Here is a 115,343-nt window from a genome sequence, read left to right as displayed (position 1 = left end):
GGCTCCTCGCGGTGGACTTCGGAGAACACCGCTTTGCCATCCCGCTGGACCAGGCTTCGCGCGTGGGTCCCGAGGCGGCCCATCTAGTCGGCGTTGACGAGAAAGGTCAGACCGACGCGCGAGCGATGTGGATCTGGTGACAGCCGTCGCGACTGAGTGAGGAAAGTGACAACCATCCCGACCAGCCGGCGACAGTCATCACGGCCAGGGTGAAGTGAAAGTGCAGGTCGCGGGCTGCTCCGGGTGACACCTATCTCGGCCAGTCACAGTTGTTGAGACTTAGTGCTCTCGTTGGCCCCTGAGCGTTACAGCTAGCGCCTTCCCAACTCGGGACCACACTGCCCCGGCTCTTGAGGTTCCTGAGCTGGGCGTTAGCCTCAGCGGATGATTCCTGAGCCGTCGCCGAAGGTCATCACGCGTCTCCGCGACGGGCGGATCCACGCCTACGTCGTGGGCGCCGGCCTCTACGGGACGCTGGAGCCCGCAGCGGCCTTCCAGCCGCGGGATGGCGAGGAGGTCGCAGCGTCGGTGGTTCGGCAGGATTTGGGAGTGGGTCGTGTACATGACGCTGAACAGAGTCGTCTGCCTCACGCGCGCCGGCGAACTCATGTGGGCCTCGGACTTCGAACCGCACTCTGACGTACGCCATGGCTACCAGCCGGCTATGTGCAGTCTCTGGACGGCCGGACGGTGTGGGTCTACCGGCCGGACGCGATGGCGGGACGCGGGGGCGGGACGCGGGGGCGGGGACCTGTGGGTCGTGCACGACGCCGACAGCGGTGTGGTCGTCGCCCGCCGGGGACTAGAGACGGTCGGGCACGGCACCTTCCACCGCCTGCATCCCGTGGACGGCAGCATCTACATCGACATCGGTGAGGGCCAGGACGGCTCCGTCATTCTCCGGGGCACGGGCGGGGCGGACAGCGAGCCGGAGTTCGTGACGTACCCGTGGCAGGACCGCTGCCTGATCGACCTGGACTGGACGCTCGGCCAGGCCGACTGGGATGAGATCCGCAGCTAGCTCCCAAAGATCAGGAACGGGAGAGACCGTCCGGAACTCGACCCGCACAAACGGCAGTGCGCGTCCACCTTCATCTGGACCACCGCCACTCAAAACGAGCGCTGCCTCGCGCCTTCCCACCCTGATACCCCCGCAGAACCAGCCTTCCTGGAGACCTGGCGCAAACGAGCCAGCTCCTTGTACCACCACCTCTTCCACTCGGAAGGCCCCTACTACAAGACCCTGCGCGGCCTCCTCAGTCGGTTCTGCGAGAGGTCGGGGGTGAGATTCCCCCTGGACTCGGCTTTTAGGCACTGAGGCGGATCTTCGAGATAGGCTCCATGCCACCCCACGATCAGGCAGTATGAGCCGTTACAGGGTGGCACGCAGCAAGGTGCGGTGAGGTCATGGGGATAAGTGTGGCAACCGAAGCAGAGATCGTAGACAAGTTCAAGAGTTCACAGAACGCTCTGGTGATCCAGGCTTCTGACCTGTCATTGGAAACCGTTTCTCAGATGGCCCAAACAGGCGCTATCGATGTCTCTCCGCTTTTCCAACGGCGAGAGCGGTGGGACCTGCGCCGACAGTCCGCACTCATTGAATCATTCCTTATGAATGTTCCGGTCCCTCCCGTATATCTCTCCGAAGACGATTACGGAAGCTATTCGGTAATTGACGGCAAGCAGCGCATTACCGCGATCCGTGATTTCATGATGGATAAGTTCAGCCTGAGCCTATTGGACCGATTCCACGAGATTAGCGGCCTCAAGTTTTCAGAGCTACCCGGGCAGTTGCAAAATTCTCTGCGGGTCCGCCCGTACATTCGAGCAATTACCATCCTTCGACAATCCGACCGAGCGACCAAGTATGAGGTATTCCACAGGCTGAATTCTGGCGGCGAGCCTCTCAATGCCCAGGAAATCAGGAATGTTATCTATCGAGGGCCACTGAACGACCTTGTGATGGAGCTTTCCGAGGCCCCATTCCTTCGGCGTCAGCTAAAAATCAGGGACGATAAGTCGACATCTTACAATCTCATGAATGATGCCGAATTTGTCCTTCGCTACCTGATGCTCACAGAGGAGTGGAGGGATTTTTCGGGAGACTACAGGAAGTCCATGGATCGCTACATGGAGCGTCATACCAGCCTGAAGACCTCCGAGATCGCAACACTTCGCTCCAGCTTCCAAAAGGCACTGAGCGCCTGCGAGAGCATCTGGGGTAACTATGCGTTTAAGCGTCCGGATGGCGGCGGATGGAGAGATCAGATGCTCGCCGGCATGTTCGATGCTCAGATGGTGGCAATCAGCCTCGCCGACGATAAGCGAATCTCCTCGCTAACTTCTCGCTCAGATGAAGTTCTAAAGAAAACCCGGAAGCTGTTTGATGACCCCGCCTTCGATAACGCAGTGAGAGTTTCCACCAATACTGCTTCCAGGGTTCTCTATCGAGTTGAAAAAGTGTGGGACATGGTCTCTTCGGTCTGATCTGCGGAGGTTGTGGATATGCTTTCCCATGATTCCCTGCTCCGGAGAATCGAGACCATCGAGCAGGCGGCTTCAGACTCCTTCCTCATCGACCGAGTTCTCACAGATGTCGAGCATAACGATAGGGCTAGGCTCCTCAGGAACGGCCTAATGGTGGTGGCCTTCACTTCACTGGAGGATTTCATCCGGGCACGTACTGGCGAACTGCTAGATTCAATCAGTCGAACCGTCCTGCCGTTCTCGGAGCTTCCAGATATTCTGCAAACTGCAGCAACCATGGGTGCTATGAAAGCAGCGCGCTCTCGCGCTGAAATGGCAAAAAGTGCCGGGGACGACGCGCAGGCTCTCCTTCAGGAGGCTGCGGCACACGTTGCAAGTACCGCCGGGGGTGCGCTCCAACTGAGTCGGTTTAGCCTTGGATACTCAGGTTCCAATGTCAGCAGTTCTGAGATCGCTGGAATCCTTTCCACGTTTCATGTGGCGGATGCATGGAATGAGATCACATCGATTGCGAGTCGGTGTGGGGCTGGCAGTATGCCGTTGAAGGCTGCGTATGATCAAGCAATTCAACTGCGTCACTCTGCCGCTCACCGACCTGACGCCAACGTCCAACCGCGGGACCTTCAGAATTTTTGCTCGCAGGCGGTGGCGATAGCGCTCGGCTTCGATGTCATTGCAAGTCGCGCTGCGCGGCTTATTCGGGAGGGTGACTCAGCAATCCTGGCAGGGAAGGTGAAGCCGTCTGGAGGAATTAAGATCCGTTTCCTCGATGCCGAGCCCAGGGGGGCAGTAGAGCGCAAGGAAGGGGTGGCGCGCGCCGTGAGCGTAAACAAGGATGCAACAGAAGCGCTTAAGAACGCTGTTCGAAATGCTGCACTGAAGAAGGAGCCTCTGGTTTCACGGGGACCCAGTGTACTTCCTGTTCATTGGGTGATCACCGACGCGACGTAATTCGACACGTGAGGGCCACCTGACTGATTTGTTGAGGAAAAGGCGATGGGTGCAGATCAAACCAGGGGTTCCGAGGCCCACAAGCAGGCCGTTTCTTAAGCACAGCAGCCAGCGACGTGGGACGGCCCCTCAAAGGATCTGCACCCAACCTGGTTCACTCTATTCATGCGACAGTAGCAACGGAGGTGCGGTGTCGACTGCTGGCAGAACGCACTCAGGAGCGGCCAGGTAAGGTTTCTCTGCACTGAGGAGGAACTCCATGGCATTGGGCCGTAAGGGGGCACGTCGCATCGTCGTCAATGATGTGGCCTATCGTTGGCGGCTCCGTCGAAGGCCGACCTACAGCCAGGCCCTGTGCTGGTCGCCCTGCGCCTATGCCGTCGAGCACACAGACCACCCTGGATCGGTCCTGGTGGTCACGACGGACCAGCCCCATTCCAGCAACTGGTTCGGTCACCAGGCGCGGCCGGTGTTGCCGTCCGACGTCGCGAACGCAATTCAACTCGCGCTCAGCCAGGGATGGACACCCACGTCCTCCGGCCCACCGTTCCAACTCGACCAATCCGACGGCTTCACCCTGCGCGCTGAACCAGTCACTTGGCGGACACCTCTGTCAGCAACACGACGCGATCACTCTCGGCGTAAAACCCCAACACTGGTTGGTCCGCGTCTCCTTCGGGCGTCATCACCACCGACCTGCCCAACCTGTGTCCGATGACTCGCAGAAGTCCGCACAGCACGTCCAGCCGATCTTGTCCCTGCAGCTCACAGAGATCGACATCGAAATCGATCTCCTCGGGCGCATAGAAGCGGAAGATAGCTAGCACGCCGGGTGTCGGCCAGACCCTCAACTCCGGGCACTCGGCGTCCACCGGTCGGGAGAACACCGCCTCCGCCAGAGGCATGGACCGCACGACCGCACCCTCGGAGTACTGCCACTGCCACCTACTCGCAGCCACCAAATCGAGGACGGCTTGCCAGTCCTCAACCGAGGCATCGGCGACGTGGACGTCCGGCAACGTCCCCATCGCTTCAGGGTCGAAGAAGCGCTTCACGTCATCCCACAGCAGATCGGGCACACCGCCATGCTGCCGGGCCTGCCACTATCACGCAGCCCAGTTTTCTCCAGCGCGGCGGACCGTCCGCCTCCACAGCCCGACTCGCCAACTATCCGTCGGCAAAATCGCCAACCAAAAATCGACATGCCCCGGAGACCTCGCCTGATCCGCGGTGCACCCGCCAGCTACCAGTCGTGGTCACAGTTGAGGTGATCGAGTGTTTCAGTCGGCGGCGGGGCGATCAGCGCTGGGGCACCAGATTTTTCATCACGGCGAGCGGCAGCGAGGGGTTGGCGGCCGCGGCTTCCGCCACCTGCCCGTCGGTGTCGCTGAGCAGCTCCACGATGACCGGCGGCGGGAGCGCCGGATGGCCGGCGGCCATGGGTCTCGCCTGTCGGTCCGCCAGGCAGGCGAGCAGCGCCGGGGCCGCCGCGTTGCGGTGCCGGGCGATCTCGCGGAACGCCTTCCGTACCGGGGGTTCATGCCGGGCCAGGTCCTCCAGCAGCGCCGGGGGCGCGTCCGGGTTGGCCGCCACCTTGGCGACAACCCGGACTCCGTGCCGGTCCACCATGGCGCGCAGCTGTGCTTCGGAGAGGCCCGGGTGCGAAGCGATGGACTTGACCACCTTCGCATCGGGATCGGCGGCCAGTGCGTCGCGGATCCCGGCCGGCAGATCGCGTCGCCGGGCCAGGAGCATCCGCACGGCCGGATTCGGTGACTGGGCGAGCTCCTCGACCTCTGTGGGAGAGGCGGTGGCGATGCACGGCAGCAGGGTGGCGCCGATCCTGGTGGTGACGGCCAGGCGGCTGAGTACGTCGGGCGGCACATGGGGGTGGTGCGCGAGCGCGCGCCGCACATTGTGGTCAGGGTCGTCGGCCAGCGCGCGGATCAGCGGTTCGCCGATCGCGGGGTTCCCGGCGAGTTCGGCGCGGACACCGGGGACCGTATCCGCGGCAAGCCGTCCGTACACCTGCGGAGGCAGGTCGGGACGGGCGGCGAGCGCCCACCGCAGCAGGGTGGAGGAATGACCGGCGAAGCCGACGACGGCTTCGGTGGGTGTGGCCGGGTTCTCCAGTGCCGCCTGCCGTATGTCGTGCACGGTGGACTCGTGGGAGCCGTCGCAGGAGGCGCCCGGCGGCAGATCGCAGTGGAGCCGCGAGCATCGCGGATCGTGCGCGAACGGTGTGTCCTCGCGGTCGCAGACCTGGCACCGCCGCGCGGGAGGCAGCCCCTCCCCGGTGATCAGCGCCGCCAGTACGGCCGGGGGCGTCGCCTCGTTGGCCGCCACCGCGCGGCGGACCTCCGCATGCGGATGCCCCGCGAGCCCGGCGGCGACCTCCGGCGTGGTCCACAACGCCAGCTCCGCGACGACCTGTACATCCGGGTCCGCGGCGAGCGTCTCCACCACAGCGGGCGGGAGGCCGGGGCAGGCGGCCAGCTTCTCCCGGCGCTCGGAGAGCGGGTCCGCCGCGAACAGGAACGCCCACTCCGGGTTGCCGGAACGCTCGTCGAGCAGGGCGAGTGTGGCATCGGGCCGTGCCACGGGATCAATGTCGGCGGCGGTCAGCCGGCCCTCGTGAACGAGCCGTACGGCGCTCTCCTCGACGCGCGAGGCCAACGCGACCGCCTGCGCGTGGCTGAGGTCCGCGCGACCGGCGAGTTCCGTGGCGATGTCGGCGTCCGCGACCTCGATCAGCCGGCCGACCAGCTCGGACGGCAGAGCGGCATTGGCGGCAAGGCCGCACAGGACACGGTTCACAGAGGGCATCCTGCCGGGAGCCGTGACCGAATGGCTCATGGATTTCGACGATGAGAGATGAGAGATGAGAGATCGATTGGCAGGTCCCGCATCCGCCGACCGCCGTGCTCGCCCCGCCTCGGCGCCTTGATCGGAGCCACCTGGCTTCCGGCCGACGCGGCGAGCGCGCAGGCCGGATGCCGGATGCCGCGACGGGGCGAGCGCTGCCGGGAGGTCAGTGCTTGAAGGAGCGGATCTGGTAGTTGCCCTGAAGGCTGCCGCCCTGTCCGGCAGGGGTGGAGCCGACCCGCGCGTTGTAGTTGGTCTGCGTGTAGTACGTGACCTTGCCGCCGGTCCCGTTCCATACCGAGCGGACATTCTGCCCATCCCGGATGAAGGGGCAGCCGTCTGCGGTGTTCGAGATCTTCTCGGCCGTCCAGGAACAGCTCCTTCCGCTGCCGTTCCAGCCGCTGTAGATACAGAATCTCCCGGTGCAGTTGTAGGCGGCGCTCGGGCTGGTGGCGGCTGGGACGTGGACGGTCGCGGTCGCGGTCGCGGTGGAGCCGACGCCGAGGGCACCCGTCAGGAGAATCGAGGCGGCGGCGAACGCGGTGAAGCGGTTCATTGGAAAGCTCCCTTTGCCGGTGATGTGTGGGGGGCGGGCCACGATCCGAACCTGAGGCCCGACGCACTGGTCATCAGCAGCCTGGCAGGACCGCGACACGCGTGGGCAGAGGCGAGAGAGGGGCGTCCGAAGCTCGCTCCAGCTCCCTCGACGCGCCTCTGCCCCTGGTACAGCCCGCGCGCCGCCGCCATGTGGGTGACCGCGAGTGGGACCGGTTCGTCCCACGCTCACGTATGTCACTGGAGCACCTCGCCGCTCCGGCCGGCCGTGATGACACCGCGCCAGGAGAACGCGACGAGCAGCGCGATCGCGACGAGGAGTCCGCTTGCCCAGAGCGGCCCGAGGTCCCCGGCCGCGGTGCCGAGGGTGGTCGCGGCGACGAGCGGTCCGGCGGCGGCGCCGACATTGAGCGCGGCGGTCGCGTAGGAGCCGGCCATGGTGGGGGCCCCCGCCGCCTCGTACAGGACCCGTGTGATCAGCGTGCCGCCGAGCGCGAACGACAACGCTCCCTGCACGAACACGAGAGTGAGCAGAGGAACCGGCCGGTCGGCCAGTGCTGCCAGGGTCGGCCAGCCGACGAGCAGCAGCGGACCGCCGGCTGCGATGACCAGGCCGGGACGCTGGTCGGCAAACCGTCCCGCGACGGTGACACCGGCGAAGGAACCCGCGCCGAAGAGCACCAGAGCGACAGGGATCCACAGGTCGCCCAGCCCGGCGGTACCGGTCACGACGGGGGCGAGGAAGGTGAAGCTCGCGAAGGTCGCCGCGTTCACCAGCGCGCCGAGCAGCATGACCAGGAGCAGCCGCGGATTTCTCAGCCGTGCGAGCTCTGATCGAAGGGCCGGTGCGTCAGTCGCCACCATCGCGGGCCGCGCCGGGATTCTCTTGAGGATGCCGATGGCCGCGGGCAGACAGAGCGCGGCGACGGCCCAGAAGGTGGCCCGCCAGCCGAACAGCGTGCCGAGTAGCGATCCCCCTGGGACACCGGCGACCGTGGCCATCGTGGTGCCCGACAGCAGCACGGCGAGCGCGCGGCCCTTCTTGTCGGGAGGGACCAGCGCGGCGGCGGTCGTCAGAGCTACGGCGAGGAACCCCGCGTTCGCGAGCGCCGCGACCACCCGGGTCGCGAACAGGACCGGGAAGGCCGAGGTGGCGGCGCCCACGGCGTGGGCGGCCGAGAACACGAGGACGAACCCGAGCAGGCTGGACCGTCCGGGCCAGTTGCGGGCGAGTCCGGCCATGAGCGGCGCGCCGACGATCATTCCGATCGCGAAGGCCGAGGTGAGCGTGCCTGCTGTCCCGACTGTCACGTCGAGGTCGGAGGCGATGTCCGGCAGGAGGCCGGCGAGCATGAATTCCGAGGTGCCCATGGCGAAGACCGCCATGGCGAGCAGGTACAGCGGAAGAGGCATCGAGTGGCTCCGAGGTGAGGAGAAGCACGAGAAGGTCATCTCGTCACCGCGGTCAGCGCCCAGGGGCACACTCGTCCGGCCGCGGAACGCGGCGGGACGGCAGGGCTACGAACTCAGTGGTTCAGGGGGCTGACGGCGTGACCGAAAGCCCCCACCGTGTCCGACTCGGGGCTCGACATGGCCCGCACGCTACCCGACCGATACCCCCGGAGGCACCCCGGTTCCCCCGAGGCACCTCGCTTCCTCAGGCACCGGTCCATGGATGGTGGAAAAAAATCTTGGAGGAATTTCCGGGGAGCTGTCGATCCGGCCGGTGCCCGTTCGACGCAGAGTTGAGAGGTGGGGAGAGTCCCCGCCCTCGCGACCGAGGAGAGTCACCATGCCGCGTTTTCTGACGTTGGTCCGCATCGACGAGCGGAACGCCCCCACCGATGCGCCGGGCCCCGAGTTCGACGAACGGATGGGCGCGCTGTTCGAGGAGATCAGCAAGGCCGGAGTCATGCTGGACACGGCCGGGCTCGCGCCGACCGCCGAGGGTACCCGGATCACCTGGTCCGGGGGCAAGTTCAGCTACACCGACGGGCCCTTCACCGAGAGCAAGGAAGTCATCGGGGGTTACTCCATCTCCCGGTGCAAGGACAAGGCCGAGGCGCTGGAGTGGGCCAAGCGGTTCCTGGAGATCCACCCGGAGCACTGGGAGGTCACCGTCGAGGTCCGCGAGATCGCCGAAGGCTGATGGGGCCCGGACCCGACCGGAGACCCGACCTGACCGGGGACGGGACCTGATCGGGGACGGGACCTGATCGGGGACCGCGTCTGATCGGGGTCCGGACCTGATCGACGTCTCGCCCCGACAGCGGCCTGGCCCTGATGGCGGCCTGGTCGGGGCCGCGTTTGCTCCGCCACCGCACGGCTGTTCTGATGGGTGGTTGTGACGGCAGCAAGCGCGACCGAGACGGTCGAAGCGGTATTCAGGATCGAGTCCGCGCGGATCATCGCTGGTGTCGCCCGCATCGTGCGGGACGTGGGCATCGCCGAGGAACTCGCGCAGGACGCTCTGGTCGCCGCGCTGGAGCAGTGGCCGGAGTCGGGCGTCCCGGACAGACCGGGCGCCTGGCTCATGGCCACCGCCAAGCACCGCGCCATCGATCTCGTACGCCGCAAGGAGACCTACGCGCGCAAGCTCGCCGAGGTCGGACGGACCCTGGAGGACGTGCCCCCGCCCGAACCGGAGGACTCCGAGGACATCGACGACGATCTGCTGCGGCTGATCTTCACCGCGTGCCACCCCGTGCTGTCGACGGAGGCCCGGATCGCGCTCACGCTGCGGTTGCTGGGCGGGCTGACCACCGAGGAGATCGCCCGCGCGTTCCTGGCCTCGGAGCCGACCGTCGCGCAGCGCATCGTCCGCGCGAAACGGACGCTCGCCAAGGCCGGGGTGCCCTTCGAGGTCCCGTACGGCTCCGACCGCGCCGCCCGGCTCTCGTCGGTCCTCGAAGTCATCTACCTCGTCTTCAACGAGGGCTACTCCGCGACGGCCGGTGACGATCTCGTACGCCCCGCCCTGTGCGAGGACGCGCTGCGCCTGGCCCGTGTCCTGGCGGGGCTGATGCCCATGGAACCCGAGGTCCACGGCCTGGCGGCGCTGCTGGAGTTCCAGGCATCCCGTATCGCGGCCCGCACGGGCCCCGACGGCCGGCCGGTGCTGCTCGCCGACCAGAACCGCTCCAAGTGGAACCGGCTGTTCATCCGCCGTGGCATCGAGGCCCTGCACCGGGCGGGCGACGGTCCGTACTCCGTCCAGGCCGCGATCGCCGCGTGCCACGCGCGGACGGTCCGTTACGAGGACACCGACTGGACGGCGATCGCCGCGCTGTACGGGCGGCTGATGGCCCTGGTCCCCTCCCCCGTGGTGGCGCTGAACCGCGCGGTCGCCGTCTCGATGGCGGAGGGCCCGGCCGCCGGACTGAATCTGGTGGACGCCCTCGCCGAGGAACCGGCTCTGAAGGGCTACCACCTGCTGCCGAGCGTCCGGGGAGATCTGCTGGAGCGCCTCGGACGCACGAAGGAGGCGCGCGCCGAATTCGAACGGGCCGCGTCGCTGACGCGCAACGCGCGCGAGCGTGAACTCCTCCTGGAACGGGCCTCGCGCCGCCCCACGACCCGCACGACCCCCACGACTCCCATCACCCCCACGACCGGTCACTAGGCCCTGTCCGGTCCCGCCGGGATCGCGCCGCCACCCGCTCAGTAACCGGCCGGCCGCACCAGCCCCGACTCGTACGCGAAGACCGCGACCTGCGTACGGTCACGCAGGCCCAGCTTGACCAGGATCCGGCCCACATGGGTCTTCACGGTCTGCTCCGCCACCACCAGGGACACGGCGATCTCCGCGTTCGACAGGCCCTGTGCGATCAGGGACAGCACCTCGGTCTCACGTTCCGTCAGATCACCTACGCGATCCTTGAGCGGGGCGCGGGGCGTCGCGGTCATACGTGAGAACTCGGCGATCAGCCGCTTGGTGATGTTCGGGGCGAGCAGGGCGTCGCCGGCCGCCACCACCCGTACCGCCTGGGCCAGTTCGGCGGCCGACGCGTCCTTCAACAGAAAGCCGGACGCGCCCGCGCGCAGCGCCTCGTACACATACTCGTCGAGATCGAAGGTGGTCAGTACGAGCACCTTGACGGTGGCGCCGTCCGGGCCGGTGATACGGCGCGTCGCCTCGATACCGCCGACTCCCGGCATCCGTATGTCCATCAGCACCACGTCGGGGGTGAGATCGGCGACCTTGGCGATCGCGTCGAGGCCGTCCACGGCCTGGCCGACGACCTCGATACCGGGCTCGGCGTTGAGCAGCACGGTGAGGCCCTGACGGACCATCATCTGATCGTCGGCGATCAGCACGCGGATGGGCGTGCTCGTCATGGTCATACGGTGTCCTCGATATCGTCGACGTCCTTAAGACGCTGGGCGGAAGCGGCAGTTCCGGCGGATCCGCCGGCTCCAGTGCGTCCGGCTGATCCGGCGGGTCCGGCGAGGTGGTTCGTGGGCAGCATCGCGGTCACTTCCCAGCCGCCGTCGGGTGTGGCCCCGGTCGCCAGTTCGCCGCCCAGCATCGCGGTGCGTTCGCGCATACCGAGCAGGCCATGACCGGCCTCCGGCAAGGCGGAGGCGGACGGGGATGGGGATGGGGACGGGGAGGCGGAGGAGAAAGCAGAGGGTACAGAGGGTGACGGCGGAGCGGTTGGGTCCGGGGCGGTGTTCGTGACCCGGACCGTGACCCCTGTCGGGTGATACCCGGTCTCCACCCGTACCTCCGCCCCCGGCGCGTGCCGCATCACATTGCTGAGCGCCTCCTGCACGATACGGAACGCCGACAGCCCGACGCCCGGCGGCAGCGGACGCGGTTCCCCGACCGTACGCGTGGTGATACCGACCCCGGCGGCGCGCACATTGCCGACGAGTTCGTCCAGCCGGTCGAGACTGGGCTGCGGAGCGTGCCGCGCGCCCTCGGCGAGGGCGTCCTCGGAGCGCAGTACGCCGAGCACCCGGCGCAGTTCGGTGAGCGCCTCGACCGCGTTCTCACGGATGCCCGCGAGATTCTCCCTCAGCTCCTCGGACGGGTTCTCGGCCAGATGCGGGGCGGCCTGGGCCTGGATGGAGATCACCGACATATGGTGGGCGACCACATCGTGCAGCTCGCGCGCGATCCGGTTGCGCTCCTCCAGGAGGGTGCGCCTGGCCCGTTCCTCGGCGGTGATCTCCTCCTGTACGACCAGTTCCGTACGGGCCACCTGACGGCCGCGCAACGCGGCCCCGACCACGACCGCGATCGCCAGGATCGCGCTCACGGAGCCGACACCGCTCTGGAGCCTCGACGCGAGCGCGCCGCAGAGCATGACCGCCAGAACGCTGATCACCAGCACCTCGGCGGCGATCCGGGGGCGGACCCGCAGCGCGACCAGGAACACCGCCAGGGCCTGGACGGCGAATCCGTTGTCGATCCAGGACATCGAGTCGCCGAGAACGGGACGCGCGAGCGACGTGACCACGACCATGGCGATCGTCGAGGCCCACCACGCCAGTACCGGCAGGAACGGCGCCGTGACCAGCGACGCCGACTGGATCGTGGCGAGCAGGACGGCGACGGGCACACCGATCCGGTGGTCGAAGGCGTACTGATTCGTGTTGAGCACGAGCAGGAGCGGCGCGAGCACCGCGAGCGGCGACACCAGCGCCGGCCGCCACTCCAGCCAGCGGGACCGGCCCACGCGCGGTGGCGGAACGGCGGCTGTCGTCCAGAGGTCCGCGCGCAGCGCGCCCGCCGCCGCGTGTGCGGTCCGCGCCAGCCGCTCCCGGCCGTACCACTTCCTCCCGCTCCTCCCGCTCTTCGCGTTCTTCGCGTTCTTCGCGTTCTTCGCGGAATTCCCCGCAGGATTCACCACGGGATTCACCCTAGGCACGCCGCACCTCCGCCTCCGTTTCCGGGGCGGGACGCCCCTCGCTCACGACCCGGCAGGACTGCCTCGGCCGTCCTTGTTCGTACGGCCGCGGCCGTCCCTGCTCGTACGTACGGAACGCCGCCCAGCACACGAGCAGCGCCATCGCGAACAGCGGCAGCCAGCCGAGCCGGGCGAGCACCCAGCCGGTTCCGTCCGGCACGGTGTGCAGTCCGGGCAGGGCGCCGCCCGCCCACAGCCCGAGGGCGGTGACCGCGATCATCGCGGTCTGGTGCCAGAGGAAGACAGTCATCGCGGACAGATTCAGCAGCGCCACCGCCGCCCAGGCTCCCGGCCGTACCAGCCGGCGGCGCAGCGGGCCGAGCAGCAGAAGCGCCGCGCCGCACTGGGCCAGACCGAAGGTGACGGCCGCCAGGGTCGGTGGGTCGAGGTTGGAGATCCCGGCGCCGGGCACACCGACCATGGACGCCGGGTAGCCGGCGAACAGGATCAGTACGGCCGTCGCGGCGCCGCCGCCGACCACCAGCGCCCATCCCGTGGTCCGCCCCGGCATACCGCGTCGTGCCCAGAGCGCGCCGAGGCAGTACGGCACGAGCCAGCCGGCGCCGACATTCAGCCAGCCCAGCCAGTCCGGGCGGTCGATGCCGCCGGAGCCGCCGGAGCCCTCGGAGCCGCCGATGCCGCCGGAGCCGGTCGGACCGAACCGGAACAGGTCGACGTACAGCACGACGGCAAGCGGCCACAGCGGGTGCAATCGCGTGACCAGCGGGGTCGCCGCGGTCAGGGCCGCGAAGACCAGCAGAAACCAGAGGGGCGAGAGAATCAGCCGGTAAAGGGTCTGTACGGTCTCGAAGCCGACCCCCGAGGCCAGCATCGCGCCCGCCGCCACCGCCCACACCACCATCACGGCGGCGACCGGTCGGAACAGCCGTGCCATCCGGGTGCCGAGCCACTCCCCGTATGTCGTACCCCGGGCGCGGGCCGAGGCATAACTCCTGGCACCCACCTGCCCGCCGACCAGGAAGAAGACGGCAAGGGTCTGGAACACCCAGGATATAGGCGCCAGTTGGGGCATGTAACGGAGCGGGCTGCTGCCGCGTACGGTGCCGCTGTCGGCGACCAGGGCGGTCACCAGCCAGTGTCCGAGCACAACTCCGAGGATGGCGAAGGCACGCAGCGCGTCGACGGCACGGTCACGGTCGGGCGGGGTGGCGGACTCGATCCGCCGGACGGCTTCACGCATGACGGCCCGAGACGATCAGGGCGAGGTTCCGCAGCGATACGGACCCGGGCCTCAGATAGTCGCTGTGCCCTCCCGCCCCCGCGTCGAAGATACGGGCGCCGAACGCCTTCGACACCGGATCGGGCCCGAACCCAAGGGTGGCGAAGGGCAGTTGGAGCCGTGCGTGCGGTATGCCGGCGATCCAGTCATGGGCGCCACGGCCCGCCCAGACGGTGGCCGTGGTGTGCAGGTCTCCGACGCTGTCGACACCGGTGCCGGGGCTGCCGTAGAGAACGATGCCGGCCGTCCGCGCCGCCGGGGCGGCCAGCGCGCAGACCACCGAGCCATAGGAGTGACAGAGCAGCGTGGTCCGGGCCACGGGCTTGGCCACGCTCAACTCACCGAGAAAATCGCGGAGTCGAGGAGCAGCGTCATGGGCACGTCCTGGGGTCAGGGCCTCGGGGCTCACCGTGCCGGGCGTCTTGTAGCCGAGCCAGGCGATGACCGCGGCCCCGCCGCCCAGCTTCCGGCGCAGCGCGACGGCTCCGGCGCGGAAGCGCTCGTACCGGTCGAGACCGGTGTCCGAGCCCGGCACCAGTACGGCGATCCGCTCGGCGTCCGCCAGATCGCCGAAGACCTCGGCGGTACGTCCGCCGTCGCGGCCGTCGAAGGAGAGGAAGTGGCGTCCCGCGTCGGCCATGGTGTGCAACGCGGCGGCCCTTCTTCGGTCGCCATGGCCGGCGGCCATCCGTTCGGCCGCGCGGATGCCGACGCGGTTGGCGGCGTACCGCGCGTCGAGAGCGGCGGCGAGTACGGCGGGTGCCGGGGCCCCCGTCGGCAGCGGGGCGAGCTGGGCCGCGGCCGGAACCGGCGCCGGTACGGCCGCGGGACGGGCGGCGCCGGACACCGGCACCGCCAGTGACGCGATGACGAGCGCGGCGAGCAGGGCGCGGCGTGAGCGGCCGACGCGAGGGCGGCTGCCGAGGGAGCCGCTGCCACGCGGACGACTGCTACGCGCACGACTGCTATACGCACGCCTGCTGCGCGGACGGCTGCTGCGCGGACGGGGCGCCATAAGGGGTCCTTCCGTACCGGATGTTCTTCGTGCTTCTGGTACGGAAGGTATGGATCGCGCCCTGTGGTCGGCGTCCCGCCGGGGAGCTCATCTCGCGCGTGGCTCTGAGGTACTACGGGTAGGGGGTGGCACCCGGCGGCCCCGGCAGCGCCCGTGGACCAGGCCCGTCCCGAAGAGGGGGTCTGGAAGGGGGGTCTGGCAGACCCCCGGCAGAGTCGGACCCCTTTGGCACCCCGCCGGGGCACTCGGCCGGTGTTGGCTGGAGGGGTACCGCCCGAGGCATCGGATCCGGCCGCCAGGGCTCCGCCGTCGGCCGTCCGGATACGACGGAAGCCACCGGTACGCCGGAAGCGACCCGGTACGACGGAAACCACCGGAAACCACTGGAAGCCACCGGAAGCCACCGGAAGCCACCGGAAGCCACCGCGAGTACTACCCCGGAACACCGCGCAGAGAGGCAGTCCCATGACGGAACCAACGCTTGTCACCACCCCCTTCAACGCCCGGTCCACCGCCGCCGAAGTGGTGGCCGGTATCGATCTCACCGGCCGCCGCGCCGTCGTGACCGGCGCGGCCTCCGGCATCGGTGTCGAGACCGCACGGGCGCTCGCCGGCGCGGGCGCGGAAGTGACCCTGGCCGTACGGAACACCGAAGCCGGTGATGAGGTCGCCGAGGACATCAGGGCGAAAACCGGCAGCAAGGAGGTCCATGTCGCGCCGCTCGATCTCGCCGACCAGGGCTCCGTCGAGGCCTTCACCGCCGCATGGGACGGCCCGCTCCACATCCTCGTCAACAACGCGGGGGTGATGATGTCGCCCGAGACGCGGACGCCGGACGGCTGGGAGCTCCAGTTCGCCACCAACCATCTCGGCCACTTCGCGCTCGCCACGGGGCTGCTCCCCGCGCTGGCGGCGGCCGGCCGCGCCCGTGTCGTGGCGCTCAGCTCGGTGGGGCATCTCGGGAGCGCGGTGGACTTCGACGACATCGACTTCGTCACGCGCCCGTACGACCCGGAGATCGCCTATGACCAGTCCAAGACGGCCAACGCCCTCTTCGCGGTCGAGGCCCACCGCCGCTGGGCCGGCGACGGCATCACCGTCAACGCGGTCCACCCCGGGGCGATCCTGTCGAACCTGACGCGGCACATGGACCAGGAACAGCTCGCCGGTGCGATCGCCAACGGCTCGTATGTCTTCAAGACGCCCGAGCAGGGAGCGGCAACGTCCGTTCTGGTAGCGACCTCACCGCGGCTCGAAGGCGTGGGGGGCCGGTATTTCGAGGACTGCAACGAGGCCCGCCGCCATGTTCCGGGCGGCCCGCGCGAAGGCGTCGCGGACCACGCGCTCGACCCCGACGCGGCCGCCCGTCTGTGGCAGGTGTCCCTCGACAGGATCGCCGAGTCGAAACGCCGCCGGACCGTGTGACGGCGACGCGACCCCGTCGTGGTGTGACAGCCGCTCCTGGCCGCTACTGACCCTTGGGACGGGCGCGTACGTGCATCCGCTCGCCCTGCTGTCCGAACAGGCTGAGGAGTTCGACCGGTTCCGGGCCCGCGGAGGTGAAGGCGTGCGGAGTGCGGGTGTCGAACTCCGCCGCTTCTCCCGCGGCGAGTACGAGATCGTGCTCCCCCAGCAGCAGCCGCAGCCGGCCGGCCAGGACGTAGAGCCACTCGTACCCCTCGTGCACCCGCTGCTCCACGTCCTCGCAGTCGTCCTTGCGACGGGGCAGGACCATCTTGTACGCCTGGAGCCCGCCGAGATGGCGGGTCAGCGGTACGAAGGTCCTGCCGTCCCGGGTGAAGGGACGGTGGTGGATACGCGGGTCACCCGTCGGCGGTGCGTCCACCAGTTCGTCCAGGGGTACGCCGTATGCCTTCGCCAGCGGCAGCAGCAGTTCCAAGGTGGGCTTGCGCTGCCCGGACTCCAGGCGCGACAGGGTGCTGAGGGAGATCCCGGTGGACTCGCTGAGCTGGGCCAGTGTGGTGCCCCGGTCCCGCCGCAGGGCCCGCAGACGCGGGCCCACGGCGGTCAGGACGGCGGAGAGGTCGTCGGTTGCCATTCCTCCATTTGCCGTCTCGGCAACAAGGTTTGTCAAACGCCTCCCCCTGGGCGGAGTATCTCCAGCGGACGGAGGCACGTCACTCACGTGCATCGGCAAACACGGCAAGTGAGGCATGACAGCGATGACCGACCACGACCATGACCACGCGTCCCACCAGAAGGTCGCGTCCCCCGAGGACTTCGCCTCGGACGAGGAGTACTGGGACGACCGTTACGAGCAGAGCCACCGGATCTGGAGCGGGCGGCCCAACACCGTCCTGGTCCGCGAGATCACGGGACTGAACCCGGGCCGGGCCCTGGACCTGGGGTCCGGCGAGGGGGCCGACGCGGTCTGGCTCGCGCGGCAGGGGTGGCGGGTCACCGGCACCGACATCTCCGGCGTCGCCCTCGGCCGCGCGGCCGAACACGCGGAGGCGGAGGGGGTCGCGGACCGGATCGACTGGCAGCGGCACGATCTCGGGGTGTCCTTCCCCGAGGGCCGTTTCGATCTTGTCTCGGCCCAGTTCCTGCACTCCTACGGCGACCTGCCCCGCGAGAGGATCCTGCGGACCGCCGCGTCGGCCGTCGCACCCGGCGGGGTGCTTCTGATCGTCGGACACGGAGGGTTCGCCCCCTGGGAGGAGAACCCGCACCCCGAGGTGCACTTCCCCACCCCCGAGGAGGTCCTCGAATCCCTCGATCTGGCGGACGGGGAATGGGAGGTGCAGATCTGTGAAGAACACGAGCGACAGCAGAACGGGCCCGACGGGCGGCCGGGCATGCGCACGGACAACACCCTCAAGGTCCGACGCCTGACCGCGGCCCGCGTCTGATCGAGGCCGACGCCTGACCGGCTCTCCAGCTCATCCGTGTACGGCCACCCGTACACAGCCCGGGGCCGCAGACCGGCGGACTCCGCTCGGTGCGCGGGGCGGCCCCGGTACGGTGCCCCCGGTCGGCCGCCCCCCGGTACGGTGCCCCCGGTCGGCCCCCGGTCCGCCCCCGGTCGGCCGGGCGCGCGCTAGCGCGGCCTCGCGCCCACCTCGAAGCTGTTGCCGAACGGATCGGTGATCTCCGCCATCCGCGCGTAGATCGTGTCCGAGGGAGCGCCCGCGGTGCCACCCGCCGCGACGGCCCGCGCCACCGCGGCATCGGTGTCGGCGACCTCGAAGAGCGTCTTCCAGACCGACGGCTCTCCCAGCTCGACGCCCATGATCCCGCCGATCTCATGTCCGTCCGGCCGGCGCAGGAAGCTGAAGTCGGCGTCCGGGAGATCGTCGTTGCCGTCCAGGGTGTAGTCGAAGACCGCCGGATAGAACGCGCGCGCCGGGCCGGGGTCCGGGGTGGTCAGATCGTTCCGTACGAGGCTGCCCGGCTCGTTCACGATCTCGCAGCCTAGGCGCCCCCGTCCCTGCCACAGCCCGAACTCGGCACCGACCGGGTCCACCACCAGGGCCGCGCGGCCCTGGCCCCCGACATCCTGCGGGCCCTCCACGAGTGTGCCGCCGGCCGCGACGACACGTTTGGCGGTGTCGTCGCAGTCGTCGGTGGCGATATACACGCGCCAGCGGCCGGAGCCGCCCTTCTCCACCGTCGGCTCCGCCGCCGACCTCAGTCCCGCCACCGGGCGTCCGCGCAGCAGACACAGCGTGTACCGCCCCGCTTCCGCCGCCCCCGCCTCGAACTCCCAGCCGAACAGAGCCCCGTAGAACTCGGCCGCACGCCGCGTGTCGTGAACATCGAGTTCGATCCAGGTCGGGGTGCCTGTCGGCTGGTTGCTGGTCACATAGCTCATGAGGTTCTCCTGCCTCGCCGGGGTCGTCGGGCCCGTCGGCCGTCGGGCCTGTCGGCCCTGTCCGCCCGGCCCGTTCGCCCGGCCCGTTCGTCCGGCCTGTTCGTTCGACCCGTCCGACGCTAGGTCGCATACAGGTCAGTGGATGTCCTATATGAGGCCCCTGAATCATGGATCGTCCGAGCTGTGTCGTAAGGGGCTCGTAGAATCGGCGGATGAGCGCTCCCGATTCCGACCCCCGTCCCGAGGCGAGTCCGAAGGAGAGTCCTGAGACGAGTTCCGCGACGGGCTCCGCGACGGCTCCCGCGACGGACCCAGCAGCGAGCCCCGAGGTGAACCCCGCACCCCGTCCGGGGACGGCCGCTCGTCCCGGGACGGCTGCCGAAGCGGGCAGCGAGGCGCTGCGCGTGCTCCACCGCGTCTTCGGATACGACTCCTTCCGCGGGAGCCAGCAGGAGATCATCGACCATGTGGTGGCCGGCGGTGACGCCCTCGTCCTCATGCCGACCGGCGGCGGCAAGTCGCTCTGCTACCAGATCCCCGCCCTGGTGCGGAAGGGCGTCGGGGTCGTCGTATCACCGCTCATCGCGCTCATGCAGGACCAGGTCGACGCGCTGAGAGCGCTCGGTGTCAGGGCCGGGTTCCTCAACTCCACCCAGGATCTGGACGAACGGCGCCTGGTGGAGGCGGAGTTCCTCTCCGGTGAGCTGGATCTGCTCTATCTCGCGCCGGAGCGGCTGCGGGTGGAGTCGACCGTACGGCTGCTGGAGCGCGGCACGATCTCGCTGTTCGCCATCGACGAGGCGCACTGTGTCGCCCAGTGGGGCCATGACTTCCGCCCCGATTATCTGGCTCTGTCGGCGCTGCACGAACGCTGGCCCGACGTACCCCGTATCGCGCTCACCGCGACGGCCACCGAGGCCACCCACGGGGAGATCGCCTCCCGCCTCAAGCTCCAGGACGCGCGTCACTTCGTCGCGAGCTTCGACCGGCCCAACATCCAGTACCGCATCGCGCCCAAGAACGACCCGAAGCGGCAGCTCCTCCAGCTCCTGCGCGCCGAGCACGCCGGTGACGCGGGGATCATCTACTGCCTCTCGCGGGCGTCGGTGGAGAAGACCGCCGAGTTCCTGGTGAAGAACGGGATCGAGGCGCTGCCGTACCACGCGGGGCTCGACGCCCGTACGAGGGCCGCGAACCAGGCGCGCTTCCTGCGGGAGGACGGGATGGTCATGGTCGCGACCATCGCGTTCGGGATGGGTATCGACAAGCCGGACGTACGCTTCGTCGCCCATCTCGATCTGCCGAAGTCCGTCGAGGGGTACTACCAGGAGACCGGACGTGCCGGCCGTGACGGGCTGCCGTCGACGGCCTGGCTGGCGTACGGACTCCAGGACGTCGTACAGCAGCGGAAGATGATCGACACCTCCGAGGGCGACGACGCGCACCGGCGGCGGCTGGGCGCCCATGTCGACGCGATGCTCGCGCTCTGCGAGACGGTGGAGTGCCGTCGCGTCCAACTGCTCGCGTACTTCGGTGAGAAGAGCGGCGCGTGCGGCAACTGCGACACATGTCTGACACCCGCCGAGTCCTGGGACGGCACGGTCCCCGCGCAGAAGCTGCTCTCGACGGTGGTCAGGCTGAAGCGCGAGCGCAACCAGAAGTTCGGCGCGGGACAGATCACCGACATTCTGCTGGGCAGGAAAACGGCCAAGGTCATCCAGTTCGATCATGACGCGCTGAGCGTGTTCGGTATCGGTACGGAGCTGCGCGAGGCGGAATGGCGCAGCGTGGCACGGCAGTTGCTGGCGCAGGGGCTCATCGCGGTCGAGGGCGACTACGGGACGCTGGTCCTCACGGAGGAGAGCGGCGATGTGCTGGGCGGGCGGCGTCCCGTCGTACTGCGGCGCGAACCCGAGAAGGCGGCGGCCCGGCCCGCGCGCGCGGAGAAGACGGCCAAGAACCGTGCCGTGCCGGTGGATCTGCCGGAGGAGGCGGTGCCGGTGTTCGAGTCGCTGCGCGCCTGGCGGGCCGCGACGGCGAAGGAGCAGGGCGTACCCGCGTATGTCGTCTTCCATGACGCGACGCTGCGCGAGATCGCGATGCTGGCTCCGTCGACCCTGGCGGAACTGGGCACGGTGAACGGGGTGGGCGAGAACAAGCTGGCGAAGTACGGGGAGCAGATCCTGGAGACGCTCGGTACGGAGTGACGGGAACGCGGCGACAGGGTTGGCGCGTGACGGGGTGACGCGCAAGGACGGAGATGCGCGCGCGCCGGACTTCGGAGGCGCGCGCACGGCCTTCGGAGGCGTCCGCGCACGACGAGAATGGACGGCGGACGGCGAGAATGGACGGCATGCCCCATCGCGACATTCTGTGGATCGGCGGTCCGCCCGGCGCGGGCAAGACGACCGTCGCCCGGCTGATCGCACGGCGGCACGGGCTGCGCTGGTACAACGCCGACGCCCACACCTGGGAGCACCGCGACCGCGCCATCGCCGCGGGCCATCCGGAGGCGATCCGGTGGGAGGCGCTGTCGCGCGAGGAACGCTGGTCCGCGCCCGAGGCGGAACTGCTCGCCATGTCCCTGCACCATGAGCGCGGGCGGATGATCCTGGACGATCTCCGCGCGCTGCCCGCCGCACCGCTGATCATCGCCGAGGGCACCCCCATCACTCCGCCGGTCGTGGGCACGGGCGGCCACGCCGTATGGCTGCTGCCGTCGGCCGAGGTCCAGCGGACCCGGCTGGCCGAACGCGATCTGCCACCGGGCCCGCTCACGCTCTACCGATCGCTGGTGGGGGAGATCGGGGCGCGGGTGACGGAGTACGGAGCACGGAAACTCGTCGTCGACGGACATGACAGCGCGGCGGAGACGGCCGCAGCGGTGGAGAAACTCTTCGCCGAGGCCCTCGCCAGGGGCCCGGTGGCGACGACGGCGGCCGAGCGCGGACGGCTGTCGCGGTACGCCAACCGCGCCACGGTCCGGCAGTACGAGGCGTTCTTCGCGCGTCCGTGGTCGCACGGGGACGCCAGGACGACCGTCCTCGCCTTCGCGTGTGAATGCGGACGGCCGAAGTGCGAGGCGGACATCGAACTCACCGTCGCCGACTTCCCCCCGCCGCCCGACGACATGCGCTCCCCACCACTCCTCGCCCCGGGCCACCGTCCTTCCGACTAGATCCTGTCCGGCGCCGCCCGTACCCCTTCGCTCACACGGCAGGTTCCGGAAGCGACCGGCCGAGGTGTTCGCCGACCCGTGTGCGCAGCAGCAGATACTCCTCCCAGCGCCGGGGCAACGGGCCGGGCGGACGCTCGACCACGCGGGCCGCGGTGACCGTCTGGCCCCACTGGAACTGTTCCCGCGTCAGATCGAGCTCGACACCGCTCGCGAGCCGGTTCCACCAGTGGAAGCCCTGCTGCTCCCCGTCGGCATACACCTCACCGACCATCAGGGCGCCGCCGAAGACATCGTTGACTATAAGCGCCGTGATGTCGCAGTGGCCCCACGCGGGATTGCCGGACTGCCATTCCGCGCGGATCAGGTCGTCCGGTGAACAGGTGTCGGCGGCCCAACCGGCGCGTAGGGCCTGGTCCAGATCGAGCAGGGTCCAAGAGGTCATGCGAGCAGCATCGCAGCCACCACTGACAACGCGGCCTCCTACTTCCTCGACCGGTCCGGTCCACCGACACCGTCGGACTCCCGAGGATCCGACCCCGACGCCAACCCCGACCCCGCGTCCGACCCCAACCCCGCGCCCGCATCCGTGCTCGCATCCGTGCCCGACCCCGTGCTCGCCGCGATCGTGGAGAGCAGCGCCAGCCCCTCGGCGGCCGGGCTGCCCGGTTCCGCGTGATAGACGACCAGGAGCTGGCCCTCCGTACCGTTGACGCTCAGCTTCTCGAAGCTCAGCTCCAGCGGACCCACCTGCGGATGGTCGAACGAGGACACCCCGCTCGTACGGGGCCTGACGTCGTGGCGGGCCCAGAGCCGCCGGAACTCCTCGCTCCGCAGCGACAGCTCCCCCACCAGCTCCGTCAGCCGGGGATCGTCCGCGTCCGGGGTGGCCAGCGTGCGCAGGGACGCGACGACGGCGGGAGCGGCGCTGTCCCAGTCCCGGTGAAGGGCCCGTACGGACGGGTCGAGAAACGTGGCACGCAGCAGATTGACGCCCGGCGCGTAGTACGGCGCCAAGGCCGTGGCCAGCGGGTTCGCCGCCAGGACATCCGTGTACCGGCCCTGGACGAAGGCGGGGTGATCCGTCCAGGACATCACCAGCCGCCGGATACCGGGCAGCGCCCGCTCGGCACGCGGTCCGCGGGCGCGACGGCGCGATACGGGGCGGGCGAGCCGGTGCAGATGCGCCGTGGCGTCGTCGTCGAGCATGAGCGCGCCCGCGAGGGCGTCGAGAACCTGTGCCGAGGGGTGGTGGTCACGGCCCTGTTCGAGGCGGAGGTAGTAGTCGGCGCTGATCCCGGCGAGCAGCGCCAGCTCCTCGCGCCGCAGACCGGGCACCCGTCTGCGCCCGCCCGGCGGCAGCCCGACGTCCTCGGGCCGCACCAGCTCGCGGCGGGCCCGCAGATACTCGCCGAGGTGATTGACGGTCGCCATACCTCCACGCTAGGCGAGTCGCGCGCCCTCATCCTGGTCCCCCTACTCCCAGGATCACGGGGGCGACGTCTACTGCGCGCCGACGCAGGCACAGTGGCAGGTGAGAACAGGAACAGAGCCGACAGAACCGTACGAGCGCGATGCGCACAGCACAGCACAGCACAGGCGATACGTACGGCACGGATGAGGAAGCCCCCATGTCACGACCCACCACACACCCGACCGCCACGACGCCCACCGCGCGTATCACCACACCGTTCGGCTTCGCGTCCACCGCCGACGAGGTGGCCGCCGGTACCGATCTCTCCGGCAGGCGTGCCGTCGTCACCGGCGGCGCGTCGGGCATCGGCGTCGAGACGGCCAGGACCCTGGCCGCCGCAGGCGCCGAGGTCACTCTCGCGGTACGGAACACCGAGGCCGGCGAGAGGACCGCCGCCGACATCGCGGCGACGACCGGCCGTACCGTACAGGTCGCCCCGCTGGATCTGGCCGACCGCGCGTCGGTCGACGCGTTCACCGCCGCCTGGAGCGGACCGCTGCACATCCTGGTCAACAACGCCGGGATCATGGCATCGCCCGAGGAGCACACCCCGGAGGGATGGGAGCTCCAGTTCGCCACCAACCATCTCGGCCATTTCGCCCTGGCCACCGGACTGCGCCCGGCGCTGGCGGCGGCGGGCGGGGCACGCGTGGTGGCGGTCAGCTCATCGGCGAATCTGCTGTCGCCGGTGGTCTTCGACGATCCGCACTTCGCGTTCCGGTCGTACGACCCCTGGCTCGCGTACGGGCAGTCGAAGACGGCCAATGTGCTCTTCGCCGTGGCGGCCACCCGCCACTGGGCGGCGGACGGCATCACCGTCAACGCCCTCAACCCCGGCGCCATCGCCACCAACCTCCAGCGGCATGTGGGCAACCGGCTGACCACCCCGCCGGAGTCGCGCAAGACCACCCAGCAGGGCGCGGCCACCTCGGTGCTGCTCGCCACGTCCCCCGCGCTGGAGGGAATCGGCGGTCGCTACTTCGAGGACTGCGCCGAGGCGGAGACCGTCACCCGCCGTCCGGACGACTACCACGGGGTGGCCGCGTACGCCCTCGATCCGGCGAACGCGGAACGCCTCTGGGAGACATCACTCCAGCTCACGGACCGGGACCGGCGCGCTTAGGCCCTGTCCGCTGTTTCCCCCACCTCCCTGGCCCCGGACCCCACGGTCCGGGCAGCCGCCCTCAGCGCCACCGCCGCGCTCCTTCGGTCTCCCGGGCTGCCGGTCGGATCCCCGGAACCAGCCGCGCTCTCCTGATCGCGCGATCGTCTTCCCCGGCTCCGCCTTCGGCACCCGGGCGACGGGCGACGAGCGACGAGCGACGAGCGACGACGTCACGGTCGGCTAGCCGCCCGAGCCGATCTGGAGGTGCCAGCGCCCCGGCGTACCGGTCAGGGTGACCGTCGACAGCGGACGGACATCCACGTACCAGTACGTACGGGGCGGGGCCTTCAGCGCGTACACCAGCGCCGCCCGCACCACCGCCGGTTCCGCCACCGCGACGATGGCGGCGATGTCCTCGGCGGGGCGGGTGTCCAGCCAGCCCCCTATGCGCGAGATGAAGGCCAGCAGGGGTTCGCCCCCGTGCGGGGCGGCCCGCGGGTCGGCGAGCCACGCGTCGACGGCGGCCGGCTCGCGGGCCGCCACCTCGGACAGGGTGAAGCCGCGCCAGCGGCCCATGTCGCAGTCGCGCAGCGCGGGCTGGGCGAGCGGCGCGAAGCCCAGCGCGTCACCGGTGGCGCGGCTGCGCGGCGTCGGTGAGCAGTAGCGGAGATCGGCGGCGGCCAGCGGGATCAGGGTGTGGGCGGCGAGCTGCATCTCGTACCATCCGACCTGGTCGAGCGGCCGGTCGTCGTCGAAGCGCTCGTCGAACACGTCCGAGCTGCGCGCGGCGGCGACCAACGTGACCCGAACACTCATGGCCGTGATCGTGGAGCCGAATCCTCCGCAGGTCAAGAGTCACCCTCGCGGCGGGCCGGACACCGACCGTCACCAGGCAGGCCCCGGGCAGCCGCGAGGACGGGCCTGAGCGGTCGCCGGGACAGGTCCTGGGCAGTCACGGGGACAGGTCCCTACCCGGCAGGCGGCCGGGGGCCCGGCCCGCCGAGTGCCTCGTCGCAGGCCGTACGGAGTCTCCGTACCCCCTCGGTGATCTCGGCGGGGCCCGCCACCGCGGCGAAGCTCAACCGGAGCTGGGCGGCGGGAGGTTCGGCGCTGAAGTACGGACGGCCCGGCGCGACCGCGACCCCCGCGCGCAGTGCGGCGGAGACGACGGCCTGCTCATCGGTGCCGTCGGGAAGCCGGAGCCAGAGGTGATAGCCGCCGGACGGGATGTGCGGCAGGGCCAGCTCGGGCAGCTCGCCCCGGAGCGCGGCCGTGAGGGTGTCCCTGCGGATCCGCAGTGCCGAGGAGACGGAACGCAGATGGCGGTTCCAGGCGGCCGAGCCCACCAGTTCCAGCGCGGCTTCCTGGAGCGGGCGCGGTACGAAGAAGGTGTCGACCACATGGATGGCGCGCAGCCGCTCCAGGACCGGACCGCGGGCCACGAGCGCGCCGACCCGCAGGCTCGGCGAGGTCGCCTTGGTGAGCGAGCAGACATGGACGACCACACCGTCGGGGTCGTCGGTGGCGAGCGGCCTGGGCAGCGGGCCCGCGTCCTCGTGGACCAGCCGGCGTACGAAGTCGTCCTCGACGACAAAAGCCCCGGCCTCCCGGGCGATCCGCAGCACCTCGGGACGGCGGGCCGGGGAGAGCACGGCGCCGGTGGGGTTCTGGAAGAGCGGCTGGCAGACGAAGAGCCGGGAGCCGGTGGCCCGGAAGGCGGCGGCGAGCAGTTCGGGCCGTACGCCGTCGGGGTCCACCGGTACCGGCACCGGCCGCAGCCCGGCGGCGCGCGCGACCGCCAGCATCCCGGGGTAGGTGGGCGACTCCACGAGCACCGGCGCGCCGGGCGGGGCGAGCGCCCGCAGCGCGGTGGTCAGCGCGCTCTGGCCGCCCGCCGTGACCAGGACCTCCGCCGCCGTGACCGGGTCCCCGATCCCCCGGGCGAACCACTCGCGCAGTTCGGGCAGCCCGTCGATGGGCGGTCGGCCCCAGGCACCGGGACGCCGGCCCGCCCGTGCCAGCGCGGCGGCCATCGCCTGCTCCGGCTGGAGGGAGGGGTGCAGATAGCCGCCGTTGAACTCGATGACCCCGGGCGGCGGCGCGGCGAGCGTGACCAGGACTCCGGAGGCGTCGACCGCGCGCGGTACGAGTTCGGTGGCGGCGTCGGCGCTGAGGGCGACCTCCTGCCAGGAGGTGTCACCACGGGGCGGGGTAACGGTCCGCGCGGGCGCGCGGTAGACCCCGGCGCCGGGACGGGTGACGACAAGCCCTTCGGCGGCGAGCCGGGCGAGGGCGCGGGAGACGGTCACCGGGGAGACACGGTAACGGTCGACCAGTGCTCTGCTGGACGGCAGCTTTCCACCAGGTGAGTAGCGGTTCAGCTCCTGCCGCAGAGAATCCGCCAGACCGATGACACTGCTACGCTCATGCATGACAGCACAGGATAGCGCTACTCCACACACTTCGATAGCGGTCGGCGGTGGCACCCTGCTCGCCGCCCTGGGCGTCGTCGCCTTCTCGCTCACCTTTCCGTCCACCGTGTGGGGGCTGGAGAGTTTCGGCCCCTGGTCGCTCGTCGCCCTCCGCGGCACACTCGCCGCGCTGATCGCGGGCGGCTTTCTGCTGACACTGCGCGTCCCGGTTCCCGAGCGCCGGCACTGGGGCGGGCTCGCGGTGGTGGGCGGCGGGGTCGTGGTGGGCTTTCCCCTGCTGACGACGCTGGCGCTGGAGACCTCCACCACCTCGCACGCGGCCGTGGTGGTCGGGCTGCTGCCGCTGACCACGGCCGCGCTCGCGGCGGTACGTACGGGCCGGCGCCCGTCCCGTACGTTCTGGCTGGCCGCGCTGGCCGGCGCGGCCGTGGTGATCGCCTTCGCGGTCCAGCAGAGCGGCGGAGCCCTCTCGGCCGGCGATCTGTATCTCTTCGGCGCGCTGCTGGTCTGCGCGGCGGGCTATACGGAGGGCGGCAGGCTGGCCCGGGTGATGCCCGGCTGGCAGGTGATCGGCTGGGCGCTGATCGGATGTCTCCCGCTGTCGGTGGCGGGCGCGGCGGCGGCCCTCGCCGTCGAACCGGCGCGCTGGACGGCCCATGGGGCGATCGGGCTCGTCTGGGTGGCGGCGGGCTCGACCTTCTTCGGTCTGTACGTCTGGTACCGGGGCATGGCGTCGATCGGTATCGCGAAGGCCAGTCAGCTCCAGCTCGCCCAGCCCCTACTGACCCTGGTCTGGTCGGTGCTACTGCTCGGTGAACACCTCACCCCCGCCGCGCCGGTGGCGGCCGTCGCGGTGCTGGTCTGTATCGCGCTCACCCAGCGATCGAACACCTGACCGCAGACATCCGCCGCCCCCGCCCGACGCGCACCCCCGTCATCCGGTACACGCGGGCCCGGCGCCCCGTCACTTCCCGGCACGCCTGCCGTAGTGGTCCGCCACCGCGGGCATCGTCGAGGGCCACGTCAACAGAGTGAAAACGATCAGGAGAGCTATGCACGGACGGGCATCGTTCCGACTCCTCCGAAGCTGGATCCTCATCCGCCCATGAGCTTCACGGAACTGCGGTCAGACATGGCTCGCAGAACACCGGCGCCGGAGATTGGCGTCGTGCGTCGCGCCTCGGTGGCAGGACGGGGCGTCAGATCCGCCCGGATCACGCCGTCGCGGATCTCGGAGCATCGCCAATGGCACCAAACCACGCTCCGCTCAAGCCGGAGCTACTCAGCCGCGTCGGCGAGTTTCTCCCAAAACGCCAGCGGAAGTGACCGATCGTCCCCGAGTTCCTCCGGCAGGCCCGGGGCGATTTCCCACTCGTCGTGGACGAGGTAGTCCCGGATGTCTCGCACCGTGATGCCGTTCTCGGTGGCGGTCTCTTCCGGAACCAGCAAGGAAGCTGATTCGAGCAGCTCAGGGACGTCCTTCGAACATGTCTTCGCCCACCTCGAGAACTGGCGCTCACTCACCAAACTCCGAGCCGACCCCGCCCGCGCCACCCAGCTCCTGCGCGCGCTGCTCGCCCCGACGAACCTCGAAGTCCACCGATGACAGCCGACAGATGACCTTCAGCGCAGACTGCCGTCCACGACCGGCAAGAGCACCCCGACCGAACCTCACGGAAGAGACGCTGACCAGCGAACTCCAAGATGACGCATCCTCACTGGATCAGCTCGATGTGCGGATGATCCGGGGATGCCGGGCAGACGTGGAGTTGCTGATCGTAGCCTCGGGCGAGGTCGATCATGGTGAAGTTCGCCGGAGGAGTACCGGGGAGGAGCGGCGTGGGGTTGGCCTGGTCCTCTTCGGGGGCCCAGCTCTCGGTGGCGCCGTCCCATTCAGTGGTGGCGATCGTCAGCAGCGGGACCGCCTCGGCGCTGCATGCGGAGCAGATCCGGGGCATGGGATCGGTGAGGCCCCAACGAGTCCAGCCACCGGCCTTCCAGCCGGGGGAAATGGACAACATGTCCATGTAGAGCTCCTCCGGGGCGACCTCATAGGAGCTGTCCAGCGCTGATCCGGCCGCCTGCCACCTGCTCCAGTCGCCCAGTTGCTCCTGCAGCTCCTTGCTCAGTTCCAGATAGTTGGGGTACTCGGTGACCTGCTCCGGTGTGACCAGACACGGCTCCGGCAGATAGGTGGGGAACTGGATCGCGGGCGGCTCGGGTGGTGCGTCGAGTACGTCCGTTACGGTCGCTGCGGACCGCCAGAACAGTGCGGTCCTGGGGTGCGCCGGGTGGTCGAAGGGGCACCAGAGCACCTGAAGCAGATCGGCTTCGGACTGGCCGGGCGGGCGCAGCAGGGGGATGTCGCGTGCGTACAGCTGGGCGACGGGCAGCATGGCGATCGGGCCCTCAGGCCAAGGGCGGCCGGCCATGATCCGCTTCTCGGTCGCCAGCTCCTCGGGCGTGGCCCAGGGCCCCTGAGGATCGCGGCGCCGCCGACTTGCCGATTCCGCTCGGTTACGACGCCACAGCCGTACGTCCTCCGGCGAGAGGGGCGCGTTCACCCGGTCCCACTCGTGCGGTCCTTCGCAGTGCGGCCACGGCTCGTCGGCGGGCCAGAGCAGCGGCCCGCCGACGGAGCTGTCGTGCGGTGACGGCGCCCCGGGGCGGGGATGCAGCCGGGTCGCCGTGCGTGCCAGGGGGGCCAGTTGAGAGAAGAGCGCGGTGACGTCGAACGGCCGCGGCGGGGTGGTGCGACTCATACTGGCTCCCGTAGGCACGAACTGGCTGAGATCAGTTTCCGAGGTTGAGCAGCCCAGTGTTTGCCTGGGTGTTGGGGACGTAGACGTTGGGGAACAGCTGCTCGGTCGTTCCGTTCGCCCGTTCGATGCTAGCGCTCATCGTGACTCCCACCGGAATCGTGCTGGTGGCATCCCGGAAGACGGGCGTCACCTGGTAGAAGATCGCGTCGTTCGACCCGAAGGAGTCCAATGCCACCGTCCTCTGGGCCTCGAACTCGTAGGTCCGCATGCTGGGCGTACCGGTGTTCATCCCCACCTGCCAGCAGGGGACGAGGTTGTTCTGCCCGCCGTCCCGTATCCTGCCCGGCCCGCCGAGGATGTTCGCGATCAGGTGACATCGGGCCTGCCCGACTACGGGCGGGTTCGCTTGGGCGAACAGCTGCGCGTCCTGCCAGCCGGTGATGTCTCCCGTGGCTTCTTTGCCCTTGCCGAGCGTCTTCCCCAGGCAGGCCTGCGCCATGGTCGGCCGGGTGCCTGCCGGGCCGGCCGGGTTGGTGGTCTTGTTGACGTGGGCGACCGGTTCGGTGGTGTTCTTGATCCACCCGTCGCCGGCGGGAAGCGCACCGGTCGGCGGGCTCGCCAGGCAGGATGCCTGCGGGACAGCGGCCGGCGTCGTGAACTCCACCTTGAACTGCTCGGCGTCGATCACCCGCTGGTTCTCGAAGCCCTCGGTGAGCTTCCCGTCGGCGAACTGCTTGTCGGCGGCCGGGACATGGGCACGCACACAGGGCGCGGCGGGATCCAGATCCCGACTGTCGCCAAAGATGTAGGTGTCCCATCCACCACTGCTGGCATTGGGGATCACCTCGACACACTGAGCGCCGTCGGTTCCCCCTTCCCGGGCCTCCGCGAAGGGGAACTCACCACAGGTGTCGGTCTCGACGAGTTCCGTCAGTGCCTGGAAAGGCTCCGAACCCCCGCTTCCGCAGGTGCGTCCCGTACGGTCGGCCGTTCCGCTCTTCTCCCTGGTCAACGGCTTGTTCTGCCCCCAGCCGTCGGTGAGGTTCCGCTGCGCCCACTGATAGGCGGCCACCGCGCCACCCGGGTCCGAACCCTGCGCGTTCATCGGCACGACGGCCATGACCGTGGGGATGACGCAGCCCGGCGACGGGGTGCCCGTGACATCCCGGACGGCGTCGTCACAGCGGATCTTGCGGGGGTTGTCCCACGAGGCGTTCGGATCGACGGCCGTGGCACCCGGGGAGGTCACGTACATCTTGTACGAGGTGGTGAACTCCACGCCGGTGTTGGCGGCGGGGGTCGAGGAGTAGGCGACGGAGCCGCTGACGGACTGGCCCATGGTCAGGTCACCGCCGTACCAGGGCGCGGTCTTCGTCGTCGTGCAGCCGGTCGTACAGGAGGCGCGGAACTTGGCGTTGAGGGCGGTGACACCGCCGCTCGCACTCGTCATCTTCACGGTGATCTGCTCGCTCCAGGCTGTGCCCTTCGCCGGAAGGGTCGCACTGGCCGAGACCTCCAGGGTGCCCCGTCCGATCTCCTTGCCGTTGCTGTCACGCAGGATGTAGACGACGTTCACCCCCGTCACGCAATACTCGAAGCGCTTGTAGGTGTAGGCGCCGGGGTTGGTGATGTCGCAGCTACCTGCGTCGGCGGCCGCGACTGCGGCCCGGCTCTGCTGTGGTGTCGCGGCGGCAGGGCTCGTGCTCACACACGCCTCGGCGGCGCCTGCCTGACGTTCCTTCGAGCCCGCCTGCGTGGGCTCGCAGTGCTCCCCGGACTCCGCCCGGAACGCGGCGGTCTCGGTGAGGGGCGCGGTGGCCGGCAGGTCCGCCGAGTCGGGCCTGCCCACCCGCTGCGGTTTCTCTTCGGCCCCCTGCTGCGCCGGGCTCATGCCGGTCGTGGTGAGCCCCAGCGTCACCACGGTCAGCAGGGCCAGTACAGTTGACCGGGCACGTCTTCGTCCGGGCCGTCCAGGTCGTATCGCATGCATGATTGTCATACCTCTCCTTTTGGCGTGGGCGCCCCGATGGCTTCGGGTAAGGGGCGATGGGGGCACCGGCCCAGCGGCGCCCTCGGACAGCGGACAACTGCCTGACATCCTGGGGAGCACCCGGCGTTCGCCTCCGTGTCCGGCAGATCGAACGTCTTCCCGTCCAAAGCCACCAGCCGCAGCCCCCGAACACAGGCACCCGCAGACTCGGGGACGGCCACAGGCAGGCACACCCGGGCGAACAACGACTTCAGTACTTCCGGCCCCAGCCGCAGCCGCGCACGCCCGATCGCTCCGCTTGTCGGACCCCCCCCGCTCCTTGGCCTAGGGTCTTTCGTTTGGATCAGGCTGGGTGAGGGAACGCCCGTCGCGGCAGCGGCTGGTGTCCACGTGGTGCCGTGGATCGCGAGGCGGAGGGGGGAGTCCACGCGGAGCGTAGGCGACCGACGACAACGCGGCGAGGCGCGGTGCCAGGGCACGCGAGCCCAGCAAGACCCAAACCGAAAGGCCCTACCGGCGCTCGTGCTCCAGACCCGTGAGAAGACGCCCGACCTCCTCGGCCACCAAAGGAGGCGGAAACGCAAGCGTTAACACTCCAAGAGCGATGCGATCAGAAAAACGTTCACTCAACGGCCGGGGCGTACGGGGTTAGTTGGTGCGCAAGCGGCAGTTGTCGGGTGCACCGCTGATGCTGGTGTAGAGGGGCCAGTTGCTGCCGGAGCCGATCAGCTTGTTCCAGCTGTCGAACGCGCCCGTCGCCTCGTTGTAGCGGTAGTGCCGGATCTCGCCGCCGGTCTTGACGCGGATGATCGTGTCACCGCCGAAGGAAGTGATCTCCTTGGTGTCCCGCCAGTCGGCGGTGTTCACGGTCGCCTGATGCTGGATCCAGCTTTGACCGGCGAAGTCGTACCGTGAGCGCACCAAATGGCCGGTGGCCGAGTCGATGCCGTAGACGACACCGTTGTCGGCGCCGAAGATGTGCGTGTAGGCGCCCCAGCCGGTGTCAACGGTCTGCGTGCCCAGCCAGGTGTTGGTGGTTTGGTCGTACTGAGACCAGCGCAGGCCGCCGGTGCTGTCGATGTACCAGATGTGCCCGCCGCGGTCCATCGTGATCTTGTTGTGGTTCGCGGGCGTGTTGTACGTCGTGTACGAGCTGCTGATCTTTTTGTGGTGGATGTCCCATGTTGCGGTGGCGGCGATCCGGTGGCTGAGGTACATCCCGTCGGACTTGATACCGACGAACGTCGCCGAGGTCCCCGCGAGCACCCGACCGTAGTCCTGCCAGCCGGTGTCGATGGTGGAGGCCGCAGGCACCGTCCCCGTGCCGTTCATGGGATCGTCGACGTTGCGGCGCAGCAGCGAACCGTCGCTCACGACGGAGTACAGGGCACCCTGGGTGTTGCAGATCGGCCCGAGGTTGGCGTTGATCCAGGTGCGCAGAGTGTCGATGCGGGTGTCGATGGCACTCGTTCGGGTTTCGGCCGTGTCGGCGCCGAAGCAGCCGCCTTGCCAGGAGCGGCTGTTGATGCCGACGAGCTGCATCGATCCGCCTGTCTCACGGAGAAGGGGGCCTCCGGTGTCGCCCTTGCAGACGGCTGCGCCGTCCTTGCCGGTGATGGCGACCTCGCCGGCGCTCACCGTGTCCACTGCGAAGGTCCCGGTGTGCAGCTTCAGCGGGGCCCACTCGTCCTTGGTGCGGCCGTATCCCGCAACCCGCAGCTCCTCCCCGGCAGCGGGTGCGCTTGCACTGAGGGCGGCGGGGGCGATGCCGGTGACTGGGCTGGCGAGCTTGGCGAGCACCAAGTCCTGGTCAGGGTGGGGTACGAGGTTGACAACGTTGCGCACTTGCCCGGCCGCGGTCGTCAGGTCGGTCCGCCCGATAATGGCGGTCGTCTTGAGCGCGGGCGCGCCGGCGGGCACGTCGAGACTCGCGGCCGGGTTGTCGGCGAAGCAACTGGCGGCGGTAAGCAGCCACTCGGTGTCTATCAGGGCGCCGGAGCAGGCCCGGCCGGTCTCACCCTCACCGATCTCCAGCCGCGCTGTGAACGCGTACGTGGTGTCGGTAACGGCGGTACCAGTGACGGCGTTGGCGGGTGCGCCGGTCAGTGCCAGTGGCGCTGCCACCAGGGTGGCGAGCACCGAGAGACGAAGGTGTCTGGTGTGTTGCATGACCTGGGAATCCTTGAGGCGAGAGCCGCGGGTCCGGTGTTCACTGGACCGCGGCACGACGGACGTGTGGGCACTGACCGGGCGTTACTTGTTGGTCCTGATCTCTACGAGCACGTACTCGCGGCCTTGCTCGTCCGCGCTCTCGCCCACGCCGGTCCAGGTGTTCTTGAGGATGTCGAAGGTCTTCTCCTCAGTGCCGACGGTCATGTCGACCTGTGTGGTGTAGTCGTTGCCCCTTATGGCGTGGACCGCGGGGATCTCCAGGGTCAGCCAGCCCGAGTTGCCGACCACCTTGAAGCAGATCTTCTCCTCGTGCTGGCGGGCCATGACCTCGAGAAAGCCGGTACCGCTCGCGCAGTCGACCAGCGTGATGTGACCGTCACCGCGCTTGAGCACGATGTTCCGCTCCGCCAGGATCTTGTCGGCCTGCGGGTAGTTGAAGTCCTCGACAGCGTAGCCGGGGGCCTCATCGGCGACGGAGATGACAGCCTCGGCCTTGGTACCGGCTCCCGTGGGGACGCCGCCCACCAGTGTGATCCATGCCAGGGCACCAGTGGCGGCCGTGGCACCGAGAGTGCGTCCTATGAATCTTTTCCGCTGCGGCATTTCCGCATTCGCGGTACGCGCCTTCATCGCAGTCCTTAGAGTCGTCGGTTCCGGTCGATCGGCCGGGACGTGGCACAAGAGGGCGTGAAGCCGACCGGAATGAAATTAGAGCCCCTCTCCCTTCGGGTGCGGGCATGATTTTTCGACGGTTTCCCCTTTCAGTGTGGCGCACTGAGAGAAAACCTCACCCGCGCTCCGGGAGCACCTCGGCTTCGCCATGGAATCTTGCATCTTGATCTATGTCTACTTCGCGAATCCCCTCAGAACGGGCGCAACTTGAGGCTCGATTGTGATCTCGGGCACTCCTCGGAAAGGTTGCACGCCCTACGTGAAGAAAGCGTGAAGACCTTCCGGCCGCCTTTTCTGAAGTAACGGACAACTCGCCACGGACCATGTCGCGCTGTGATGTTTCTTCTTGCCGTACTGATTGGTGCTTGCTTGAAAGGGTGTTGGTATCGTCTCGATTCAATGCGTAGGAAGTACATTTGCTTTATTCGTACACAGGCGGCAGTCCAGGCTTACGGGAGCCCGCCGCATGAGTGCTCACTGAGCTGTCTCACGAGCACGTACCAGGAGGAGAACATCCCTTATGCAGACAACGTTTTGGAGTCGGCGCCGTCTCCTTGGAGCCCTCGCCACCGTCACGGCTGCCGCTGCCGCCCCTGTGGCACTGGCGCCGATGGCCCGCGCTGCCACCGCGAACGGCGAAGCGACCGATCCGCTCGCCCTGCCGGACACCGAACGGGCGAAGGTGGTCAAGGCGTATTTGACGGGCGGAAAGGCCACCAAGGCAGCGGCGGCCGACGCCCTTTACGGCACCGATGCCGAGGTCCAAACCTTCCTCGCCGAGACGATGCCGAAGGTGGCGCTGGAGGACAACCGCGTCGCCATCTCCAGCGCCCTCGCCCATGCCGGCAAAGGCTTGCGCCGCGGAGCGTCCGCTGCCCTCGACAACGGTGACAGCGCCATCGCCGCCTTCCTCAAGGACGGATTCAGGACCGCTCTCCTGGAAGACCTGCGCGTGGCGACCTCCACCGTGTCGTCCACCGGCGGCAAGGCGGTCCAGCGGGAGGCCTCCGCCGCCCTGGACGCGGACACACGGCAGGCGCTGGAGGACTTCCTGACCGAAGGTCAGTACACCGCCCGCCTCGAGGATGCCAAGGTCCAGGTCTCCACCATGCTGTTCAACGGCGGGTCCGAGGTGCGCAAGTACGCGGACCGTGCCCTGAGTGGCACGGCGTCGGACGTCCAGTGGTTCCTCGACACCGGCCAGCACATCGCGCGCGCCCGCGACCAGGAGGCGGCGACCATCGAGGAACTCGTCGCGGTCGTCGAGCGGGAGGGCAAGCGCGCGCAGGCCGAGACCGACCTGGCCGTCGAGAGCTCCGAGCGGGCCCAGGCCGCCGCCCAGGAGGCCAAGGAAGCGGCGGAGAAGGCCGCCGCCGAGGCCGCGGCCGCCAAGGAGGACGTACAGAAGTCCGCGGCCGCCGCCCGCAAGGCGGCAAGCGCGGCCAAGGGCGCGGCCAATGCGGCCCGCAACGCCATCAACGCCTCCAACGCCGCGGTGGCCGCCTCCCGCCGCGCTTCCTGGGCTGCCACCGCTGCCTCTCAGGCCGCGTCGACCGCTGGCGCCGCCGCATCCCGCGCCTACTACGCCGCCATCGCAGCCTCCAAGGACGCCTCGCAGACCGAGGCGGCCAAGAACGCCGCCGTGGTCGCCCGCAACGCCGCCGCGAAAGCCCGTTCCGCAGCCAAGGCCGCCGACTATGCGGCGACCGCCTCCGCGCAGGCCGCCGGCGCCGGTTCCTCGGCCGCTGCCGCCGCCCGCAACGCCGCTGCCGCCGCCAGCGCTTCCGCGCAGGCCGCGGCCTCCGCCGGTATCGCCCAGTCGCAGGCCGCGGAGGCCAAGCGCCAGGCCGACATCGCGACTGCCGCCGCCAACCGCGCCACCAACGCCGCCTCCACCGCCCAGGCCCTCGCCACCACGGCGGCCTCCGCGGCGCGCACCGCGCGAGACGCCGCCAACTCCGCCGCCGACCACGCGGAGAAAGCGGCCGACGCCGCCGACGAGGCCGTGAAGTACGCGGGCCAGGCCATCGACTACGCGAACAAGTCCACCGCCCACGCCGCCGAGTCGGTGAAGGCGGCCAACACCGCGACCAAGGCCGTGGAGAACGCCCTCGCGGTGGAGCAGGCAGCGCGGGAGGCCGAGCTGGCCCGGCTGCGGGAGGACAAGCTGCAGGCACTGGACGAGGCCCGGCTGCTGTCCCAGTTCGAGGCGGAGGAGCGGGCCGCGTACGAGAACAAGCGCACCCAGGAGGCACAGACCGAACAGGCCGTCAAGGACCTGGTCAGCCAAGCCGAGCAGGCGCTGTGGGAAGATGGCGACCTCGCAGGCGCGGCCACGCTGGGCCGCAAGGCCGCCACCGGTCTACTCGGGGCCAAGGGCGCGTGGACGCGGGAGGCGGCCCAGTTCGCGCTGGCCGGCAGCGACGACGACGTACTCTCCTGGGTCGACCTGGACCGGGCCATCGCCCAGCACCAGGACGACCGGGAGACCGTCCTTTACATCGCTGAGATATCCAGCCCCGCCATCGCGGAGGCGGCACAGGCCGCTCTGGAGAGCTCCGATTCCGTGGCGGTGGGCGACTTCATCACCTCCGGGGTGATCCGGGCCTCGCAGGACGACAACCGCGTGCAGATCGCCCGCATCCTCACTCAGAAGCCTGGCAAAGCCGTTACCAAGGCGGCCAACGACGCGCTCGACGCGAACACCCCGGAGGCGGTGCAGGACTTCTTCGACCGCACCTACCCCGCCGCGGTACGGGAGGACGACGCCGTCACCACCTCGACTTCGGTCGCCACCGGAGGCGAGTACACCAAGGCGTACGCGGAGGTCGCCCTGGAGGGACCGACGTGGATGCGCAGGAACTTCGTCCAGGTCGTGCAGTACACGGCGGCACAGCTCGACCACGACTCCGCCACCCATATCGCCGCGATCCGCGGGGCGATCGCGGCCGCGGCCAAGATCGCCCACACCGCGCAGAAGAACGCGGCGCTGGCGTCGAAGGCAGCGGCGGACGCCCGCCAGGCCGCCGCGGAGGCGCAGGAGTGGGCGGACAGAGCACTGGCCTCGGCACAGCAGGCCGACGACTACGCCGCACAGGCGCGGCAGAATGCCGACGCCGCGGACAAGTCCGCCGCGGACGCCCAGGCCTCGGCGAACCAGGCGAAGACGGCGGCGGCGACCGCCCGCGGAGCTGCCCGGTCAGCGAACTACTCGGCGAACAGGGCCATCGACGCCGCCCGCTCGGCTTTGAACTCCTCCTACAGCGCCCAGGCGTCCGCGGCCAGTGCCCGCCAGTCCGCGCTCGCCGCCGGCCAGGACGCGAACGCGGCGGCGGCCGCGGCCAGTGAGGCCCGTTCCATCGCCACCCAGATGCGCCAGGACGAGATCGCGCAGGCCGCACGCGAGGCCGCCGAGAAGGCGAAGCAGGACCGGGAGAACGGACGCGACCCGGCCGACAGCGAGACCCACGACCAGGTCAACCCCAACGGCAGCAACGGCGACAACGACGAGTGGTGGAACGACGCCCAGTTCTACGCCGATGCCTTCAGCTACATCAGCATCGGAACGGGACTCGTCGCTGTTGGCCTCGGCCTGGCCGCTCTCGCGTTCCCGCCTTTGGCCGCGGCCGCAGCGGTTTTCGGCGCCATCTCGTTCGGCGCCGCCGCGCTGAGCAGCGTGTTCACCGGCATCGAACACGGCTTCTCCAGCGGCGAGTTCTACGACTCCGCCATCGGCACCGCCCTGAACGTGTTCACCCGTGGCCAGTCGAAGTGGCTGGTCCCGGCCAAGAAGGCGATCTCCCCGGTGGTCAACAAGGTCGCGGAGGAGGGCAAGGAACTCGTGTCCTCGATCACCAGCGGATTGTCATCGATCTTCTGAACCGTCGACCCGGCCGACCTTGCGACCACGGCCCGGACCTCGCCTGCCAAAGGCGTTGAACCGCCCACCGGCAGTCCCGCGGCGTCCGGCCTGGCGACTCGGCGACCCGGGCGGGTGACACGGATCATCCGTTCGGAAGTCCGAGTTGCTGTATCAGGGCGCTGACGTACGCCAGGGCGTCCTCTCAAGCCACCGACGCGGGACCGCGCCGGTGTTCGCCCCCCATCCCGCGACAGATGATCTCTCCCTACCCGAACTCACCAACCCGGCAGGATAATGTGCTCGCGCTGGGAAGTTGACGCAGCAGCCGCTGTGTCAGCTTACGGAACCCGACCCTGGGGAGAGGGTCAAAGCGACTCACGAGGCAAGGAGTTCGGTGTGAACGCGGGTGGGGAGCGGAGCGGTTCGTCAGTGCCTGACGAGGAGTGGGAGCGGTTTCTCCGAGATCCGATGACCGGTGTGGCGGACGCTCCCAGGGAGCCGTCGGCGCGGGCCCGGGTCGTGGCGAAGCGGCTGCGAGGGGAGTCCGCGGGCGCGGAGGGCTGGCGGACGTACTCGCCGGCCCGGCCCAGCCGAAGGAAGGGCTGGTACGTGGTCGGTCTGCTGGTTTCGGTGGCACTGCTGATCGTGGCGCTGGATCCGGGGCGGGTGGTCGGGTGGTTCGGCGACGATGACCGGGCCGAGACGCCGCTCGCCGCGGAGTCGGAGCGCCCGGACCAGGCACCTCCTGTGGGAATTGTCCGACAGCCCACACTCAGTGAGCCGTTCAGGGGCTCGCCTGCGGCTCGCTGGTCGAGCGGCACGGCCGGGATCACAGTGCCGGAGGCCAGGGCTACCGGCTGGATGAGTCGGGCGCAGGTGGGGCGGGCGTTGGAGCAGACCCGGGACTTCCTCGCTGCGGCAAGTCTGGATCCGGGGGTGCTGCGGGGCGGGCACCCCGGAAAGGCGATCGCTCTGGTCAACCCTCACCAACAGGACGTCCAGACCTTCCTGAAGGCGGCGTTCCGCGCGCCGAGCGAGCAGAACGACCCGCTGCTGCTTTTCAGCCGGTTCGACACCTCGCACGCGCGTCTCGTCGGGGACGTGGTCAAGACCCGGGGCCGGATCACGTACCGGGAGGGAGAGCGCGGCGCGCTCCAGGTGACCAGCGACGTCACGTACGTGTACCCGGTCGCGCCGGCAGCGGGCGGCGACGAGGTCGTCCGCACGATCGTGCGGCGCGAGGTGGTGCTGAGCTGGGACGACCCCTCGAAGGTGGTCGCCGAGCCGGGAACCTTCTCCCTCGTCTCGTACAAGGTCGACATGACCAACGGGGGCTGCGACATCTCCACCGGTTACCTCACCCCTCCGTTCGGCACGGAAGAGTCGGAAACGGGCGCGGGTCCCGAGGTCGACCCGTACGACCGCAGCACCTCGATGAGCGAGCGGACTACGGCCTCGGACGAAGGATGCGGCACTGCGGTGCGGTCGTAAGGCATCTTCTGGGCAGTCCGGATCGCCGCACTCGATTGGCCCGCGGAGCGAGTACCGGGGTGTACGGCTCCGGCTCGATGGCAGGCGGCAGTGCTGGCCGCCGCCTACGCCACCGACCGCAGCTTGCGCCTGCCGAAAACCTCATCCGCGCTGGTCAGGCCATGTGCCGGTATTCGTGGAGAGTGCGGGTCTGTCCAGTGAACGGCCCTGTTGCACTTTCGGTGGTGACTGTGCGTCGCAGTGGGCCGTTGGCATGACATGCGAAATTTCAACGAGCTTGTGGCGGGTGCCCGGGGTACTGGAGCGATACCAGCGACGCACGACCCGTCTGACCAGGGAAGTCGAGGCCGCCGTCGAGGAGTTAGCGGACCGGGCGGGTGCCCCGCGTGATTCGGTATCGACGACTTCGCCCTCCACCGGCTTATCCGGAGCCGCCCGGAGGTCGTCCTCTACGTCGTCCAGGAACTCCCGGTGATCTGCGTGGGTGGAGGTGGTTATCTACCGCCGTCCACAACGCAGGCTCCCGGAGGTGCCATGCTTGTTCAAGACTTCGCTTCCGCTCGTCTCGCCGGGAGCTGGTGAAGAGGTGCTAATACTGCCTCGCACTCCTCCTGTTGAAGCTCGGCCAGAACCACAGTCATCACCTCGTAGGTGTGCACCGTTATCCCTTTGGCCGGTAGCGCTCAGCGATCATGCTCACTGCCCCCAACGGATCACTAGCGATCTCCCTCGCCGCGAAGTAGATATTTCCCCTCACCTCTGGGTACTTCGCGCAGAGGTCGAGGTGGCGGGACAGTTCGGCAGGGTTCTGCCAGCCCTTTGGCTGGGCCGGATCGCCCACCTTGTAGAGCGCCTCGCCCACGTAGAGGTCGACACCCGTACCCCTCACAACGTCCGCCCACCAGTCGACCAGGACCGCGTAGTTTGCAGGAACCCGCAGGTCAAGGGGTTGCGCCAACCAGTAGAGCTGCGGAACGACGTAGTCGATCCAGCCCCGCTTGACCCATGCCCGGCTGTCGGCGTGCAGATCGTCATAGGTCTGTACGCCGGCCCTGGTGTCGGAGCCGAGCGGATCGGTGGCGGCGTTGCGCCACACACCGAACGGGCTGATCCCGAAGCGCGCGTTCTTTCTGATCCGCTTGATCCGCTCGGCGGTCTCCTTCACCAGCCGGTCGGTGTTGTCCCGCCGCCAGGCCGCCCGGTCCCGGAATCCGGCTCCGTAGCGCGCGTAGGCGCTGTCGTCCTTGAAGGTCTGTCCGGCGACCGGATAGGGATAGAAGTAGTCGTCCCAGTGGACGGCGTCCACGGCGTACCGCGCGACGGCGTCCAGCATGGCGTCCTGCACAAAGCGTCTGACCTCGGGCAGCCCCGGGTTGTAGTAGAGCTTGCCGCCGTACGGCAGGACCCACTCCGGGTGGACACGGGCCGGATGGCGCGCGGTCAGCCGCGCGGGATCGGTGTGGTTCGCGACACGGTACGGATTGAACCAGGCGTGCAGTTCCAGACCGCGCGCGTGCGCCTCGCGCACCGCCGTGCCCAGCGGATCCCAGCCGGGATCCTTGCCCTGGGTACCGGTGAGGCACTGCGCCCAGGGTTCGTACGGCGACGGCCACAGGGCGTCCGCCGTCGGCCGGACCTGGAGGACGACGGCGTTCAGCCCGCGCGCCACGGCCGTGTCGAGATGCGCGAGCAGCTCGGTCCGCTGGCGGGCGGCCGTCAGCCCCGGCTTCGAGGGCCAGTCGCGGTTGACGACCGTCGCGAGCCACATGCCACGGAACTCCCGGCGCGGGGCCTGGCGCCGAGGAACCCCACCCGCCGGGTTCCCGTCCACCGGGTGCCTATCCGCCGCGTTCCCGGCCATGGTGTCCCCCGTCGCGGAGTCCGTCGCACGGTCCGCCGCCGAGGTCCCCGCGGTCGAGGTCCCCGCCGCCGCGTCCCCCGCCGTGAGCAGTGCGGTCACCGCCCCCGTCGCGGCTGCCACCAGCCCTCTTCTGCCGATGTGTGCCATGCGCCGTCCTTCCGTCCATCGCCGTACGGTCTGTCCACCGCACACGCGCCCCGTCCACCGCCGTGCGGCCCGCCGCCGGTCATCGGCGGGCCCAGCTGTCCGCCGCATATGCCCGCCCCGGCCGGTCGTCCGCATCCCCCTGCCGGGTAACGTCCTGTCCTGAGGCGGGCGCCGGAATCGCATGAGGGACCCTGCCGGGACACGGACCAGTGAAAGGCACGATGTGACCGACATCCTGACCGATATCGCCCGCGTCGGAGTGGTGGGCTGCGGCCAGATGGGCGCGGGAATCGCCGAGGTCGTCGCCCGTAGCGGCCTGGAGGTGAAGGTCGCCGAGACCACCGGTGAGGCACTGGAGATCGGCCGTACCCGTCTGCACAACTCGCTGTCGAAGGCCGCGGAGCGCGGCAAGATCAGCGAGCAGGAGCGTGACGCGGCGCTCGGCAGGCTCAGCTTCACCACCGATCTCGGTGAGTTCGCCGACCGCGATCTCGTCATCGAGGCCGTGGTGGAGAACGAGAAGGTCAAGACCGAGATCTTCCAGGTACTCGATCAGGTGGTGACCCGCCCCGACGCGATCCTCGCCTCCAACACGTCGTCGATCCCGCTGGTCAGGCTGGCGGTCGCGACCTCACGTCCCGACCAGGTCATCGGTATCCACTTCTTCAACCCGGCGCCGGTGCAGCGGCTCGTCGAGCTGATTCCCGCGCTGACGACCTCCGAGGAGACGATCAAGCGGGCCGAGGCCATGGTCGAGAGCGTGCTGGACAAGCACGCGATCCGCGCCCAGGACCGCTCGGGCTTTGTCGTGAACGCGCTGCTGATCCCCTATCTGCTCTCCGCGATCCGGATGTTCGAGTCGGGTATCGCGAGCCGCGAGGACATCGACAACGGGATGGAGCTGGGCTGCGCCCACCCGATGGGCCCGCTCAAGCTCTCCGATCTCATCGGTCTGGACACCGTGGCCTCGGTCGCCGATTCGATGTACGCCGAGTTCAAGGAACCGCTGTACGCGGCCCCGCCGCTGCTCCAGCGGATGGTGGACGCGGGCCGGCTCGGCCGTAAGACCGGCGCGGGCTTCTATCCGTACTCCTGACCGCCGGAAGCGAACCGACCGGACGGATCAGGAGTAACGGACCAGGAGTAACGGATCAGGAGTAACGGATCAGGAGTACGCGAGGCAGGGCGACCGCGCTCGGCCCAGCCGGCTCAGCCCAGCCGTATGTGATGGAGCATCAACAGCCCGGCCGTCATATTGGCGGCCGGGATCTCACCGCGCGCGATCATGTCCGGCACCAGCTTGAGCGGGATCCACTCGCGGCGCGAGGACTCGAAGTCGTCCTCGGGATGACCGATGTAGGTCGCCTCCTCCGCCCAGTAGAGATGGTGCCTGGCATCGGTCAGCCCGTTGGACGGCTCGACCGTGAGGAGATGCCGTAAGGGTCCGGGACGCCACCCCGTCTCCTCCTCCATCTCCCTCGCCGCGGCGGCCTCGACGGACTCGCCGTCCTCCACGACACCCGCGGCCAGCTCCCAGCCCCAGCTGTCCGTGATGAAACGGTGCCGCCAGAGCATCAGCACCTCATTGGCGGAGTTCACCGCGGTCGCCACGGCGACCGGGCGCAGCCGGATCAGGAAGTGGTCGAGATGCCGGCCGTCAGGGAGCTTGACGTCGGCCAGATTGACCTGGAACCAACGGTTCTCATAGACAGTTTGTTCACTAAGTTTCGTCCACTGCATTTTTCTGCCACCTTCCGACAAGTTGATGGCAATATCGCAGCAGCGGCTCTCGCACACGGTGGCTCAGAGGGGGCTCACAGAGGGGCTCACAGGGGAACGCGCAGCGCTCCCTCGATCAGTTCGGCCGTCGCTTCCGCGTCGGTGGATCCACTGGCCACCAACTGCGCACGTACGGCGCGCAGCCGGTCCCGCAGCCGCTGGGACTCCATCCCCCGCGCCCGCTCGGCCATTTCCCGGGCCGTTCCGGCGGCCCGGTCCGCCTCGCCCTGCCGCAGCTCGATATGGCTGAGCATGGCGAGCCGGTGCACCCGGCCGCGATCGTGCGCCGGGGTGTCCACGGCCGCCGTGGCATGCGCCCGTGCGGCGACCAGATCTCCGAGGCTCAGCAGCGCCTCCGCCACTTGCACATTCACCAGACCCGGCTGAACGTATCCGGTCTCCTCCGGCTCGTGACCGGGTCTGATGCGCTCCGCCTCCCTCTCCGCGCGTCCGATGCACCCCAGCGCACCGCTGCCGTCGCCGAGATGGGCATACGACTTGGCCTGCATCGCGTAGAGATCGGCGGCGAGTGCCGGGGTGATCTGACGGCCCGCCGTCCGCAGCGCGGCCTCGGCGAAGGCGACGGCCTGGCGGTACTCCCCCATGTGCAGCGACTGGTTGACGAGCAGCGCGATCACATAGGCGCCGAGCCCCCGGTCGCCGCTGGCCTTGGCCAGCCGCAGCGCCTGGTGGAAGTAGCGCTGGGCGAGTCCATGGGCGTCGGAGTCGTACGCGCAGATACCGGCCACCGCGACCAGTCCGCCGGTCGCGCGGTGGAGCTGCCGGCCCAGGGAGTCGCTGTATCCGCCGCGCAGCAGCGGGGCGGCCTCGGAGTTGAGGAAGCCGACGATCCGGGCGCGGGTGGCGATCCCGCCCGCCCTCCGGTACATCAGCTCGTAGTGCTCCCTGGCGGAGCGCAGCAGCTCGATATCGGCGGGGCCGACCTTCGTACGGCCGCTGCGCGAGACATCGGTGTCCTCCGGCGGGTTCTCCCACTCCCAGACGGGGATCACCGCGGGGGTGCCGGTGACGGCGGGGGCGTCCACTATGTGCGGCCTGCGCTGTTCGTCGCAGCGCCAGAGCGCGGTGGCCCGCTCCACGAAACCGGAGAGCGGGGTGGCACCCGGCACGGGTGACTCGCCCACCACACCGAGCCCGATGTCGTCCAGGGTGAGCGAACGGCGCAGCCGGTCGCCGAGCACCCCGCAGATCAGATCGGGCACCTGGCCGCGTGGCCGCTGGCCCTTCAGCCATCGCGCCACCGCCGTGTGTTCGTACCGCAGGGCCAGACCTCTCAGCCTGCCCGCCTCATTGACCCGGGCGGCGAGTCCGGCGTGGGAGATACCCGCTTCGTCGAGCAGGGAATCGAGCAGGGTATTGGGCTGCATGTACCCCTCCGGTGGCTCTGCCGCGGTGGATCTTCCGAACCTCTGGGTCCTCTCGGGACCTCCGGGCTCTCCCGGCGAGGGGCCCAGCGTAGTGGGAATCGCACGGGGTGTGAACGTAATGCCCATATCCGTACCTTGTGCGCTCTGCCGCCGGACGCCCGGGGCCGATTGACTGAATCGCCTCGCAAAGAGGCGGCCGGGCCGCCGACTCCCCCTCGTCCCGTGCGGTGGCCCGCAACCGCGCCGTCTGTCCTGCCGACCTGCCCGACACTCCGCGGCGGGGCAGGCGGCGCCGGCCGCGTCAGTCATACCGCCCACTACCCGCGGAAGGATGTCGTGCGTACCCCGGTCGCGGTCATTCCTGGCCGGGGGCATGGGCGTTGCTCGGGGGCGTGCGGATCCGGGAGGCGCTGCTCCGGCGCGTGCGCGTCCGGTGGGTACGTGCCCGGCGGATACATGTCCTTCGGATACATGTCCGGGGGATACGTATCGAGCGGACGCTGTTCCGGCGCGTACGTTTCGGGCGGACGCTGTTCCGGTGGATGCGCCTTCGGTACGTATGTGTCCGGCGGGCGCTGCCCAAGCGGATAGGTGTCCAGTCCGCACACGTCCGGTGCCTGTCGGTCCGGTGCCCGCGAATCCGGCGGCCGCTCAGCCGCTGCCCATGGACTGTCCGGCCGGTGCATGCCCGGGAGTTGCCCCTCCGAGGGCTCGTCCGTCGACGGAGCCGATACGGGAGGGATCCCCGGCGGCCGGTGATCGGACGTACGGTCCTCCGGTGGCGATGGTTCCTCGCGGGCACCGGGTTCCGGATCCAGGTCCGGTTCCGGGTCCAGGTCCGGGTCCAGAGCCAGGTCCGAGGCCAGGTCCAGGTCCAGGGCAGGTGCCGGTTCCTGATCCTGTGTCGGCACCGGCACCGGCACCGGCACCGGCACCGGCACGGGCACCGGCACGGGCACGGGCACCGGCACCGGACCAGCCGTCGGCACCGGCACCGGCGCGCGGTCGTTCCGTACGACGAGCAGCGCCATGTCGTCGGTGATCCGTCCGCCGGTGTGCCGCAGCAGCGCTCCATGCACCCGCCGCACCACTTCGGTGGGCGAGAGCGGTACACCGGAGACTCCCTCAGCGGCCTCGGCCAGCTCCTCCGCCAGACCGAAGAACCGCCCGGCGGAGTCCCGCGCGTCCTCGGCGCCGTCCGTGTGCAGGAAGAGCGACTCCCCGGGCAGCAGCGGCCCGCACCGTTGGAGCGGAAGATCGACGGGCAGCGGAAACGCCCCGAGCGGTGGCAGGGGCTCGGCGTTCGCGAGAGGCACGGCACCCCGGCCGAGCCGATAGGGCCAGGGATGGCCGCAGTTGAGGGCCCGTACCTCCGCGTCGTGCCCGATCTCCAGCAGCAGTACGGTGACGAACTCCTCCGCCGACAGCCCCTCCGGGTCCCCGTCGTCGTACCCCCAGCCACCGGATTCCCGGCCACCCGATCCCCAGCCGCCTGATCCCCCGCCGCCCGGCCCGGAAGCGCCGGATCCGAAGCCGCCGGCCGCCGGGCCGCCACTCCCGGGACCACTCCCCGGAGCACTCCCCGGACCACCGTCCGAACCAGCGGCCCCGGAGCCGTCGCGCCCCCGTCCCCGGTCCTCCGCCCCCGCGGCCTCCTGCCCCGACCTCGCGCGCAGATGGCGCTGATGCGCCCGGTCGAGTCTTCGCAGTACGCCGTCGAGCCCCGGCTCGTCATGGGCGGCCTCCCGGAAGCTGCCCAGCACGGCGGCCACCGCCCCGATGGACGGCAGTCCATGACCGCGCACATCCCCGATGATCACGCGGACGCCGTACGCGGTGGCCACCGCCTCGTACAGATCACCGCCGACTTCGGCGGCCCGGGAGACGGAGAGCTGTCGCGCGTAGAACGCCAGCCCGTCGAGGCGCGCGGGCAGCGGCCGGAGCAGCACCGCCTGCGTGGCGCGCGCCACGGCACGGACCTCGCTCAGCTCCTTGAGCCCGCGCCGCCGTACCCGGTTGAGCAGATAGGCCACGACGAGCAGAAAGGCCACACAGGTCACGATGCGCGGGATCAGGTTGTCGTGAGTGTTGGGCGGGCAGGTCAGCTCCCAGGTGATCACCAGGGCGAGCACACCGCCCGGAATCGCGCACTCGACGACTCCCCAGGGGGCCGGTGCGTCCTCGGACGCGTCCTCTTCTGCCCTGGTCCGATTCATCCGTCGGCCCCCTTCGGCCGCCCGGCCGCTAAGCCGATGGGCGTACGTCGACCGTAGTGGCCGGATCGATTGTGTCGATCACGCATGTGCGTTGGCGAACCCGCCCCGGACTTCTCACCCGAATGAGTGAGGGGCGCTTCCGGAGATCCGGAGGCGCCCCTCAGGGGACGGCCGTCTGTCCAACGACGGCGTATGACCAGGTGTTACGCGTTGGCGATTACGCGCCGCGCAGAACCGCTCCGGTCCGCTCGGCGGCGAGCGCGACGGCGGCCTCACGGGCCGCGGTGGCCTCCTCGACGGTCAGCGTGCGGTCCGGCGCGCGGAAGCGCAGGGCGTACGCGAGCGATTTCCGGCCGGTCCCGATCTGCTCGCCGGTGAAGACGTCGAACAGCCGCAGGGACTCCAGGAGTTCACCCGCGCCCTCGCGCAGCGCGCGCTCCACGTCGGAGGCGGGTACGTCCCGCGCCACGACGAGCGCCACATCCTGGGTGGCGACCGGGTAGGCGGAGATCCGGGGCGCGCGGAGCGCACCGGTGCCCGCCCGCTCCAGCAGATCGAGATCGATCTCCATGGCGCAGGTGCGCTCCGGGACTCCGAGCGCCTTGACCGCCCTCGGGTGCAGCTCTCCCGCGTGGCCGACGAGTGTCTCCTCGCCGTCCACGGTGGCGAGCAGCGCCGCGCAGCGGCCGGGATGCCACGGCTCGTGCCGGCCGGCACGGACGGTCAGCTCGACCCCGGCCTCCCGGGCGACGGTACGGGCCGCCTCGACGGCGTCCGCCCAGTCGGCCGGACGCCCCGCGCCCCACCAGCCGGCCTGTTCGCGCGCCCCCGCCAGGACGACCGCGGCGCGGCGCGGCTGGCCGGGCAGTGCGGCGTCGAGCGTGGCCAGTTCCTCCTCGGTCGGGCGCCGGTCGACGGGCAGCCGCACCGGTACGGTCTCCTCGCCGGTGGGCCGGAAGACCAGACCCGTCTCGAAGAGCGCCAGATCGTGCGAGCCCCGGCCGTCGTTGCGGCGCAGCGCCGTGAGCAGCCCCGGCAGCAGCGTGGTGCGCAGCGCCGGCTCCTCGTCGGAGAGCGGGTTGACAAGCGTGACCGTACGGCGCCGGGCGTCGTCGGCGGGCAGTCCGAAGGCGTCGAGGACCGCGTCACCGATGAACGGGTAGTTCAGCGCCTCGACGTATCCGGCGCCCGCCAGGGCGCGCCCGACCCGGCGGTGCAGCCGCTGGCGCTCGGTGAGCCCGCGCCCCGACGGCGGGGTGGGCAGCGTCGAGGGGAGGTTCTCGTACCCCTCCAGCCGGATGACCTCCTCGGCGAGGTCGTTGGGCGCGCCCAGGTCGGGGCGCCAGGACGGGACGGTGACGACGAGTTCGTCCTGCCCGTAGACGTCGCAGCCGATCTCCTGGAGCCGTCGTACGACGGTCTCGCGGCCGTAGGCGACCCCGGCGACGCGGTCGGGGTGGTCGGCGGGCATGGCGATGGTGTGCGGCGCGGAGGGCGCGATGATCTCGGTGACACCGGCCTCCGCGGAGCCGCCGGCGAGCAGCACCAGCAGATCGACGGTGCGCTGCGCGGCGGCGGACGCGGCCTCCGGGTCGACACCGCGCTCGAAGCGCTTGGAGGCCTCGGAGGCCAGCTTGTGGCGGCGCGCGGTACGGGCGATGGAGATCGCGTCAAAGTGCGCGGCCTCGACGACCACCTCGGTGGTGCCCTGGACCTCACCCGTCCCGGGGTCGGCCGTGAGATCGGCGATCTCGGTGTTCGCGCCGCCCATCACCCCCGCGAGACCGATGGGTCCGCGGTCGTCGGTGATGACCAGGTCCCCGGAGTCGAGGACCCGCTGGACGCCGTCGAGCGTGGTGATCTTCTCGCCGGGCCGGGCCCGGCGGACCCCGATCGGCCCCTCCAGCCGGGCACGGTCGTAGGCGTGCAGCGGCTGGCCCAGCTCCAGCATCACGTAGTTGGTGATGTCGACCGCGAGCGAGATCGGCCGCATACCGGCCTTCTGGAGCCGGCGGCTCAGCCAGAGCGGGCTGCGGGCCTCGGGGTCCAGACCGGTGACCGTACGGGCGGTGAAACGGTCGCATCCGCGCGGGTCGGAGACCGTCACCGTGTGGCCGAAGGAGTTCGGCGCCGGTACGTCGAGCAGCGCGGGGTCGCGCAGTGTCAGGCCGTACGCGATGGCGGTCTCGCGGGCGACTCCGCGCATCGAGAGGCAGTAGCCGCGGTCGGGCGTGACGGCGATGTCGAGGACCTCGTCCACCAGCTCCAGCAGCGCGATGGCGTCGGTGCCCGGCTCGTGCTCGTCGGGCAGCACGATGATGCCGCCCGAGCCGTCGTCGCCCATGCCCAGCTCGTCGCCGGAGCAGATCATGCCGTGCGAGGTCTTGCCGTACGTCTTGCGCGCGGCGATCGCGAAGTCGCCCGGCAGGACGGCGCCGGGCAGGACGACGACGACCTTGTCGCCGACGGAGAAGTTCCGCGCGCCGCAGACGATCTCCTGCGGCTCGCCGGTTCCGTTGGCGGTGCCGACGTCGACGGTGCAGAAGCGGATGGGCTTCTTGAAGCCCTCCAGTTCCTCGATGGTGAGGACCTTGCCGACGACCAGGGGGCCCTTGAGACCGGCGCCGAGCTGCTCGACGGTCTCGACCTCCAGCCCCGCGGAGACCAACTTGGCCTGGACGTCGCGGCCGGTCTCCGTCGCCGGCAGGTCGACGTACTCCCGCAGCCAGGAAAGCGGGACGCGCATCAGATCTCCATCCCGAACGGCCGGGTGAACCGGACGTCACCCTCGACCATGTCTCGCATGTCTTCGACGTTGTGGCGGAACATCAGCATCCGTTCGATACCGAACCCGAAGGCGAATCCGCTGTACTTCCGGGGGTCGACGCCACAGGCGACAAGCACCTTGGGGTTGACCATGCCGCAGCCGCCCAGCTCGATCCAGCCCTCGCTGCCGCAGGTGCGGCAGGGCCGGTCCGGGTTGCCGACCGAGGCGCCGCGGCACACGTAGCAGACCATGTCCATCTCGGCGGACGGCTCGGTGAAGGGGAAGTAGTTCGGGCGGAGCCGGGTCTTCATGTCCGGGCCGAAGAGCGCCTGGACCATATGGTCCAGAGTGCCCTTGAGATCGGCCATGGTCAGGCCCTCGTCGACGGCGAGCAGCTCGATCTGGTGGAAGACCGGGGTGTGGGTGGCGTCCAGTTCGTCGGTGCGGTAGACCCGCCCCGGACAGACGACATACACGGGGGGCTCCCGGTCGAGCAGGGTGCGGGCCTGGACCGGTGAGGTGTGGGTACGGAGCACCACGCCGGACTCGTCGCCCGAGCCCGTGGCGGAGGAATCCCCGCCGGACCCGTCGCCTGACCCGCCGGCGGCGCCGGCCTTCGGGCTCTGGACGAAGAAGGTGTCCTGCATCTGGCGCGCGGGGTGGTCGGGGACGAAGTTGAGCGCGTCGAAGTTGAACCACTCCGCCTCGGCCTCGGGCCCCTCGGCGACCTCGTACCCCATCGCCACGAAGACGTCCGCGACCCGCTCCATGAACGTGGTCAGCGGGTGGCGGGCGCCGGCCGGGACCCGGTCGTACGGCAGCGTGACATCCACCGCCTCCTCGACCAGTACCCGGGCGTCACGCTCCGCCTCCAGTTCGGTCTGCCGGGTGGCGAGGGCCCGGCCCACGGCCGCGCGGGCCTGGCCCACGCGCTTGCCCGCCTCGGCCTTGGCCTGCGGCGGCAGCGCGCCGATCTCCCGGTTGGCGAGCGCGAGCGGTGAGGTGCCCGAGGTGTGCGCGGTCTTGGCGTGGGCGAGCGCGTCGAGATCGCCGGCGGCGGCGAAGGCGGCCAGCGCCTCGTCCCGGACGCGCTCGATCTGTTCCGGTTTCAGTGCCTCGACCTCGACTGGGTCGTACGACTTGTTGGGTGCCGACATCTCTTCCCGTACTTCCGATTGGCTGGCGAAACGACCCTGCTCGATCACTGAGGGCACGAAGGTTGCCAAAGGTCGAGTCTAAGGGCCGTACGAAGGTGAAGTGGCCCATGGGCCGCTCGGGCCCGCCCGCGGCCCGCCACCGCCCTGCCTGACGCTTCGCGACAGATCCTATTTCAGGTAGGCGGGGGCGCCGACGGGCAGGATGAACCGGAACTGGGCGCCGCCGCCGGGTCCACGGCCGACGGTGATCGTCCCGCCGTGCGCCTCGACGATGCCCTTGACGATATACAGGCCCAGGCCCGTCCCGCCGCGTTTGCTCCCGCGCCAGAAGCGGGTGAAGACACGCCCCATCGACTCCTCGGGGATTCCGGGACCCTCGTCGCACACGGTCACGGACGTTCCCTTCTCTGTCTTCGCCTCGCGCTGGAGCGACGCGGCGGCCACCTCGATGGTGACGGTTCCCTCGCCGTGGCGCACCGCGTTTTCCAGGAGATTGCCGAGGATCTGGTCGATCTTGTCGGGATCGGCCCACAGATCGGGCAGCGGCTGCTGGATCCGTACGAGGAACCGGTCCGGCGACTGTCCGGCCGCGGTGTGCGCCTGGACATGGCGTCCGACGGCCGCGGCGATGTCGACCGGCTGACGGCGCACCTCCAGCCGGCCGGAGTCGATCCGGGAGATGTCGAGCAGTTCCGCGATCAGCCGGGTGACCCGGTTGGCGTCGGCGTCGACGGTCTCCAGCATCAGCCGCTTCTGGTCGTCGGTGAACCGTTCCCACTTGGCAAGCAGCGTCGCCGTGAACCCCTTCACCGAGGTGAGCGGGGAGCGCAGCTCATGGGCGACGGTGGCGATCAGCTCGGCGTGGCTGCGCTCGGTACGCCGGCGTGCCTCCGTACCGCGGATGGAGATGACGAGCCGGCGGACGGGGCCGGTCGGATACGCGCGCACATAACGGGCCGAGACCAGCACCTCACGGCCGCCGGGCAGCAGCAGATTGCGCTCGGGCTGGCCGACCCGGGTGGCGAGCCCGCCGTACGGATCGGTCAGCGCCCACCAGCGGCGGCCCTTGAGATCCTCCAGCGGCAGCGCGAGCTCCAGCGGCCGGCCGAGGGCCTCGGAGAGCGGTACGGCGGTGATACGCGCGGCGGCGGCGTTGAAGCAGACGACGCGCCCGCTCTCGTCGGCGACGACCAGACCGTCGGGCAGCTCGTCGGGATCGACCACCGCCGCGTCACCACCGCCCGCGGAACCGATCACACACCCGAGCGTCCCGGCGGCCGCGGACGGGGGCACGGCCTCGGGCACGGCGTCCGGCGCGGCGCCGGGCTCGACTTCTGGGACGGCGTCCGGCGCGGCTTCTGGCGCCACGCCGGGCACGGACGCGCGGGCGTCGGTTTCCGGGCCGGACGCCGGGGACGCCGGGGACGCCGGGGTCTCGGCGTGCGAAGTCTCGGCGTGCGGAGTGTCAGCGGGCGAAGTCTCGGCGGGCGCGGTCTCCGGGGTGCCACCGGGGGTCTCCGGGGTGCCACCGGGCGCGGGCGCCGGGGAGCCGTCAGGAGCGGGCAGCGGGGTGTCAGGGGCGGGCACCGCATCGCCGTCGTGGTCCGCCACCCGCTCCGGGGCGGCATCGGAGACCGCGCGCGGTAAAGGTCCCTGGACCACGGCGGGTCCACTCGCCCCGACAGTCATGCCCGCATCCCACCTCTTCCGCGTAGCTCAGTGGGCCCCGAAGCCGCAACATTACTAGCTCAATGTGACGGAGCGGACCCCCTCAGCGCACGCGGAGAACTCTCTGGGCGCGTGCCGAGGCATAGAGACATACGGCCGCGGCGGTCGCCAGGTTCAGACTCTCCGCCTTTCCGTGGATCGGTACCCGCACCACCGCGTCGGCGAGGGCACGGGTCTCCGCCGGCAGCCCCCATGCCTCGTTGCCGAAGATCCAGGCCGTGGGTCCCCCCATGGTGTCCGCGTCCAGCTCGTCGTCCAGGTCGTTCTCGCCCGCGCCGTCGGCGGCGAGGATACGGACGCCGCCCTCCTGGAGCCCGCGGACCGCCTGTTCCACCGGGATTCCGACGACGACCGGCAGATGGAAGAGCGAGCCGGCCGAGGCGCGTACCGACTTCGGGTTGTAGAGGTCGACGGAGGCGTCGGTGAGGACGACGGCGTCGGCGCCCGCCGCGTCCGCGCAGCGCAGCACCGTACCTGCGTTCCCGGGATCGCGGACATGGGCGAGTACGGCGACGAGCCGGGGCCGGGCACGCAGGACGTCCTCGAACGGCGAGTCGAGGAAACGGCAGACGCCCAGCAGCCCCTGCGGGGTCACGGTCTGGGAGACGTCCGCGAGCACCGTGTCGGGCGCGTGGTGGACCCGGGCCCCGGTGGCCCGTGCCGCGTCGACGATGTCGGCGTACCGCTCGGCGGCCTCCACCGTGGTGAACAGCTCGGTCAGCGTGGGCTCGCCGCCGGCCCCCCGGTGGGCGACCGCTTCCCGTACGGCCTGCGGCCCCTCGGCGATGAACCGGCGTTCCTTGCCGCGGAAGGCGCGCTTGGCGAGCCTCTTGGCGGCCGTGACGCGCGGGGAGCGCGGGGAGATCAGCTCGGGGGTGCCCATGGGCGGCGGCTCGCTTTTCGTCGGATGGCTCGTACGGATGGCTCGTACGGATGGCTCGTACGGATGGCTCGTACGGGTGGGTCGTGGGGTCGTGGTCGTACGCGTACGGGGTCGTACGGGTGCGGGGTCGTACGGGTGCGGGGTCGTACGGGTGCGGGGTCGTACGGGTGCGGATGCACAGGTGGGTCATCGGGGCACGTACGCGGCCGGAAACACATCGGACCCGCAGGCGCGGTGCCTGCGGGTCCGGGTGAAGGAGAGACGGCCTGACGGAGATCAGGCAGCGGCCTTCGGGGCGTTGACATCGCTCGGAAGGGCCTTCTGGGCGACCTCGACCAGCGCGGCGAACGCACCGGCGTCGTTGACGGCCAGCTCGGCGAGGATCTTGCGGTCCACCTCGACGTTGGCGGCCTTCAGCCCCTGGATGAAGCGGTTGTACGTGATGCCGTTGGCGCGGGCAGCGGCGTTGATGCGCTGGATCCAGAGCTGACGGAAGTCGCCCTTGCGCTTCTTGCGGTCGTTGTAGTTGTAGACGAGGGAGTGGGTGACCTGCTCCTTCGCCTTGCGGTACAGGCGCGAGCGCTGGCCGCGGTAACCGCTGGCCTGCTCCAGAATTGCCCGGCGCTTCTTGTGGGCATTGACTGCCCGCTTGACGCGTGCCACGTGTTAACTCCTTGTAGCGGGGCCGTGGTTGGACTCACACGGCCCGGAAACGAATGGGTCCCGGTCCTGTTGTCGCGCCCCCGGTCACCGGGGGCGGCGACATCACTTGCCGAGAAGCTTCTTGATCTTCTTGGCGTCGCCCGGGGCCATCTCGGCGTTGCCGGTGAGGCGACGCGTCAGCTTGGACGACTTGTGCTCGAGCAGGTGGCGCTTGCCGGCCCGCTCGCGCAGCACCTTGCCGGAGCCGGTGATCTTGAAGCGCTTGCTGGCACCGCTGTGCGTCTTGTTCTTCGGCATAGCGCCGTTCTCTCCTCGTCAGTGGCGCTCCCAGCCGACTGTGGCCAGCCGACCGCGCGGGAGCGTCATATCTCTGGTGTGTGGTTCCGGACCGGAGCCGTGGGCCGCCTGGATGGCACCCCTTGGATCACGCTTCGGACGATGCCTCGGCCGGAGTCTCCGCGATGGTGTCCGCGGACTCCTCGTGCGTGCCGCCCTGGCGCTCGGCCTTGCGTGCGGCCTGCGCCTCACGGGCCTCGGCCATGGCCTCGGTCTTCTTCTTGTGCGGGCCAAGAACCATGATCATGTTCCGGCCGTCCTGCTTCGGGTTCGACTCGATGAAGCCGAGTTCCTCGACGTCGGACGCGAGCCGCTGGAGCAGCCGGAAGCCCAGCTCCGGGCGGGACTGCTCACGACCACGGAACATGATCGTGATCTTGACCTTGTCGCCCTGCTTGAGGAACCGGACGACATGACCCTTCTTGGTGTCATAGTCGTGCGGGTCGATCTTGGGCCGGAGCTTCATCTCCTTGATGACCGTGTGCGCCTGGTTCTTGCGCGCCTCACGGGCCTTCATGGCCGACTCGTACTTGAACTTCCCGTAGTCCATGAGCTTGCACACGGGCGGACGGGCGTTCGCCGCGACCTCGACCAGGTCCAGGTCGTACTCCTGCGCAAGCTCCAGGGCCTTGGCAAGCGGCACGATGCCCACCTGCTCGCCACTGGGACCGACAAGTCGCACTTCGGGAACGCGAATCCGGTCGTTGATGCGGGGCTCGGCGCTGATGGATCCTCCTCGGTAGCACCACACGACTGTCTGGCAGACAGCCGCGTAACGTCTGTTTCATAGGACCAACCGCGGCGGAACACGAAAAATGCCCCGGACGGCACACAGGCAGGGCTCCTTCTAACTACCGGAGCACCGCCGTGCACGTACCACGGGGCGCGTCGGGTGGCTCCATCGTCCGTACGGAACGATGGGCACCACCTGACCGGTGACCCGCCGCCCCTCAGGGGCAGCCAGGTGGGAGAGCGGAGCCTCCACTTGTGGGCCGGGCATAAGGATGTCCGGCCGGTCGTAACACAAGGTTAGCAGTTCCCCGGGGATGGTGCGAACCCTGTGACCGCCGCGGGCCGAATCACCGGATCGATTCCCCGGACCGGTTCCGCGGGCCTCGGGCCCCGTCGGCTCATGTCGGCCGGTGTCGGCCCGTACCGCCTTGTACCGGCTCGTACCGGCTCCCACGGGCGGAGCCCGCGTCATGTACGCCTATCGTATGGGGCATGAGTGACGCCACCTCCCCCCAAGAGTCCCCCGGCTTCGACGCCATGACCCGCGACATCGCGGAGGTTCCCGCCGTCGAGGTGATCGTCACGGTCGCGGTGAATCTGATGAGCGCGGCGGCCGTGAAGCTCGGTCTGACCGAGGACGGTGACGAGCACAAGGACCTGGACGAGGCGCGGAAGCTGGTCCACGCGCTGGCCGGGCTGATGGACGCGAGTGCGACGGAGATCAGTTCGTTCCACGCGGCGCCGCTGCGGGACGGGCTGAAGTCGCTCCAGCTCGCGTTCCGCGAGGCGTCGGTCGTGCCGGACGAGCCGGGCCAGGGCCCCGGCGAGAAGTACACGGGCCCGGTCTACGGCTGATTCCGCTCCCTCGTCCGTCCCCGTGGGGGACTCACCCACGGAGACTCACCCACGGAGACTCATCCGCGTACGAAAAGGGGCTCGCCCGGCGGGGTGGCCTCGGCCGGCAGCAGAGCCAGGTCGAGTCCGCGTACCAGGCGGGCCCTGAGCACAGTGTCGGCGGCGAGGGCCCCGGCGATCCTGCGGGCCGCCTCGGCCGGGGGCGCGGCCGGGTCCAGGACCAGCGCGAGGGTGCCGTCCGCGCTGCCGGGACCGAGATACGCCCGGAGCACCGCCGGCTCGGCGGCGGCCACGGAGCGCACCGCCCCGGTCACGGCGGGGTCGTCGAGTGGATCGGTGCTGGTACGGCCCTCGGCGAGGGCGAGCAGCGCGGCTCCGGTGAGCTGGTACGGCACGGGCCCGGCGAGATCGAGCACCACCGTGTCGGCCTTCTCGTGCGCGGCGGCCTGGAGCGCCTGGTGCAGCGGTACGGCGACGGGGCGGGCCCCGGGGTCCCAGCGGGCCAGTGTCTCGGTGGAGGTGAAGGCGGGCAGCGCGCGCCGGTCGCCCGCCGTCAGCGTCGGCACGGCCATGTCGCTGGTCTTCTCATGACGCAGCCCCCGCTCGTCCTCCTCCGTCTCACCGAGCACCGCGACGACGGGGACCAGCAGCCGGGCGCCCCTGAGCGCGCCGAGGACCCGTGGCTCCGCCGACCGGTCCGCGGCCCAGGCGGCGAGTGCCGCCGTCAGCGCGGGATCGGCGGTGCCGTCATCGTCGGAGAAACCGGAGTCGGGAATGTTCTTGAGCGTCACGCGTCGAGCCTAGTCGAGCCCGGACGAGTGGATCCGGTCTCCCGCCGGCTACCCGGAGGGCCCGCGCGCTCGCAGTGCGTCCTGGTCCGTCCTGGTCCGGGAGGGGACGTACGGTCGTCCGGTGGATCTCTCCGTCGCGGTGTACGACATGGCCGACGGGCGTGAGGCGGCGTACGGCGAGGACCGTACCTATGTCTGCGCCAGCGTGGCGAAGCCGGCGATCCTGGCGGCGCTGCTGCTGCGGGCCCAGGACGCCGGACGGTGGCTGACGGCCGGTGAGCGGCGGCTCGCGGCGGTCATGATCGAGCGCAGCGACAATGACGCGGCGACGGCGCTGCGCGCGGCGGCCGGCGGGGTGGCGGCGCTGGACTCGGCGTACGCGCGGCTCGGGATGGCGCGGACCTCGGCGGCGCCCGCCTGGGGACTGACCCGGACCACCGCGCGCGATCAGCTCACGCTTCTGAAGGCCGTGTTCCGTACCGGTTCGGTGCTGGACGCGCGCTCGCGCCGGTTCGTCACGGAGCTGATGGAGCGGGTGGTACCGGGACAGGACTGGGGCGTGTCGGCCGCGGGCGACGGCTGGGCGCTGAAGAACGGCTGGCTGCCGAGGACGGCGAGCGGTCTGTGGGTGGTCCATTCGGTCGGGCGCGCGGACGGCTGTCTGATCGCCGTGCTCTCCGACGGGCATACGTCCCTGGACGCGGGGATCGTCCGGGTCGAGACGGCCGCCGTCAGTGCCGTACGCCGTATGCGCCGGAGCGTCTGACCCCGCCGCGCCAGAGCACCACCGCGCAGGCCAGCAGCACCGCGCCGATCCCGCCGGCCGTCGGGGCGAGCCAGGCGGCCGGTTCCGGCTCCGCGCGCGGTACGGCGGGCCCGCCGCCGAAGTACCGCTTGCCGTACCCGGTGGCCTGGCCCTTCAGATTCGTACGCGGCAGATCGGCGCCGGCCTCGATGGCGGCGGCCGGATCGACGAGCCCGTACCCCCTGGCGTCGTCACGGCCATTCTGGGGGGCGTCGCGCGCGGTGTCCGCGAGGAGCTTCTTGATCTGGGCGGGGGTGAGATCGGGGTGCGCGGAGCGTACGAGCGCGACGGCGCCGGAGACGAACGCGGCGGCGGCACTGGTGCCCCAGCCCTCGTAGTAGCGGCGGTCCGGGTCCGCTATCACGACGTCGACGCCCGGCGCGCTGACGGTGGCGTACCAGCGGCTGGTGGAGAACGCGGCGTGGGTGCCGTAGCGGTCGACGGCCGCCACCGCGATCACGCCGGGATAGGCGGCGGGGTACGAGATGTGGTCGCCCTTCTCGCCGCCGTTGCCGGCCGAGGCGACGACGACCGCGCCCTTGGCGAGCGCGTACTGCACAGCCGCGTCCTCGCCCGGTTCCGGATGGGCCGACTCGCTGTCGTCGCCGAGGGAGAGATTGATGACGTCGGCGCCGTTGTCGGCGGCCCAGCGGATGCCTTCGGCGAGTGCGCCGCCCTTGGAGTTACGGGCCTTGGCGCGGGCGGGGTCGGTGCCTTCGAGGATCACGCGTACGGGGAGGATCTTCGCCTCGGGCGCGATCCCGAGGACGCCCTCCGAGCGTTCGTACCCATGGCCGTGTCCCGCGATGATGCCGGCCATGGCGGTGCCGTGCCGGGCGAAGGACCGGTCGCCGTCGGTGGCGCCGAAACCGATCAGATCCTTGCCGCGCAGCACCTGTCCTTCGAGATCGGGATGGCTGCCGTCGACGCCGGTGTCGAGTACCGCGACGGTGACACCGCTGCCCTGGGAGGTGCGCCAGGCCTGCTCGGTGTGCAGTGCTTCGAGGGCCCACTGCTGAGCGCGTATGGCATCGGCGTGTGCGGGGGTGGCGGGGACGAGCAGGAAGGACGCGGCGGCGGCCACGGCGGCGAGTCGGTGACGTCGGCGGGGGCCACGGGACGTACGAGGTGCGCGGGACGCCCGGGGGGTCCGTGCGGGCGTCGTTGCGGGCGTCGGTGCGGGCGTCGGTGCGGGTGCCTGTGTCATCAGGGGACCAACCTGTCCGCGCTCAAGGTCGTGCGCAGTCCTCGCTCGATCCGGTCCGCGATGCCCTTGGCCTCATGGCCGAGCCCGGCCTGCGCGGGTGCGGAGGTGGCGCCCTTGGCCGTGGCCTTGTCGACGGGCTGGGGCGTGGTGACGGTACGTCCGTCCGCGAAGCCGGAGACGGCGTACACGACGACGGGTGCCTCGGTGAGGACGCTCACCGTCCAGCTCGCGCGCTGCGCGGGACCGAACCCGGCCGCGACGGTGCCCTCGACGGGGAAGGTCAGGGGCATCAGATCGGTGCGTCCGGTGAGCCCCTCGGTGCGGAACCGGGTGCTCAGGGCGTCCATCCCGGCGGGCTCGGCGTCGGTGAAGACGAGCCCCACGGTGGTCACGCTGGTGGACGTGGCGTCGGCGTAGGTGGCACGCAGCACGCGCGCGCAGCCGACCGGGCGCAGGATGCCCAGAAGGAGGGGGTCGAGGGTGCCGGCGCATCCGCTGTCGGGCGCGACACCGAGCCGGGTCCACTCGCGGTCCGCGCCGCCGGGGCCCGCGCCGTCGCCCTTGAGCGCGGGGGGAAAGAGTGTGTCGACGGGGACGCTGTGCCAGAGGGCGCGCGCGCTGGTGTAGGTGTCGCGGGCGGCGGGTTCGGCGGCCGAATTCCCGGTCAGCCAGCTGCCGGTGACGGCGCCTCCGATGAGCCCGAGGCCGAGTACGACACAGGTGACGGCGGCGGCCGTTCTGACGGGGCGCCTGGCGGGCACGAGCCGCAGCCGGGTGGTGGTCTCCATCGGGGACTCCGGCCCCGGCACGAGGCCGGCACCGGCTCCCGCTCCGGTCCCGATTCCTGTCCCGATTCCGCCGAAGCTTCCGGTACCGCTGCCGCCGAGGGGCGGGACCCATGACGGGGTCGGCGGGGGCGGCGAGGTCGGCGGGGTCGGACCCGGGGATACGACCCGCAGTCTGGTGGTGATCTCGTCCTGGGGAGGTTCGGCGACGGGGCGGCCCGCGCCACGGGGCCGTGGGACACCGGTCGCCGGGGCCGGGGCGGCCTGCGGCGGTGGTGGTGGGGTACGGGGGGCGGTACGGGCGGTGGCCGTCGGCGGGCTCGACGGCGGCGGCGGTATCCGTGGCGGGCCGGGCGGCCGCGTCGGCGGCAGCGGGGCGTCGGGGACACGTGGGGCCGTGGGCACGGCCGGCGTGCGCGGAATATCGGTACGCGAGGCTTCGGTACGCGGGATCTCCGTGCGCGCGGGCTCCGGAGGTGTCGCGGGCCTGCCGGGCGGAGCGCTCTCGGAGGCGGCCTGGCCGGGCTGGGCCGGAGGCGCCGTGGGACGTGGTGGTACGGGAGGGCGTCGTGCTTCGGTGCTCATCCGCCCCCCTGTGACGCCGTACAGACTCATCCGCCTCGGACCGCCCCACGGAGAACCGGTCCACCGCCACCGGTCCACCGCACACCGGAGTTCGCGCGCGCCGGTCCGCACGCGCATCGGTCCCGCGCACACCGGTCCCGCCGTACGGGACAGGCCCGTTCGCCGCCGCGTGTGCGTCACTCTACGGGCTCGGACAGGCCCGGCGGGAACGAGCGCCGAGGCCCGGGGCGATCTGCCCAGATCATCCCCCTACCGTGCGGTAATCAGGTCTGGCAAGCTCTGCGCATGACACCGCGCTCCACCGACCGGGCCCGGTACGACCGGGCCACCGCTCATCTCGACGCCCCTCTCGCTCTAGTCGATCTCGACGCCTTCGACGCCAACGCCGACGATCTCGTACGCAGGGCCGGGGGCAAGCCGATCCGGGTGGCCAGCAAGTCGGTCCGCTGCCGGGCACTGCTCGAACGGGTGCTGGACCGCGAGGGCTTCGCGGGGATCATGTCGTTCACGCTCGCCGAGTCGCTGTGGCTGGCGCGTGCCGGGTTCGAGGACGTGCTCCTCGCCTATCCCTCGGCCGACCGCGCGGCCTACGCGGAACTGGCCGCCGATCCCAAGCTCGCCTCCACCGTCACCGTGATGATCGACGACCCGGCGCAGCTGGATCTGATCGACGCGGCACGCGGTGGTGGAAAGGAAGAATTCCGGATCTGTCTGGAACTGGACACGGCCTTGCGGCTGTTCGGCGGCCGGGTCAGGATTGGTGCACGACGTTCCCCGCTGCGCGAGCCGGCCCAACTGGCCGAGCTGGCCAGATTGATAGCCCGGCGCCCCGGATTCCGGCTGGTCGGGCTCATGGCCTACGAAGGCCACATCGCCGGGGTAGGGGACGCCCTGGCAGGCCGGCCGCTGCGCTCGCGGGCGATCCGGCTGATGCAGGCCACGGCCCGCAAAGAGCTGACGGAGCGGCGCGCCGCGGTGGTGCGTGCCGTACGGACCGTCGCCCCGGAGCTGGAGTTCGTCAATGGCGGCGGCACGGGCAGTGTGCAGCACACCGCCGCCGAGGATGCAGTGACGGAGATCGCCGCGGGCTCCGGGCTCTATGTTCCACGGCTCTTTGACAACTACACATCGTTCACGGGCCGTCCGGCGGCGCTCTTCGCCCAGCCCGTCGTGCGCAGGCCCGGCGTCGGTGTGGTGACCGTGCTCGGCGGTGGCTATCCGGCGTCCGGGGCGGCGGGCCCGGACCGGCTGCCGGTGCCGTATCTGCCCGAAGGGCTCCGTTACGACGCGCAGGAGGGCGCCGGTGAGGTGCAGACGCCGCTGCTCGGATCGGCGGCCGACGATCTGCTGATCGGCGACAAGGTCTGGTTCCGGCACGCCAAGGCCGGTGAGCTGTGCGAGCGGTTCGACACCCTGCACCTGGTGGAGGGCGACCGCGTGGTGGCGACCGCACCGACATACCGGGGCGAGGGCCGTACGTTCCTCTGAGGTCGCGTGACGGGCGCGGTTCCGTCCCTCTCTGTGGGGAGGGGGACGGAACCGGCTCGGCTCGGCTCAGCTCAATTCGTGGTCGTGGTCCTGGTCGTAATCCTGGTCGTGGGCATGATCTAGAGCGGGGTGACGTATGCCCCGGAGATACCGCCGTCGACCAGGAAGTCAGTGGCGTTCACGAAGGACGCGTCGTCACTGGCGAGGAAGGCGACCGCCGCCGCGATCTCGTCCGCCTCGGCGAACCGGCCGACCGGGATATGCACCAGCCGGCGCGCGGCCCGCTCCGGGTCCTTGGCGAACAGCTCCTGGAGCAGCGGGGTGTTGACCGGCCCCGGGCACAGTGCGTTCACCCGGATCCCCTCACGGGCGAACTGCACTCCCAGCTCACGGGACATCGCGAGGACCCCGCCCTTGGAGGCGGTGTAGGAGATCTGCGAGGTCGCCGCGCCCATCCGTGCCACGAAGGACGCCGTGTTGATGATGGACCCCTTCTTCTGGCGCCGCATATAGGGGATGGCGGCCTTGCAGCAGAGATAGACGGAGGTGAGGTTGACGTCCTGGACGCGCTTCCACGCGTCGAGGTCCGTGGTGAGGATCGAGTCGTCCTCGGGCGGTGAGATACCGGCGTTGTTGAAGGCGATGTCGACGCTGCCATAGGTGTCGTACGCCGTCTTGAAGAGCGTGTCGACCTCGTCGGCACGGGTGACATCGACCCGTACGAAGGTCCCGCCGACCGCGTCGGCCGCGGCCTTGCCCGCGCTCTCGTCGATGTCTCCGCAGACGATGTGCGCTCCTTCGGAGGCGAGCCGGCGCGCGGTGGCCAGCCCGATGCCGCTGCCGGCTCCGGTGATCACTGCGGTACGGCCGACCAGGCGGCGGCAGACGGTGTCGTTCGTGGGGGCGGTCATGATGGCTCAGGCCTCCGTGCTGATGAAGACGTTCTTGGTTTCGGTGAAGGCCGCGAGGGCGTCGGGGCCCAGTTCACGGCCGAGTCCGGACTGTTTGTAGCCGCCGAACGGAGTCCCGTAGCGGACGCTGCTGTGGGAGTTGACGGACAGATTGCCCGCGGCGACACCGCGCGAGACACGCAGGGCACGGCCGAGATCGCGGGTCCAGACAGAGCCGGCGAGACCGTAGTCGGTGGCATTGGCCAGCCGGACGGCGTCCTCCTCGTCCTCGAAGGGCAGGACGACGGCGACCGGTCCGAAGACCTCCTCGGTGGCGACCGGGGAGTCCGGGTCCACATCGGTGAGGACGGTCGGCGGGAACCAGAAACCGGGGCCGCCGGGGGCGCTCCCGCGGATGCCCTTGACGCCCTCCGGGACATACGACCGCACGCGCTCCAACTGGACCGCCGAGATCAGCGGGCCCATCTGGGTCCTCTCGTCGGACGGGTCGCCGACGACGACCGACTCGACGGCCGGGGCGAGCAGTTCCAGGAACCGGTCGTGGACATCGCGCTGAACGAGGATCCGGGTACGGGCGCAGCAGTCCTGGCCGGCGTTGTCGAGGAACGCCATCGGGGCGGTGGCGGCGGCCTGTTCGAGATCGGAGTCGGCGAAGACGATATTGGGGCTCTTGCCGCCGAGTTCGAGGGTCACGCGCTTCACCAGGGCGGCGCACTTGGCCATGATCTGCTTGCCGACACGGGTGGAGCCGGTGAAGACGATCTTGGCGACCCCGGGGTGCTCGACCAGCGCGTTGCCCGCCACCTCGCCGGCGCCGGGCAGGACCTGGAAGAGATGCTCGGGAAGCCCTGCCTCCAGGGCGAGTTCGGCCAGCCGCAGCGCGGTGAGCGGAGTGGTCTCGGCGGGCTTGAGGAGTACGGCGTTGCCCGCGGCCAGGGCGGGGGCCGTGCCCCAGGCGGCGATCGGCATGGGGAAGTTCCAGGGGGCGATCACCCCGACGACACCGAGCGGCTCCAGCAGGGTGATGTCGAGTCCTCCGGCCACGGGGATCTGCCGGCCGCTCAGCCGCTCCACTCCCCCGGCGCAGTAGTCGAGGAGATCGCGGACGTTGCCGGCCTCCCAGCGGGCGTTGCCGAGGGTGTGACCCGCCTCGCCGACCTCCAGCCGGGCCAGTTCCTCGTTGTGCTCGTCGACGACGACGGCGAACCGGCGCAGCAGCCGTGCGCGCTCGGCGGGGGCCAGGGCCGCCCATCGGAGCTGGGCCGCCGCGGCCCGTCGTACGGCCGTGTCGACCTGGGCCGGGGTGGTCGCCGGGACCGTGGCGACGGTCTCCCCGGTGGCCGGGTTGAGGACAAGATGTCCGGCGGCGTGGTGTGTGTGCACGTCGTTCCTCACAGACGTTCGAAGGAGCGGCGAAGCTCCCAGTCGGTCACCGCGGCGTCGAAGGCCTTCACCTCGACACGGGCCATATTGCTGTAGTGCGCCACGACGTCGTCGCCGAAGGCCGCGCGCGTGAGGGTGCTGTTCTCCCAGAGTTCGGCGGCCTCCCGCAGGGTGGTCGGGACCTGCTCGTAGGCGGCGGTGTAGGCGTTGCCCACGCACGCCTCGGGGAGTTCCAGCGCGTTCTCGATGCCGTGCAGTCCGGCGGCGACCATACCGGCGACGGCGAGATACGGGTTGACGTCCCCGCCGGGCAGCCGGTTCTCGAAGCGCAGGGACCGCCCGTGGCCGACCACCCGCAGCGAACAGGTGCGGTTGTCATGGCCCCAGGCGACGGCGGTGGGCGCGAAGGAGCCCGGCTGGAAGCGCTTGTACGCGTTGATGGTGGGCGCGTACAGCAGGGAGAAGTCCCGGAGCGCGGCGAGCTGTCCCGCCAGGAAGTGGCGCATCACGGGCGACATCCCGTCCGGCCCGTCCCCGGCCATGACGCTGGTGCCGTGCTTGTCCTGGAGCGAGAGATGGATATGGCAGGAGTTGCCCTCGCGCTCGTTGAACTTGGCCATGAAGGTGAGCGAGACACCTTCCTGCGAGGCGATCTCCTTGGCGCCGGTCTTGTAGACGGCGTGCTGGTCACAGGTGACCAGGGCCTCGTCGTACTTGAAGGCGATCTCGTGCTGGCCGGGGTTGCACTCGCCCTTCGCGGATTCCACGGTGAGTCCGGCGCCCGCCATCTCGTTGCGGATCCGGCGCAGCAGCGGTTCGATCCGGCCGGTGCCGAGGACGGAGTAGTCGATGTTGTACTGGTTGGCGGGGGTCAGTCCGCGGTAGCCGCTGTCCCAGGCCTGCTCATAGGTGTCCTTGAAGACGATGAACTCCAGCTCCGTACCGGCATGCGCGGTGTAGCCGTACTCGGCGAGCCGCTCCAGCTGACGGCGGAGGATCTGGCGGGGTGCGGCGACGACGGGGGAACCGTCGCTCCAGGCGAGATCGGCCATGACCATCGCGGTGCCCTCGTTCCAGGGCAGCCGGCGCAGTGTGGAGAGGTCGGGGCGCATGGCGAAGTCGCCGTAGCCGGTGTCCCAGGAGGACATCGCGTATCCGTCGACGGTGTTCATATCGGTGTCGACGGCGAGGAGGTAGTTGCAGCCCTCGGCGCCCTGTTCCAGGACTTCGTCGACGAAGAAGCGCGCGGCGAACCGCTTGCCCTGGAGCCGGCCCTGCATATCGGGGAACGCCAGGACCACCGTGTCGATCTCGCCGCTCTCCACGAGGATGCGCAGCCTGTCGACGGCGAGCGGGGATGTGCGGTCTGCCACGGGAATACTCCTCCTTCGGTCAGCCGGAAGCCATAAGGTATTCCTGGAGACCTTTGGTTGGGAAGGGGAATCGGCGACGTGGCGAGGAAGAACGAGCCGATGGACCCGCTGACTCCGGTGCTGCGGCCCGTGCGGGCGGGAAACGGCTTCGAGGAGGCGCTGGAGCAGATCCTCCAGGTCGTCAGGCTCGGACTGGTGGCGGGCGGCGAACGGCTGCCCGCGGAGCGGGAGCTGGCGGACCGGCTGCGGATCAGCCGGGTGACGCTGCGCGAGGTGCTCAAGGTGCTCCAGGAGCAGGGTCTGCTGGAGAGCCGGCGGGGCAGATACGGCGGCACGTTCGTACGGCCCAGACCCGACACCCCGGCCGGGGGCGCCGAGGAGGAGCTGCGCCGACGGGTGGCCGGGGTGGACATCGAGGATGTCCTGCGCTTCCGCGAGGTGCTGGAGGCGGGTGCGGCGGAGCTGTGCGCGACGGACGGGCTGACCGGGGAGCGGGCCCGGCGGCTGCGCTCGGCGCTGGCCGCGACGCATGACGCGGCGCTCACGGAGTACCGCAGGCTGGACACCCTCTTCCATCTCACGCTCGCCGAGCTGTCCGGCTCCGCGACCCTGACCGCCCAGTACGCCGCCGTGCGGGCGACGGTCAACGATCTGCTGGACTGCATCCCGCTGCTCGTGCGGAATCTGGAGCACTCGCAGCGGCAGCACACGGCGCTGGTCGAGGCGGTGCTCGACCAGGACGCGGACGCGGCGCGCGAGATCGCGCGCGAGCACTGCGGCGGTACGGCCGCGCTGCTGCGCGGCTTTCTGACCTGAGCGCGGGCCGGCCCGTCGCCTTGGGTCGCGCGGGACCGGGCCGGCCCGGCGCGGGAGCGGTAAGGGCCGGAGCCGTAACAGCCGTTTAACGCACGAGTCTTGCGCGGGGCCACCCGGAGCGCAAAGGTATGGCCTCACACCTTTACCCCGAGGTAGGAGCTGCTCATGTCCGACGGCACCGACTCGTCCATCCCGACGGCCGGCCCGGCCGGCACCGCCCAGCGGGACGCCGACTATCTGCGACGGCGCACGCTGCGCCGGGGCAGCGCGGGCTGGCTGCTGCTCACCGGTCTCGGTGTCGCCTATGTCGTCTCCGGTGATTTCTCGGGCTGGAACATCGGTCTCTCCGAGGGAGGCTTCGGCGGTCTCGCCATCGCCACGCTGCTGATGGGTGTCATGTACGCCTGTCTGGTCTTCTCCCTCGCCGAACTCTCCGCCATCCTGCCCACCGCGGGCGGTGGTTATGGCTTCGCCCGGCGCGCGCTCGGCACCTGGGGCGGCTTTCTGACCGGTACGGCCATCCTGATCGAGTACATCCTCGCGCCGGCCGCCATCTCGATCTTCATCGGCGACTATGTCGAGTCGCTCGATCTCTTCGGGCTGACGGCCGGCTGGCCGGTCTATCTGGCCTGCTTCGCGATCTTCATAGGTATCCATCTCTGGGGCGTCGGCGAGGCGCTGCGCTTCAGTCTCGTGGTGACGGCCATCGCGGTGGCGGCCCTGCTCATCTTCGCGGTGGGGGCGTTCACGGAGTTCGACGCGAGCGGTCTCGACGACATCCCGGTCGACCAGGACGCGTTCGGTTCGGGGTCCTGGCTGCCGTACGGAGTGCTGGGCATCTGGGCGGCCTTCCCCTTCGGTATGTGGTTCTTCCTGGGGGTGGAGGGGGTGCCGCTGGCCGCCGAGGAGGCCAAGGACCCGGTGCGTTCGATGCCGAGGGCTCTGTCGATCTCCATGGGTGTGCTGGTCCTGCTCGCGCTGATCACCTTCTTCGCCGCGACGGGCGCGCGCGGCTCGGCCGCCGTCCAGGACGCGGGCAATCCGCTGGTGGTCGCGCTCCAGGGGGACGGCGATCCGACCGCGCTGAGCCGGTTCGTCAACTACGCGGGTCTCGCCGGTCTCGTCGCCTCCTTCTTCTCGCTCATCTACGCCGGATCACGGCAGCTCTTCGCCCTCTCCCGGGCGGGCTATCTGCCCCGCTTCCTCTCCCTGACCAGTGCCCGCAAGGCGCCCTATCTCGGGCTGCTGATCCCGGGCGCGATCGGTTTCGCGCTGGCGGCGGGCACCGGCGACGGCGGGCGGATGCTGAATGTGGCGGTGTTCGGCGCCACCATCTCGTACGCGCTGATGGCCCTGTCCCATCTCGTGCTGCGCCGCCGTGAACCGGGGCTGGCCAGGCCGTACCGCACACCGGGCGGGATGCTCACCTCCGGCGCCGCGTTCGTACTGGCCCTGTCGGCCCTGGTGGCGACCTTCCTGGTGGACAAGGACGCCGCGTTCATCGCGCTGGGGGTCTATGCCGTCGCCCTCGCGTACTTCATCTTCTACAGCCGGCACCGGCTGGTCGCGGCCGCTCCCGAGGAGGAGTTCGCGGCCCTGGCCGCCGCCGAGGCGGAACTCGAACGCGGCTGAGGACACTGCGACTGAGGACACCGCGGCTGAGGACGGTACGGAGAACCGGCCCCAGGGCCAGACTGGGAACAGACCCAAGATCCACGGGACCGACGGGAGAACAGCGCCGTATGAAGCCGCTCATCGGTATCAGTACCTATCTGGAGGAGTCCACCGCGTGGGGCGTCTGGGAGCTGTCGGCGGCGCTGCTGCCCGCCGGTTATCCCCGGATCGTCCAGCGGGCCGGCGGGCTCGCCGCGATGCTTCCGCCGGACGGCCCGGCCGCCGCCGCCTCGGTGGTGGCCCGGTTGGACGGGGTGGTGATCGCGGGCGGCCCCGATGTGGAGCCCGTACGGTACGGAGCCGAGCCGCACCCCCGCACCGGACCGCCGGCCCGGGAGCGGGACGCCTGGGAACTGGCCCTGATCGACGCCGCGCTGGCGTCCGGCACCCCGCTGCTGGGGATCTGCCGGGGCATGCAGCTGCTCAATGTGGCGCTGGGCGGGACGCTCGTCCAGCATGTGGAGGGGCACACCTCACCGGTCAGGGGCACCTTCGGCGAGCATCCGGTGAAGCCGGTGCCCGGCACCCGTTACGGCGATCTGGTGCCCGAGGAGTTCGGCGTACCGACACACCACCATCAGACCGTGGACCGGCTCGGCGAGGGGCTCACCGTCTCGGCGTTCGCGGCGGACGGCACGGTCGAGGCCGTCGAACTGCCGGAGCCGCACTGGGCGCTGGGCGTGCAGTGGCACCCCGAGATGGCCGACGACACCCGTGTCGTCAGCGCGCTGGTACGGGCGGCGGGGTCGCGCGCCGTCTGATCGCCCGCCGTCCGACCGCAGACGGACCGAGCGCCGGGCCGCCGGGCTCCAGGGCTCCAGGGCTCCAGGGCTCCAGGGCTCCAGGGCCGTCGTACACCAGGGTCGTCGTACACCAGGCGGGCCGGTCAGCCGAGGGCTCCGCGGGTCAGGGAGAGCAGATCGCGGGCCGGGCCCGAGGGGCGGGTGCCGGCCGGCCAGACCGCGCGCAGATCGCGGCGGAGCCGTATGCCCTCCACCGGCACCCTGACGAGCCGGTGGGCGGCCAGTTCCTCGCCGACCGCGAGTTCGCTCAGTACGCACGGTCCCGCGCCGCTCACCGCGGCGGCCTTCAGCGCGGTGGTGGAGGCGAGTTCGAGCAGCGGCTCGGACACTCCGCCGTACGGGGCGAGTCCGGCGTCCAGCACCTGACGGGTGCCGGAGCCGGGTTCCCGGAGGATCAGCGGGGTCCCGGCCAGTTCCGCCGGATCGATCGGACCACGACGGCGGGCCCAGGGATGACCGGGTGCGGCGACGACCAGCAGCCGGTCATGGCCGATGACCGCCGCGTCGAGGCCCTCGGGCGCGGCCGTGCCCTCCACGAAGCCGAGATCGGCCTCATGGGCGAGCAGCAGCTCGGCGACCGCCGCGGAATTGCCCGCGCGGAGGGAGACCGCGGTGTCCGGTCTGGCCCTGCGGAGCGCCACCAGCCAGCCGGGCAGCAGATATTCGGCGATCGTCATACTGGCGGCCACGCGCAGCCGTGAGTCCCTGCGGTCGCGCAGCGCCTGCGCTCCCGCGTCGAACGCCTCGGCCGCCTCCACCACCCGTCCGGCCCAGTCGGTGACCAGGGCCCCGGCGTCGGTGAGCCGGGAGCCGCGCGGTGAGCGGTCCACCAGAGCCACTCCGAGCAGCCGTTCCATCGCCCGGATGCGGCCGCTGGCGGCGGGCTGGCTGATGCCCAGCTCACGGGCGGCCCGGCCGAGGCTGCCGAGCCGGGCGACGGCGAGCAGCAGTTCCAGGGCCCCGAGATCGGGCACCCGGTGGGCGAGCGGCGCTGCGGGGGCGGCGAGGTGAGCGGCGGCACGGTCGGGGGCGCGGTCGGCGGACGGAGCATCGGTCATAAGTCCAGCTTATGACCTCATAGCGACAAGGGGCCTGGTGGCCGCCGTGGGCGGGCGCGAGGGTGGAGCCATGGCCGCACTCACGCACCCCACCAGCGCGCACCCCGCCGCCTCCGGCGGTGCGCGCGCCGTCCCCCGGGTGCACGCCGTCCCCCAGGTGCGGCCCCAACTCTCCGTGCCCCGGCTGCCCTGGCTCCGCCATCTCGGCCCGAACTGGTACGCGACGGTGATGGGGACCGCGATCGTCGCCACCGCGGGTGCCGGGCTCCCCCTGGATGTCCCGGGACTGCGGGCCGGCTGTGTGGCGGTCTGGGCGCTCTCCGTGCTGGCGCTCGCGGTACTGCTGACCGCCCGCGCGGGACACTGGCTCTGCCATCGCGACCGGGCACGTGCCCAGCTTCGCGATCCGGCCGTGGCGCCGTTCTACGGCTGTCTGGCGATGGCGCCCCTGGCCGTCGGGGCCGCCACACTGGCCGTGGGCGGTGATGTGCTCGGGGAGCGCGCGGCTGTCGTCATGGACGCCGCGCTGTTCGGCGTGGGCACGGTCCTCGGTCTCGTCTTCGCGGTGGCGATTCCGTATCTGCTGGTCGTACGCCGTCGACCGGCCCCCAGTGAGGTGTCTCCGGTCTGGCTGCTGCCGGTGGTGCCGCCCATGGTCTCCGCCGCGGTCGGCTCTTCGCTGGTGCCGTATCTGCCCGTGGGCCAGGGGCGCGAGGCGCTGCTGCTGGGCTGTTACGCGCTGTTCGGGCTCAGTCTGCTCGCGACACTGACCTTGCTCCCGCTGCTCTTCGGCCGGCTGCTGCTCCATGGCCCGCTGCCGCTCGCGCTGACCCCGGCGCTCTTCCTGGTGCTCGGTCCGCTGGGGCAGTCCGTCACGGCGGTCGGCCGGCTCGCCGAGGTGGCGCCCGGGGCGGTCGGCGCTCCGTACGCGCGTGCGCTGGGCGCCTTCGCCGTGGTGTACGGCGTACCGGTGCTGGGGTTCGCGCTGCTGTGGCTGGCGCTGGCGGCGGCCCTGGTGGTGCGGGCCGCGCGGCGCGGAATGCGCTTCACGATGACCTGGTGGGCCTTCACCTTCCCGGTCGGCACTTGCGTGACGGGCGCCGAGGTGCTGGCGGGACGCACCGGTCTGGTGGCGCTGGAATGGCTGGCGACAGGCCTCTACCTGGTGCTGGTGGCGGCCTGGGCGGTGGCCGGGTGGCACACGCTGCGCGGGCTGCTCAGCGGAGCGCTGCTCGCAGCGCCTCCGGCGCCTGGGCCAGTGACGGTCCGTACCACGTGAGGAACCGCCCGTCGACCAGAGCGGCGGGCAGCCCGGGGAAGGCCTCGGGGCCGTCGTCGGCGGTGAAGCGGTACGGCTCGTCGGGCAGGACGACCAGATCGGCGCCGGAGGCCCGCAGCTCGTCGAGCGGGATACCCGGATAGCGCTCGGGATGGCTCCCGTACACATTGACCACACCCAGCCGGGCGAGCAGATCCCCGGCGAAGGTGTCCCGGCCGAGGACCATCCAGGGCCTGCGCCAGACCGGTACGACGGCGGCGCGCGGCCCGTGCGCGGGCGGCGGCAGCGCTTCCCAGGCGTCCTGGGCCTCGGCCAGCCAGCGCGGCGCCGCCACACCGCATCCGGTCACCAGCACGCGTGTCAGCTCGGTGAAGGCCTGGCCGAGCGTTCTGACCTCGGTGACCAGCACCGTCAGCCCGGCCGCCCGGAGCGCCGCGAGATCCTGGGCGCGGTTCTCCTCCTCGTTGGCGACGACCAGATCCGGGCGGAGCGCGGCGATCGCGGTCACATCGGGGTTCTTGGTGCCGCCGATCCGTACGACATCCAGACCGACGGGCCGGGCGCACCAGTCGGTGGCGCCCACCAGCAGGCCCGGGGCGCTGACCGCGACGGCTTCGGTGAGTGACGGTACGAGAGAGACGACGCGCGGTCCTGGCACGGCGGCCGGCCGCTCAGCGCCTGGGGTCGACGGTCGCGTCGATGTGCTCGGCGACGGCGACGACGAGGATACGGGTGCCGGGCTCGGTGGCCCGCCAGCGGTGGCGTACCCCGCCGGAGAGATACAGCGTGTCACCGCGCTCCAGCCGGTAGGCGCGGCCCTCGGCCTCGACCTCGGCCGCGCCGTCGGCGATGTACATGATCTCGTCGTTGCGGTGCTGGTACTCCCGGCCGGTGTCCTGCTCGCCGGTGAATTCCTTGGCGTTGAGCTGGTGGCCGCCCCGTACCACCCGGCGGACCCCCGGTCCGGCGTCGGCGGCGCGTACGACATCGACCGTGCGCGCGGAGTCGGCGGCGGCGTGCAGCCGTGCGGGGGTCGTCTCCAGGGCGTCCGCCACCCGTTCCAGTGACCGGGTGCTCGGCCTGGCGCGCTCGTTCTCGATCTGGCTGAGGAAGGGCACCGACAGTCCGCTACGGGCGGCCACCGCCGCCAGGGTCAGGCCCAGGGACCTGCGCCGCCTGCGGACGGCCGCGCCCACCCTGAGCGCTTCCTTGTCGTCCATGACTGGCTCCCTCCCGACCGGATCGTCATCTTCTCAGAGTTGACGCCGGTGCAAGAGCTGTCCTGCCTCACCCGCTGCCGAACCCCGGCCGATACGAACACACGGGCGAGGGAAGCGGGCGGCCCCCCGGGATCAATGATGCGCGTCGGCGGGTGATTAGCAAAGGCCCCCGGCATCTGCCCGACAGCACGCGAGGGAGCGGCACGCGCTCGCCCCCGGGAGACAGGCCCGGCCCGCACCGGGAACAGGCTCGCCCCGGGGACAGGCCCGCCCCGGGGACAGGCTCGCGCCACCCGGAGACACCCGCGTCCCGGAGACAGGCCCGCCGCCCGGAGACACGACCTCTTCGACTAGTCCGTGCCGTCGACGGGGGTCCACCGGTCGGCGAGGCCGGGATGGTCCTTGAGCCAGGTCCGTACGGCCTCCTGTTCCTTCCCCTTGCCGGTCGACTGGATTTGGGCCTCCAGTCCGGTGAGCTGTTCCTCGCTCATGGTGAAGTCCTTCAGCCAGGAGGCGACCCGCGGATGGTCGGCGGAGAATCCCCCGCGGGCCAGGGTGTGGACACCGTCGCTCTCCGCGCCGAAGGCCTTCCTGGGGTCCTTCAGCTTGGTGAGGTCATAGGTGCTGTACGCCCAGTGGGGCGACCAGAGCACGACGACCACGGGCTCCTTCTTCTGGTACGCGCGCTTCAGCTCGGCCAGCATGCCCGGCGTGGAGCCGTCGACAAGGGTGTACTCGCCCTCCAGGCCGTACTGCTTGAGGACCTTGTCCTTGAGCAGGCCCATCTCGCCCGCGCTGGGCTCGATGCCGATGATCCGGCCCTTGAAGACGGAGCCCTTGCCCTTGAGGTCGTCGAGGGAGTCGAAGCCCTTCACATAGGCGGGTACGGAGAGTTCGAGCGAGGTCCGGTCGTACCAGGACCCCAGGTCCTCCAGATCGTTCCGGTACTTCGCCCAGTACGCGGCATGGGTGACCGGCAGCCAGGAATCGGTCTGGATGTCGATCTGGCCGCCCGCCTGGCCGGTGTAGAGCGAACCCGCCTCGTACTGCCGGGCGTCGACCTCGAAGCCGCGCCGCTCCAGCAGTTCCTTCCAGAGGAAGGTGGAGGCGATGCCCTCGTCCCAGGGGATGTATCCCATGCTGATCTTCTTGCCCTGGCCGACGTTCCCGGCGCCGGAGGCGGTGCTCGTACCGGACGGAGAGCCGCCGAACAGGCCGATACCGCCCGCGACGAGCGCGAGCACGACCACACCGGCGAGGGCGACGACGGGCTGCGGGCGGTGGTCCCAGAACCTCACCCCGCCCGTCAGCTCCTTCGCCTTGGCCAGCGCGCGGCGGCCGAGCGGGGAGACCTGGAGGCTGAGGGCGCCGGTGATCCGGTCCAGATACATCGCCAGGATGACGACGGAGACACCCGCCTCGAAGCCGAGACCGATGTCGACATTGCCGATGGCGCGGTAGACGGCGCCACCGAGACCGCCGCCGCCGACCATGCCCGCGATGACCACCATGGACAGGCCCAGCATGATGACCTGGTTGATACCGGCCATGATCGTCTGAAGGGCCAGCGGCAGCTGTACACGCAGCAGTGTGTCGCGGGGGCTGGTGCCGAACGCCTCCGCGGCCTCGACCAGTTCGCCGTCGACCTGACGGATGCCCAGCTCGGTCATCCGGACGCCGGGCGGCAGCGAGAAGATGATCGTGGCGATGATGCCGGGGACCACTCCGACGCCGAAGAAGAAGACACCGGGGATCAGATAGACCATGGCGGGCATGGTCTGCATGAAGTCGAGCACCGGCCGGGTGACCGAGCCGACCGTTCTGGAGCGCGCGGCCCAGACGCCCAGCGGGATCGCGATCAGCAGCGTCACGACGGTCGAGACGAGCACCAGCGAGAGGGTCGCCATCGAGTCGTCCCACAGCTCGATGGAGTCGATCAGGGCGAAGCCGGCGAAGGTGAGTACGCCCGCGACCAGGCCGCGCAGCCACCAGGCGAGTACGGCGAGGATGCCCGCGAGGAGCAGGGGCTCCGGCGCGGAGAGCACCGCGTCGATGCCGTCGTACATACCGGAGACGATCGAACCGATGGCGTCGAACAGCCAGGAGAGATGGCGCTGGAGGAAGTCGACGGCAGTGTCGACTCCGTCGCCGAGACGGAACCTAGGCATGGGTGACCGCCTTGGCGGCGGCGGAGTCCCGCGGAGGCGAAGGAACGGGGGTCATCGGCTCGCCGAGTACGGCCAGCAGCCGGGCGCGCGGCACCACTCCGACGAGTTTCCCCTCGCCGTCGGTGACGGCCACCGCGACCCCGCTGGTGGAGCAGGGCGTGAACAGCTCGCTGATCGGGGTCGACTCGACCACGCCGGCGGGCGCGGCGGAGAGTACGTCCTCGGCGGTGCGCAGTTCCCTGCCGTCGTCCGTACGGGTGCCGTAGACGGTCTCGGGGGCGGCCATGACCGCGCCTGCCGTGAGCACCCGGGAGCGGTCGACGTCCTTGGTGAAGGAGGCGACATAGTCGTCGGCGGGGTGGACGAGGATGTCCTCGGCGCTGCCCTGCTGGACGATCTCGCCGGCACGCATCACGGCGATCCGGTCACCGAGGCGCATGGCCTCGTTGAGGTCGTGGGTGATGAACACGATGGTCTTCTTGAGCCGCTTCTGCAGTTCGAGGAGCTGATCCTGCATATCGCGGCGGATCAGCGGGTCGAGCGCGCTGAAGGACTCGTCCATCAGCAGCAGATCGGCGTCGGTGGCGAGGGCGCGGGCGAGACCCACGCGCTGCTGCATACCGCCGGACAGCTCGTCGGGCCAGGATGTCTCCCAGCCGCCCAGACCGGTGAGTTCCAGCGCCTCCGCGGCGCGCTTCTCACGCTCCGCGCGCGGCACACCCCGTACCTCCAGTCCGTACGCGGCGTTCTCCAGGACGCTGCGGTGCGGGAAGAGCGCGAAGTGCTGGAAGACCATGCTGATCCTGGTGGAGCGGACCCGGCGCAGCTCCCGCGGGCTCAGGGCGGTCAGGTCCTGTCCGTCGAAGAGCACCCGTCCCGAGGTGGGTTCGAGCAGCCCGTTGAGCATGCGCAGCAAGGTGGACTTGCCGGATCCCGACAGACCCATGACGACGAAGATCTGGCCCGGTTCGACCGCGAAGGAGGCGTCGATGACCGCCGCCGTCGTGCCGGCTGCCCGCAGCTCGTCACGGTCCGTGCCGTTCTCCAGCAGGGACACGGCTCCGTCGGATCGTCTGCCGAAGACCTTGTACAGATGGTCGGCTTGCAGCCTGGACACATACACCTCACGCGTTGAACGGAAACGGCCCGCCCACCCCCGCGGACGGGCCGTGGAACGGGCGGGTTCGGCCCACCGGCCCGGATAACGGCGGTGGAAACACACCCGGGTTCGCTCCGGGGACGCGCCTGCCCCTGCTTGCACGAGCCAAACGATTTGGTGGCCCAGGTCACAGCGGATGGGGCAGCATCGGCCGGAAAGTCCCTTCCCCAGGAGGAGTGGTGACTGCCCGTGACCACTCCTGGGTGCCTACGGGGCCTGTCCACGCGGCCCGTCCGTCGGCGGCGATTGACGGCGGCGGCCGACGGCGGCGGCTGACGGCAGCGGCTGGCGGCGACTGTCAGTGGGCTGGGGCATCATCGGGGTTGTGACGCGACGCCTGATGCTCCTCGACACCGCTTCCCTCTACTTCCGGGCCTATTTCGGGGTCCCCGACTCCGTACGGGCCCCGGACGGCACCCCGGTCAACGCGGTGCGCGGTCTGCTCGACTTCATCGCACGCCTGGTCCAGGACCACCGCCCCGACGAGCTGGTGGCCTGCATGGACGCGGACTGGCGGCCCCAGTGGCGGGTGGAGCTGATTCCGTCGTACAAGGCCCACCGGGTGGCCGAGGAGCGGGCGGAGGGGCCCGACAAGGAGGAGACCCCGGACACGCTCGCGCCACAGGTCCCGGTCATCGAGGCGGTGCTCGACGCGCTCGGAATCGCCCGGGTCGGCGTCGCGGGGTACGAGGCGGACGATGTGATCGGCACACTGGCCGGCCGGGCGAAGGGCCCGGTGGACATCGTCACCGGCGACCGGGATCTCTATCAGCTCGTCGACGACGCCCGTGGTGTCCGGGTGCTCTATCCCCTGAAGGGGGTGGGCACGCTCCAGCTCACCGACGAGGCGGTGCTGCGCGAGAAGTACGGGGTCGACGGACCCGGGTATGTCGATCTGGCGCTGCTGCGCGGCGACCCGAGCGACGGTCTGCCCGGGGTGCCGGGGATCGGTGAGAAGACCGCGGCCAAGCTGCTGGACGCCTTCGGTGATCTGGCCGGGATCATGGCGGCGGTGGACGATCCGCGCTCGAAGCTCACCCCGTCGCAGCGCAAGCGGCTCGACGAGGCCCGGGAGTATGTGGCGGTCGCGCCCACGGTGGTCCGGGTCGCGGGGGACGTTCCGCTGCCGGAGTTCGACCCCGCCCTGCCCTCGGAGCCGCGCGATCCGGCACTGGTCGAGGCGCTCGGGGCCCGGTGGGGGCTCGGCGGCGCCCTCCAGAGGCTCCTGGTCACGCTCAAGAGCTGAGGTCCACGGCCGGGGCTCCCGCACGGGCGAGGTGTTAGCTTAGGTAAGCCTAAGCATCACCAGAGTCTGGGGAGACCACCGTGGCAGAACAGCCGGCCCGCAGGGCACCGAAGGCGCGTGAGGCACAGGTCGTGCGTACCGAGTGGCTCACTCCGCACATGGTGCGTGTCGTTCTGGGCGGTGAGGGGGTGGCCGGAGTGGAGGCCGGTGAGTTCACCGACCACTACATCAAGGTGCTGTTCGCCGCGGACGGGGTGACCTATCCCGAACCGTTCGACATGGATCGGATCCGCGCGGAGTTCCCGCGTGACCAGTGGCCCACGACCCGTACGTACACGGTGCGCGCCTGGGACCCGGACGCCGGGGAGTTGACCGTCGACTTCGTGGTGCACGGCGACGAGGGTCTGGCCGGCCCCTGGGCGGCGCGGGTGCGGCCGGGAGAGACCGTACGGTTCCTCGGGCCCGGCGGTTCGTACGCCCCGGACCCGGCGGCGGACTGGCATCTGCTGGCCGGGGACGAGAGTGCCCTGCCCGCGATCGCCGCCTCGCTGGAGCGGGTTCCGGCGGGCACGCCCGTGCACGCCTTCGTCGAGATCGCGGGCCCCGAGGAGGAGCAGAAGATCACGACACCGGACGGCACCGGGATCACCTGGCTGCACCGGGGCGACCGCCCGGTCGGCGAGGCCCTGGTCGCCGCCGTACGCGAGCTGGAGTTCCCCCCGGGTGACGTCCACGCCTTTGTGCACGGCGAGGCCGGCTTTGTGAAGGACCTCCGCCGTCATCTGCGGCTGGAGCGGAACGTCCCGCGCGAGCGGCTGTCGGCGTCGGGGTACTGGCGGCTCGGCCAGACCGACGAGGCCTGGCGCGCCGTCAAGCGCCAGTGGAACGAGCAGGTGGAGCAGGAGCAGGAGACGCGCTAGACCCCGTCCGGTGTCCGGTATCTCCCGTACCGGACATGGCCGGTACGGCAGGACGGGCGCCGCGAGGCCGGCGGCGTGGACCCCGGTCGTGGCCGGGGTCTCCGTGGCGACGGGCGGCTGCCTCCATCTCCTCGCCGCGGTCTCAGCGGTCTCCGTGGTCTTCGCCCTCTCCGCGTGAACCGGCACCAGTCCGACGCGGCAGCGGCTCCGAATACGTGCTGAGGTAGTTCAGGACGTCTTGGAGGAAAGCCGCGTGAAAGAAGCCGTGTACATCGGCGGACCCGCTCCGGTGGGGCCCGACCTGCCGGAACTCCTCGGCCGCGTGGCCAAGGGCGACCAGGACGCCTTCGCGCGCGTGTACGACCGGGTCTGCGGCCCCGTCCTGGGCCTGGTCCGCTCCGTGCTGCGCGATCCGGCCCAGTCGGAGGAGGTGGCCCAGGAAGTACTGCTGGAGGTCTGGCGTTCCGCCGCCCGCTACGAGCGTGCCCGTGGCAGCGTCATGACCTGGGTGCTCACCCTCGCCCACCGGCGCGCGGTGGACCGGGTGCGCTCGGCCCAGGCGTCCAGCGACCGGGAGCACAGGGCGGCGCTGCTGGAACGTGTCCCGGCCTTCGACGAGGTGACCGAGGAGGTGGAGGCCGGTCTCGAACGCGAGCAGGTACGCCGCTGTCTGCGGACCCTGACCGCGCTCCAGCACCAGTCCGTGACCCTCGCGTACTACCAGGGCCTGGCCTACCGGGAGGTGGCCGAACTGCTCTCGGTCCCCCTGGGCACGGTCAAGACACGGCTGCGTGACGGGCTCATCCGGCTGCGCGACTGTCTGGGGGTACAGGCGTGACCACGGCCGATCCGCACACGCTGACCGGCGCGTACGCGCTGCACGCCCTGGAGCCCGGGGAGCGCGCCGAGTTCGAACGCCATCTCGCGGTGTGCGCGGACTGTGCCCGGGAGGTGGGAGAGCTGACCGCCACCGCCGCCCGGCTGGGACAGGCCGTGTCCGTGACACCGCCGCCCGCCCTCAAAGAGCGGGTGCTCCGGCGTATCGCCACCGAACGGCAGGAACCGCCGAGGGTCATCCCGCTCCCCCGTTCGGGCGATGACGCGGGGCGCGGACGCGGGCACGGGCACGGGCGCGCGCTGTCCCGGTTCGCGCCGGCGGCCTGTCTGGCCGCGGCCGTCGCGTTCGGCGGTATCGCGGTGTGGCAGCACCAGGAGGCACAGGACGCGCTCCGGCGAGCACAGGAGACGCGCCAGCGCGCCGAGGAGCTGGCGACGGTGCTCGCCGCACCGGATGCCCAGGTCGCCACCGGGAAGCTGACGGACGGCGCGACCGGCACGGTGGTGGTCTCACGCGGCCGGGACAGGGCGGCGTTCATCGCGTCCGGTATGCCGAAACCGCCGTCCGGCAAGGTCTACCAGCTCTGGTACGACGACGGCGGGACGATGCGCCCCGCCGGCCTCATGGACCCCACCGCCGGTTCGGACACCGTGCTGATGGCCGGCCGCGTGGGCCCGGCCTCAGGCATGGGCATCACGGTGGAACCGGCGGGCGGCTCACCACGGCCCACCTCGGAGCCCGTGGCGCTGATGAACTTCCCGGCCGCGTAAGAAGACGGACGGACGAGGGGACGAGCAGACGAAAGTAAGGACGGACGACGGAACGGACATGTGAGGAGACGGACATGAGCGTCGCGGTGGTGCTCTTCACCTCCGATCTGCGGGTCCACGACCAGCCGGTGCTGCGCGCCGCCGTGGACGGCGCCGACGAGGTGGTGCCCCTCTTCGTCCGGGACACGGGGATCGCGGCGGCGGGGTTCGACGCCCCCAACCGCCGTGCCTTCCTGGCCGATTGCCTGGTCTCGCTGGACGCTTCGCTGCGTAAGCGCGGTGGCCGCCTGATCGTCCGTTCGGGTGAGGTCGTGGAAGAGGTCTGCCGGGTGGTGCGCGAGACCGGCGCACGGGAGGTCCATGTCGCCGCCGGGGTGAGCCGGTACGCCGTACGCCGCGAGGACCGGCTGCGTACGGAGCTGGAGCGGGCGGGATGCGCGCTCGTCGCGTACGACGCGGTGGTCACCGCCGTGCCGCCGGGCCGGATCACCCCGTCGGGCAAGGACCATTTCGCGGTCTTCACCCCGTACTTCCACCGCTGGGAGGAGACGGGGCGGCGCGCGACGGCGGCCGCTCCCCGCTCGGTGAGGGTGCCGCCGGTCAACGGGGAGCCGCTGCCGGAGCGCGACGCGGTCGAAGGGGTCTCACCCGGCCTCGCGCGGGGCGGCGAGGACAGGGCGCGTGAGCGGCTGGCGTCCTGGCTCGCCGACGGGATCGGGGCGTACGGGAACCGGCACGACGACCTGGCGGGCGATGCCACCTCCCGCCTCTCCCCGTACCTTCACTTCGGCTGTCTCTCCCCGGTGGAACTGGTCCAGCGGGCCGAACGGCTGTCCGGACCGGGCGCGGAGGCCTTCGTACGGCAGCTCGCCTGGCGGGACTTCCATCACCAGGTGCTCGCGGCCCGGCCGGAGTCGTCGTGGTCGGACTACCGCACGCGCGGGGACCGCTGGCGTACGGACGACAAGGAGATCGCGGCCTGGCGGGAGGGGCGCACCGGCTGTCCGATCGTGGACGCCGCCATGCGCCAGCTTCTGCACGAGGGCTGGATGCACAACCGGGGCCGGCTCCTGGCGGCGAGCTTTCTCACCAAGACGCTGTACGTGGACTGGCGCGTCGGCGCCCGTCACTTCCTGGAGCTGCTGGTGGACGGCGACATCGCCGACAACCAGCTCAACTGGCAGTGGGTGGCGGGCACCGGCACGGACACCCGGCCCAACCGCGTTCTCAATCCGCTCGCCCAGGCCAGACGGTTCGATCCGCGCGGCGCGTATGTACGGCGCTGGGTCCCGGAGCTCGCCGGGCTCGCGGGACCGTCCGTCCATGAGCCCTGGAAGGTCACCGGCGCCGACCGTGCCCGGCTGGACTATCCGGACCCGGTAGTGGATCTGTCGGAGGGCCGGGACCGTTTCGCACGGGCCCGGGATCTCGGCTCCGGGCCCGGCTGAGGGCGCCCAGGCGCCGAGATCCCGGACCGCCGAGAGCGCCCCGGGGCCGAGATCCGGGCCGCTGAGGGCCCCTGAGGCCGCTCCTGTCCGCTGACCCCGGGCCGGCTCCTGTCCGCCGGCCCTGGCCCGCTCCTGTCCGCCTCCATCGGCACGATCTTCACTCCTTCGGGTGTACGAGCAATCCGCGTCGGTTCCCGCGCCGAACAGCCGGTGTGAGCAGCGATCAGAGAGTCCTCGTGCCGGAGGGTGACACCGTCCGCCCGGCAGCACGCCGACCGCGCGCCGCCCTGGGCGCGCTGAGCGGGCTGATCACCGGACTCACGGCCCTGGCCGTGGCGGAGTTGGCCGCGGTGGTGGCCGTACGCCCCGAGGCGGGTCCGGTCACGGCGGTGGGCGGGGCGTTCATCGACCGCACTCCGCCCTGGCTGAAGGACTTCGCCGTACGGAACTTCGGGACCGACGACAAGCTGGTGCTCCGGCTCGGCATCCTGGCGGTCCTGGCGGTCCTCGCCATGGCCGTCGGAGTGGTCTCGCTGAGATACCGGCGGACGGGTTCCGCGGTGGTTCTGGTCTTCGGCGCCGTCGGAGCGGTGGCGGCGGTCGGGCGGCCGGACGGCGGTCCGCACGACGCCCTGCCCTCCGCCGTGGGCGCCCTGACGGCCTGCGGAGTGCTGTATCTGCTGGCCGGCAGGCTCACACTCCGTCCGTCCCGCGCGGAGGGCGGGGCGGACGGGCTCCTCGACCGGCGCGGCTTTGTCATAGCCGCGTCGGGCGCGGTGGCGGCGTCGGCCGGGGCCGGCGTGCTCGGACGCCGGCTCACTGCCTCGGAAGCGGCCGGCGCCGCCGCCTCACGCGAGAACATCGTGCTGCCCGCGCCGGCCTCACCGGCGCCTCCGGTGCCGGCCGGCGCGGGACCGCGAATCCCCGGACTGAGTCCTTTCACCACGCCGGTCAAGGACTTCTACCGGGTGGACACCGCACTGGTGGTGCCCCGGATCGACGCCACGCGCTGGCGGCTGCGGATCCATGGCAAGGGTGTCACCCGGCCGCTGACGGTCGGCTTCGACGATCTGCTGCGCCGCGAGCTGATCGAGCGGGACATCACCCTGACCTGTGTCTCCAACGAGGTCGGCGGACCCTATGTGGGCAACGCCCGCTGGATCGGGGTACGGCTGGCAGGTCTGCTGCGCGAGGCCGGGGTCAGGGCACCCTCCGAGGGCGGGCCCGCCGACCAGCTCGTGGCGCGCTCGGTGGACGGTATGACGATCGGCTCACCGGTCGAGACGGTCATGGACGGCCGGGACGCGCTGCTCGCGGTGGGGATGAACGGCGAGCCGCTCCCCTTCGGCCACGGCTTCCCGGTCCGGATGCTGGTACCGGGGCTGTACGGCTATGTCTCGGCCTGCAAATGGCTCCAGGACCTGGAACTGACCACGTTCGCCGACTACGACGCGTACTGGGTGAAGCGGTCCTGGTCCCCCACGGCCGCCGTCAAGACCCAGTCGCGTATCGACACCCCCCGGCCGTTCGCGAGCCCCAGGGCCGGGACGGTCCCGGTCGCCGGGGTGGCCTGGGCCCAGCACCGGGGTATCGCCCGGGTGGAGGTACGGGTCGACGGCGGGAAGTGGCACACCGCCCGGCTGGCGGCGGAGGACAGCAAGGACACCTGGCGCCAGTGGGTGTGGGAGTGGCCCGCCACCAGCGGCAGCCACACGCTCGAAGTCCGGGCCACCGATCAGGACGGCCGTACGCAGACGGACCGGCGCGCCGGGACCGTGCCGGACGGCGCGACCGGATGGCACTCGGTGGTGGTCGCCGTGACCTGACCCCGGGGCCGCCGGCTTCCCCGGCGCCCTTCCTCGCCTCTCCCAACAGACCGTCACCGGTCTTCTCCCCCGCGCGCGGAGATGCCGTGCGCCACTTCTCAAGGAGTCATCTCGTGATCACCACTCGTCTCCGCGGGGTCGCCCTCGCCGTCACCACCGCCGCCGTACTGCCGCTGGCCCTGAGCGCCTGTTCCTCCGACGACGGGGGCAAGGACACCAAGGACTCCGCCTCCTCCTCGGTCGCGCGGGAGGAGTCGAAGGGCACGGCGGACGACGCGGCCGGCTCGGGCGGCCGGCCCTTCGGTACGGCCTGCGCGTCGGTGCCCGAGAACGGCGCGGGCAGCTTCGACGGGATGTCGAAGGACCCCGTCGCGACGGCCGCGTCCAACAACCCCGCCCTCTCCACCCTGGTCACCGCGGTGAAGAAGGCCGGTCTGGTCGACACGCTCAACAACGCCAGGAACATCACCGTCTTCGCGCCGACCGACGACGCCTTCGCCAAGATCCCGAAGGAGGAGCTGGACAAGGTCCTCGCCGACAAGGCCACACTGACCAAGATCCTCACCTACCACGTGGTGGCCCGGAAGCTGACGCCCGCTCAGCTCTCGGACGGCACCTATCCGACCCTGGAGAAGTCCACGCTGACCACGAAGGGCTCGGGCGAGTCGTACACGGTCAACGACACCGCCCGGGTGGTCTGCGGCGATGTGCGGACCGCGAACGCCACCGTCCACATCGTCGACAGCGTGCTGATGCCCGCCATGTAGCCAGGATCCCGGAGACCGGGGAACCTTGGTCCCATGGCGGCCACGGGAGTGAGCACTTGGGCGCCGCACGGACACTGCCGCGTCATGGCGGTGAAACAGCCTCTCCCTAATTTCTGTCAATCGACAGGAATCAGTGAGCAGACAGGGGCCGCCATGACCGGTACCGGTACCGCATCCACGGACATACGGAACGACCCGGCCGGCACCGGCGCGGGAACAGACCCGGACACGGACACTGCCGCAGCCGCGGGCCGGGGCGACGCGGCCGAACTCGCCGGTTTCGGCTACCGGCAGGAGCTGCACCGGACCATGGGCCGGTACGCCTCGTTCGCCGCCGGGTTCTCCTTCATCTCCGTCCTCACCACCGTGTTCCAGTTCTTCGCCTTCGGCTTCTCGTTCGGCGGCGCGGCCTTCTTCTGGACCTGGCCCGCGGTGCTCCTCGGGCAGCTGCTGGTCGCCGCCTGTTTCGCCGAACTCGCCGCCCGCTACCCGCTGTCCGGTGCGATCTACCAGTGGTCCACCCGGCTGAGCACACCGTCGTTCGGCTGGTTCACCGGGTGGATCATGGTGATCGGCCAGATGGTCGTGGTGGCCGCGGCGGCCCTCGCGCTCCAGGTCGTGCTGCCCGCCATCTGGAGCGGATTCCAGCTCGTCGGCGACGATCCGGCGCCCACCTCGGCGAGCGGCGCGGCCAACGCCGCGCTGCTCGCCGTCGTCCTGCTCGTCCTCACCACGGTCGTGAACCTCCTCGACAACCGTGTGATGTCCGTCGTCAACCGCGTCGGGGTCACCGCCGAGATCATCGGAGCCGCGCTGATCATCGTGCTGCTCCTCACCCACACCGAGCGCGGCCCGGGTGTCACCCTCCACACCGGGGGCCAGGGCGGAGCGATCACCGCGCTGCTGGTGGGCTCCTTCGCCGCCGCGTACGTCCTGATCGGCTTCGACAGCGCGGGCGAGCTGAGCGAGGAGACCCGCGCTCCACGCCGTACCGCGCCGCGCACGATCCTGCTCGCCCTGGCGTCCGCCGGTGTCCTCGGCGGACTGCTCGTGCTGGGCGGGGTGCTGGCCGCGCCGAGCCTCACCGACGGCCGGCTGGGGACGGAGGGACTCTCGTACGTGCTGACCAGCACCCTCGGCGACGGTGTGGGCCGACTGCTGCTGGCCGATGTGGCGCTGGCGGTCGCCGTGGCCACGCTCGCCATCCAGACCTCGGGCTCGCGCATGCTCTTCTCCATGGCCAGGGACGGTGTCCTGCCCGCCGCCGGCCGGCTGGCGAAGGTCTCCCCGCGTACGGGGATGCCGACCGGCCCGGCCCTCGTCGTGGGGGCGGCGGCAGCGGTGCTCTGTCTGCTCAACCTGGCGTCGCCGGAGGCCTTTCTGGCCATCGGCACGACCTGTATCGCCATGCTCTATCTCGCGTATCTGATGGTCACGGGCCCCATGCTGGTCCGCAGGCTCCGTGGCACCTACACCGGCGGAAGCACCGCCGACACTGCAAGCACCGGCAACACGGGAAACACCAGCGCCACGGCAAGCACCGCGGGTACGGGGACCGGGCTCGACGAGACGGGCCGGCCGCTGTTCTCGCTGGGCCGCTGGGGTCTGCCGGTCAATGTGCTGGCCTGTCTGTACGGCGCGGCCATGACGGTCAATCTGGCCTGGCCCCGGGCGGCGGTGTACGACCCGGCGGGCGGGCACTGGTACTTCCAGTGGTTCACGGTCCTCTTCCTCCTTGCCACCATCGGGGTCGGGGCCCTGTGGCGGGCATGGAGGGCACATCGAGGGCACACAGCCACCGTCCCGGCCCCGGCCCTCCCGGAATCGGCTCGCTAGTGCTCTGACCGCAGGGTCCTCGTTGGTGTGGGGTGTCAGAGCTGAGTGCCACCGCCGTCCACGGCGAGTTCGGTGCCGGTGGTGTAGGTGGCGTCGAACGCGAGAAAGAGCGCAGCCTTGGTCACTTCGGACGGGGTCCCCAGTCGCAGCATGGGGATCTGCGCGACAAGCGCCTTCGTCTCCTCGTCCGACTGCCGGGGCATCGACTTGTCCATGATCCCGGTGTCGATCGGGCCGGGGCTGACCGCGTTGACACGAATTCTTCGCGGGAGAAGTTCACGGGCCAGGCCGCGGGTCATCGAGCGCAGTGCCGCCTTGCTGGCCGCGTACGCGCTGAGCATCGGCAGGCCCAGCACATTGACGGCCGAGGTCGTGAGCACCACCCCGCTGCCCTCCGCCAGCAGCGGAGCGAGCTTCTGCACGGTGAAGTACGGTCCCTTGGCGTTGGTGGTCAGCAGCTGGTCGTACAACTCCTCACTCGTTGCCTCGAACGGTGCGGAGCCGGTGACACCGGCATTGCCGAACAGGGCGTCGACCGTGCCGAACTCGGCCTTCACCCGGTCGGCCAGCGCATCGATGTGAGGCAGTGACGCCGCGTCGCTGCGGACCGCGATCGCGTTCTCGCCGAGTTGGTCACGGGCGGCACTCAGCTTGTCCTGGTCGCGCCCGGTGATCAGCACGCGCGCGCCTTCGTCCACGAGTGACCGGGCGATGGCCAGGCCCAAGCCGCTGCTGCCTCCCGTGATGACGACCTTCTTGCCCTCGTATCTGCCCATGTCGAACATCTCCTGTCTGTTGTCTGTGGAATAGGCGTGATGGTTCTCGCCCCGGCGGGTGGAGCGTGGCGCGGTGTTCAGTGAAGACCTGGCCGCAGTCTGATCACGACCTTGCCGTGGACGTGACGTCCGGCTTGCAGTGTCACGGCATCGCGGATCTGCCCGATCGGGAAGGTCGCGGCGATCGGTACGGTGATCGCGCCGGCGAGGATCGCGTCGCTGATCCGCTCCATGGCGTCCGGGCTCGCGTCGAAACCACCGGTCGCGCGAACGCCGCCGGGGGGATTGGGCCCCGCGGCGATCGTGGAGATCCGCTCGGGCGGCACGCCGAGCGCGAGCGCGGTCTCGGCCGTTTCGATGCCGCCGAAGTCGTACCCGAAGCCGGACGGCACGCTGATGCCGAACCGGGCCGCGAGTTCGGGCCGCGAGGCGATGCCCCAGTCCATGGGATTCAGACCGGCGGCCGTGACATGGACGCGGACCTCGCCCGGCCCGGCATGGGGTTCCGGAACCTCCCGCAGCTCCAGCACTTCGGGACCGCCGAACGTCTCGTAGACAACAGCCCGGCTCATGAGTACCTCCAGCGGACAAAGTGACGGGACTTGGTCCCATCACCATACATGGGTGACGGCACCAAGTCCCGTAAGATGTCCCCCATGGCCCGCTGGCAACCCCACGCACCCGAGCGACTGCTCGTCGCCGCCCTGGAACTGTTCGAGGAACGGGGCTACGAGAACACGACGGTCATCGAGATCACAGAGCGCGCCGGGCTGACGAAGAGCACCTTCTTCCGGCACTTCCCGGACAAGCGAGAGGTGCTCTTCGGCGGGGGCACGATGACCGGACTGCTCGTCGACGGGATCGACACGGCACCAGCCGGGGCCGGCCCCCTCGAAGCGGTAGCGCACGCTCTGGACGCGATCGGCAGGGAAGCCTTCACCTCCGACCGTCGCGAATTCAGCGCCCGGAGGTCGGCGGTGATCGCCGCCAACCCGGAATTGCGTGAACGCGAGGCACTGAAGGAACTCGGCCTCATCGCATCGATGATCGACGCACTCAAGCGCCGCGGTGTTCCCGACCTGACCTCACGCGTAACCGCCGAACTGGGCGCGCTCGCCTGGAAGATCGCCTACGAGCGCTGGAGGGACACGGCCAACCGCGACGACTTCGCCGAACTCGCGCGGCGGACACTCACCGAAGTACGAGCGGCCAGCGCCTTGTGCTGACGGCCGGCCCTTGTGCTGACGGCAGGCTCCCGACACGGACCCGCTCCCGCCGCCCGCTCCCGCCGCCCGCATCCGCTGCCGGCATCCGCTGCCCGCATCCGCGGAGCGCCACGGGCGCGGCGGCCCGTCCGTCGGCTTGTACGGTGACCTTCGGCTTGTACGGTGGCTTGCGTGATCGTTCGCACGAACGAGGCCGGGCGGCGGCTCGGTGGCCCGGCTGCGGCGGCGGTGTTCGCCATCGGTATGGCGGGTACGACCCTGCCCACTCCGCTGTACGGCCTCTACCGGCAGCAGCTCGGTTTCTCCGAGCTGCTGGTCACGGTGGTGTTCGCCGTCTACGCCATCGGGGTGATCTCCGCGCTGCTGGTGGCGGGCGACTACTCCGACGAGGCGGGGCGGCGGCCGGTGCTGCTGACCGCCCTCGCACTCTCCGCCGCCAGTGCCCTCTGCTTCCTCCTCGAAGGCGGGCTGCCGCTGCTGTTCACCGGCCGGCTGCTGTCGGGCCTCGCCGCCGGACTGCTCAGCGGCACCGCCACCGCCACCGTGCTGGAACTCGCCGCGCCGGGGCGCGAGGCACGGGCGGCCTTCGTCGCCACCGCGGCCGGCATGGGCGGTCTGGGCTGTGGCCCCCTGCTGTCCGGGCTGCTCGCCCAGTACGCGCCCTGGCCGCTGGGGCTGTCCTTCCTGGTGAATCTCGCGCTGGTGGCCGTGGCGTGCGTACTGACCTGGTTCCTGCGGGAGACCGTCCCGCACCCCGTGCGGTGGCCACGGCTCAGACCGCAGGGGCTGACGGTGCCGCCCGAGGTGCGCGGAGTGTTCGTACCGTCGGCGCTCGCCGCCTTCGTCGGCTTCGCGCTGCTGGGAGTGTTCCTGGCGGTGGCACCGGCCTTTCTCTCCCAGACGCTCGGCGAGCGCAATCTGGCCGTGTCGGGGGCGGTCGTCTTCTCGGTGTTCCTGGCCTCCACGGCCGGACAGGCACTGCTCGGGAAAATCGGGGTCGGCCGGGGACTGCCGGCCGGGTGTCTCTTCCTGGTGCTCGGTCTGCTGCTGGTGGGCGCCTCCCTGGCGGCGGAGTCACTGCCGCTGCTCGTACTGGGCGCGCTCTGCGGCGGACTCGGCCAGGGCCTCGCCTTCCGCGCCGGTATGACCGCGATCAGCGGGGCGGCGCCGCCGGAACACCGGGGAGGCACCATCTCGGCCTACTTCGTCGTGGCCTATCTGGGGATCTCCGTGCCGGTGGTGGCCGTGGGGGCGCTGACGCTCTGGCTGGGGCTGAAGAACGCGGGGATGGTGTTCACCGCGTGCCTGGTGGTGCTGTCGGCCGGCATCGGACTCCACGTCCAGCGCCGCCCCCTGCCGAAGAGCTGACGGACCAACAGAAGCGGCGCTCCCCCGGCGGCGCCCCCGGTCGCCTCTCCCGTGGCCGCACGGACCGCCGATGAGGGGCCCAAGCACCGGGCCTCACACCTCGCTCGTCGTTTCGACGAGGGTGAGCAGTGTGGTGAGGTGGGCCCGCTGGGATGTGTCGAGGGAGCCGAAGAGCTGCTGCAGTATCTGCCGGCCGGCCTGTTCCGCCGCTGACAGCGCGGTGTGTCCGGCGGCGGTCAGCGTAACGGTTTTACGGCGGCGGTCCCCGGTGTCGTTGACCCGGGTGACCAGGCCGGCCCGTTCAAGGGCTTCCACGGTCTGGGTGACGGAGCGCGGCGCCTGGCCGAGGCCCTCGGCGAGCTCGGCCTGATGCAGCGCGCCGCGCCGGGCGAGCAGTTGCAGGACCTTGGTGCGGGACAGCGAGAGACCCGCGGTGGACATGTGCCGGTCGACTTTCTCCCGCACCCGGTAGGCGACGGACAGGAAATGCAGTCCCACCTGCTCGGGATCGTCCGTGCCGGGCATCACTTCGCGCTCACTCATGGTGTCGGGTATCGTCCCACACAGAGATGATGAGGTACCTCATGAATGGAGTGGTGATGGACCGTCCCGTCGCCGTGATCACCGGCGCCACCTCCGGGCTGGGCCGGATCACCGCCCTGGAACTCGCACGCCGCGGCTACCGCGTCGGCGCGGTGGCACGCTCCCGGCCCAAGGCCGAGGCACTCCTCACCGAACTGCGGGCGGCCTCCCCCGACATGCAGGCCGACATCTTCTACGCGGACCTGGGACTCATCTCCCAGGCCCGCCGGGCGGGCGAGGAGATCGCCGCGCGATATCCCCGGCTGGACGTGCTGGTCAACAACGCGGGCCTGCACGCGTTCTCCCAGCGCACCACCGCCGAAGGCCTCGCGGAGATGACGGCGGTCAACTACCTCGGCCCGTTCACACTGACCGAAACGCTGACGAACACGCTCCTGGCATCCGGCCCGGCCCGCGTCGTCAACGTCGCCTCCCAGGCCGCCCAGCAGGCCAGGACCATCTCACCGGGCCCGGACCTGCGCCGTACCGACCCCTACACACGCCGCGAGTCGATGGCCCTCTACGGCCGGACGAAACTGATGACCGTCATGTGGACCCAGGAACTCGCCCGGCGCCTGGACGCCACGAAGGTGACGGTCAACTGCTGCGATCCCGGCTTCAACGCCACCGGTCTCGGGCGTGACCTGCCCGGGTCCGGACCACTGCTGCGCGTGCTGAACGCCCTGCGGATCGGCGACCCCCGTAAAGGCGCCGGAATCATCGTGCGCCTGGCGACCGATCCGGCCTTCGCGCACACCAGCGGAGGCTACTTCTCCGTACGCGACGCCACGCCGCTGCGGTGTCCCGGGCCCGGCCGCGACGAGGACGTCCAGCGGGAGTTGCGGGCGGAGACGCTGGCACTGCTCGCGAGCCTCGGCGCTCCGTAGACACATCCCGGATCCGGGCTCGTCAGCCCCTGGGACGAGGACCACCGGTACCGCCGTACCGATGGCCGGCGGCACCGCGGTACCGGTCCCGCGCCGAAGTGCGTCCCCCGGTAGCTCCCGACGGCCGCACCCGCTTTCTACGTTGGATCCCAGGGTCTCTTCCGACCCCGTATCGCAAGACATCGCAAGACCTTCTTCTCCTGGTGGGAGTACTTTTCGTGGCCACCTTTCTCTACCGGCTGGGCCGGCTCGCCTTCCGGCGGCGCCGTTTCGTGGTGCTGATATGGATCGCGCTGCTCGCGGCCGTCACCATGGGCGCGGGCAGCGTCTCCGGCACCACAACGGACAACTTCACCCTCCCCGGCACCCAGTCCCAGCAGGCCATCGACCTGCTGGAGAAGGAGTTCCCCCAGGCGTCCGCCTCCGGCGCCACCGCCCGCGTCGTCTTCGAGGCGCCCGACGGACAGAAGCTCACCTCCGCGGCCCTCAAGCCCGAGGTCGAGTCCCTGGTCGCCGGTCTGGAGAAGGCACCGCAGGTCGCGAGTGTCTCCGACCCCTTCACCAGCGGCCTGGTCAGCGCGTCGGGCACGGTCGCCTACGCCCAGGTCACCTACGGCGTACCGCAGGCGGACATCACCCCGGACGCGTCCGAAGCGCTGCGCGACATCGCGGAGCAGGGCAAGGAGGCCGGACTGGCGATCAGCCTGGGCGGCAACGCCGTACTCGACGAAGGAGGCAGCCGCGCGGCGGAGCTGATCGGCCTGCTCGTCGCCGCGTTCGCGCTGGTGATCACGTTCGGGTCGGTGGTCGCGGCGGGGCTGCCACTGCTGTCCGCGATCTTTGGCGTCGGAGCCGCTCTGGGCGCCATCACCATCGCGTCCTCGTTCGTCGACATGGCCTCCAACGCCCAGACCCTGGCGCTGATGCTGGGTCTGGCCGTGGCCATCGACTACGCCCTGTTCATCGTCTCCCGCTACCGCGGTGAACTGCGGGACGGACACGAGCCGGAGGAAGCCGCCGGGCGTGCCCTGGGGACCGCCGGCTCCGCGGTGGTCTTCGCCGGCCTCACGGTGATCATCGCGCTGGCGGGTCTGAGCGTCATCGGTATCCAGATGCTGACCACCATGGGCCTGGCCGCCGCCTTCGCCGTCACCGTCGCCGTCCTGGTCGCGCTGACCCTGCTGCCGGCCACGCTGGGTTTCGCCGGCACCCGCCTGGCGAGCGGCCGGTTCATCACCCGCCGGATGCGTGACGCGGAGCGCGGGCGGCGTACCACGACGGGTGTGCGCTGGGGCCGGTTCGTCACCCGCCACCCCTGGAAGACGCTCCTCGCCTCGGTGGTCGGCCTGGGCATCCTGTCGGTCCCCGCCCTGTCGCTGCGGCTGACGCTGCCCGACGACAGCATGGCTTCTCCCCACAGCACCCAGCGCGTGGCCTACGACACGCTCAGCAAGGGATTCGGACCGGGTTTCAGCGGTCCGCTGACGGTCGTCGTCGACGCGCGCACCAGCGAGGACCCCAAGAGGGCGGCCCAGGACACGGCCGGCCTGCTGGGCCGGCTCGACGATGTCGCCGCCGTCCGCCCTCCCGTCTTCAACCAGGCGGGTGACGTCGCGCTGATCACGGCGATACCGGGCAGTTCTCCCACCAGCCAGGCCACGGTCGACCTGGTCGCGGACATCCGCGAGCGCAGCGGCGCACTGGAGGAGGAGAGCGGGGCGCGGCTGATGGTGACCGGTACGACCGCCGTCAACATCGACGTGTCCGACAAGCTCGGCGACGCGATGGTGCCTTATCTGGGCATTGTCGTCGGTCTGGCCCTGGTTCTCCTGCTGCTGGTCTTCCGGTCGATCCTGGTTCCGCTCAAGGCCGCTCTCGGGTTCCTGCTCAGCGTGACCGCCACCCTGGGCGTCCTGGTCGCCGTCTTCCAGTGGGGCTGGCTGAAGGACCTCTTCGGCGTCGACGAGACGGCCCCCGTCGTCAGCCTCCTGCCGATCCTGCTGATCGGTGTCGTCTTCGGTCTCGCCATGGACTACGAGGTCTTCCTCGTCTCCCGGATGCGGGAGGAATACGTCCACGGCGCCACCCCCGACGAGGCGATCGTCAGCGGGTTCCGGCACGGCGCCCGTGTGGTCACCGCCGCCGCCGTCATCATGATCTCCGTCTTCGCCGGCTTCCTCCTCGACGATGTCGCCCTGGTCAAGTCGATCGGCATGGGTCTGGCTTCCGCTGTCCTCTTCGACGCCTTCGTGGTCCGTATGACCATCGTCCCCGCCGTGATGGCCCTGCTCGGCCACCGCGCCTGGGCACTGCCCGCCTGGCTCGACCGCGTCCTGCCCGACGTCGACGTCGAAGGGGAGAGACTGCGCCACGCCCTGGCGGCCCGCGGCGAGGCCGTACACCCCGCCGCCCTCGGCAGTCACAAGCCGACGGCATCCGCACCGGCCCGCTAGGCCCCGTCCGGTCGATCTTCGTGGGCTCGACCGGACAGGGCCCAGGACCTACGCCTGACATCGCCCGCGCCGTCCACGTACGGCCCACCACTCCGCCCGCCGGCCCGCCCCCGAGGCCGGCGGGCGGTCCCGCGGCCCGCACGTCGAAGGGCACCACGATGACCACACCGACCACACCGGGAACAGCCGCCTCACCGCGGAACGCCGCCCCTCGCGCCTCCCGGCTTCCGCAAGCCCTGACCAGCGATCCGGAGCAGCGGGTCACCGTCTCGATCATCAGCGGGCTGGCCTCCTGGCGGATGACAGACCAGGCTCATCCCCAGCTCCGCCGGTGGGCCGTACCGGCCTTCTGCGCCGCCCTCGGTCTGCCTTCCCTCCTGAACCCCGCCAACCGCGGCCACCTCCCGGCCGAGGTCGCGCTCATCCTCACGTTGGCGCTTCCACTGCTGTGGCGCGAACGCAGGCCCGGACTCGTGTTCGCCGTCACCACCGCCGCCTCGATAGCGGCACTGCCGCTGAGCATCCTCAGCGGTGCCGACGCCGCGAGGATCGTCGCGCTGTACAACGTCGGCCGCTACGGCACCCCCCGCCAACTGACCATCGCCTGCACGATCACCGCGGCCCAACTCATCGCCTGGGTCTCGGTCTTCTGGGGCAGCGGCCATCTCCAGCACGCCAAACGGCCGGAGATGGTGACCCTGCTGGCGATGCTGGCCGTCACCGCATGCGCCGGACTCGCCCTCACCGGCCGCCTGGCAAAGGCATACATCGTCGCTCTGGAAACCGAACGCGACCAGCAGACACGCCTGGCCGCCGCCCAGGAACGCGCCCGCGTCTCCCGCGAGATGCACGACATCCTCGGCCACACACTCGCCGTCATCGTCGGGCTCGCCGACGGCGCCGCCGCCCTGGCCAGGACCCAGCCCGAGCGGTCGGCCGGCACATTGAGCCTCATCGCCGACAGCGGTCGCGACGCGCTCGCCGAACTACGACGTCTGCTCACCGTCATGGACGACCAGCACACACCACAGGACGACGCCACCCCGCTCGCCCCGCAGCCGGGGCTCGCCGACCTCGACGGCCTGCTGGACCGCGTCAGGGCCGCGGGTCCCACCGCCACACTGCACACCGAGGGAAACCTGGCCGAGCTGACTCCAGGACTGCAGCTCACCGTCTACCGCATCGTCCAGGAAGCACTCACCAACACCCTCAAGCACGCCGCGCCGGACACCACGGTCACCATCAGTCTGGCCATCCGCGCCGACACCGTACGGGTCACCGTGGAGGACTCCGGCCCCGCACGCCCCTCACCCCCGCAACCCCAGGCCGGAGGCAGAGGACAGGGCCTGCTCGGGATGCGCGAACGCGCCGCCCTCTACCAGGGGCGCCTCACCGCGGGCCCCACCACGAGCGGCGGCTGGAGCGTCCACACCGTCCTCACCCCGTCCTGCGGCATCCCCGCCCCCGCCACGGAGAACCGTCCCGTATGACCACCGTCCTCATCGTCGACGACCAGACACTGCAACGCCTGGGCTTTCGCATGCTCCTCGAAGCGCAGCCGGACATGACCGTCGTCGGCGAAGCCGCCCAAGGCCACGACGCCGTGCGTATGACCGCCGAACTCCGCCCCGATGTCGTCCTCATGGACGTCCGTATGCCCGGTATGAACGGCATCGAGGCCACCCGCCATATCGCCGGCTCGGGAGGCCGCTCCCGCGTCCTGGTCCTGACCACCTTCGACCTCGACGAATACGCCTACGAAGCGCTGCGCGCCGGAGCGGCCGGCTTCTTCCTCAAGGACGCCCGCCCCGAAGAACTCGTCGTCGGCATCCGGGCGGTGGCCGCCGGGGACTCCATCATCTCCCCCGGCCTCACCCGCCGACTCATCGACGCGTTCACCGCACGCCACGCCGACCTGAACCCACCGCGGCACACCGATCGCCTCGGTCTCACGCGCGAACAGCGACGCCGACTCGCCGACCTCACCCACCGCGAACGCGAAGTCCTCTCCGCCGTCGCCGCGGGCAGGACCAACTCCGAGATCGCCGCACATCTCCAACTGGCCGAATCCACCGTCAAGTCCCACGTCAGCCGTGTCCTCGCGAAGATCGACGCCCGCGACCGCGTCCAGGCCGTCATCTTCGCCTACGACGTCGGTCTCGCTCACACCACCTGAGACCCGCTCACGGCACGGGCCCACCACTCCCCACCACAGGACACTCACCGAGAAGACATGAGCGACACATCCCAGCAAGCCGTCATCGCGGGAGCGAGCCTGCTCATCGCGGCTGCCGCCCACCGGTACCTGTACCTCCGGCTGGTCAGGGACATCACCGTCTCTCCCCGGCTGCGAAGAGCCGGGCGGGCGACGGCAGCGGCGCTCACCGTTCTGGTCCCGTCCGGCGTTCTGGCCGCCGAGTACGCCGATCCCACGAGGATCGGCTGGCTCGCCCGGCCCGTGTTCGCCTGGGTGGCCTGCGCCGCCTATCTCCTGATGGCCCTGGCCGTTCTGGAGATCCCGCGGCGCCTTGCCGTACGTTCCCTCACCCGGCGTGCGAAAGCCGGCTCAGGCACCTCCCCCGGCGTCGACCGGAGCAAGGCCACCGGCACCGACACCGACACAGGCCCCGACACAGGCCCCGGGACCGGGACCGGCCGGCCGACAGCGGAAACCCCGGGGCGGGACTCCGTGGCGGACGGACCGTGGGTGGTCGACCGACGCCTGGTGCTGGCCCGCTCGGTGGCCCTGCTCGCCACCACCACCGCCGTCGCCACCACCGGTTACGGTTTCCACCGCGGTCTGGGCCCACCCGACGTCAAGACCGTACGCATCGGACTGCGCCGCCTCCATCCCTCCCTCACCGGCATGCGCATCACCATGGCCTGCGACCTCCACCTCGGCCCTTTCTTCGGCCGCGGTCACACCTCGCGCATCGTCCGCATGATCAACGACACGTCGCCCGACCTGGTCGCGATCGTGGGGGACCTCTCCGACGGCGAAGCCGAGGATCTCGGCCCCCACGCGGAACCACTGGCGCGGCTGAGCTCCGCGCACGGCACCTACTTCGTCACAGGCAACCACGACTACCGCCATGACGCCGACGCCTGGATCGAGACACTCGCCGGTTTCCGGGTGACAACACTGCGCAACACACGAACGCTGATCAAACACCGCGGCGGGGCCATCGACCTCGCCGGTGTCACGGACGTAGAAGGCGAACGAGAGCACGACGGTCCCGACTACCACCGGGCCCTCGCAGACAGGGACCGCTCCCGTCCCGTTGTCCTTCTGGCCCACCAGCCCGTCCAGGTCCACCAGGCCGCCCGCCACGGAGTGGACCTCCAGCTGTCCGGCCACACCCACGGCGGCGGATTCTTCCCCGGGAACCTCCTGGTCCCGCTCTCCCAACCGGTGACAGCGGGACTGGCCACCATCGACGGAACCCAGCTGTACGTGTCCCGGGGAGCCGGAGCCTCCGTACCGCCCATCCGCGTAGGAGCACCGCCCGACATCACGGTGGTCGAACTTCACGCGCTGTGACGAACCTCCCCTTTGAAGGCGACGCGGCCAGGGCCCCGAGGGCGGGGCTCTACGCTGAGCGGATGAGCGGACCTTGGTCGGACGGACCCCGGACGGACGGCCCCCGGACGAGTACGACGCCAGAGGCCCGCACGGCGCGCGCGGCCCACGCAGGCCGCGCCGCCGACACGGCGCGCGCGGTCGGAGCGATCGTCGGTTCGGCCGTCGGCGACGCGCTGGGCGCGCCCTTCGAGTTCGGACCCGCGGGTGTCTTCACCACACGGTTCCCCGACGGGACGGGCGAGATGTGCGGAGGCGGCGGCTGGGATCCCGGCGAGGCGACCGACGACACCCAGATGGCGGTCCTCGTCGGTGAATCCCTGCTGGAGCGCGGGGGTCTCGATCTGCCGGACGTCTTCGAGCGGTTCCGCCGCTGGGCGGCCGCCGATCCCAAGGACATCGGGCTCCAGACCGAGGCCGTGCTGACGAGCGGTGACCCCTGGGATCTGGCGGCGCCGCTGCACTTCCAGCAGACCGGACGGGCGGCGGGCAACGGCTCGTTGATGCGCGCAGCGACGTCCGCCGTGTATTTCGCGCCGGCCGGGCGGCGGGCCACCATGGCCGCCGCCCGCCGGATCGCCGCGCTCACCCACGGCGACCGCGCCGCCTGGGAGGGCACGGCCGTCCTCCATGAGCTGGTACGGGTGGCCCTCGACGGCGGCGATCCGCTGACGGCCGTACCGGACGCCCTCGGCCAGGTCCACGAGGATCACCGCGCGCGCTGGGCCGCCGTACTCGCGCCCGACTGGCACCCGGATCTGGCCACGGAGTTCAACGGCGCGGTGTGGCCGTGTCTCGGCTCGGCGCTCTGGGCGCTGCGTACGACGGACTCGTACGAGGCGTCGATCGGCGCGGCGATCGACCTGGGCGGGGACACGGACACGGTGGCGGCCGTCACCGGCGCGCTCGCGGGCGCGGTGCATGGCATCACGGCGATCCCGGAACGGTGGACGGAGCCGCTGTGTGTACCGCTGCCGGGGTACGGCGGCCGGGTGCTGCGTACGGCCGAACTGACCGCGCTGGCGCGCTCCCTGGCCACCGCGGGCGCCGGTCCTGCCCCGTCCGGCGACTGATCGCCACACCCGGACCGCACCTGTACCGCGCCCGGCCCAGGCCGGAACGAGGCCGCGCCGAAGCCTGGCGGGACGACCTGGCCGGACGACCGGACAGGGCCGGATTGAGTCAGTCCCGTCCCGTGCCCGGCGTCCCCGCCATCCCCGGCGTCCCCGACGTCCCCGCTGTCCCCGTCGTGCCGGCCAACCCCGCTATCCGCAGCGCCGCGTCCGCCGTCGCCTCCGCGAACGCCGCCACCGGGCGCTCCGGATCCGACCGGTGGACCAGGATCACGCCCTCGATCAGCCCGAAGACCAGGTCCGTACGGAGGGCCAGTTCGGCCTTGTCCAGTTCGGCGCCCGGCCCGGTCTCGGCGAGCAGCCTCCCGTACGCGTCCTTCAGCTCCGCCCGTACATGGTGGAAGCCCGCGAAGCGCTCCGCCCTCACCTCGGGCAGCAGGTACAGCCCGCCCAGATTGTGCGGTCCCCCGCAGAGCAGCTCGACGTCCGAGCGGCACAGTTCCCACAGCCTGGTCCCGGCCGGCCGCTCCTCGTCGGCGAGCAGTTCCCGCGCCAGGATCAGCGACGGCGTCACGGTCGATTCGAGCAGTTCGGCGAGGAGATCCTCCTTGCCGCCGAAGTAGTGGTACATCGTGGCCTGGCGCATCCCCGCCCGCTCGGCGACGACCCGTGTGGTGGTGGCCGCGTATCCGAGCGTGGTGAACAACTCGGCCGCCGCCCGCAGCAGTTCGTCCCTCGCGGACAGCCCGCTGTCCGGCCGGCGCGCCGCGCGCGGCCGTCCCACCCGTCGTCCCGTCGTGGCCATGCGACCGATCGTCGCACACGCCCGGCCGCCCCGATCTTGCCGCAGGCGGAGTGAGTATCCGGTAACTCCCGTGCAATGGCCGGGCAATTGCACGGACTCGCCGCGCGCTTAATTTCTGTCGGTCGACAGAAACAACACGGGCGGCCGGCAGAGGCGGCACGGCGAAAGCCGCAGACAGTCGCAGACAGCCAAAGAAAGCCGCAGCGACCACAGCGACCGCACAGACCGCAGCAGAGGAGACGGAGGCCGAGCCATGGCGACAGCGACGACATACGGGGCCAGGGACCACGCCCGCGCGCAGGCGGGCGCCAAGGCCGAGACCATGCCCGTGGTGCCCGCCACCGACTGGCCCGATCCCCCGTGCCAGGCCGGGCATCTCGTCTGGGCGGAGACCGTGGCCGGCGGCGGCTACACCCACCGGGCCGTGGCCCGCGGCACCGAGATCCGGCTCACCGATCCACGCGGCGACGCCTGCGCCCATCTGCTGCTCCACGCGGACGGCCGCCCCTGGGAGCGGCTCAACACGGCCGACACGGTCAAGGTGCAGTGGAACGCCTACGCACGCGCGGGACAGCTTCTGCTCTCCGGCCAGGGGCGTGTCCTCGCCTCGCTCATCGAGGACACGGCCGACGGCCGGCACGACGCCCTGTGCGGCACCTCGACCCTCGCCAGGAACACCGCGCGCTATGGTGACGGCGCCCCGCACTCCGCCTCCCCCGCCGGCCGCGAACTGTTCAAGCTCGCCGCCCTCAAGAACGGTCTGGAGCCGCGCGATCTGCCGCCCTCCGTCTCGTTCTTCCAGGGCGTGACGGTACGGGAGGACGGCGCCCTGGATTTCACGGGCTCGGCGGGCCCCGGCGGCTCGGTGACCCTGCGCGCCGAGCAGGATCTGACCGTACTGATCGCGAATGTGCCGCATCCGCTCGATCCGCGCCCCGGCTATGTCTGCGCCCCGCTGGAGGTACTGGCCTGGATCGCCGCCCCGACGGGACCGGGTGATCCGCTCTGGGACGCCACTCCCGAGGGCCGCCGCGCCTTCCTCAACACCGCCGAGTACCTCGCCACGAGGGGGACCCGATGACCTCCGCCCCGGCGACCGTCCCGGCCGGCTCCGTCGTGATCCCCGCCCGCGCCCCCTGGTCGGCCGTCGTCCCCCGGGGCGCGTATCTCACGCTGACCGATCTGCACGGCAACCAGGCCGTGGACTTCCTGGTGTACGACGCCCATGACACCGCCGTCCGCTACAGCGCGCCCGACACGATCCACGCCCAGGGCGGTGTGTTCCTCACCACCGGCAGTGTGCTCCTGTCGAACGAGCACACCCCGCTGATGACCGTCACCGAGGACACCTGCGGCCGGCACGACACCCTGGGCGGCGCCTGCTCCAAGGAGTCCAACACCCTGCGCTACGGCCATCACACCTGGTCGCAGCACGCCTGTATGGACAACTTCCTGATCGAGGGGGCACGGTACGGCCTCGGTCCGCGCGATCTCGTGTCCAACATCAACTGGTACATGAACGTGCCGGTGGAGCGGGACGGCACGCTCGGCATCGTCGACGGTCTCTCGGCGCCCGGTCTGCGGGTCACGCTCCGCGCCGAGACGGATGTGCTGGTCCTGATCTCCAACTGCCCCCAGATCAACAACCCTTGCAACGGCTTCGCCCCCACCGCCGTGGAAGCGACGATCGCCGACGCTCCACCCCACACACCCGCCCCACCCGGCACCGACCCGGCACCCGGCGCCGACGGGAGCCGCGGATGACCTTCGACACCCTCCTCGTCGCCAACCGGGGCGAGATCGCCGTACGGATCATCCGTACCGCCCGCAGGCTCGGACTCCGTACGGTCGCGGTCTTCTCCGACCCCGACCGCCCGGCCCCCCATGTGCGCCTCGCCGACGAGGCCGTACGGCTCGGGCCCGCGCCCGCCAAGGAGTCGTATCTCGATCCCGGCCTGGTGCTCGCGGCGGCCGAGGACACCGGAGCGGGCGCCATCCACCCCGGTTACGGCTTTCTCTCCGAGGACGCCGGTTTCGCCCGGCGCTGTGAGGACGCGGGTATCGCCTTCGTCGGCCCGACCCCCGCGCAGCTCGCCCTCTTCGGCGCCAAGCACACCGCGCGCGCGGCGGCGGAGGCCGCGGGCGTCCCGCTCGCCCCCGGCTCCGGGCTGCTGCCCGATCTCGCCGCCGCGCTCGCCGCCGCGGACCGCGTCGGCTATCCCGTGATGCTCAAGGCGACCGGCGGCGGTGGCGGGATCGGTATGCGCGCGGTGTACGACGCCGCCGGGCTCATGGACGCCTGGGAAGGGGTTCGGCGCGTCTCCGAAGCCTCGTTCTCCTCCGCGGGAGTTTTTCTGGAACGCCTCGTGGAACACGCGCGCCATGTCGAGGTACAGGTCTTCGGCGACGGCCGGGGCAGGGTCGTCACCTTCGGCACCCGTGACTGCTCCCTCCAGCGCCGTCACCAGAAGGTGCTCGAAGAGGCGCCCGCGCCCGGCCTCCCCGACTCCGTACGACGGCGACTGACGGCTTCGGCGCTGGAGTTGTGCGCGTCGGTCGACTACCGCTCCGCGGGTACGGTCGAGTTCGTCTACGACCCCGTCCGCGAGGAGGCGTCCTTCCTGGAGGTCAACACCCGTCTCCAGGTGGAGCATCCGGTCACCGAGGCGGTCCATGGCGTCGATCTCGTGGAGTGGATGCTGCGGCTGGCCCAGGGCGAGACCGCCGTCGTACGGGAGCCGGACGCGCCGCGCGGTCACGCCGTCGAGGCGCGTCTGTACGCGGAGGACCCCGGCCGGGACCACCGCCCCGGCGCCGGGCTCCTCACCCGTGTCGCCTTTCCGCCGGAGCGGGACGGCGTACGCGTCGACTCCTGGGTCGAGACGGGGACGGAAGTGACCACCGCGTACGATCCGCTGCTGGCCAAGGTCGTCGCACACGGCGCCGACCGCGCGGCGGCGCTCGCCGCGCTGGACCGCGCTCTCGACTCCACCCGTATCGACGGTATCGAGACCAATCTCGGGCTGGTGCGCGCCGCTCTGCGCGATCCGGCCGTCGTCGCCGCCGCGCACTCCACGGCGACGCTCGCGACCGTCACCGATCCCACACCGCGTATCGAGGTGACCTCGGGCGGCACCCTGACCACCGTGCAGGACTGGCCGGGACGCACCGGCTACTGGCAGGTGGGTGTCCCGCCGTCGGGTCCGATGGACAGCCTCTCGTTCCGGCTGGGAAACCGCGCGCTCGGCAACGACCCCGGCGCACCCGGCCTGGAGTGCACACTTCAGGGCCCCACGCTCCGGTTCGGCTCCGCCGCCACGGTCTGTGTCACCGGGGCCCCCGCGCCGGTGACCGTGGACGGTACGCCGGTCCCCCAGTGGGAGCCCGTGACCGTCCCCGCCGGGGCGTCGCTCGCGATCGGTGCCCCCGCCGGACGGGGACTGCGGACCTATGTCCTGTTCGCGGGCGGCGGTCTGGACGTCCCGGACTTCCTGGGCAGCGCGGCCACCTTCACCCTGGGCCGCTTCGGCGGCCATGGCGGCCGGGCCCTGCGCACGGGCGATGTGCTGCACGGCGCGACGGCCTCCAGCGGCGGGCGCACCGGAACGGCCCCGAACAGCGAGCACACCGGAACGGCCCACACTGGAACGGCCTTCGGCACCGGAACGGCTTTCGGCACCGGAACGGCCGGCACCGGAACGGCCTTCGGTACCGGAGCGCCCGTCCCCCACGCCGAGCGGCCCGGCTTCCCCGGCCGATGGGAGATCGGTGTGGCCGAAGGGCCGCACGCGGCACCGGAGTTCTTCACCGAGGAGGACATCCGGGCGTTCTACGCCGCCGACTGGAAGGTGCACTTCAACTCGGCGCGCACGGGCGTACGGCTGATCGGTCCCAGACCGCGCTGGGCCCGTACGGACGGCGGCGAGGCGGGACTTCACCCCTCCAACATCCATGACACGCCGTACGCGGTCGGGGCCGTCGACTACACCGGGGACATGCCCGTACTGCTCGGCCCCGACGGCCCCTCGCTCGGCGGTTTCGTCTGCCCGGCGACCGTGGTCGTCGGCCAGCGCTGGAAACTCGGCCAGTTGCGCCCCGGCGACACGGTCCGTTTCGTCCCCGTCACGACCCGCGCCGCCGCCGGGCTGCGCCGCTCCCCCGCCGCCGCGCCCGCCCCGGACCGGCCGCTCGTCGGCGACGGCGGCATCCTCGGCCGCCGCCCCGGAGTCACCTACCGCAGAAGCGGGGACGACAACGTACTGGTCGAGTACGGCGAGATGCGGCTCGACCTGGCCCTGCGGATGCGGGTCCACGCGCTCGCGGGAGCGGTGACGGCCGAGGGTCTGCCCGGCGTCACCGATCTGACCCCGGGCATCCGCTCCCTCCAGATCCAGCTTGACCCGGACGCGCTCTCCCAGGAGGCGCTGCTGGCCGTACTGACCCGGATCGAGGACGAACTCCCGCCCACGGACGAGCTGGTGGTGCCGTCCCGTACCGTCCATCTGCCGCTGTCATGGGACGATCCGGCGACCCGCGAGGCCATCGCCCGCTATATGGCGGGGGTACGGGACGACGCGCCCTGGTGCCCGTGGAACATCGAGTTCATCCGCCGTATCAACGGCCTGGACTCGCCCGAGGACGTCTACCGCACGGTCTTCGGCGCCGAGTATCTCGTGCTGGGCCTGGGCGATGTGTATCTGGGGGCGCCGGTCGCCACCCCGCTCGACCCCCGGCACCGGCTCGTCACCACGAAGTACAACCCGGCCCGCACCTGGACCGCCGAGAACTCCGTCGGGATCGGCGGCGCGTATCTGTGCGTCTACGGCATGGAGGGGCCCGGCGGCTATCAGTTCGTGGGCCGTACCACCCAGGTGTGGTCGGGCTGGCAGCAGCGCGGGGCGTTCCGTCCCGGTGAGCCGTGGCTGCTGCGCTTCTTCGACCGGATCAAGTGGTATCCGGTCGGCGCGGACGAACTCCTCGCGCTACGGGCCGACATGGCGGCGGGCCGCTTCGTCCCGCGGATCGAGGAGGGGACCTTCTCGATCCGGGACCATGAACGGTTCCTGGCCGCGAACGCGGACTCGATCGAGGCCTTCCGGACCCGCCAGGCGGCGGCGTTCGCGGTGGAGCGGGCCGCGTGGGAGGCGTCGGGGGAGTTCGCCCGCGCGGAGGAGGTGACCGTCCCCGCGCCCCCGCGCACCGGGATCACCGTGCCGGCGGGCGCCCGGCTGCTGGAGGCCGAGTTCGCCGCCTCGGTGTGGCGGATCGATGTCGCCCCGGGTGAGACCGTGCGCGCGGGGCAGCCGCTGCTCGCGCTGGAGGCGATGAAGATGGAGTCCCGGGTCCAGGCACCGGCGGACGGGGTGGTGACGGAGATTCTGACCTCCCCCGGCGCACAGGTGGAGGCGGGCACCCCGCTGCTGATCCTGTCCCCAGCGTCGTCACCCGTGCCACCGCCCGCACCGTCTCCCGCGCCGCCGCCCATGTCCTCTCCCGTGTCCTCCTCTGCTTCCCCGTCCGTGTCCCCGGCGTAAGGAGCCCTCACCGCCATGCCCGCCTCGTCCAGCGCGCCCTTCTCGTCCGCCGTGTCCCGCCCCCCGTTCTCCGCGCTCGCCCGGGTCCGCGCCGCCTATGAACGGATCGCACGCGTCGACCGCCCCGAGATCTGGATCACTCTGCGGCCCCAGGCCGAGGTGGAGGCCGAGGCCCGCGCGCTCGACGCCCGCGCCGACGCCGACGCCCGCGCCGCCGGCATGTCCGGCGACCCGCTTCCCCTCGCCGGCCGGCTCCTGGCCGTCAAGGGCAATATCGATGTGGCCGGGCTCCCCACCACCGCCGGGTGTCCTTCGTACGCGTATCTCCCCGAGCGTGACGCCCCGGCCGTGGCACGACTCAGGGAGGCGGGCGCGCTGGTCCTCGGCACCACCAACATGGACCAGTTCGCCACCGGTCTGGTCGGTACCCGCTCGCCCTACGGCGCCGTTCGCGCCGCCCATGCCCCGGAGCGCGTCTCCGGCGGATCCAGCTCGGGATCCGCCGTCGCCGTGGCCCTCGGCATCGTGGATCTCGCCCTGGGGACCGACACCGCGGGCTCCGGCCGGGTACCCGCCGCCTTCAACGGCATCGTCGGACTGAAGCCGTCCCGCGGTCTGGTGCCCACCGAGGGGGTGGTCCCGGCGTGCGCGAGCCTGGACTGTGTCACCGTCTTCGCCCGCACGCTCCCCGAGGCCCGGTCGGCGCTCGCGCTGATGTCCGTACCGCCGGGCCGCGAGGCCCCGCACCGTACGCCGGGACCATGGCGGGTCGCGGTGCCGCCGCCCGACTCGCTCGGTCCGCTGGACGACGGCTGGGCGGAGGCGTACGAAGCCGCCGCGGCCCGGCTCGCGGCGGCGGGGGCCCGGCTGGTGCCCCTCGACCCGGCGCCGTTCACCGAGGCGGGGGCGCTCCTGTACGAGGGGGCCTTCGTCGCCGAGCGCTATACCGCCGTGGGCGCCTTCATAGACGCGCACACCGGCGACGCGCATACCGGCGACGCGCACACCGGCGCGGCCGGTCTCGACCCGACCGTCGCCGGGATCATCCGCCGGGCCCGTGACATCCCCGCGCACCGGCTCTACGCCGATCAGGCGCGGCTCGACTCGCTGCGTACGGCGGCGCTGGGCGCCCTGGGGGACGCCGATGCGCTGCTGCTGCCGACCGCTCCCGGCCATCCCACGCTCGCGGAGGTGGCCGCCGATCCGCTGGGCGCCAACGCCCGGCTGGGCCGGTTCACCAACTCCACCAATCTCTTCGATCTGGCCGCGGTCGCCGTCCCCGGCGGCGAGGTGCGCGGCCATCCCTTCGGCGTCATGCTCATCGGCGCGGCGGGTACGGACGAGCGTCTGGCCGGCCTGGCCGCGCTGCTCACCCCGCCCGTCAGGCTCGCGGTGGTGGGGGCGCATCTGACGGGTCAGCCGCTCAATCCACAGCTTCTGGCCCTGGGTGCCCGGCTGGTCCGTACGACGACCACCGCACCGGTCTACCGGCTGTACGCCCTGCCCACCGAGCCGCCGAAGCCCGGACTCGTGCACAAGGGCCCGGCGGGAGCCGCGATCGAGGCCGAGATCTGGGAACTGTCCGCCGAGGCACTCGGCTCGCTCACCGCCGCGCTTCCCCGTCCCATGACACTGGGCCGGGTGGAACTGGCCGACGCGACGACCGTCCCGGGCTTCCTCTGCGAACCCGCCGCGCTCACCGGTGCCCAGGACATCACCGAGTACGGCGGCTGGCGGCCGTACGCCGACGCACACCACTGACCGGCGGGGCGGCCGGAAGACCGACCGGCCGGGCCGCCCCGACAGGGCAGCCGGCCGGTCACCGGCATACGGCCCGGCCGGCGGTGTACGGAGCCGACCGCCGGGCACACCTCCTCGGCCGCCTCAGCCGACCGAGCTGTACGCCACCACTCCGCGCAGCACCGCGTCGACCGCCTTGCGCGCGTTCTTCGCGACCGTGCTGTTCTCACGCGGCGCCGCCGCCGCGATCTGGCCGAGCACATCGATGACCTGCTTGCACCAGCGGACGAAGTCACCGGCCGGCATCTCCGCCTCGCGCAGCACCTCGTCGAGCCCCTTGCCCGAGGCCCACATATAGACCGCCCAGGCGAACCCGAGGTCGGGCTCGCGCTGGCCGACGCCCTCCGCCTGGTTGATCTTCAGATCCTCCTCCAGGGCGTCGAGCCTGCCCCAGATATGGATCATCTCGCCGAGCGCGGCCTTCGCCTTGCCCGACGGCAGCTTCGGTGCCACCGCGTCGTCGGACTGCCGGGCCTCGTACACCAGCGCGGAGACACAGGCGGCCAGCTCGGCGGGGGTGAGCCCTTCCCAGACGCGGTCACGAAGACACTCGCTGGCGAGAAGGTCCAGCTCGCCGTAGAGCCGGGCCAGCCGCTGGCCGTGCTCGGTGACCTCGTCGCCCCGGAGATAGTCCAGCTCGGTGAGGAGCGCGACAATCCGGTCGAACGTACGGGCGATGGTGTTCGTCCGCCCCTCGATCCGGCGCTCCAACTGGCGGGTGTCCCGCTGGAGCCGGTGATAGCGCTCGGCCCAGCGCGCGTGGTCCTCGCGCTCGTCACAGCCGTGACAGGGGTGGGCGCGCAGCTCCGTGCGCAGCCGGGCGATCTCCCGGTCGTCGGCCGCCGCCGCACGCTGCTTGCGGTGCCGCTCGGGCACGATATGGCCGGCCTTCGAACGCAGCGCGGACGCCAGATCGCGGCGCGACTGGGGCGAGCGCGCGTTGAACGACTTGGGGATCCGCATCCGCTCCAGCGGCTCCACCGGAACCGGGAAGTCCATCGAGGCCAGCCGTTTGACCTGCCGCTCGACGGTCAGCACCAGCGGCCGTGGCCCGTCCTGGTGCTCGAAGCCGCGGTGACCGTTGGCGCGTCCGGCCGGCAGCCCGGGGTCGAGCACCAGGGCGAGACCGGCGAACTTCCCCGTCGGCACATGGATGACATCGCCGGCCTTGAGCTTCTCCAGCGACGAGGCCGCGGCGGCCCTGCGCTGCGCCGCGCCCTGCTTGGCCAGATCGGTCTCACGGTCCTTGAGATCGCGGCGCAGCCGCGCGTACTCCTCGAAGTCCCCGAGATGGCAGGTCATCCCCGCGCGGTAGCCGTCGAGCCCCTCCTCGTTCTTCCGCACCTGGCGGGAGATCCCGACGACCGACTTGTCGGCCTGGAACTGGGCGAAGGAGGTCTCCAGCAGTTCGCGCGAGCGGTGCCGGCCGAACTGGTGCACGAGGTTGACGGCCATGTTGTACGAGGGCCGGAAGCTGGAGCGCAGGGGATATGTCCGGGTCCCGGCCAGCCCGGCGAGCGCGCCCGGGTCCATACCGCGCTGCCAGAGCACCACGGCGTGGCCCTCGATATCGATGCCCCGGCGCCCCGCCCGCCCGGTGAGCTGGGTGTACTCGCCGGGGGTGATGTCGGCGTGCTGCTCGCCGTTCCACTTGACGAGCTTCTCCAGCACCACGGACCTGGCGGGCATGTTGATGCCGAGCGCCAGTGTCTCGGTGGCGAAGACCGCTTTGACCAGACCGCGGACGAACAGCTCCTCGACGACCTCCTTGAAGGTCGGCAGCATCCCCGCGTGGTGCGCGGCGATACCCCGCTCCAGGCCCTCCAGCCATTCGTAGTACCCGAGGACATGGAGATCCTCGCCCGGGATGGAGGCGGTGCGCTCCTCGACGATCTCGCGGACCCGGCGCCGCGCCTCGTCGTTGTTGAGCCGCAGGCCCGCGTACATGCACTGCTGCACGGCGGCCTCGCAGCCGGCCCGGCTGAAGATGAAGGTGATCGCGGGCAGCAGACCCTCGGCGTCGAGGCGCTCGATGACCTCGGGCCTGGCCGGTGTCCAGATCCGGCCGCGCTGTCTGCGCTCGCGCTCCCGGTCGGCCTCGCGGATCATCTTCCCGCGTCTGCGCTCGCGCGGGTTGTACGTGCGCTGGTTCTCCATCCGGGCCAGCCGGACGAGATCGGGGTTGACCTCCCGCTTGGCCACACCACGGCCGCCGTGGTCGGACTCCTCCTCGAAGAGGTCGTACATCCGGCGGCCGGCCAGCACATGCTGCCAGAGCGGCACGGGCCGGTGCTCCGAGACGATCACCTCGGTGTCACCACGGACGGTGTCCAGCCAGTCACCGAACTCCTCGGCGTTGGAGACCGTCGCCGAGAGCGAGACAAGTGTGACCGACTCGGGCAGATGGATGATCACCTCTTCCCAGACGGCGCCCCTGAACCGGTCGGAGAGGTAGTGGACCTCGTCCATCACCACATAGCCGAGGCCGAGGAGCGACTGGGAGCCCGCGTAGAGCATGTTGCGCAGCACCTCGGTGGTCATGATGACCACCGGAGCCTCGGGATTGACGCTGTTGTCCCCGGTCAGCAGGCCGACCTTGTCCGCGCCGTAGCGCTTGGCCAGATCGGCGTACTTCTGGTTGGAGAGCGCCTTGATGGGCGTGGTGTAGAAGCACTTGCGGCCCTCGGCCAGGGCCAGGTGCACGGCGAACTCACCGACGATCGTCTTGCCCGAGCCGGTGGGCGCGGCGACCAGTACGCCCTTTCCGCCCTCCAGGGCCCGGCAGGCCTCGATCTGGAAGGGGTCGAGCGCGAAGTCGTACATCTCGCGGAAGGGTGCGAGCGCCGTGGCCTGCTCGGCGGCGCGAGTCCGCGCGGCGGCGTACCGCTCGGCTGGGGAGAGGTCCTCTGTCATCTTGCTGTCGAGCCTACCCGCCGCCTCGGACAGTCAGCCGATCTTTAATCGTCCTTGGAAAGCACCGTGCGGCGGCCGGTGGGGCCGCCGCACGGGGGACGTCAGGTGATGTCGTCGTAACCGTTCAGCCGGTTCGTACGGCCGGTGCCGTCGGACCGGTCGGGCGGGGAGACGGGTTCGATCGCCCCGACGGACTCGGGGGTCAGATCGAGATCGGAGGCCTCGTCGTCGTCGAGATCCGCGTCCGGGTTGTTGCGCCTGCGACGGCGGTCGTTGAGGAAGCAGACACCCAGTGCCAGGAAGTAGAGCACCACGATGGGGAGGGCCAGCGACAGCATGGTGAGCGGGTCACCGGTCGGTGTCGCGAACGCGGCGAAGAGCGTGATGCCCATCACCATCAGACGCCACCAGGAGGCGAGCCGCTTCGCCGTGAGCACTCCGGTGAAGTTCAGCAGGACGAGCAGCAGTGGCAGTTCGAAGGCCAGACCGAAGACGATCACCATACGGACCACGAGATCGAGATACTCGTCGAGCGGCAGCAGGTTGCGCGCGTTGTCCGGGGTGAAGTCGAGCAGGATCGTGGCGGTCTGGGGAAGGATCTTGTACGCGAGGACGGCGCCGCTCAGGAAGAGCGGGACGCCGATCCCCACGAACGACAGCGCGTACCTCTTCTCGTGGCTGTGCAGACCGGGCGCCAGGAAGCCCCAGAGCTGGTACAGCCAGACCGGCGTGGACAGCACCACGCCGGACACGAGGGAGACCTTCAGCGCGATGGAGAAGGGCGAGATCAGACCGTTGACGGTCATGTCCGCGCAGGCCTGACCGTTCTTCTGCTTCAAGGCACCGTCGACGCAGCCCACCGAGTCGAGGATCGGCTTCATCATGAACTCGATGAGGTCCTTGTAGTAGAACGCGGCGACGACTGTGATGACCAGGATCGCCAGGACCGACTTGAGCAGGCGGTTTCGCAGTTCACGCAGGTGCTCGGCGAGGGGCATGCGCCCCTCGACGTCTTTCTCCTGCTTCCGGGCAGACTTGAGCAACCCGCGTCCCTCGTCTCGTAGCGGCAGCCGTCAGTGGGATGCGTGTCAGCTCTGGGCGGTGCGGTTCGGCTCGGTGACCGGACGGGAGCTGGTGACGTCCCCGGGCGAAGCCTGGATCGTCCTCGGAGCGGCCTGCTGCTGGGCCGTGGCGTCGGCGGCCTGCTCGGCCGCGGGAGCCGCGCTCTCGTCGTCCTTCTTCATGGCCTTGGCCTCGCTCTTGAGGATGCGGGCCGACTTGCCGAGCGAACGGGCCATGTCGGGAAGCTTCTTGGCACCGAACAGCAACAGGATGACAACGATGATCAGAACGATCTCGAGGGGCTTCAGATTGCCGATCATGTACGACTTCCTTCTCGCTGAGGCGGCTGGGCGGGGGCTGCCCGTACAACCGAACCGGTGTCCGGCCTTAGTACTCGCTGCGATCGTAACCCGCAGGGGTAAACGCGGGGCAATGCCTGTGCATACTCCCGAATGCTCCGCTTACCCCTGATCGCGACCCGCGCCGGACCGTCCGGCATCGTCCCGGTCCTGTCGGAGGGGTCGCGATCGCCAGCGTACCGTCCGCGCCCATGGCGACGGAGGGCGGTGGCATCACTACCGCAGTGTCTCTCCCGTCGAGGCCAGCCGGGTCGCGGCGCGTTCCAGATCCTCCGCGGCCCGGTTGATCCGCTCGGTGGTCGCGGCGACCTGCCGGCCGAGCCGCCGGGCCTCGGCGAAGACCCGGACCGCCAGGACACCGAGCACGGCGATCCCGCAGAACCCCAGGGCGATGGCGAGCATGGGCCAGAACATGAGCGGAGCCTAGACCGTTCTTGAAGGGTGAGACGACTCTTGAAGGGGGGTGGCGAGGTCTACGAGGTGGCGTGCAGACGCAGCGTCCGCACCCCGCCGCCGGTGAGGAGTTCGACGATGCGTTCCCCGGCGGGCTTGCGCACCGGGCTCTCGCACTCGGGACAGGTGAAGGAGTAGAAGGTGGTCTTCCTGGTGGCCCCGATCGCCAGCCGCAGCGCGCCGGCCGAAAGCTCGAAACGGGCGCGGCACTCCGGACAGGCCGCCTTGAAGAGAACGGGGAGCACCGTCGAGATTTCCGACACTTCAGACATTGCCGACATATTCCTCGGATCTCCTTCTTTCCGCCCGTTTCCCGTTCACTCGCGGCCGTCGTAGGCCGCGAGCGCCTCGCCCGCCGCCAGCCGCGCGCTCTCCGCGAGGTCCCGCGGCGAGACGATCCGTCCGTCACCGCCGAGCCGCAGCGCGAGCCGTCTCAGCGAGGCGGGCGCCGGGGTCCGCAGTGTGATACGCAGGCCGCCGTCGGGAAGTTCGACCGCGCTGTCGTGCGGGTAGTACTCCGCGACCCACCGGCCGCCGGGCCCGACCTCGACCACCACCTCGGGATCCTCCGCGGACGGCTGCACCAGCCCCTCGGACAGATCCCTCAGCTCCAGTTCGGGAGGGGCGGCGGGGGCGTCCAGCAGCCTGATCTCGGCGACCCGGTCGAGCCGGAACGTACGCCGCGCCTCGGAGAGCCGGCACCAGGCCTCCATATAGGTGTGGCCCACGGCGAACAGCCGGATCGGGTCGACCTCGCGCTCCGTCAGCTCGTCACGCGCCGGGGAGTAGTAACGCAGCCAGAGCCTGCGGCGCTCGGAGATGGCCCGGTCGACCTCGGCGAACACCCCGCCCTCGGACTCGAAGGTCACCGAGAGCCGGGAGCTGGCTCCCGCGGCCTCCCCGGCCGCGGCCTCCAGCTTGGCGGTGGCGCGCAGCAGCGCCTGCCGGTCGCCCTCCCTCAGCCCCGGCAGGGTGGTGACGGCGCGGGCCGCGACGAGCAGCGCCGTGGCCTCGTCGGCGGCGAGCCGCAGCGGCTCGGCGACATCGTCCGGGTTGTGCCACCAGATCCGGTCGCCGTCGGTGTCGATGTCGAGCAGATCGCCGCCGCGGAAGCTGGTCCCGCACATCGGAAGGACATCGAGGTCGGAGATCAGCTCGTCCTCGGTGATCCCGAACGCGCGGGCCACATCGCTGACATGGGCACCGGGGCGCTCCCGCAGATAGGTCACCAGCGAGAGCATCCGCCGGGTCTGGTCGATGGCGTTGGCTGCCATGGTTGTCCGAGTCCCCCTCAGCCCTTGGCCACGGCGCGCAGCCGCTCCACCACATCGGCCCGCAGATCGGCGGGTTCCAGTACGACCACGTCCGGGCCGAACTCCACCAGCCAGGCGTCCAGGCCGTGCCCGTACGGGATCTCCAGCTCGTCCCAGCCGTCCCCCAGCTCCCTGGACGAGACCGCCCGGGAGCGCAGCGGATAGCCGCAGCCGGAACGGAGCTTGATCAGCGCGGAGCGGGTCGCGGTCTCCCCCGCCCAGCTCTCCACGGTCTCCCGTACGGTCACCACATCGGGCACGGGCGCGGTGAACGCCCCGCTGCGGGAGCGGACCCTGCCGGTGATCCGGGAGAGCCGGAAGACACGCTCGGCGCCGCGGTCGCGGTCCCAGCCGGCCAGATACCAGTGCCCACGCCAGCACTCCAGTGTCCAGGGCTCGACCTGACGCTGTTCGGGGCGGGCCGCGTTGGCCTTGCGGTAGTCGAAGATGACGGGCCGCCGGTCACGGCAGGCGAGCATCAGCGGTTCGAAGGCGGCCTCATGGACCGGGATCCGTGGTTCGAGCGCGCTGTGGTGCGCCTCGTACGCGTCCTCCGCCTCCGGCATCCCGGCGGCGCGCAGCTTCTGGAGGGCGCCGCTCGCCGCGCCCGCGAGCCGGGCCTGCTGCCAGACCTTGGCCGCCAGTCCGAGGGCCGCGGCCTCCTCGGCGTCGAGGGTGATCGCGGGCAGCCGGTTGCTGTCGCGCCGGGCGAGATAGCCGGTCTCACCGTCGAGGTTCTCCACCGTCTCGATGACCAGGCCGAGTTCGCGCAGATCTTCCTTGTCCCGTTCGAACATCCGGTTGAAGGAATCGTCGGTGCCCGCCTCCAGATAGGCCTCGATGGAGCCCCGCAGCTCGCGCTTGCTGAGCGGACGCCGGGTCCCGAGCAGACACAGCGCCAGATTCATCAGTCGCTCGGCCTTGGCAATGGCCATCGACGCCTTGCACCCCTTTTGATCGTTGCGGCCTCCGCTCGTTGACCGTACCGCCCCGGGGTGTCGGGACAAAAGCCGAGGGCCCATGCGGTCGGCACGGGCCCTCGGGTCTTCGTCCTGACGGGATCAGACGGAGACCAGATCGCAGACGAAGATCAGCGTCTCGCCCGGGGCGATACGGCCACCACCGGCGCCACGCTCACCGTAGGCGAGGTGCGCGGGGATGGTGAGCTGCCGCCGGCCGCCGACCTTCATGCCCTGGACGCCCTGGTCCCAGCCGGCGATGACCTGGCCGGCGCCGAGCTGGAACTGGAGCGGCGTGCCGCGGTTCCAGGACGCGTCGAACTCCTCGCCGGTGGAGAAGGCCACACCCACGTAGTGGACGGAGACGGTGTCGCCCGCCTTGGCCACCGGGCCGTCGCCCTCCGTGATGTCCTTGATCTCCAGATCGGCCGGCGGCTCGCCACCCGGGAAGTCGATCTCGGGCTTCTCGATGCTCACTGAACTGCTCCTCTAAATGATGAACGGGGCAACCGGGACAGTCTTACACCTTCGCCAGGATGTCCACCGCGAACACCAGCGTGGAGTTCTTCGGGATGCCCTGCTGCTCCTGGTCACCGAAGGCCTGGTCCGGCGGGATCACGATCAGGATCCTGCTGCCCACCTTCTTGCCGACGATCCCCGACTTGAGCCCCTTCAGGGTCAGTTGGGGCAGCGGGAAGGTCGTGGTGCGGCCCGTCTTGTAGGTGCTGTCGAACTGCTTGCGGTCCTTCCAGAGGTACGCCGCGTAGTTCAGCACGACCGTGTCCGAGTCCTTGACTACCGGGCCGTCGCTCTCCAGCACATAGGAGGAGACCAGTTCCTTCGGCGGGTCGCCCTTCGGGATCGTGACCGTCGGCTCCTTGCCGTCGTCGTTCGTCCCGACCTTCGGCAGATCGATGTTGTCCTGTGCCACCGCGGTGCCCTTGGCGGAGACCGGGACCTGGGTCGCCTTCAGAATGTCGACGACGAAGACCAGTGTGGCGTTGGGCTTGATGTCGCCCTGGCCCTGCGCTCCGTATCCGAGCTCCGGCGGAATGCCCAGCTCGACGCGGCTGCCGACCTTCTGGCCCTCCAGGCCCTGGTCCCAGCCCTTGATGACCATGCCGGCGCCCAGCGTCAGATCGAAGGGCTGCTTGCGGTCGAAGCTGTTGTCGAACGGCTTGTCGGAGTCCCAGCTCTGGCCCAGGTAGTTGACCTGGATCGCGTCACCCTTTTTGACCGTGGCACCGTCACCCTGGCTGATGACGTCGACCTTGAGCTCCTTGGGCGGAGTACCCTCCCCCTTGGCGAGGGTCGGCTTCTGGCCGAACTTGGTGCCCGCGGTGATCGCGGGAAGTCCGTTCTTGGACGGGGCGGAGTCGGAGCCTCCGTCATCGCCGCACGCCGCTGTCGACAGCAGCAGCAAGGGGATAACGATCAGGCCGGCTAGTCGGCGCACGTATTCCTCAGATCTCAGACGGCACAGTAGTTGCCCGACACTCTAGGGCGTGGCACGGGCCCTGTACGTGTACGTACAGGGCCCGGACCGCATTGCGGCGATGTGTCGCGCACCGGCTACATACCGGCGATCAGCTTCTCCACCCGGTCGTCCACGGAACGGAACGGGTCCTTGCAGAGCACCGTGCGCTGTGCCTGGTCGTTGAGCTTGAGATGCACCCAGTCGACGGTGAAGTCCCGGCGCTGCTCCTGGGCCCTGCGGATGAAGTCGCCGCGCAGCCGCGCCCTGGTGGTCTGCGGGGGCACGGACTTGCCCTCGAAGATCTTGAGATCGTTGCAGATCCGGGCGGCCTGGCCGCGCTTCTCCAGCAGGTAGTAGAGGCCCCGGCGGCGGTGGATGTCGTGGTAGGCGAGATCTATCTGGGCGACCCGCGGATGCGACATCGTCATATTGTGCTTGGCCCGGTACCGCTCGATGAGCTGGTACTTCATCACCCAGTCGATCTCGGTGGAGATACGGTCGAGGTCCTCCTCCTCGATCGCGTCGAGCGTGCGGCCCCACAGTTCCAGCACCTGGTCGACCGTGCCGGTGCGGATGCCCCGGCGCTCCACGAAGTCCACGGCCTTCTCGTAGTACTCCCGCTGGACCTCCAGCGCGGAGGCCTCCCGGCCGCTGGCCAGCCGCACCTTGCGCTGGCCGGTGAGGTCATGGCTGACCTCACGGATCGCCCGGATCGGGTTCTCCAGGGTGAGGTCCCGCATCACGGTGCCCGCCTCGATCATGCGCAGCACGAGATCGGTGGCGCCGACCTTGAGCAGCATGGTCGTCTCGGACATGTTGGAGTCGCCGACGATGACATGGAGCCTGCGGTAGCGCTCCGCGTCCGCGTGCGGCTCGTCACGGGTGTTGATGATCGGACGGGAGCGGGTGGTGGCGGAGCTGACGCCCTCCCAGATGTGCTCGGCGCGCTGGCTGACGCAGTAGACCGCGCCCCGAGGGGTCTGGAGCACCTTGCCGGCGCCGCAGAGGAGCTGCCTGGTGACGAGGAAGGGGATGAGGATGTCCGCGAGCCGGGAGA

General features: G+C 70.6%; 97 protein-coding genes and 3 pseudogenes (2 of these 100 only partly in view). 44 read left to right on the top strand and 56 right to left on the bottom strand.

The window, feature by feature from the left end; all coding sequences use genetic code 11:
- The 4 genes from OG214_RS31475 to OG214_RS31460 form a co-directional block, all read left to right on the top strand.
- On the top strand, positions 1-140 hold the end of the coding sequence (locus tag OG214_RS31475; RefSeq protein ID WP_405986638.1) for a hypothetical protein. Its footprint begins 241 nt before the window's first position; only the last 140 of its 381 coding nucleotides appear in the window; its start codon lies off the left edge, out of view; it ends in the stop codon at positions 138-140.
- Between the two features lie 620 nt (positions 141-760).
- On the top strand, positions 761-1,021 hold the full coding sequence (locus tag OG214_RS31470; protein WP_405986637.1) for a hypothetical protein: 261 nt from the start codon (positions 761-763) through the stop codon (positions 1,019-1,021).
- Positions 1,022-1,419: 398 nt separating this feature from the next.
- Complete coding sequence (locus OG214_RS31465; RefSeq protein WP_405986636.1) at positions 1,420-2,487, top strand: DUF262 domain-containing protein; 1,068 nt, start codon at positions 1,420-1,422, stop codon at positions 2,485-2,487.
- Between the two features lie 18 nt (positions 2,488-2,505).
- The gene (locus OG214_RS31460) at positions 2,506-3,438 is read left to right on the top strand and encodes a hypothetical protein (protein ID WP_405986635.1); all 933 of its coding nucleotides are present in this window, start codon (positions 2,506-2,508) and stop codon (positions 3,436-3,438) included.
- A gap of 593 nt (positions 3,439-4,031) precedes the next feature.
- On the opposite strand, the gene OG214_RS31455 is transcribed toward OG214_RS31460, so the two are convergent.
- From OG214_RS31455 to OG214_RS31440, 4 genes are all read right to left on the bottom strand, one after another.
- Positions 4,032-4,517, bottom strand: a complete 486-nt coding sequence (locus OG214_RS31455; protein WP_405986634.1) for a hypothetical protein — start codon at positions 4,515-4,517, stop codon at positions 4,032-4,034.
- Positions 4,518-4,737: 220 nt separating this feature from the next.
- A complete protein-coding gene (locus OG214_RS31450) occupies positions 4,738-6,255 on the bottom strand; it encodes a hypothetical protein (RefSeq protein WP_405986633.1) in 1,518 nt (505 codons plus the stop codon).
- Between the two features lie 214 nt (positions 6,256-6,469).
- On the bottom strand, positions 6,470-6,859 hold the full coding sequence (locus tag OG214_RS31445) for a peptidase inhibitor family I36 protein (RefSeq protein ID WP_405986632.1): 390 nt from the start codon (positions 6,857-6,859) through the stop codon (positions 6,470-6,472).
- A gap of 236 nt (positions 6,860-7,095) precedes the next feature.
- On the bottom strand, positions 7,096-8,271 hold the full coding sequence (locus OG214_RS31440; RefSeq protein WP_405986631.1) for a Cmx/CmrA family chloramphenicol efflux MFS transporter: 1,176 nt from the start codon (positions 8,269-8,271) through the stop codon (positions 7,096-7,098).
- 379 nt (positions 8,272-8,650) lie between these two features.
- Between OG214_RS31440 and OG214_RS31435 the strand changes: the two genes are divergently transcribed.
- Positions 8,651-9,007 (top strand): YciI family protein, encoded by a 357-nt coding sequence (locus OG214_RS31435; protein WP_405986630.1) that lies wholly within the window; start codon positions 8,651-8,653, stop codon positions 9,005-9,007.
- Positions 9,008-9,202: 195 nt separating this feature from the next.
- A complete protein-coding gene (locus OG214_RS31430; protein WP_405986629.1) occupies positions 9,203-10,480 on the top strand; it encodes an RNA polymerase sigma factor in 1,278 nt (425 codons plus the stop codon).
- A gap of 38 nt (positions 10,481-10,518) precedes the next feature.
- On the opposite strand, the gene OG214_RS31425 is transcribed toward OG214_RS31430, so the two are convergent.
- The 4 genes from OG214_RS31425 to OG214_RS31410 all read right to left on the bottom strand — a co-directional run bounded on the left by OG214_RS31425 (position 10,519) and on the right by OG214_RS31410 (position 14,899).
- Positions 10,519-11,196, bottom strand: a complete 678-nt coding sequence (locus OG214_RS31425; RefSeq protein ID WP_365900510.1) for a response regulator transcription factor — start codon at positions 11,194-11,196, stop codon at positions 10,519-10,521.
- Positions 11,197-11,198: 2 nt separating this feature from the next.
- The gene (locus tag OG214_RS31420) at positions 11,199-12,620 is read right to left on the bottom strand and encodes a sensor histidine kinase (protein ID WP_405987674.1); all 1,422 of its coding nucleotides are present in this window, start codon (positions 12,618-12,620) and stop codon (positions 11,199-11,201) included.
- A gap of 106 nt (positions 12,621-12,726) precedes the next feature.
- Positions 12,727-13,974, bottom strand: a complete 1,248-nt coding sequence (locus OG214_RS31415; protein ID WP_405986628.1) for an acyltransferase — start codon at positions 13,972-13,974, stop codon at positions 12,727-12,729.
- Entirely contained in the window at positions 13,967-14,899 is a 933-nt protein-coding gene (locus tag OG214_RS31410; protein WP_405987673.1) for an alpha/beta hydrolase, read from the bottom strand. Before OG214_RS31410 ends, OG214_RS31415 begins: the two co-directional genes overlap by 8 nt.
- Before the next feature lie 594 nt (positions 14,900-15,493).
- Between OG214_RS31410 and OG214_RS31405 the strand changes: the two genes are divergently transcribed.
- Positions 15,494-16,453, top strand: coding sequence for an SDR family NAD(P)-dependent oxidoreductase (locus tag OG214_RS31405; RefSeq protein ID WP_405986627.1), 960 nt, complete (start codon positions 15,494-15,496; stop codon positions 16,451-16,453).
- 43 nt (positions 16,454-16,496) lie between these two features.
- Here the strand turns inward: OG214_RS31405 and OG214_RS31400 are convergent, their stop codons facing one another.
- Positions 16,497-17,087 (bottom strand): helix-turn-helix domain-containing protein, encoded by a 591-nt coding sequence (locus OG214_RS31400; protein ID WP_365900507.1) that lies wholly within the window; start codon positions 17,085-17,087, stop codon positions 16,497-16,499.
- 115 nt (positions 17,088-17,202) lie between these two features.
- On the opposite strand from OG214_RS31400, the gene OG214_RS31395 reads away from it, so the two are divergent.
- On the top strand, positions 17,203-17,901 hold the full coding sequence (locus OG214_RS31395; RefSeq protein ID WP_405986626.1) for a class I SAM-dependent methyltransferase: 699 nt from the start codon (positions 17,203-17,205) through the stop codon (positions 17,899-17,901).
- A 188-nt stretch (positions 17,902-18,089) separates the two neighbouring features.
- Here OG214_RS31395 and OG214_RS31390 read toward each other — a convergent pair whose 3' ends face one another.
- Positions 18,090-18,863 (bottom strand): VOC family protein, encoded by a 774-nt coding sequence (locus tag OG214_RS31390; protein ID WP_405986625.1) that lies wholly within the window; start codon positions 18,861-18,863, stop codon positions 18,090-18,092.
- A 212-nt stretch (positions 18,864-19,075) separates the two neighbouring features.
- Between OG214_RS31390 and recQ the strand changes: the two genes are divergently transcribed.
- A complete protein-coding gene (gene recQ, locus OG214_RS31385; protein ID WP_405986624.1) occupies positions 19,076-21,070 on the top strand; it encodes a DNA helicase RecQ in 1,995 nt (664 codons plus the stop codon).
- A 146-nt stretch (positions 21,071-21,216) separates the two neighbouring features.
- Positions 21,217-22,041, top strand: a complete 825-nt coding sequence (locus OG214_RS31380; protein WP_405986623.1) for a hypothetical protein — start codon at positions 21,217-21,219, stop codon at positions 22,039-22,041.
- Between the two features lie 31 nt (positions 22,042-22,072).
- Here OG214_RS31380 and OG214_RS31375 read toward each other — a convergent pair whose 3' ends face one another.
- Positions 22,073-22,483, bottom strand: a complete 411-nt coding sequence (locus OG214_RS31375; RefSeq protein WP_405986622.1) for a hypothetical protein — start codon at positions 22,481-22,483, stop codon at positions 22,073-22,075.
- Positions 22,484-22,521: 38 nt separating this feature from the next.
- Positions 22,522-23,472 (bottom strand): helix-turn-helix transcriptional regulator, encoded by a 951-nt coding sequence (locus OG214_RS31370; RefSeq protein WP_405986621.1) that lies wholly within the window; start codon positions 23,470-23,472, stop codon positions 22,522-22,524.
- Between the two features lie 197 nt (positions 23,473-23,669).
- Here OG214_RS31370 and OG214_RS31365 point away from each other — a divergent pair, with 197 nt between their 5' ends.
- On the top strand, positions 23,670-24,635 hold the full coding sequence (locus tag OG214_RS31365; protein ID WP_405986620.1) for an SDR family NAD(P)-dependent oxidoreductase: 966 nt from the start codon (positions 23,670-23,672) through the stop codon (positions 24,633-24,635).
- Between the two features lie 222 nt (positions 24,636-24,857).
- Here the strand turns inward: OG214_RS31365 and OG214_RS31360 are convergent, their stop codons facing one another.
- Together OG214_RS31360 and OG214_RS31355 are read right to left on the bottom strand one after the other, a co-directional pair.
- On the bottom strand, positions 24,858-25,433 hold the full coding sequence (locus OG214_RS31360) for a histidine phosphatase family protein (RefSeq protein WP_363083499.1): 576 nt from the start codon (positions 25,431-25,433) through the stop codon (positions 24,858-24,860).
- A gap of 152 nt (positions 25,434-25,585) precedes the next feature.
- Positions 25,586-27,049 carry a PLP-dependent aminotransferase family protein gene (locus OG214_RS31355; RefSeq protein WP_405986619.1) on the bottom strand — a complete coding sequence of 488 codons (1,464 nt, stop codon included), beginning with the start codon at positions 27,047-27,049 and terminating at the stop codon, positions 25,586-25,588.
- Here OG214_RS31355 and OG214_RS31350 point away from each other — a divergent pair.
- Entirely contained in the window at positions 27,048-27,944 is an 897-nt protein-coding gene (locus OG214_RS31350) for a DMT family transporter (RefSeq protein WP_405986618.1), read from the top strand. The genes OG214_RS31355 and OG214_RS31350 overlap by 2 nt on opposite strands.
- A gap of 230 nt (positions 27,945-28,174) precedes the next feature.
- On the opposite strand, the pseudogene OG214_RS31345 reads toward OG214_RS31350, so the two are convergent.
- Positions 28,175-28,516, bottom strand: a pseudogene (locus OG214_RS31345) (hypothetical protein); the annotation flags it as partial.
- Between OG214_RS31345 and OG214_RS31340 the strand changes: the two are divergent.
- Positions 28,446-28,655, top strand: coding sequence for a hypothetical protein (locus OG214_RS31340; protein WP_405987720.1), 210 nt, complete (start codon positions 28,446-28,448; stop codon positions 28,653-28,655). The pseudogene OG214_RS31345 and the gene OG214_RS31340 overlap by 71 nt on opposite strands.
- Positions 28,656-28,764: 109 nt before the next feature.
- Here OG214_RS31340 and OG214_RS31335 read toward each other — a convergent pair whose 3' ends face one another.
- The 4 genes from OG214_RS31335 to OG214_RS31320 all read right to left on the bottom strand — a co-directional run bounded on the left by OG214_RS31335 (position 28,765) and on the right by OG214_RS31320 (position 34,603).
- Positions 28,765-29,811, bottom strand: a complete 1,047-nt coding sequence (locus tag OG214_RS31335; RefSeq protein WP_405986617.1) for a hypothetical protein — start codon at positions 29,809-29,811, stop codon at positions 28,765-28,767.
- A 31-nt stretch (positions 29,812-29,842) separates the two neighbouring features.
- On the bottom strand, positions 29,843-31,810 hold the full coding sequence (locus OG214_RS31330; protein WP_405986616.1) for a DNA/RNA non-specific endonuclease: 1,968 nt from the start codon (positions 31,808-31,810) through the stop codon (positions 29,843-29,845).
- A gap of 639 nt (positions 31,811-32,449) precedes the next feature.
- Entirely contained in the window at positions 32,450-33,970 is a 1,521-nt protein-coding gene (locus OG214_RS31325; protein WP_405986615.1) for a trypsin-like serine protease, read from the bottom strand.
- An 84-nt stretch (positions 33,971-34,054) separates the two neighbouring features.
- Positions 34,055-34,603, bottom strand: a complete 549-nt coding sequence (locus OG214_RS31320; RefSeq protein ID WP_405986614.1) for a hypothetical protein — start codon at positions 34,601-34,603, stop codon at positions 34,055-34,057.
- A 562-nt stretch (positions 34,604-35,165) separates the two neighbouring features.
- On the opposite strand from OG214_RS31320, the gene OG214_RS31315 reads away from it, so the two are divergent.
- Both OG214_RS31315 and OG214_RS31310 read left to right on the top strand, forming a co-directional pair.
- The gene (locus OG214_RS31315) at positions 35,166-38,525 is read left to right on the top strand and encodes an ALF repeat-containing protein (protein WP_405986613.1); all 3,360 of its coding nucleotides are present in this window, start codon (positions 35,166-35,168) and stop codon (positions 38,523-38,525) included.
- Positions 38,526-38,903: 378 nt separating this feature from the next.
- On the top strand, positions 38,904-39,998 hold the full coding sequence (locus tag OG214_RS31310; RefSeq protein ID WP_405986612.1) for a hypothetical protein: 1,095 nt from the start codon (positions 38,904-38,906) through the stop codon (positions 39,996-39,998).
- Positions 39,999-40,659: 661 nt separating this feature from the next.
- On the opposite strand, the gene OG214_RS31305 is transcribed toward OG214_RS31310, so the two are convergent.
- Positions 40,660-42,006 carry a glycoside hydrolase family 10 protein gene (locus tag OG214_RS31305; protein WP_405986611.1) on the bottom strand — a complete coding sequence of 449 codons (1,347 nt, stop codon included), beginning with the start codon at positions 42,004-42,006 and terminating at the stop codon, positions 40,660-40,662.
- 235 nt (positions 42,007-42,241) lie between these two features.
- Here OG214_RS31305 and OG214_RS31300 point away from each other — a divergent pair, with 235 nt between their 5' ends.
- Positions 42,242-43,102, top strand: coding sequence for a 3-hydroxybutyryl-CoA dehydrogenase (locus tag OG214_RS31300; protein ID WP_382850191.1), 861 nt, complete (start codon positions 42,242-42,244; stop codon positions 43,100-43,102).
- Positions 43,103-43,215: 113 nt separating this feature from the next.
- Here OG214_RS31300 and OG214_RS31295 read toward each other — a convergent pair whose 3' ends face one another.
- The 11 genes and pseudogenes from OG214_RS31295 to infC form a co-directional block, all read right to left on the bottom strand.
- The gene (locus OG214_RS31295) at positions 43,216-43,746 is read right to left on the bottom strand and encodes an NUDIX domain-containing protein (RefSeq protein ID WP_363080706.1); all 531 of its coding nucleotides are present in this window, start codon (positions 43,744-43,746) and stop codon (positions 43,216-43,218) included.
- Positions 43,747-43,832: 86 nt separating this feature from the next.
- Positions 43,833-45,173 (bottom strand): transcriptional regulator, encoded by a 1,341-nt coding sequence (locus OG214_RS31290; protein ID WP_405986610.1) that lies wholly within the window; start codon positions 45,171-45,173, stop codon positions 43,833-43,835.
- Positions 45,174-46,177: 1,004 nt separating this feature from the next.
- Positions 46,178-46,597, bottom strand: a pseudogene (locus tag OG214_RS31285) (PP2C family protein-serine/threonine phosphatase); the annotation flags it as partial.
- Positions 46,598-46,855: 258 nt separating this feature from the next.
- A pseudogene (locus OG214_RS31280) lies at positions 46,856-47,389 on the bottom strand (SpoIIE family protein phosphatase); the annotation flags it as partial.
- Positions 47,390-47,606: 217 nt separating this feature from the next.
- Positions 47,607-50,135, bottom strand: coding sequence for a phenylalanine--tRNA ligase subunit beta (gene pheT / locus OG214_RS31275; protein WP_405986609.1), 2,529 nt, complete (start codon positions 50,133-50,135; stop codon positions 47,607-47,609).
- On the bottom strand, positions 50,135-51,313 hold the full coding sequence (gene pheS, locus OG214_RS31270; protein WP_405986608.1) for a phenylalanine--tRNA ligase subunit alpha: 1,179 nt from the start codon (positions 51,311-51,313) through the stop codon (positions 50,135-50,137). The genes pheT and pheS overlap by 1 nt, the downstream gene beginning before the upstream one ends.
- Positions 51,314-51,481: 168 nt before the next feature.
- Positions 51,482-52,570, bottom strand: a complete 1,089-nt coding sequence (locus tag OG214_RS31265) for an ATP-binding protein (RefSeq protein ID WP_365900657.1) — start codon at positions 52,568-52,570, stop codon at positions 51,482-51,484.
- A 514-nt stretch (positions 52,571-53,084) separates the two neighbouring features.
- Positions 53,085-53,924 carry a TrmH family RNA methyltransferase gene (locus OG214_RS31260; RefSeq protein ID WP_405986607.1) on the bottom strand — a complete coding sequence of 280 codons (840 nt, stop codon included), beginning with the start codon at positions 53,922-53,924 and terminating at the stop codon, positions 53,085-53,087.
- A 276-nt stretch (positions 53,925-54,200) separates the two neighbouring features.
- Positions 54,201-54,587 carry a 50S ribosomal protein L20 gene (gene rplT, locus OG214_RS31255; protein ID WP_066950970.1) on the bottom strand — a complete coding sequence of 129 codons (387 nt, stop codon included), beginning with the start codon at positions 54,585-54,587 and terminating at the stop codon, positions 54,201-54,203.
- 102 nt (positions 54,588-54,689) lie between these two features.
- Positions 54,690-54,884, bottom strand: coding sequence for a 50S ribosomal protein L35 (gene rpmI, locus OG214_RS31250; protein ID WP_046504486.1), 195 nt, complete (start codon positions 54,882-54,884; stop codon positions 54,690-54,692).
- A 127-nt stretch (positions 54,885-55,011) separates the two neighbouring features.
- Positions 55,012-55,674, bottom strand: coding sequence for a translation initiation factor IF-3 (gene infC, locus OG214_RS31245; RefSeq protein ID WP_363080702.1), 663 nt, complete (start codon positions 55,672-55,674; stop codon positions 55,012-55,014).
- 473 nt (positions 55,675-56,147) lie between these two features.
- Between infC and OG214_RS31240 the strand changes: the two genes are divergently transcribed.
- Positions 56,148-56,510 carry a DUF1844 domain-containing protein gene (locus OG214_RS31240; RefSeq protein ID WP_363080701.1) on the top strand — a complete coding sequence of 121 codons (363 nt, stop codon included), beginning with the start codon at positions 56,148-56,150 and terminating at the stop codon, positions 56,508-56,510.
- 59 nt (positions 56,511-56,569) lie between these two features.
- Here OG214_RS31240 and OG214_RS31235 read toward each other — a convergent pair whose 3' ends face one another.
- Complete coding sequence (locus OG214_RS31235; RefSeq protein WP_405986606.1) at positions 56,570-57,301, bottom strand: SseB family protein; 732 nt, start codon at positions 57,299-57,301, stop codon at positions 56,570-56,572.
- A 121-nt stretch (positions 57,302-57,422) separates the two neighbouring features.
- Between OG214_RS31235 and OG214_RS31230 the strand changes: the two genes are divergently transcribed.
- Positions 57,423-58,067 carry a serine hydrolase gene (locus OG214_RS31230; protein WP_405986605.1) on the top strand — a complete coding sequence of 215 codons (645 nt, stop codon included), beginning with the start codon at positions 57,423-57,425 and terminating at the stop codon, positions 58,065-58,067.
- Here OG214_RS31230 and mycP read toward each other — a convergent pair.
- Both mycP and OG214_RS31220 read right to left on the bottom strand, forming a co-directional pair.
- Positions 58,033-59,190: a type VII secretion-associated serine protease mycosin gene (gene mycP, locus OG214_RS31225; protein WP_405986604.1), complete on the bottom strand. Its 1,158-nt coding sequence runs from the start codon at positions 59,188-59,190 to the stop codon at positions 58,033-58,035. The genes OG214_RS31230 and mycP overlap by 35 nt on opposite strands.
- A 122-nt stretch (positions 59,191-59,312) precedes the next feature.
- On the bottom strand, positions 59,313-60,101 hold the full coding sequence (locus tag OG214_RS31220) for a hypothetical protein (protein ID WP_383033707.1): 789 nt from the start codon (positions 60,099-60,101) through the stop codon (positions 59,313-59,315).
- 867 nt (positions 60,102-60,968) lie between these two features.
- Between OG214_RS31220 and OG214_RS31215 the strand changes: the two genes are divergently transcribed.
- The gene (locus tag OG214_RS31215; RefSeq protein ID WP_405986603.1) at positions 60,969-62,171 is read left to right on the top strand and encodes an amino acid deaminase/aldolase; all 1,203 of its coding nucleotides are present in this window, start codon (positions 60,969-60,971) and stop codon (positions 62,169-62,171) included.
- Positions 62,172-62,290: 119 nt separating this feature from the next.
- Here the strand turns inward: OG214_RS31215 and OG214_RS31210 are convergent, their stop codons facing one another.
- The 3 genes from OG214_RS31210 to OG214_RS31200 are packed head-to-tail and all read right to left on the bottom strand — an operon-like array spanning position 62,291 to position 65,838.
- On the bottom strand, positions 62,291-63,082 hold the full coding sequence (locus tag OG214_RS31210; protein ID WP_363080695.1) for a 3-oxoacyl-ACP reductase: 792 nt from the start codon (positions 63,080-63,082) through the stop codon (positions 62,291-62,293).
- 6 nt (positions 63,083-63,088) lie between these two features.
- Entirely contained in the window at positions 63,089-64,465 is a 1,377-nt protein-coding gene (locus OG214_RS31205) for an aldehyde dehydrogenase family protein (protein WP_363080694.1), read from the bottom strand.
- Positions 64,466-64,473: 8 nt separating this feature from the next.
- Positions 64,474-65,838, bottom strand: a complete 1,365-nt coding sequence (locus tag OG214_RS31200; RefSeq protein ID WP_363080693.1) for a glutamine synthetase family protein — start codon at positions 65,836-65,838, stop codon at positions 64,474-64,476.
- 99 nt (positions 65,839-65,937) lie between these two features.
- Between OG214_RS31200 and OG214_RS31195 the strand changes: the two genes are divergently transcribed.
- From OG214_RS31195 to OG214_RS31185, 3 genes are all read left to right on the top strand, one after another.
- Positions 65,938-66,654 carry an FCD domain-containing protein gene (locus tag OG214_RS31195; RefSeq protein ID WP_363080709.1) on the top strand — a complete coding sequence of 239 codons (717 nt, stop codon included), beginning with the start codon at positions 65,938-65,940 and terminating at the stop codon, positions 66,652-66,654.
- A gap of 165 nt (positions 66,655-66,819) precedes the next feature.
- A complete protein-coding gene (gene eat, locus OG214_RS31190) occupies positions 66,820-68,286 on the top strand; it encodes an ethanolamine permease (protein ID WP_363080692.1) in 1,467 nt (488 codons plus the stop codon).
- 110 nt (positions 68,287-68,396) lie between these two features.
- Positions 68,397-69,089: a gamma-glutamyl-gamma-aminobutyrate hydrolase family protein gene (locus OG214_RS31185; RefSeq protein ID WP_405986602.1), complete on the top strand. Its 693-nt coding sequence runs from the start codon at positions 68,397-68,399 to the stop codon at positions 69,087-69,089.
- Between the two features lie 125 nt (positions 69,090-69,214).
- Here the strand turns inward: OG214_RS31185 and OG214_RS31180 are convergent, their stop codons facing one another.
- A complete protein-coding gene (locus OG214_RS31180) occupies positions 69,215-70,189 on the bottom strand; it encodes a LysR family transcriptional regulator (protein WP_405986601.1) in 975 nt (324 codons plus the stop codon).
- Positions 70,190-70,259: 70 nt separating this feature from the next.
- Here OG214_RS31180 and OG214_RS31175 point away from each other — a divergent pair, with 70 nt between their 5' ends.
- Positions 70,260-71,468: a TDT family transporter gene (locus tag OG214_RS31175; protein WP_405986600.1), complete on the top strand. Its 1,209-nt coding sequence runs from the start codon at positions 70,260-70,262 to the stop codon at positions 71,466-71,468.
- Here OG214_RS31175 and OG214_RS31170 read toward each other — a convergent pair.
- From OG214_RS31170 to OG214_RS31155, 4 genes are all read right to left on the bottom strand, one after another.
- Positions 71,407-72,126 carry a helical backbone metal receptor gene (locus OG214_RS31170; RefSeq protein ID WP_405986599.1) on the bottom strand — a complete coding sequence of 240 codons (720 nt, stop codon included), beginning with the start codon at positions 72,124-72,126 and terminating at the stop codon, positions 71,407-71,409. The two genes, OG214_RS31175 and OG214_RS31170, sit on opposite strands and share 62 nt — an antisense overlap.
- 13 nt (positions 72,127-72,139) lie before the next feature.
- Positions 72,140-72,688, bottom strand: a complete 549-nt coding sequence (locus tag OG214_RS31165; protein ID WP_093597278.1) for a helix-turn-helix domain-containing protein — start codon at positions 72,686-72,688, stop codon at positions 72,140-72,142.
- A 350-nt stretch (positions 72,689-73,038) separates the two neighbouring features.
- Positions 73,039-74,856, bottom strand: coding sequence for an ABC transporter permease/substrate binding protein (locus tag OG214_RS31160; protein ID WP_405986598.1), 1,818 nt, complete (start codon positions 74,854-74,856; stop codon positions 73,039-73,041).
- The gene (locus tag OG214_RS31155) at positions 74,849-75,964 is read right to left on the bottom strand and encodes a glycine betaine/L-proline ABC transporter ATP-binding protein (protein ID WP_405987672.1); all 1,116 of its coding nucleotides are present in this window, start codon (positions 75,962-75,964) and stop codon (positions 74,849-74,851) included. Before OG214_RS31155 ends, OG214_RS31160 begins: the two co-directional genes overlap by 8 nt.
- A 391-nt stretch (positions 75,965-76,355) precedes the next feature.
- On the opposite strand from OG214_RS31155, the gene OG214_RS31150 reads away from it, so the two are divergent.
- The 9 genes from OG214_RS31150 to OG214_RS31110 all read left to right on the top strand — a co-directional run bounded on the left by OG214_RS31150 (position 76,356) and on the right by OG214_RS31110 (position 85,666).
- On the top strand, positions 76,356-77,261 hold the full coding sequence (locus tag OG214_RS31150; protein WP_405987671.1) for a 5'-3' exonuclease H3TH domain-containing protein: 906 nt from the start codon (positions 76,356-76,358) through the stop codon (positions 77,259-77,261).
- An 80-nt stretch (positions 77,262-77,341) separates the two neighbouring features.
- Positions 77,342-78,181: a siderophore-interacting protein gene (locus tag OG214_RS31145; RefSeq protein ID WP_405986597.1), complete on the top strand. Its 840-nt coding sequence runs from the start codon at positions 77,342-77,344 to the stop codon at positions 78,179-78,181.
- A gap of 10 nt (positions 78,182-78,191) precedes the next feature.
- Complete coding sequence (locus OG214_RS31140; RefSeq protein WP_405986596.1) at positions 78,192-78,359, top strand: hypothetical protein; 168 nt, start codon at positions 78,192-78,194, stop codon at positions 78,357-78,359.
- 75 nt (positions 78,360-78,434) lie between these two features.
- A complete protein-coding gene (locus tag OG214_RS31135) occupies positions 78,435-79,019 on the top strand; it encodes a sigma-70 family RNA polymerase sigma factor (protein WP_363086014.1) in 585 nt (194 codons plus the stop codon).
- On the top strand, positions 79,016-79,789 hold the full coding sequence (locus OG214_RS31130) for an anti-sigma factor domain-containing protein (RefSeq protein ID WP_405986595.1): 774 nt from the start codon (positions 79,016-79,018) through the stop codon (positions 79,787-79,789). The genes OG214_RS31135 and OG214_RS31130 overlap by 4 nt, the downstream gene beginning before the upstream one ends.
- A 74-nt stretch (positions 79,790-79,863) precedes the next feature.
- A complete protein-coding gene (locus tag OG214_RS31125) occupies positions 79,864-81,237 on the top strand; it encodes a cryptochrome/photolyase family protein (RefSeq protein WP_405986594.1) in 1,374 nt (457 codons plus the stop codon).
- 308 nt (positions 81,238-81,545) lie between these two features.
- A complete protein-coding gene (locus OG214_RS31120; protein ID WP_405987670.1) occupies positions 81,546-83,063 on the top strand; it encodes a molybdopterin-dependent oxidoreductase in 1,518 nt (505 codons plus the stop codon).
- Between the two features lie 113 nt (positions 83,064-83,176).
- Complete coding sequence (locus OG214_RS31115; RefSeq protein ID WP_405986593.1) at positions 83,177-83,830, top strand: fasciclin domain-containing protein; 654 nt, start codon at positions 83,177-83,179, stop codon at positions 83,828-83,830.
- Positions 83,831-84,139: 309 nt separating this feature from the next.
- Positions 84,140-85,666 (top strand): amino acid permease, encoded by a 1,527-nt coding sequence (locus OG214_RS31110; protein ID WP_405987669.1) that lies wholly within the window; start codon positions 84,140-84,142, stop codon positions 85,664-85,666.
- A gap of 35 nt (positions 85,667-85,701) precedes the next feature.
- Here the strand turns inward: OG214_RS31110 and OG214_RS31105 are convergent, their stop codons facing one another.
- Both OG214_RS31105 and OG214_RS31100 read right to left on the bottom strand, forming a co-directional pair.
- Positions 85,702-86,442 (bottom strand): SDR family oxidoreductase, encoded by a 741-nt coding sequence (locus tag OG214_RS31105; RefSeq protein ID WP_382849251.1) that lies wholly within the window; start codon positions 86,440-86,442, stop codon positions 85,702-85,704.
- Between the two features lie 77 nt (positions 86,443-86,519).
- Positions 86,520-87,014 (bottom strand): zinc-binding dehydrogenase, encoded by a 495-nt coding sequence (locus OG214_RS31100; protein WP_405986592.1) that lies wholly within the window; start codon positions 87,012-87,014, stop codon positions 86,520-86,522.
- 84 nt (positions 87,015-87,098) lie between these two features.
- Here OG214_RS31100 and OG214_RS31095 point away from each other — a divergent pair, with 84 nt between their 5' ends.
- Complete coding sequence (locus OG214_RS31095) at positions 87,099-87,668, top strand: TetR/AcrR family transcriptional regulator (protein ID WP_405986591.1); 570 nt, start codon at positions 87,099-87,101, stop codon at positions 87,666-87,668.
- A gap of 171 nt (positions 87,669-87,839) precedes the next feature.
- Positions 87,840-89,036, top strand: coding sequence for an MFS transporter (locus OG214_RS31090; protein ID WP_405986590.1), 1,197 nt, complete (start codon positions 87,840-87,842; stop codon positions 89,034-89,036).
- A 93-nt stretch (positions 89,037-89,129) separates the two neighbouring features.
- On the opposite strand, the gene OG214_RS31085 is transcribed toward OG214_RS31090, so the two are convergent.
- Positions 89,130-89,579, bottom strand: a complete 450-nt coding sequence (locus OG214_RS31085) for a MarR family transcriptional regulator (RefSeq protein WP_363082658.1) — start codon at positions 89,577-89,579, stop codon at positions 89,130-89,132.
- Positions 89,580-89,620: 41 nt separating this feature from the next.
- On the opposite strand from OG214_RS31085, the gene OG214_RS31080 reads away from it, so the two are divergent.
- The 6 genes from OG214_RS31080 (at position 89,621) to OG214_RS31055 (ending at position 97,611) form a co-directional block, all read left to right on the top strand.
- Entirely contained in the window at positions 89,621-90,505 is an 885-nt protein-coding gene (locus tag OG214_RS31080; RefSeq protein ID WP_405986589.1) for an SDR family NAD(P)-dependent oxidoreductase, read from the top strand.
- A gap of 218 nt (positions 90,506-90,723) precedes the next feature.
- Complete coding sequence (locus OG214_RS31075) at positions 90,724-92,958, top strand: MMPL family transporter (RefSeq protein ID WP_405986588.1); 2,235 nt, start codon at positions 90,724-90,726, stop codon at positions 92,956-92,958.
- Positions 92,959-93,116: 158 nt separating this feature from the next.
- Complete coding sequence (locus tag OG214_RS31070) at positions 93,117-94,448, top strand: sensor histidine kinase (protein WP_405986587.1); 1,332 nt, start codon at positions 93,117-93,119, stop codon at positions 94,446-94,448.
- Positions 94,445-95,134: a response regulator gene (locus tag OG214_RS31065; protein ID WP_405986586.1), complete on the top strand. Its 690-nt coding sequence runs from the start codon at positions 94,445-94,447 to the stop codon at positions 95,132-95,134. Before OG214_RS31070 ends, OG214_RS31065 begins: the two co-directional genes overlap by 4 nt.
- A 57-nt stretch (positions 95,135-95,191) precedes the next feature.
- Positions 95,192-96,499, top strand: a complete 1,308-nt coding sequence (locus OG214_RS31060) for a metallophosphoesterase (RefSeq protein WP_405986585.1) — start codon at positions 95,192-95,194, stop codon at positions 96,497-96,499.
- Between the two features lie 62 nt (positions 96,500-96,561).
- A complete protein-coding gene (locus OG214_RS31055; protein ID WP_405986584.1) occupies positions 96,562-97,611 on the top strand; it encodes an ADP-ribosylglycohydrolase family protein in 1,050 nt (349 codons plus the stop codon).
- A gap of 109 nt (positions 97,612-97,720) precedes the next feature.
- Here the strand turns inward: OG214_RS31055 and OG214_RS31050 are convergent, their stop codons facing one another.
- The gene (locus OG214_RS31050) at positions 97,721-98,416 is read right to left on the bottom strand and encodes a TetR/AcrR family transcriptional regulator (protein WP_405986583.1); all 696 of its coding nucleotides are present in this window, start codon (positions 98,414-98,416) and stop codon (positions 97,721-97,723) included.
- Positions 98,417-98,669: 253 nt separating this feature from the next.
- Between OG214_RS31050 and OG214_RS31045 the strand changes: the two genes are divergently transcribed.
- Genes OG214_RS31045 through OG214_RS31030 form a run of 4 tightly spaced genes read left to right on the top strand, consistent with a single transcriptional unit; the run spans position 98,670 to position 105,711 of the window.
- A complete protein-coding gene (locus tag OG214_RS31045) occupies positions 98,670-99,497 on the top strand; it encodes an urea amidolyase associated protein UAAP1 (protein ID WP_363082667.1) in 828 nt (275 codons plus the stop codon).
- Positions 99,494-100,180, top strand: a complete 687-nt coding sequence (locus OG214_RS31040; RefSeq protein ID WP_405986582.1) for an urea amidolyase associated protein UAAP2 — start codon at positions 99,494-99,496, stop codon at positions 100,178-100,180. The genes OG214_RS31045 and OG214_RS31040 overlap by 4 nt, the downstream gene beginning before the upstream one ends.
- Positions 100,177-103,950, top strand: a complete 3,774-nt coding sequence (gene uca / locus OG214_RS31035) for an urea carboxylase (protein WP_405986581.1) — start codon at positions 100,177-100,179, stop codon at positions 103,948-103,950. Before OG214_RS31040 ends, uca begins: the two co-directional genes overlap by 4 nt.
- 15 nt (positions 103,951-103,965) lie before the next feature.
- Complete coding sequence (locus OG214_RS31030) at positions 103,966-105,711, top strand: allophanate hydrolase (protein ID WP_405986580.1); 1,746 nt, start codon at positions 103,966-103,968, stop codon at positions 105,709-105,711.
- A gap of 123 nt (positions 105,712-105,834) precedes the next feature.
- On the opposite strand, the gene OG214_RS31025 is transcribed toward OG214_RS31030, so the two are convergent.
- The 10 genes from OG214_RS31025 to pafA form a co-directional block, all read right to left on the bottom strand.
- Complete coding sequence (locus OG214_RS31025; protein WP_363082238.1) at positions 105,835-108,663, bottom strand: DEAD/DEAH box helicase; 2,829 nt, start codon at positions 108,661-108,663, stop codon at positions 105,835-105,837.
- Positions 108,664-108,764: 101 nt separating this feature from the next.
- On the bottom strand, positions 108,765-109,706 hold the full coding sequence (gene tatC, locus OG214_RS31020; protein ID WP_363086193.1) for a twin-arginine translocase subunit TatC: 942 nt from the start codon (positions 109,704-109,706) through the stop codon (positions 108,765-108,767).
- A gap of 45 nt (positions 109,707-109,751) precedes the next feature.
- Positions 109,752-110,045 carry a Sec-independent protein translocase subunit TatA gene (tatA, locus tag OG214_RS31015; RefSeq protein WP_363086194.1) on the bottom strand — a complete coding sequence of 98 codons (294 nt, stop codon included), beginning with the start codon at positions 110,043-110,045 and terminating at the stop codon, positions 109,752-109,754.
- A 255-nt stretch (positions 110,046-110,300) separates the two neighbouring features.
- Entirely contained in the window at positions 110,301-110,498 is a 198-nt protein-coding gene (locus tag OG214_RS31010) for a hypothetical protein (RefSeq protein WP_363086195.1), read from the bottom strand.
- 59 nt (positions 110,499-110,557) lie between these two features.
- On the bottom strand, positions 110,558-110,809 hold the full coding sequence (locus OG214_RS31005; RefSeq protein WP_363086196.1) for a hypothetical protein: 252 nt from the start codon (positions 110,807-110,809) through the stop codon (positions 110,558-110,560).
- 45 nt (positions 110,810-110,854) lie between these two features.
- Positions 110,855-111,811 (bottom strand): WYL domain-containing protein, encoded by a 957-nt coding sequence (locus OG214_RS31000; protein ID WP_365900458.1) that lies wholly within the window; start codon positions 111,809-111,811, stop codon positions 110,855-110,857.
- A 17-nt stretch (positions 111,812-111,828) separates the two neighbouring features.
- Entirely contained in the window at positions 111,829-112,785 is a 957-nt protein-coding gene (locus OG214_RS30995) for a WYL domain-containing protein (RefSeq protein ID WP_363084305.1), read from the bottom strand.
- Between the two features lie 126 nt (positions 112,786-112,911).
- The gene (locus OG214_RS30990) at positions 112,912-113,286 is read right to left on the bottom strand and encodes an FKBP-type peptidyl-prolyl cis-trans isomerase (RefSeq protein WP_046498814.1); all 375 of its coding nucleotides are present in this window, start codon (positions 113,284-113,286) and stop codon (positions 112,912-112,914) included.
- A gap of 43 nt (positions 113,287-113,329) precedes the next feature.
- Positions 113,330-114,265, bottom strand: a complete 936-nt coding sequence (locus OG214_RS30985) for an FKBP-type peptidyl-prolyl cis-trans isomerase (protein ID WP_363084304.1) — start codon at positions 114,263-114,265, stop codon at positions 113,330-113,332.
- A 116-nt stretch (positions 114,266-114,381) separates the two neighbouring features.
- Positions 114,382-115,343 carry the 3' portion of a Pup--protein ligase gene (gene pafA / locus OG214_RS30980; protein WP_363084303.1) on the bottom strand. The gene runs 400 nt beyond the window's last position, so 962 of the gene's 1,362 nt are visible here — the last part of the coding sequence; the start codon falls outside the window, past its right edge; its stop codon occupies positions 114,382-114,384.

Origin of the sequence: Streptomyces sp. NBC_00872, assembly GCF_045161915.1 — a bacterium.
Classification (GTDB): domain Bacteria; phylum Actinomycetota; class Actinomycetes; order Streptomycetales; family Streptomycetaceae; genus Streptomyces.
The sequence above is the reverse complement of the archived record's forward strand: the minus strand, read 5'-3'. Positions and strand labels throughout refer to the sequence as shown.

Excerpts from the sequence above, each read along its gene's own strand:
- OG214_RS31460 (WP_405986635.1), top strand. The coding sequence starts at position 2,506 with ATGCTTTCCCATGATTCCCTGCTCCGGAGAATCGAGACCATCGAGCAG.
- OG214_RS31445 (WP_405986632.1), bottom strand. The coding sequence starts at position 6,859 with ATGAACCGCTTCACCGCGTTCGCCGCCGCCTCGATTCTCCTGACGGGT.
- OG214_RS31440 (WP_405986631.1), bottom strand. The coding sequence starts at position 8,271 with ATGCCTCTTCCGCTGTACCTGCTCGCCATGGCGGTCTTCGCCATGGGC.
- OG214_RS31435 (WP_405986630.1), top strand. The coding sequence starts at position 8,651 with ATGCCGCGTTTTCTGACGTTGGTCCGCATCGACGAGCGGAACGCCCCC.
- OG214_RS31425 (WP_365900510.1), bottom strand. The coding sequence starts at position 11,196 with ATGACGAGCACGCCCATCCGCGTGCTGATCGCCGACGATCAGATGATG.
- OG214_RS31415 (WP_405986628.1), bottom strand. The coding sequence starts at position 13,974 with ATGCGTGAAGCCGTCCGGCGGATCGAGTCCGCCACCCCGCCCGACCGT.
- OG214_RS31405 (WP_405986627.1), top strand. The coding sequence starts at position 15,494 with ATGACGGAACCAACGCTTGTCACCACCCCCTTCAACGCCCGGTCCACC.
- OG214_RS31400 (WP_365900507.1), bottom strand. The coding sequence starts at position 17,087 with ATGGCAACCGACGACCTCTCCGCCGTCCTGACCGCCGTGGGCCCGCGT.
- OG214_RS31395 (WP_405986626.1), top strand. The coding sequence starts at position 17,203 with ATGACAGCGATGACCGACCACGACCATGACCACGCGTCCCACCAGAAG.
- OG214_RS31390 (WP_405986625.1), bottom strand. The coding sequence starts at position 18,863 with ATGAGCTATGTGACCAGCAACCAGCCGACAGGCACCCCGACCTGGATC.
- recQ (WP_405986624.1), top strand. The coding sequence starts at position 19,076 with ATGAGCGCTCCCGATTCCGACCCCCGTCCCGAGGCGAGTCCGAAGGAG.
- OG214_RS31380 (WP_405986623.1), top strand. The coding sequence starts at position 21,217 with ATGCCCCATCGCGACATTCTGTGGATCGGCGGTCCGCCCGGCGCGGGC.
- OG214_RS31375 (WP_405986622.1), bottom strand. The coding sequence starts at position 22,483 with ATGACCTCTTGGACCCTGCTCGATCTGGACCAGGCCCTACGCGCCGGT.
- OG214_RS31370 (WP_405986621.1), bottom strand. The coding sequence starts at position 23,472 with ATGGCGACCGTCAATCACCTCGGCGAGTATCTGCGGGCCCGCCGCGAG.
- OG214_RS31365 (WP_405986620.1), top strand. The coding sequence starts at position 23,670 with ATGTCACGACCCACCACACACCCGACCGCCACGACGCCCACCGCGCGT.
- OG214_RS31360 (WP_363083499.1), bottom strand. The coding sequence starts at position 25,433 with ATGAGTGTTCGGGTCACGTTGGTCGCCGCCGCGCGCAGCTCGGACGTG.
- OG214_RS31350 (WP_405986618.1), top strand. The coding sequence starts at position 27,048 with ATGACAGCACAGGATAGCGCTACTCCACACACTTCGATAGCGGTCGGC.
- OG214_RS31355 (WP_405986619.1), bottom strand. The coding sequence starts at position 27,049 with ATGCATGAGCGTAGCAGTGTCATCGGTCTGGCGGATTCTCTGCGGCAG.
- OG214_RS31340 (WP_405987720.1), top strand. The coding sequence starts at position 28,446 with ATGTCTCGCACCGTGATGCCGTTCTCGGTGGCGGTCTCTTCCGGAACC.
- OG214_RS31335 (WP_405986617.1), bottom strand. The coding sequence starts at position 29,811 with ATGAGTCGCACCACCCCGCCGCGGCCGTTCGACGTCACCGCGCTCTTC.
- OG214_RS31330 (WP_405986616.1), bottom strand. The coding sequence starts at position 31,810 with ATGACAATCATGCATGCGATACGACCTGGACGGCCCGGACGAAGACGT.
- OG214_RS31325 (WP_405986615.1), bottom strand. The coding sequence starts at position 33,970 with ATGCAACACACCAGACACCTTCGTCTCTCGGTGCTCGCCACCCTGGTG.
- OG214_RS31320 (WP_405986614.1), bottom strand. The coding sequence starts at position 34,603 with ATGAAGGCGCGTACCGCGAATGCGGAAATGCCGCAGCGGAAAAGATTC.
- OG214_RS31315 (WP_405986613.1), top strand. The coding sequence starts at position 35,166 with ATGCAGACAACGTTTTGGAGTCGGCGCCGTCTCCTTGGAGCCCTCGCC.
- OG214_RS31305 (WP_405986611.1), bottom strand. The coding sequence starts at position 42,006 with ATGGCACACATCGGCAGAAGAGGGCTGGTGGCAGCCGCGACGGGGGCG.
- OG214_RS31295 (WP_363080706.1), bottom strand. The coding sequence starts at position 43,746 with ATGCAGTGGACGAAACTTAGTGAACAAACTGTCTATGAGAACCGTTGG.
- OG214_RS31290 (WP_405986610.1), bottom strand. The coding sequence starts at position 45,173 with ATGCAGCCCAATACCCTGCTCGATTCCCTGCTCGACGAAGCGGGTATC.
- pheT (WP_405986609.1), bottom strand. The coding sequence starts at position 50,135 with ATGCGCGTCCCGCTTTCCTGGCTGCGGGAGTACGTCGACCTGCCGGCG.
- pheS (WP_405986608.1), bottom strand. The coding sequence starts at position 51,313 with ATGTCGGCACCCAACAAGTCGTACGACCCAGTCGAGGTCGAGGCACTG.
- OG214_RS31260 (WP_405986607.1), bottom strand. The coding sequence starts at position 53,924 with ATGGGCACCCCCGAGCTGATCTCCCCGCGCTCCCCGCGCGTCACGGCC.
- rpmI (WP_046504486.1), bottom strand. The coding sequence starts at position 54,884 with ATGCCGAAGAACAAGACGCACAGCGGTGCCAGCAAGCGCTTCAAGATC.
- OG214_RS31240 (WP_363080701.1), top strand. The coding sequence starts at position 56,148 with ATGAGTGACGCCACCTCCCCCCAAGAGTCCCCCGGCTTCGACGCCATG.
- OG214_RS31220 (WP_383033707.1), bottom strand. The coding sequence starts at position 60,101 with ATGGAGACCACCACCCGGCTGCGGCTCGTGCCCGCCAGGCGCCCCGTC.
- OG214_RS31215 (WP_405986603.1), top strand. The coding sequence starts at position 60,969 with ATGACACCGCGCTCCACCGACCGGGCCCGGTACGACCGGGCCACCGCT.
- OG214_RS31210 (WP_363080695.1), bottom strand. The coding sequence starts at position 63,082 with ATGACCGCCCCCACGAACGACACCGTCTGCCGCCGCCTGGTCGGCCGT.
- OG214_RS31195 (WP_363080709.1), top strand. The coding sequence starts at position 65,938 with ATGGACCCGCTGACTCCGGTGCTGCGGCCCGTGCGGGCGGGAAACGGC.
- eat (WP_363080692.1), top strand. The coding sequence starts at position 66,820 with ATGTCCGACGGCACCGACTCGTCCATCCCGACGGCCGGCCCGGCCGGC.
- OG214_RS31185 (WP_405986602.1), top strand. The coding sequence starts at position 68,397 with ATGAAGCCGCTCATCGGTATCAGTACCTATCTGGAGGAGTCCACCGCG.
- OG214_RS31180 (WP_405986601.1), bottom strand. The coding sequence starts at position 70,189 with ATGACCGATGCTCCGTCCGCCGACCGCGCCCCCGACCGTGCCGCCGCT.
- OG214_RS31175 (WP_405986600.1), top strand. The coding sequence starts at position 70,260 with ATGGCCGCACTCACGCACCCCACCAGCGCGCACCCCGCCGCCTCCGGC.
- OG214_RS31165 (WP_093597278.1), bottom strand. The coding sequence starts at position 72,688 with ATGGACGACAAGGAAGCGCTCAGGGTGGGCGCGGCCGTCCGCAGGCGG.
- OG214_RS31160 (WP_405986598.1), bottom strand. The coding sequence starts at position 74,856 with ATGCCTAGGTTCCGTCTCGGCGACGGAGTCGACACTGCCGTCGACTTC.
- OG214_RS31150 (WP_405987671.1), top strand. The coding sequence starts at position 76,356 with ATGCTCCTCGACACCGCTTCCCTCTACTTCCGGGCCTATTTCGGGGTC.
- OG214_RS31125 (WP_405986594.1), top strand. The coding sequence starts at position 79,864 with ATGAGCGTCGCGGTGGTGCTCTTCACCTCCGATCTGCGGGTCCACGAC.
- OG214_RS31110 (WP_405987669.1), top strand. The coding sequence starts at position 84,140 with ATGGGCCGGTACGCCTCGTTCGCCGCCGGGTTCTCCTTCATCTCCGTC.
- OG214_RS31105 (WP_382849251.1), bottom strand. The coding sequence starts at position 86,442 with ATGGGCAGATACGAGGGCAAGAAGGTCGTCATCACGGGAGGCAGCAGC.
- OG214_RS31100 (WP_405986592.1), bottom strand. The coding sequence starts at position 87,014 with ATGAGCCGGGCTGTTGTCTACGAGACGTTCGGCGGTCCCGAAGTGCTG.
- OG214_RS31095 (WP_405986591.1), top strand. The coding sequence starts at position 87,099 with ATGGCCCGCTGGCAACCCCACGCACCCGAGCGACTGCTCGTCGCCGCC.
- OG214_RS31085 (WP_363082658.1), bottom strand. The coding sequence starts at position 89,579 with ATGAGTGAGCGCGAAGTGATGCCCGGCACGGACGATCCCGAGCAGGTG.
- OG214_RS31080 (WP_405986589.1), top strand. The coding sequence starts at position 89,621 with ATGAATGGAGTGGTGATGGACCGTCCCGTCGCCGTGATCACCGGCGCC.
- OG214_RS31070 (WP_405986587.1), top strand. The coding sequence starts at position 93,117 with ATGACCACACCGACCACACCGGGAACAGCCGCCTCACCGCGGAACGCC.
- OG214_RS31065 (WP_405986586.1), top strand. The coding sequence starts at position 94,445 with ATGACCACCGTCCTCATCGTCGACGACCAGACACTGCAACGCCTGGGC.
- OG214_RS31060 (WP_405986585.1), top strand. The coding sequence starts at position 95,192 with ATGAGCGACACATCCCAGCAAGCCGTCATCGCGGGAGCGAGCCTGCTC.
- OG214_RS31055 (WP_405986584.1), top strand. The coding sequence starts at position 96,562 with ATGAGCGGACCTTGGTCGGACGGACCCCGGACGGACGGCCCCCGGACG.
- OG214_RS31050 (WP_405986583.1), bottom strand. The coding sequence starts at position 98,416 with ATGGCCACGACGGGACGACGGGTGGGACGGCCGCGCGCGGCGCGCCGG.
- OG214_RS31045 (WP_363082667.1), top strand. The coding sequence starts at position 98,670 with ATGGCGACAGCGACGACATACGGGGCCAGGGACCACGCCCGCGCGCAG.
- OG214_RS31040 (WP_405986582.1), top strand. The coding sequence starts at position 99,494 with ATGACCTCCGCCCCGGCGACCGTCCCGGCCGGCTCCGTCGTGATCCCC.
- uca (WP_405986581.1), top strand. The coding sequence starts at position 100,177 with ATGACCTTCGACACCCTCCTCGTCGCCAACCGGGGCGAGATCGCCGTA.
- OG214_RS31030 (WP_405986580.1), top strand. The coding sequence starts at position 103,966 with ATGCCCGCCTCGTCCAGCGCGCCCTTCTCGTCCGCCGTGTCCCGCCCC.
- OG214_RS31025 (WP_363082238.1), bottom strand. The coding sequence starts at position 108,663 with ATGACAGAGGACCTCTCCCCAGCCGAGCGGTACGCCGCCGCGCGGACT.
- tatA (WP_363086194.1), bottom strand. The coding sequence starts at position 110,045 with ATGATCGGCAATCTGAAGCCCCTCGAGATCGTTCTGATCATCGTTGTC.
- OG214_RS31010 (WP_363086195.1), bottom strand. The coding sequence starts at position 110,498 with ATGTTCTGGCCCATGCTCGCCATCGCCCTGGGGTTCTGCGGGATCGCC.
- OG214_RS31005 (WP_363086196.1), bottom strand. The coding sequence starts at position 110,809 with ATGTCTGAAGTGTCGGAAATCTCGACGGTGCTCCCCGTTCTCTTCAAG.
- OG214_RS31000 (WP_365900458.1), bottom strand. The coding sequence starts at position 111,811 with ATGGCAGCCAACGCCATCGACCAGACCCGGCGGATGCTCTCGCTGGTG.
- OG214_RS30995 (WP_363084305.1), bottom strand. The coding sequence starts at position 112,785 with ATGGCCATTGCCAAGGCCGAGCGACTGATGAATCTGGCGCTGTGTCTG.